We start from the raw sequence: 115,343 nt of genomic DNA, 5'->3' as shown, positions 1-115,343 counted from the left end.
AAAATGCCGAGGATTTCATACAGCTCAAAGGTGTAAGCCTGCATCAGCATTTCGATCACGGTTACCATGGCCGCGATGATCATTACGAAGGCAGGCAGGCGCACAGCATCGGTAACGTAATGACGAATCAGTGATACGCAGGCGTTGGATCCCATCAGCACCACCAGCGTTGCCAGGCCCAGGCCCATGGCGTTGACCACGGACCCGGTAACTGCCAGCAAAGGGCACAGGCCGAGAATCTGCACGGTGGCCGGGTTGTTATTCCACAAGCCGTCCATGCTGATCTTTTTGTAGTTCACATCACTCATCACAGGTCTCCACCGGGGTGGTGTCTGCAGGGGCGCTGAAGACGTGGTTCTGGTTAGCCGAGAAATACTGTAGCGCGCGGTGCACGGCGCCGACTACCGCACGGGGGGTAATGGTGGCGCCGGTAAAGCTGTCGAACTCGCCGCCGTCTTTCTTTACGGCCCAGCCTGCCGCCTCTGGGTTGCCCAGAGAATGGCCATTGAAGCCAAGAATCCAGTCAGACTTTTTGGTTTCGATACTGTCCCCCAAACCCGGGGTTTCATTGTGAGGCGGCACCACGCGCACGCCTTGCACTTGGCCTTGGGTATCCACGCCGACAATCAAGGCAATGGCGCCGCCGTAGCCATCCGGGGCGTTGGCTTCCAGAACGGCACCGCTGTTCTCGCCATTCAGCCGGGCACGGTATAGGTGCTGCTCGCTGCGGCCCAGCAGGGGATCGTTCACGGTGATACGGTCGGCAAGCAAGTCGTTGTCGTGCTGATGATGAGGCATCACCTGATTCAATGAGGTCATCAGCGCTTGCTGCTTGTTGCAGCGCACCTGATCTAACGTGGCTTCATTGGTAATGGCCAGGGTGGCGGCTGTGCCAATGGCAAACAGCCCGAGGATCACCGCGTTCTTGGTGATGGCATAGCGCATCATCAGTTGGTCCCTCGGTTGGATGACTTATGCCCGTAGGTCCGTGGCTGGGTGTAGTAATCAATGAAGGGGGCGGACAGGTTGAGCAGCAATACCGAAAATGCCACCGCGTCCGGGTAGCCGCCAAAGGTGCGAATCACCCAGATCAGCACGCCGATCAGCAAGGCATAAACCAGCCGGCCCATGCGGCTGGTGGCGGCACTGACCGGGTCGGTGGCGATAAAGAATGCCCCCAGCATGGCGCCACCAGAAAACAGCTGAAAGAGCGGGTCGGCAAAGCGGACCGGATCAATCAACCAGGCAAGCAGAGCCGGTAAGCCTAGGCCTGCGAGAAAGCCCGCAGGAATGTGCCAGGTGATGATTTTGCGGCTAATGAGATACAGGCCGCCGAGCAGGAATGCCAGGTTGACCCATTCCCAACCCAGCCCGGCAAACTGGCCATGCAGAATACTGTGGCTGGCCAGCTCTATCTCGCTGCTTGCCCCGGCACTGTGGACGGTGCGGAAGGTGTCTAGTGGGGTGGCACCGCTGAGCCCGTCTACCGGCAGTTGCCCGGTAAACAGCTGCCAGCTTTGTAGCAACGATAACGGTTCGCCGGGCGCCAGCCATTGAGTCATGGCCACCGGGAAGGAAATGAGCAGCAGCACATAGCCGACCATGGCCGGGTTGAAGGGGTTCATGCCCAGGCCGCCGTATAGCTGCTTGGCTACGATGATGGCAAAGCTGACACCCACCAGGGTGAGCCACCAGGGGGCGGTGGGCGGCAACGCTAAACCAAGCAGTACCGCAGTCACCACCGCACTGTAGTCTTTCAGGTAGAAGGCGATATTGCGGCCACGGGCTTTTAGGAATAACGCTTCACTGACCAGCGCAACAATCACCGCCCAAAGCACGTTGATCACCGACCCCCAGCCAAACTGCCAAGTCAGCACGGCAAGGCCGGGCAGGGTGGCGTAGATCACCTGGCGCATAAACGCGCCGGTGTTGTTTTTCACCGTGGCATGGGGTGACGTTGAGGTAATCAGGCTCATTGATATATCCCATGTGTGGCCGAACGCGCCGATATTGAGGGCGCGAGAATCGCGCTGCCAGCGACGCTTCTGCAGAAGGTCAGCGCCTGGGAGCCTGCATCCGGCGTCAGGGTTATATTCATTCTGCCAATCCTTGTTCTTCTAGCGCTTGCTTGAGCGCCTTGCGGGCAATCTGGGTTTCGCTTTCCAGCGCCTGAAGTTCCGAGCTTAGCGCTTCAAGGGTGTCTTCCGACGCACTGCTGCGTTGCTGTTCCAGTTCCTGCTGTTTGTCTGCCAGAGCACTTTCTGCGCGGGCGGCTTCCAGTTTCAGGGTTTTCAGGTCTTTGCCGGTATGGGCACGAATGTCGGCCTTGGCTTCTTCGATCAGAGCATCCAGTGCATCACGGGCGTTGTCCGCCTTGGCTTTGAGTTTGTCGATTTTGCCCTGCATAGCGCTGAGTTCGTCGGCGCTGGCGGTTTCGTTGCGCTCGGCCCGTTCGAAGGCAGCGTGGGCTTCCTTGTATTGCTTGTGCGCCATGTTATAGGCGGTTTTTAAGCCCTTAAGGCGTTTCTGCCGTTTGGCCGCCTGTTCCGGGTCGACTTCAGTCAACGACTGCGGCGCCTGTTCTTCCGGAACCGCAGGGCGGTCGGTGGCCGCCGGCGGGGCTGCTGCGGGCGTTGGCGTAGGTGCGGGTACAGTGGGCGCGGCGGCTTTGGCATCGCGTAGGTCGGCTTTTAGCTGATCCGCGATAGCTTTTAGGCGGTCTGCCTCGGCGCGAAGCTCGGCCACGTTATCGGCGCCCTCTTCATCGGCCTGCTTGGCTGTTTTTACCGCCGCCTTGTAGGCCATGGAGGCTTCGCCAACCTGTTGCTTTAGCGCTGTTACCGGGTCGGTTTTAGCTGTGGCGTACGCTGTTACAGGCGCAGCGGTGGCTGGCGCGCTGGCCTTGGCGTCACGGAGCTCGGCTTTCAGTTGGTCGGCAATGGCTTTCAACCGGTCTGCTTCGGCGCGGAGTTCGGCAGCGTTATCGTTGCCGTTCTCATCGGCCTGTTTGGCCGCTTTCACTGCGGCCTTGTAAGCGGAGGAGGCTTCACCGACCTGTTTCTTCAACTCGGCAACCGGGTCTACCTGTGTGGCCGGTGCGCCGGCTGCCGGTGCATTGGCTTTGGCATCGCGCAGCTCAGCCTTGAGTGCGTCGGCGGCGGCTTTCAGTGTGTCTGCCTGGGCTTTCAATTCCGCCACATTGTCTGCGCCTTCGGCTTCCGCTGCTTTGGCGGCTTTCACTGCCGCCTTGTACGCGCTGGAGGCCTCGCCGACCTGCTTCTTGAGTTTGGCCACCGTATCTTCTGCCGGGGCTGCCGCAACGGGGGCGCCGTCTTTGGCATCACGCACTGCCGCTTTGGCCTGGTCGGCCACGGCTTTTAGGCTCTCCGCCTGGGCTTTCAGTTCGGCCACGTTGTCTGCGCCATCGGCCTCTGCGGCCTTGGCCGCTTTCACTGCGGCTTTGTAGGCTTTTGAGGCATCCAGTGACGCCTGTTTCAGGGCGGCCACATCCACGGAACTGGCGGCGGCCGGGCCGGTTTCCTTCTTCTTGCGATTGGCTTCCAGGCGCGCTTGGCGACGGGCTTCTTTTTCTGCCTGTTCGTGCTCGATGCGAGCCTGCCGGGCTTCGAAGCGCTGGCGAGCCTTGTCGGCTTTTAGCTGGTCTGCGGCCTGTTGGCGAACTTCGGCCTTGGCGTAGCGGTAGTACTGCACCAAGGGAATATGGCTGGGGCATACATAGGCACAGGCACCGCATTCGATGCAGTCCATCAGGTTGTGATGCTGTGCTTTTTCCAGGTCGTCATTCTTGGCGTGCCAGTACAGTTGCTGGGGCAGCAGGTTGGCTGGGCACACTTCCGCGCAGGAACCACAGCGAATGCAGGGTTGTTCCGGTGGCGGTTCCGGCAGCTCTTCCGGGCTGGCAGCAATAATGCAGTTGGTGGTTTTGACCACCGGCACAGCCGGGTTGTGCAGGGTGAAGCCCATCATTGGCCCACCCATGACCAAACGGCCAATCTCCAGGCCAGCCAAGTTGCCATAGGCCAGTAAATCGCGCACCGGGGTGCCCAGCAGCACCTCGTAGTTACCGGGCTGGCTGACGCCATCGCCGGTGAGGGTGGTGACCCGCGATATCAGTGGCTCGCCATCACACACGGCCCGTTTAATGGCATAGGCCGTGCCCACGTTTTGGCATACCACGCCCACCTGGGCAGGCAATTGGCCACTGGCCACTTCCTTGCCGGTGAGCAACTGGATTAGCTGCTTCTCACCGCCGGAGGGGTATTTGGTGGGCACCACGCGCACTTCAATATCGCAGCCTTTGCAGGCCCGCTTGATCGCGGAAATGGCCTCGGGCTTGTTGTCCTCGATACCGATTAAGGTACGGCGAGGATTGAGAAGGTATTGAAGAATATGAATGCCAGTAACGATTTGCTCGGCACGTTCGCGCATCAGGCGGTCGTCGGCGGTGATGTAGGGTTCGCACTCCACCGCATTGATGATCAGCTGCTCTACGCGCTGGTGGTCGCCCAAGTTAACTTTGATGCTGGTAGGGAAGCCGGCGCCGCCCATGCCGGCAATGCCCGCGTGGCGAATTATATCGACCAGTTCCGCCGGGCTTTTTTCGGTGAAATCGGTAACGCCTTGGTGCTCAATCCACTGGTCTTCGCCATCGGTATCGATGACGATACATACGGCATCCATTCCTGATGGGTGTTGTATGGGGCGTGGGCCGATAGCGCTGACCGTGCCAGAGGTGGGCGCATGAATGGCCGCGCTCACCGCACCGACGGGTTCGGCAATCATTTGCCCTTTAAGGACCTTGTCACCAGGTGCCACCAATGGCTTGGCAGGCGCGCCGATGTGCATGTTCAACGGCAACACCAGCTGCTGTGGCAGCGGGCCGGCCATAATGGGCGTGCCGTTGGACAGGTGTTTCATTTCCGGCGGATGAATGCCGCCATGGAAGTCATGAATCTTTCCAGCAGGAGTCGCCGAGCCCCGCACGCCTGATGCCAGGCGGGCAAAAATCGAGCGGGGCTTCTGGGCTTTATCGGTTTGGGCCTGACTCATAGCAAAAACCTCCCGCCATGGGCGAGCGGAGCAGGTTGGCAAAGCACCCGCATCATGCGCGTGGTGTTAGGTATCGGGTGTGTCATAAATTCACCACCTCGATACGGCTGTCCGGGCGTTCACCAATGCCGGCCGGGCGCTGCCAGCCCCAGGTTTGCAGGGTGGGCTTCACTTCCAGCATATCAATGCAATCCACCGGGCAGGGCTCCACGCAGAGGTCGCAGCCGGTGCACTCATCCACAATGACGGTGTGCATCAGCTTGGCGGCGCCGACAATGGCATCTACCGGGCAGGCCTGGATGCACTTGGTGCAGCCAATACACTCGTCTTCACGGATGTAGGCCACCTTGGCCACGTTAGCGTCTTCCGCGCCTTCATCATCCAGCGTCAGTTCTTCGCGGCCCAATAGTTCCGATAACGCAACAACCGTGTCTTGCCCCCCTGGCGGGCAGCGGTTGTGCTCTTCGCCTTCAGCAATGGCTTCTGCGTAGGGGCGACAGCCCGGATGGCCGCACTGGCCGCATTGAGTTTGGGGCAGCAACGAGTCGATTTGGTCGACGATCGGGTCGCCTTCCACTTTGAACTTTTCCGAGGCAAAACCCAGCACCGCACCGAACACGGCGGCCAAGGCTAGCAGGGCGGCGACAGCAATCAGTACACCACTCATAGCTTGATCAACCCGGAAAAGCCCATGAACGCCAGCGACATCAAGCCAGCGGTAATCAGGCCGATGCTGGGGCCGCGAAAAGCTTCGGGCACATCGGCCACGGCAATGCGCTCACGCATGGCGGCAAACAGAATCAGTACCAGGGAAAAACCAATGGCGGCACCGAAACCATAGGTCAGCGACGACATAAAGGTGGCGTCTTCCTGGCGAACATTCAGCAGAGCCACGCCCAGCACGGCACAGTTAGAGGTAATGAGGGGCAGAAAGACGCCCAGCACCCGGTACAGCAAGGGGCTGGCTTTCTTAACAAACATTTCGGTGAACTGCACGGCCACGGCGATCACCAAAATAAAGCTGATGGTGCGCAGGTATTCCAGTTCAAAGGGCACCAGAATGTAGGCCCAGGTCAGGTAGGCAAGCACCGAAGACAGGGTCAGCACGAAAGTGGTGGCCAAAGACATACCCATGGCGGTCTCCACTTTATTGGAGACCCCCATGAATGGGCACAGCCCAAGGAACTGCACCAGCACGAAATTGTTCACCAGCACAGCGCTGATCAGAATCAGGACGTACTCAGTCATGTGATCGCAGGCTCGCTTGCCGAAAATAGGAGTAAACGCCCTGTTTACAGGGCGTTAAGGGTGCATAGTATGCGGCAGCGCCTGTATTGGCTCAAGAATGATAGCGAATAAGCTTAATAGGCAGAGGGATACAGACCATTGGTGGTCTTTTAAGCAGTTGAACTGCTTTTGCCACTATTTTGCCGCCCAGAGGGGGCAAACGGTTGCGGTGGGCCGGGCAATCCAGTATCCAAGACAGACGAAAGACCCCGTACCCCTAACCTTGTTGATTGGGAGAAACCTGTGCCTGCTTTACCCCGCGATTTTGACCGTGATGGTCTGCTCGAATATTCCGTGGTTTTCACCGACCGTTCCCTGAACCATATGTCACAGCGCTTTCAGCAGGTGATGCGGGATATCTCATCGACCTTGAAGCAGGTCTATAACGCGCATTCGGTGACCGTGGTGCCCGGCGGCGGCAGCTATGGCATGGAAGCGGTGGCCCGGCAGTTTGCCACCGATCAATCTTGCCTGGTGATCCGCAATGGCTTCTTCAGCTTCCGCTGGAGCCAGATCTTCGAGATGGGCAAGATTCCCGCCAAAGAAACCGTGCTCAAGGCGTCACCGGTTAATGACCAGCCGCAAGCCGCGTTTGCACCGGCTCCTATTGAAGACGTGGTCGCGGCGATTAAGGCTGAAAAACCGGCCATGGTGTTTGCGCCTCATGTGGAAACGGCGTCCGGCATTATTCTGCCCGATGACTACATCAAACAGGTGGCCGATGCAGTGCACAGCGTGGGTGGCCTGTTCGTGCTCGACTGCATTGCCTCCGGCACCATCTGGGTGGATATGCAGGCGTGCGGCGTGGATGTGCTAATCAGCGCGCCACAAAAAGGCTGGAGCAGCTCGCCGTGCAGCGCACTGGTGATGCTCAGCGAAGCGGCCGACAAGCGCCTGCAGGAGACCACCAGCACCAGCTTTGCCTGCGACCTGCGTAAATGGCGCGACATCATGATTGCCTATGAAAACGGCGGCCATGCCTACCACGCCACCATGCCCACCGATGCGCTGACCGCTTTCCGCGACACCATGCTGGAAACCGTGGAACGTGGCCTGGACACCGTTAAAGCCCAACAGTGGCAGCTGGGCAAGGCAGTCCGTGCGTTGATGGCTGAGCATGGTTTTGCCAGCGTGGCGGCACCGGGCTTTGAAGCTCCCGGCGTGGTGGTGTCCTACACCGGCGACGATGGCATTAAAAGTGGCGCGGCGTTTGTGGCGCAAGGTCTGCAGACCGCAGGTGGTGTGCCTCTCATGTGTGACGAACCGGCGGACTTCAAAACCTTCCGTGTTGGCCTGTTTGGCTTGGACAAACTCGGCGACGTGGATGCGGCGGTGGCCCGCCTCAAAACCGCACTGGATCAAATTGGCTAGCCTTTTCACGGGCAGGGTAGGGGCGCTGGCAATATTGCTGGCGTCCGTGTTCGTTAATCCTTCAGCATAGGCGGAGGAAAGCATGGACGAGCCGCAATGCGTTGTGTTGTTGCATGGGTTGGCCAGAACCGCCCATTCAATGAAGAAAATGGAAACGGCCCTGGAGAAAAGCGGTTATGCCGTGGTTAATCAGGGCTATCCTTCTACCAAAAAGAACATTCAAACCCTTGCCGCTGAAACCCTTCGCGCCGCACTGAATAAATGCCCACCCAACGGGGCGGTTCATTTTGTCACCCACTCCATGGGCGGCATTTTGCTGCGCCAGTATCTCAGCCAACATAGGATTCCATGCCTGGGCAGAACCGTCATGCTCGGCCCACCCAATCAGGGCAGTGAAGTCGTCGACCGCCTCGGTAGCTGGGCGCCACTCCGGTGGTTCAACGGCCCCGCCGGCAGCCAAATGGGCACCAGCCCGGATAGCATCCCCAACCAGCTTGGCCCAGTGGATTTTCCGGTGGGAGTCATTGCCGGCAACCAAACCATCAATTTTCTGCTCTCCACCCAACTTCCCGGCCCCAATGACGGCAAAGTCACCGTGGAAAGAACCAAAGTCGAAGGCATGCAGGATCATTTGGTATTGCCGGTGACGCATCCGTTCATGATGCGAAACGGCGCGGTGATTGAGCAGGTAAAGGTGTTTTTGGAAACGGGGCAGTTTTCCCCTGAGGGGTAGAAAAGCCCGAGTATCACTGGCGTTGACCTGCTTTCAACGCAACCTTGCTTTGAGCTCTGTGTAGCAACTTGGCTATGGCACCACAAAGGGCTGTTATGCCAGGCCGTTTCGTCGGTCATCATCAACAACAGGGTGCTAATAGGGAAACGGTTGAGCTAAAGGGGAACCGCTTATAGGGTTCTGATTACGCTACATTAATGGATGCTTAACTTGAAAAAGCCACTTTTGTATTTCATTGGGCTTATTGGCTCAGGGATTACGTGCCTGTTATCAGGCATTTATTACGCTGTCACATGTCAGCAGGGATGCGATTATTTGGCTTCTCCGGCTATCTATCCATATTTTGCGTTCTGGGTTTTTCTTGTCTTTTCATCCTATCTTCTGGTCAAGCTCACCACGCTGGTTTTATCCAGAAAATAAGACGCGAAAAAAGCGCAGAAGATTCGGAAATACAAAAGCACGCGAGGGGCATGTCTTGCCCCGTGCCCCAAGGGGAAAAAGGCAATATCTGACGCCGAAATTGTTCACTGCTTGTAATAGCAGGTGGCTATATTTATCTGAAGTCTCAGCCGCCATGTCACTGGCTGGAAAGTACAGTGACTCGATCCTTGTTTCCTTTTCCTTCACGAGCAATCAGCTCCCCCAGGCCGAATCAATGGGAACCCGTGCTCAACAGAATGGGGCGAAATGCGTGTAGGTGATATCTCAAGATTCGCTAAGTCATTGATCTTTAGTTCGGATTGCGACTTAAATGTGCATGGAGTCCCCGGAAATAGGCCGCTCGTTCGAGTTTTTTCAGATGGGAAAGATTCTCACTTCTTGGGTAAGGTGCTAAATGTTATGGGTTTATCAGAATTATATACGGTAGCCCGTTAAGAAATATGTCGAAAAAAGATATGTCGAATCGTTCGAGTGAATACGCTGTTAGCTTTTGAAAATAAGAGGTTTCCCAATGAATGGAAAATGGCTGTTAGAACCAAATCTAGTTACTCTCGTAAATACTCCAAGCGACCAGGGAGCGCGAAGATACACTTTGCGCCACTTAGGTATAGAAAACATGCCGGTAGCTTGGTGGAATATCTACATAGACGGTAAAAGACTAAATGGCTGGAACGGCCAACCTATGCAATTTGAAAGAGCCACCACATTTGTGGTTGAAGCAAATTCAATTGAAATTCATGGTATTAACCACTCTATATCGGGTGCGTGGGGGGTTTACTTTTTCGAAAATGAAGACGGTTATAAGTCACAAACAGAACAGTGGCGAATGTTAGCAAATACAAAATTGGCAAATCTAGAAAAATCAACTCCAATAATAGAACTTGAGAATCCTGAGTTAGTGAGAATATATGTAGACAAGATTACACCGCAGAATATAAAACAAGTTGATTATAAGACGAACGATCTTCGCACCCCTCCCGAGAATATAGAAACCAAGACCGCAGCACTATGCTACTTAAAGATTATCGTAGATGGCGAAGTGATCAAAAGAGCTAGCACAAATGCTGACGCCATTTTTTTTGAAGCTAATAGTATTGACTTATATGGCAGGAAAATAGAAGTCAGCATTGTAGGATTCGGTGACACTGGCGAATTTGATATTTCTGGAACTTATACCATTTTTGGTACACAAGAAACTACGTGAGCTAACAATGGCGTAAACTCGGACGCCATAAAGCGCCACTCCTTCGTCGCTCTGCTTTATGGGTCCGGTTACGCCTGTCGTTAGGCATTATAAGGATTACGCATGTCAAATTGGTTTCAAGAACATCCGATTTTTACAATTATTGGGCATACCGCTTTAGTAGCCACAACAACTATTGTTTTTACCACTTTTGTTCTTGATGAAAATAAAATTAACTTTTACAAAGCACAATCTGAAAGTGCTACAGCACAAATTAATAATGAAAAAGCTGTTGCTGAACAATATAAGGCTAAAATATCAGTATTAGAGTCTGATATTACAGCCCTAAGAAGCGATAACGAACGATACCTTAAGTGGTTAGGCCAAGACCCCAAAAGCTTTCCGTCTCTTGAGCAAGAAATAAAAAATCTTAATGCTAAATTAAAAGATGCTGCTTTAGCAAGCATTGCTAAATCAAGTAATGATAGTAAATCAAATACATCACCTATAACTTCCCCAGCCGAAGCTTCTCCATTACCTTATCAATTTAGTAGTGAGTTTCTCAGAGGGAGTTCATTTGTTGACCCTAAAACTCGTGCAACAATAGGCGTATCAGATATATCACCTAAATTCACAGCAACAGGTGTCCTCAGTATTCCAGGCAAAGGTAACTTAGATTTAAGTGGTGTAAAACCAGGTTCTTCTTGGTCATTTTCTGAAAATGGCATTAATTATAAATTAACGCTAGAAGGCGTTAATTGGATAAATAACACATTGAAGGCATCTGTAGTTGAAATGCCTGCTAGTAAATAATGCCTAACATGTTTCTTAAACGGAAAATTAACAGTTGGCCACTGCTTCGCGATTATAGCCAACCATTAACTTCCGCTTAGCAAGGCGTTAGGCCTATTGGTGAACTATGCAAGAAATGACTCACAGATTAACTACGGAATTACGCAGGCTTTCATTTGAAAATCATGATAGCTGCGTAGCCTGTGGATATTTGTTTAAAAAAGGAGATACTTCGCATTTAGGGTATGGTCAAAATGATGAGCCGTTATATGTCTGTGATGGTTGCTCTGACAGCCTCAAAGAAACTGCAAGCAGACATTACTTCACTCCAAGACCATATGAAATACCAGATAAAGAAACAAAACTTTGGAGGTACATGGATTTCACAAAATATGTAAGCTTGTTATCTTCCAAGGCAATTTACTTCACGCGTACAGATTGTTTCGAAGACATGTTCGAAGGCGCCAAAGGAATAAGAAAGAACAAAGAACGATGGGACTATCATTATTTAGAATTCTTCAGAAGTGCAATTATGAATCCCCCTGAAGGGCATGTGTGTGAGCTTTCCGAAGAGGAAATTGAAAAAGATGCTCAGCGCTTACTAAAAGAAATGGAGACGGGCGGAGAAGCACACAAGAAAATAACATTTGTAAATTGCTGGCATGAAAGCGAATATGAATCTGAGGCCATGTGGCGTCTATACACCAGCTTCCTTGCTAACGCAGTTGCAATACGAACATCTTACAAGGGATTGTATGAATCACTTGGTCGTGACCCTTCTATAAATATTGGACGAGTTCAATATATAGATCTTAATAAAAACTATGCCGGGCCAAATGATGCTTTTTGGCGAAAAAGAAAATCTTTTGAGCATGAAAGAGAAGTTAGAGCGCTTTTAACAGAGATGAAGTGCAAGGAAGAGGGAAGGCTTATTCCCTGTGATCTAGATCTCCTTATTGAAGACGTTTTTGTTTCACCCCATGCGCCTGAATGGTTTATTCATTTGGTAAATAATATTAACGAAAAGTACTCAATGAAAATCAAGGTCAACAGATCTGAGCTTATTGAGGAACCTTTCTTTTGAGCAAGTCAGGCCTAACAAGCGCGTCAATTAGGACGCTGTAGTTCCCCCGCTTTAGTGGCCACCTTCTCTTAATCAGAGGAGGTGGCATATGCCCCGATACAAGAACCCCTGAAAAAGCTGACCCCGGAATTGGAGATGTTAAGCATATCCCCTTCCCGGAATTTTCGGCTGTCGATAAAGGTGATCAGGTTACGCCTTTCTGGCTCTCTGAGCCCTTGGGTGAATTACGGCCTGTTGAGAATGTGTAGGCCGAGTTAGGCGTAGCCGTAACCCGGCACCTGCGCACCTTTCAGGCCGCGCTTTCTTATGTGATTTCCTGTGTTGTTGGGGCGTACTGATTGGCGTCGGTGGTGTATTCCGCGTGGCCGTATTCCACCAGTAATTCCTTGATTCTCTTTACCAGTATTTTATCCGCTATCTTGTTGGCTACCGGTATGTCTTGCAGGGTTCGGTAGGCGATGAGGCGGGGGAGTACCAACAGGTTGCCCACAGTAAACAGGGCATAGTCGATCAGGTGGGGTTCCACGCCCATTTCTTGTGCTTTTGATTTGTCTTTACGGCCCAGAAAGGCCTGGGTGAAGAAGACTTTAGAAAAGCTGCGCTCAACCAGGTTGTGCGCTTTGCTGAGAAGTTTTTTGTTTTTTCCTCGGTAAACGGACATGGTGGCGCGGGTGAGTTCGCCGCAGGTTTCGTCATCGTAGCCTTCGCGCAGGGTGCCGGAGTAGGTGAGCATGGTGTTGATGATCTCTGGTGCTTCGGCGGGCAGCAGTTCTTCGGGCAAGCCAAGTAAAAAGCACTGGTAGCGTGACAGTTCGACAATGGCTCGCTCGTTGGCGGTGAACTGTTTACGGCCTTTACGCAGTGCCCTGAAGGCCGTGAGGTAGGCGGGCATGGTGCCGGCGGGCATTTGGTCTACTTGGGGAATAGGAATGCCATATACCGCCGGGTCCCAAGGGCCGCCCTTGTCGATGGTGGCGCGTTTGATGATGTTGAAGCGCACCATGGAATGCATCAGACGGACCATGGCCGCGGCTTTGAAGCCGGGGCCGAACCGTTCAAGTGAGCCGGGGAGGGTGGCGGTGGTGAAGAAACTGGCGGTTTCGTTGATGCGCTGGTTTACCGACTCGTTGGCCAAGGTGCCGGTGATGGCCATGGGCAGGCCGGAGTATTTGTTCATGAAGGTGGCCACAAAGGCACCGCGAATCACGTAGGGCGCCAAGTTGGCCATTTGATTGCGGCTCAGGCGCGCCCCTTCACGGACAAGGTCCATGTCTACCCAGTGCGGGGTGGATTCCATGGCAGAGATAAAATCGATCAATTCCTGGGGTGCATTGTCCACGGCTTCCAGCCCTTCATCGCAGGCTTTTTTGAGCATGGTGATCAGGTGGCGAAACCCGTATTGCGGCATCAACGCGGCATAAGCATCAGACACGGTGTCGCCAAGCAGGGTGTAGGCCCGTGCCCGTTCGACTTTTTCTTTGTCCGCAAGAATGCCGGCGCGGTATTTGCGAGAAAAAGATTCCGGCAAGGCGCTGCGGGTTTTGATGTCATCGGTAAAGCGCTCCGGTGTGACATCGAAATCAATATCACCATAGAGAGAGGGAATCCGACTTTTTTGGGCGTGAACTTTTTCCCAAAGTGCCTCCAGTGACCGCGCCATTTCGCACCTCTAAAAAGACATTTAATTATCTGTATACATTGGGGTTATAGCGTACTGCTGGCAATGGCAAGAAAGAACGAGGATAGGACATGCGGATTTTTTGGCCTGAAGGGGACAGGCGCAGAGGTGATGCACGGTGATTAGAGTAAATAACGGGTAAGGGTGTGTTTTCCTGAAGAAACGTTTGTTTGGTTGGTGTTTTGTGAAGATATCCCTCTTTGCCGTTAAACGGTGGGGTAAACGGCAAAGAGGGTGGTTAGGTTCTGGCTAGCCTTGCTCCGCCATGGCTTCTTTATAGAGTGACTTACGCGGCTCGGCAAAAACCTTGCGCAGCATGGGTTCAAAGTAATCCAGTGGCAGGGTTTCTCCCTCCGGGTCGAATGCCGGCGAATCGTATTTGCTGACGAACTCCAGGGTTTGCCGATAGTGCGGGTGATCTTTGAAGTTCTCGCGCATGTCGCGATTCATGCCCAGGTAGTGGAAGAAATAGTAGCCTTGGAAGATGGCGTGGTGTTTCACCATCCAGTGGTTGGCCTCGCTGACGAAAGGCTCTAACAGCACGGCGGCCACGTCCGCGTGGTTGAAGGTGCCGAGGGTATCGCCGATGTCGTGCAGCAATGCGCAGACCACATATTCGTCATCTTTGCCGTCGCGATGGGCCAAGGTGGCGGTTTGCAGGCAGTGCTGGAAGCGGTCGATCTTGAAGCCGCCGAAGTCGCCTTCCAGCAGGCGCAGGTGAGTGATGATGCGATTGGGCAGGCCTTTGCTGAATTCACCGAAGGATTTGGCAATGATCTGCCAGTCCTCGCCGGTGCCCTCCTTCATGTGAGTAAAGTCGGCGCGGGGTGCGGTCATGTCATCCACGGTGCGCTCCTTATTCTGCGTAACCGGGGTTGTTGCGATCCAGCTTGCGCAGCAGGCCGGGCCACGCAAGGTTGCCGCCCATGCCCTTGGTGACCTGTGCCGCCTGTTGCTTGATGGTGTCGACGATGCCGGCGGGGATCGGGGTCAGCGGGCGGTTGCCAGACAGGGCTTGCACCTGGATTTCACAGGCCCGCTGCAAGATGAACATGCTCAGAAAGGTATCGGCGATGGTGCTGCCCACGGTGAGCAGGCCATGGTTACGCAGGATCATGAAGTTGGCGTCGCCCAAGTCGGCTTGCAGGCGGGCTTTCTCATCGTCGCGCAGGGCTACGCCTTCGTAGTCGTGGTAGGCAAGGCTGGCCAGCGGAAACAGGCTTTGTTGCGATAGGGCCAGCAACCCTTCCTGCTGGGCGGATACGGCGACGCCAGCGGTGGTGTGGGTGTGCATGACGCAGGCAGCATCATCGCGCACTGCATGGATAGCGCTGTGGATGGTAAAACCGGCCGGGTTGATGTCGTAATCGCTGTCGTCGAGCTTGTTTCCTTCCTGATCTACCCGCACCAGGCTGGATGCGGTGATCTCGTCGAACATCATGCCATAGGGGTTGATCAGGAAATGGTGCTCGTCGCCGGGTAGGCGGGCGGATAGGTGGGTAAAGATAAGATCATCCCAGCCGTGCAGGGCAATGAGCCGGTAGGCGGCGGCGAGATCCACGCGCAGCTGCCATTCTTCGGCGCTGACGGCGCTTTTTTTGGAGGGGATGGTAGCTGGGTTAAGAGTGACCTGGCTGTTCATGTAGCGCTCTCCCGTTATGTGGGGCTTATCTGGGGGGGTGCCCCTTATGATGTGGTCTGTTTTTTTACTCCCTCGAGTGTAGGCCGGGGGTTAGGGGGAAAACTGTCAACTGGTTTACAATTGGGCCATGACGGATGCGTATACGGTGCTGCGGCACTGCCCCTTATTGGCGGGTTTCCCGGACGAGGCGCTGCATGAAGCGGCGCGGCATGCACGTGTGCGGGCGTTTCAAGCCCATCAGCCGATTTATGAAAAGGGCGAACCTCAGTCCAATCTGTGTGTGATTGCCGAGGGCCAGGTGCGGATTAGTTCAGTGAATGCACAGGGCCAGGAAGCGGTGTTGATTATATTTGACCGCGGCACCTGGTTTGGCGACGCGGTGTTTTCCCCGGGGGCTGGGCGCGTCTATGGGGCCACGGCACAGGAGGCCGCCGTGCTGGTGGAGGTGCCGGGCCCTTATTTCCGTGACTTGCTGCAACGTTACCCGCAAAGCTATCCGGTGGTGCTGGATCTGATTAGCCAACGCCTGTGGTCTGCCATTTCCATGATTGAAGAAGACGCCTTGCGTGGCACCCAGGCGAGAATAGGGCAGCGTCTGTTGTTTCTGTCGCAAATGCAGCGTGGCGGCAAGCCGGAGGGCGGACCGGTGACGGTGCGCCTGACCCGCGAACACATTGCCAATATGATGGGCATGACCCGCCAGGGTGTGCACCGGACGCTAAAAAACTTTGAGGCACAGGGGCTGATTACGCTGGGTTACGGGCGGATTACCATTGAAGATGAGGCGACGCTGCGGGAGCACTTGGCGACGTTGAATTGAGTTTGAAGCTTAATGCCGGATTACGCCTTTCAGGCTAATTCGACCTACTTACACGATATTCCCCGCGTGCACTGGTAGGTCGTGTTAGGCGCAGCCGTAACCCGACACTCTGCCCAACATTCTGCGGTGATTTGATTTTAGATAGACATAAAAAAACCGGCGGTGGCCGGTTTTTTTATGTCGCCAATTAGCGTACGTCTATTTAACGCACTTCCATGCCGGGTTCGGCGCCGCTGTCGGGGCTGAGAATATGAATATCATCTCCGCCGGGGCCGGCGGCCAGCACCATGCCTTCGGAAATGCCGAATTTCATTTTCCGTGGTGCCAGGTTGGCCACCAATACGACCAGCTTGCCTTCCAGCTCCTCCGGTGCGTAACGGGCCTTGATGCCGGCAAACACATTGCGTTGACCCAGCTCGCCTACGTCCAGCGTTAGCTGCAACAACTTGTCGGCACCGTCTACGTGCGCGGCCTTGGCCACGCGGGCCACGCGCAATTTCACCTTGAGGAAATCATCGATGCTGATGGTTTCGTCATTGTCGGCTGCGTCTGCTTTTTGCGTGGCGGCCTTTTTAGGCTTGGCGGCAGCGGGGGCCGGTGTGCTTTCTTTGGAATCTTCGAGCATGGATTCTACCTGTGCCATATCCACACGGCTGAGCAGAGGCTTGAACTTGGCAATCTCATGGCCGAGTAACAGTTGCTCCGAATCCGCCCAGGTGAGCGGCTCCACCTGCATGAAGGCTTCGGCGCGTTCGGCCAACGCGGGCAAAACCGGTTTCAGGTAGATCACCAGCAGCCGGAAGACGTTAATGGCGGTGCTGCATATAGCCAACACTTCCTGCTCTTTGCCTTCTTCCTTAGAGAGGCTCCAGGGAGCCTTGTCGGCGATGTAGACGTTGGCGTGATCGGCCAGGGCCATAATTTCACGCATGGCTTTGCCGAATTCGCGCTTCTCGTAGAAATCGGCAATGCGCGGGCCTGCTTCCTGCACTTCGCGCACCAGCATCATGTTGTCTAGCTCGGTGCTGAGTGTGCCGCCGAACTTCTTGACGAAGTTACCGGTACGGCTGGCGATATTGACCAGTTTGCCCACCAGGTCGGAATTCACTCGCTGGGCAAAGTCTTCCAGGTTCAGGTCGAAATCGTCCACGCGGCTGGAGAGCTTGGCGGCGAAATAGTAACGCAGGTATTCCGGGCTCAGGTGATCCAGATAGGTGCGGGCCTTGATAAAGGTGCCACGGGACTTGGACATCTTGGCGCCGTTCACGGTGACGAAGCCGTGGCTGTAGATGGCAGTGGGCTTGCGCAAGCCGGCGCCGTCTAGCATGGCGGGCCAGAACAAACCGTGGAAATTGATGATGTCCTTGCCGATAAAGTGGTACAGCTCGGCGGTGGATTCTTTGCCCCAGTAATCGTCGAAGCTGAGCCCTTCACGGTCGCAGTAATTCTGGAAGCTGGCCATGTAGCCAATGGGGGCATCGAGCCACACATAGAAATACTTGCCCGGGTAGCCGGGGATCTCGAAGCCGAAGTAAGGCGCTTCACGGGAAATATCCCAGGGCTGCAGGTCTTCAATCCATTCCTGCAGTTTGTTGGCGACCTGTTCCTGCAGGGCGCCGGAGCGGGTCCACTCGCGCAGCAGGGCTTCGAACTTGGGCAGGTCGAAGAACAGTTGGGTGGTTTCTTTTTCCACCGGGGTGGCGCCACTGACGGAAGAATAGGGCTCAATCAGCTCCGCAGGGGTATAGGTGGCGCCGCACACTTCGCAGTTATCGCCGTACTGGTCTTCGCTTTTGCATTTGGGGCAGGTGCCCTTAACGAAGCGATCGGCCAGGAACATGCCTTTCTGCGGGTCATACAGCTGGGTGATGGTTTTTTCCAGAATGTAGCCCGCATCTTTGTTGCGCTGGAATACCATTTCCGACAGCGCCCGGTTTTCGGGGCTGTGGGTGCTGTAGTAGTTGTCGAAGTTTACTTGGAAATCGGCGAAATCACGCTCGTGGTCGGCTTTCACCTGGGCGATTTGCTGTTCCGGGGTGACGCCGTTTTCCTCGGCCTTGAGCATGATGGCGGTGCCATGGGCGTCGTCAGCACACACATAGATGCATTGCTGGCCACGGAGTTTCTGGAAGCGAACCCAGATGTCCGTTTGAATGTATTCCAGCAAATGGCCGAGATGAATAGGGCCATTGGCGTAGGGAAGGGCACTGGTGACCAGTATCTTGCGGGGAGTGTCACTCATGGGAACGGCATCAATTTCCAAAAAATGGGTGGCCTATGATACGGGTGCTGCCGGGGTTTTTCATCCTGTGATATTCGCGGTGAAACCTGGGCCCTGGGAACAGGGGCGCCGGTGGGCATTTAATGGCAGGCAATCGCAGGTATGTTTCGTGTGCGTGGGGGGAATCACCGTGCCTGAGAGAACCGCTTGTGGTTAGCTTTCGTCTCTCAGGCAGGTATGGCAATTAGCGAGTGCCCTTGGGGACCTGCCCGCGTTTTAGGGCGTCACGCACCTGTTGCTGGGAAACCGGTTTACTGAGGTAATCGTCTACCCCGGCATCACGGGCTTTTTGCACATAGTCCCCGGTGGCATGGGCTGACAGGGCGATGATCCAGCAATGGGGCTGTGCTTCATGTTCGGCTTCGAGTGCTCGAATTTCCCGGCTGGCTTGATAGCCATCCATGATGGGCATTTCACAATCCATGAATATGATATCCCAGTGATTTGGCCGGTTGCGCACCAGCTCGAGGGCTTGCTCTCCATCACTAACCAGGGTGGCATGAATACCCAGTGATTTGAGAATGCTGTCGATCACCAGCTGGTTCACCGCATTGTCTTCCGCCACGATTACTTTGAGTATATTGGCTTGGTCCAGGCAGATTAAGGGCGCGCGTTTTTCTGTAAAGGCCCTGTTTTCGTCGGGGCCAGTTAGCAGGCTGCGCTTGAGTGCCTGGCAGGAAAACGGCGTTTCTATCAGCAGCAGATTTTCCGGTAGATTGTCACTGAGAGGCTGACCTGTAGGGTGCAGCAATATCAGCGCGGGGTTATCGAATTGGGCACGAAGTTGCTCAACGTTTTGCGGGTTTTCTAGGACCGGCAATTCAGCGATAAGATAATCCACGGCTTGGCTAGGGTTGGCAGGGTTCAGCGCCGCAGCGACGTTGCGATATTCCAACGTTTTAGCCCCCCAGCGGCTAAGCATCTGAGACAGGCTGAGTAGTTGTGGTGCGGAACTAGAAATAATGACGGCCTTGCGATTTTCCAAAACCGGTTTTCTTTGATTAGTTTCCACCTCTACGGGCAGTGATATCCAGAACGTGGCGCCGCGGCCTAGGGAGCTGGAGACACCAATTTCCCCGCCTAGTAGTTCGATCAACCGTTTGCAGATTACCAGCCCAAGGCCGGCACCATTGTGTTTAGTTTTGGCTGACAGGTCCGTAAATGCTTGGAACAGCGATGATTGCTGCCCTTCATCCAAACCTATCCCTGTATCGACTACTTCGATCATCAGCATGCATACCCCCTTGTTATTGGGGGGTTGTTTCAAGTTTACATGCAGGGCAATGTGGCCCCGATCGGTGCACTTGAAGGCATTGCTGAGCAGATTAGTAATGATTTGCTTGAGGCGAATGGGGTCGGTTTTGATGCGCTCAGGGACGCGGCTATCAATGTGGATATAGAGCGGTAGGCCCTTTTCACTGGAGTGCAGTGCAAACAAGCGAACACAGTCATCGACGATGTTTTCTAACGCGATAGAGCGGTAGTCCAGTTCGAGTTTGCCGGACTCAATTTTAGAGTAATCAAGAATGTCGTTGATGACTCTTAGCAGCGACTGGGTCGATTGGTAGATGGTGCCGACATATTGCTCCTGTTGTTGGGTCATGTCGGTGCGACGCAACAGATCAGTCATGCCCATAATTCCGTTCATGGGGGTACGAATTTCATGACTCATCGTCGCTAGAAATTCACTTTTAGCGTGGTTTCTGGCCCCAGCCTTAAACGCTTCCATTTCTGCGATGGCGCGGTCGCGAACGGAGTTGGAGTGGGCCTCTTTCAAGCGATTGATGCGCCGGGCTAAGGCCAGTGAAAGCAGCACGACCTCCAAGAAAACACCGATTTGCATTAGGTTTTCGGTCAGTATGTTGCGCGGGATTAGGCCATATTTATTCAGCGCAATAGTCGCCGCACCGACAATAAAGCAGAACCAAGCCAGGGTGAAAATACGCGCGTCCGGATCGCCGGCTCGGGTGCGAATTAGGCCGATGAGAAAAATGCTGAAATCCATCAGCAAAATAGCACTAGCGGAAATCGGTATTAGGAAAGTGCGGCTGGTAAAGGGGGTCGCTAGAAATAGTATCGTGCCTATGCCGATCAAGATCCGCAGCCACACGGCAAGGCGAGGGGATTTTTCCTGTAATGATAAAAAATGCAGGGCAAGCAGAGGCGGTAGCAGTGCCACTAAGGGTAGCAGGTAATGAATGATGTACTGGCTGATCAGGATAGAGTGCGGCCACAAATAACGCTGGGCATAGCCATGCAGGACTGCCATGAACAGGGTGACAACGGCGGACCAGCATACATATAGCAGGTAGACTTTTTCGCGGATGGAAAAGAACAGCGACAGGTTATAAAGAATCATCACCAGCATGCCGCCGAAGAAAATGCCTTGCACTATGCTTTGTGTTTGCGTGGAGGCGTTGTAGTTTTCTTGCGTCATCAACTCCAGCGGTAACTGAATGCTGTGTGCAGAGGAAACCTTGAGCAGGATGTCGCTGTCGGTGCCGGCCGGTAGGGTAAGCGGGAAGGCTGGCTTGGGGGCGGTGCCTGGGCGCACTGAAAAGTCACGGTCCATGCCTGCCTGGAAATGGGCAACCAGATTACCGCCGGCATCAATTTGGTAAACATCGATTTCGCCGAGCATGGCGTAGTCGATTTCCAGCTGCCAGGCACTATGGAACTGATTAAGGTTGCGAACTGAGAAACGGAACCAGCAATGATCCCTGATAAAGCCTAAATTCGGTACGCCGGCACCGGTAGGTTGCCATGGTAGGTCTCGGCGTTGAAGAATGTCAGTAATGTCTGGTGATTGATCCGCAGGCGTACAAAAGGAATACAGGCCCTTATAAGGGTGTAGGTGCTCTTGTTGTTCGCCAATAATCTGGGTGTCCGGTCCATTGGCGGATGCCAGTGTGGACAGACAGACTGATAAAAAAGCGACAAGCAACAACAGGGTGGCTTTCGAGTCGTTGAACAAAGTGTCTATATCCATCAGTGGATGAAGGGGGGATCTCACCTCTTTTCAGTGATGCTAGCAGCGTGAGCCGGGGGGCTCAATGCAGCGGGAGAATAACCCATGGTAGCAATAGTAAACCGTTTTTCGGTTGGCCCTATTACCGGTGAGTCCGGGGAGTCTCATGTGCGTCTTTTCGGGGCATTGCCCAAAGGAGAGCTAGGAGCCGGGAACAAATTCATGTGGGGGCGGGTGCGTTGGCGTGAGCTGGGCGAAGAACGTTGGTCTGAACCCCGACGATTCCGCCTCAATGGTAATTTTGACGGGTCCGGGGTCGTGGTAATCAATAAGCTAAAACCGGGGGCCTGCTATCAATATCAGGCAGGTTGGGTGCGCTCGGAAGAACAGACACCGTTGGATTGGCATGGTGTGGATACGGGGCGCTTTTCTACCCATCAGCCAACGGCGAATCAGACTACCTTCCTGTTCGGTTCCTGTTGTTACCGGTTTGTAGGGCTGGATGGCATTATTCAGGATGATCGCGCGGACAAAATTTTTGCAGAAATGTCGGCCCAGGCGGAGCAACACAATCTGGATTTTGTGCTCTTCGGTGGCGATCAGGTCTATGCCGATGCCCTGTATAGCATTGGTGCCGCTACCACCCCTGATGATTTCGATTCTCTCTATCGGACCAGTTTTTCTCAGCCACATTTGGCGAAACTGCTAAGGGAAACTAATAGCTACATGATCCTTGATGATCATGAAATCGAGAATAACTGGCCAGCCAAGGCGGATGCCGATCGGTGGACCAACAAGTATCCGGCTGCGATCAAGGCCTATCAGATTTACCAAGCGTCCCATTCTCCGGCTGCTCCCTTGAATCAGGCCGGCACCTATTTGGACCGCGATCCCGATAAATTCTGGTATACCTTTTCCCGTGGCCCGGCGGATTTCTTTGTGATGGATGTGCGTACCGAGCGGGTTCTAAGCCGCTGGCCCTGGCAGCGCAAGATGATCAGCGAGGTGCAGGAGCAGGCGTTTGTCGAATGGCTAGATCGTGATCCTGATCGCATCAAGGTTTTGGTGACCTCCGTTGTTATGTTTCCTGAACAACGCCGTCCCTTTCAGGGTAAGGATGCCTGGGAAGGCTTTCGTCATCAGCGCCAGCGCTTGTTGTCGGCCATGGCAAAAAGCGCGAGCCAAAAACTGGTGGTGCTCAGCGGTGATGTGCATGCCTCTCTGTACGCTAGCCTGACCTTGAATGGGGGCAAGAAGGTGCACAGTTGGACCTGTTCGGGGTTGTTTTGGCCCACCGCGCTATTCGCGTTTCGTTGGTATCGTCCAATGATTCGGGTGCCGGGGTTGCTGTATAGCGGTTGGGGACGGCCCTTAGGGCATGTCAGCGTGCCGGGGGAGGTTTTCAGCAACAATGCGTTTTCGGTGGTGTCATTTGATGACAAGGGGGCTCAGTTTGCTCTGTTCGATCGCCGAAACCGGGCAGTACCGGAGGCAAGTCGAACTATCGAGTGGTAACGCAGGCTGTGTTGGGCAGAAATACCTGCCCTTTGCGTTATATGGCGAAAAGCTTACAGGGATTGGCGTTTTTTTACCTTATTAGCGTTGGCTGATTTGCCTAAAGTGGATCTCGCAAGGACGCGATGGAACACGGATGTTCGATTTCGACCCGGTACAGCTTACGTCCGCCACCCCCAAATGGCGGGCGTCTTTTTTTCTCCCTTTGATTGCCCGCAGCAGAACCTCGATAATGCATCGCTTCATTGCAGGAGTCGGTCATGTCTGAGCAAGTAGAACAGCGGGAAATCCTCAAAGCTAAACTCAACCACGAAACCGCAAAAGCTAGCTGGAAAGAGCTGCAGCCCTTCTTTGCCCGTGGCCAGACGATCTATGTGGCGCCAGAGTTAGATCTGATTGAGGTCGCGCTGGCATTTTCAGAAGATCAGGCAGAACTGATTGCTCTGTGGCGTGACAAGACGCAGGTTGACAAGGTGAGCGATGAGCAGGCACAAGCCTGGTTCGCCGAAGACAAAGCTCTGTGGACCGTGGTGCTGCCGCCATGGGTGTTAGTGCAGCAGGAATCGATGCAGTAGTTTCTCGCCTCTTTTCTCCTCCTTTCTTCTAAGGTCTTTTAGGCCTTGCCGTCTGCCCCTGTGGCCGCTATTAGCGGGCGGCCACGCCGTTTCGTTTAATTAGGCCGGGGCGTTTGTCGAGTATGACGGCGCTCTCAGATTGGCATTCCTTAAAGAATGAGCGGAGAGCTTGAGCGTGGTTCTACGACATGAAAAGCCAGGCTGGCATTCATTGCTACCGGGGGTATAGAGTGAGCGAAAAGGCCTGTGCGTGTGCCCGGCGGGCCTAGGAGAGCTTGAAGGTCGTGGTTGGCCACGTGCTTCGGTTTTACTCGATACGTTTCGTAGTATAAGGACGCCGGAGGTTTTGATGCAGTATGAGGTCGCTCAACGCGAAGCGCTATTGCAGGCCCAGCTGGAAGGGCTGGTGACGGCTCACATCGGCGCTGATCAACAGTCTCTTTTTCGCAGTTTTCTCACTGCCTATTATGAAATGAGCAGCCTTGCTGCACTGACCGCTCGCTCCCCTGAGGCGCTTTTTCAAATCGCCCAGCAGCACTGGTTGATGACACTCCAACGCCACCCCGGCGAAACCCTTATCCACTTGAAACCCCCTTGCCACCCCGGTGGGCTTGCTGCACTACGCACTGTTACCGATGATGTGCCGTTCTTGGTGGATTCCGTGGCTATGGCCGTGCGTGATGCGGGTACGGCTATTGACTGGACTGTGCATCCGGTGATTCAGATGCGCCGCGATGCCCATGGGCATCTCACCCAGGTGGTTGGTGTCGGTGACGGTGAGCAGCCCGCTGAATCCATGATCTATGTGGAATTCGAACCGCTGGGCGAGGATAAGGATTACGCCAACTTGCAGGCTATTCTTGAACGTGTGCTCGATGACTTGCGTGTGGTGGTGGAAGATTTCGAGCCCATGCTCAATAACCTTAGCGCGACCCAGGCTAATTTATCGGCCAGTTATCCTAATCGAGACCAACAGGAGCTACAGGAAGCAAAAGAGTTTATTGAATGGTTGTCTGAAGAGCACTTTACCTTTCTTGGTTATGCCCGCTCTGAAGCAAAAGATATGGAGGGGGGCATCCAGTTGCACCTGGATAATGCTGCAGGGCTTGGTCTGGCCCGCCCGAATAGCCCCTATGCCAATGCGGATGAATTTATTGCACCGAATGAAGAAATGGCCAAATACATCCGCCATGGTCGCCTAGTGGTTGTCACCAAAGCCAATGTGCGTTCGCATATTCATCATCCTCACTACATGGATGTGGTTTCGGTAAAACGTTTGGCTGCAGACGGTTGCGTTGAAGGCACCGACCGCTATATCGGTTTGCTTTCCCTTGATGCCTATATCAACCGGCCCCGGGATATTCCATTGATTCGCCGCAAGGTGAATTACGTGCTGGAGCGTTCTCGTTTGCCAGGTCGCTCGCACTCCGGCAAGCACCTGCGCGACATTATTTACCAACTGCCCCGTGATGAATTATTTCAGTGTAGCGAGCAAGAGCTGTATGACATTTGCATGGGTATTCGTGCCCTGCGTGATCGTCACCATTTGCGGGTTTTCGTGCGTCGAGACCGTTACGGACGTTTTTATTCCTGCATGATTTACCTAAGCCGCGAGCGTTATTCCCCGGAACTGCGCGACAAGGTGACGGCTGAGCTGATGACATTGTGTAATGGCCGCTCGGTGGAACGTACGGTGGATTTTCTCCGTGAAGGGCTGGCTCGGATTCATTGTATTGTGCGCATCCCTCAGGGCATGCAGCTGGCAATGAACGATAACCAGGTAGAGGAGCGGTTGATCGAGATCACCCGCTCTTGGTCTGATCAGCTAGGGGAAGTGTTACGCAAAACCAGTGACCAGAATGACGAGTGCGAGGAGATGGGCCCCCGGGCCGGTGACGGTGCTACGTTGGCGTTGCAGTATAGAGAAGCCTTTCCTTTAAGTTATCGGGAAGCCTACAGCGCTGTGGAAGCTGCCGCAGACTTGCAGTACTTGATTCAGCTGAGAGCGGACCAGCCTGTGTTGCCCTGTTTGACTGTTTCCGATGCGGATGGTGCGGCGTGTCCAACCAGTTTGCGCCTGTACAGTTTGAATAATCCCATTGAATTATCCGCTGTGCTGCCGGCGCTGGAGAATTTTGGCCTGCGAGTCGTGCGCCAGAACCCCACCCAGGTGACTCCTCGCGGCGGTGAGCCCCGCTGGATTCAGGTTTTTGATGTGCAAGTCAACGGGGACTGCTGTTTGGGGCCGGTGCAACAGAAACGTTATTTCGAACAGGCTTTTCTGCAATGTTGGAATGGCGATACCGAAAATGACGGTCTTAATCGACTGGTGTTGCTGGCAGGGCTAAATGCCCGCCAAGTGGTGTGTTTGCGTACGCTGACAAAATACCTGATTCAAACAGGATTACCCTTCTCTCAAAATTACATGGAGGAGTTACTGGCGGAACATGCACGCATTGCCCATTTATTGGTGCAGCTTTTTGAGAACCGTTTTGACCCGCAGTTAAGCGATAGTCGCCGTGAGCATGAAGGAGTGAAACTGTCACAGAGCTTGGCCCAAGAACTGGACAGCGTAGTTTCACTGGATGCAGACCGAGTATTGCGGGCGTTTTTGAGCGTGGTGAGAGCAGGGCTGCGTACTAACTTCTATCAGCGAACGGCAGGAGGCAACGACAAATCTTATGTCAGCCTCAAGCTCGACCCAACGAAAGTTTCCGAGTTGCCGCCACCGCTGCCTATGTACGAAACCTTTGTCTATTCGCCCACCATGGAAGGTATTCATTTGCGTGGTGGGCCTGTGGCCCGTGGCGGCCTGCGTTGGTCCGACCGCCGTGAGGATTTCCGCACCGAAGTGCTGGGCCTAGTCAAAGCTCAGATGGTTAAGAACGCTATTATCGTGCCGGTGGGTGCCAAGGGTGGCTTTGTAGTGAAAGGCGGCACGCCCAGTGACCGGGAGGCGTGGCAGCAGCAAGGCATCGCCTGTTACAAAGATTTCATTCGCGGGCTTCTGGATATCACCGACAACCGCGAGGGCGATACGATCGTGGCGCCGAATCAGGTGGTTCGTCATGACGTAGATGACCCCTATTTGGTGGTGGCCGCAGATAAAGGCACTGCGACGTTCTCGGATATCGCCAATGGCCTGGCTGACGATTACGGTTTCTGGCTGGGCGATGCGTTTGCTTCAGGTGGCAGTGCGGGTTACGACCACAAGCAAATGGGTATTACTGCTCGCGGTGCTTGGGAAAGCGTAAAACGCCACTTTCGCGAACAGGGCAAGGATATTCAGGCTGAGCCTTTCACTGTGGTTGGCATTGGTGACATGGGTGGGGACGTGTTCGGCAACGGTATGTTGCTATCAGACCAGATTCAGCTAGTTGCCGCGTTCAATCACCTGCATATTTTCATCGACCCAAGCCCGGACCCGGCCGCTACTTTTGTCGAACGACAACGCCTGTTTACAACCAAAGGTGCCACTTGGGATGACTTCGATCGCGAGGCTATGTCTGAAGGGGGGGGCGTCTGGTCGCGCCGTGCCAAGAGTATTGAGCTCAGTGAGCGGGCTTGCGAGGCGTTGGGGATTACTGAGCGCACGCTGACGCCTGCGGAATTGATTACGGCGATTCTCAAGGCGCCGGTGGAGCTGCTCTGGAATGGCGGTATCGGCACTTATGTGAAGGGTAGTAATGAAAGCCATGGCCAAGTGGGCGACAGAGCCAACGATGCCATTCGTATAAACGGCAAGGATCTACGCTGCCAGGTTGTGGGTGAGGGTGGCAACCTGGGGCTCACTCAGCTGGGCCGTATTGAGTTTGCTCTCAAAGGTGGCCGCATTAATACCGACGCCATCGATAATTCCGCCGGCGTGCACAGCTCGGATCGGGAAGTGAATATCAAGATTCCATTGAACCAGCGTCTGCGCGATGGGCGCCTGGATCGGGATACCCGCGACCCTTTACTGGTGCGCATGACCGACGATGTAGCCGATGCCGTATTGCGTGACAATTACGTGCAAAGCTTGGCGCTCAGCCTGTTGGAATATAACGCTGCGTCGCGGCTGGATGAACATGCTAACCATCTGCGGACACTAGAGCGCCAGGTGATGCTGGTGCGTGCGGTGGAATTTTTGCCAGATGATGAAGGGTTAAGTGAGCGCCGTACCCGAGGTAAAGGGCTGACTCGCCCGGAGCTGTCGGTGCTGTTGTCCTATACGAAGAATGCCTTGTTCGATGCCTTGCTAGCATCGGATGTGCCTGACGATGCCTTTTTTGATCAAGATGTGCTGCATTACTTCCCGCGGGAACTGGTGGAGTCGTTTGGTGATGATCTTCTTAATCACGGTTTGCGCCGGGAGTTGATCGCCACCGTGCTGGCTAATGCAGTGGTTAATCGCGTGGGCTTTGCTTTTGTTCATCGTTACGCAGATGAGCATGGTTTGTCATTGCATCGGCTGGTGAAGGCCTATGTCATGGCTCATGCCGTTTTTGACGGGGACCTTTATTGGGCGCCGGTGGATGAGCTGGATGGGCGGGTGGATAGTCAGGTGCAATTACGGCTTTATGGTCGCGTAATCGGGCTGATGAAGCACGTGACCACTTGGCTGATTCATTACAAGTGGGGGCGCCGTCCGGTGGCGGAAGCTGTGGCCCGTTACCGGCAGGCCATTGCTGAACTGGAAAGTATGTTGCCCGAGGTGCTGCCGGGCAGTTACCGGCAGGAATGGGATCAGGCTGTGGAGGGCATGAAAGACGATGGCGTGCCCGAGAAAGAAGCGAAAATGCTAGCCAATACCATGGTGCTAGGCTGTGCTCTGGATATTGTAGAGCTTGCCTCTCAGGCTCAGGTGCCGTTGAAACTTGCAGCGCAAGTGTACTTCTTCGTCGGCGATAAACTGCATATTTTGTGGCTATTGTCATCGATTATCGATCTGTCTGTTCAGGATCGCTGGCAAGCCTTGGCCCGGGCTAATCTACGAGAAGACTCTTACCGTTTGCATCGGCAAGTGGCCGCTAAAGTACTGGAGTGCGCAGGCGAGACAGCGGCGGCAAGATTTGCTGCTTGGGAGGAGAAGTCGCGCCAAAAAGTAGCCTTTGGCGTACATCGCTTGCAAAGCCTGCAAGCGGAAGGCCCCTACGACTTTATGACGCTGGCGGTGGGTGTGCGCGAGCTGCGTAAGTTGCGCAGTTTGTAGGCCTTTTGTCGAGGAACGCACGGATTGCACTTGAGTTGGTAGGCCTCTGCATATACTGTACAAAAAGACAGTACATGCAGAGGTGAAGTGTATGCGTGCAATGAATAGGGGAACCCTCAGCCAGCGACCAGGGCGTTTTGCCGTCAGTCATTCTGAATCTAATAGTCCGCCTGTGAATCGGCCCACTCGCTATCACCGTGAGAAAGCCAGCAGCATTATCATGACCAACCGCAGCCCGGACCTGCCTTTTGAGCAGAGTATCAACCCTTATCGGGGGTGTGAGCACGGTTGCATCTACTGCTATGCGCGTCCCAATCATGCCTATGTGGACCTATCCCCCGGCCAGGATTTTGAGAGCGAAATTTTCTGTAAGGACAATGCCCCCGAAGTGCTGCGCGATAGTTTGCGTAAGGCAAGCTACCGTTGCCGGCCGATTGTACTGGGTTCCGTGACCGACCCTTACCAGCCCATTGAGCGTGAGCGACGCATTACGCGCGAGTTGATGCAGGTGCTGGTGGATTGTCAGCACCCTTTCAGCCTGATTACCAAAAGCACCTTAGTGCTGCGAGATTTAGACTTGATTGCGCCCATGGCGCGGGCAGGGCGTGCTTGCGTCGCTGTCTCGGTTACCACGTTGGATAACCGCCTTAAGGGCCAGCTGGAGCCTCGCGCCAGCGGGGGAAAGGAACGACTTAAAGTGGTGCGCGAACTGAGCCGAGCCGGCGTACCGGTGACGGTATTGGTGGCGCCGGTGATTCCTTTTATTAATGATCACGAACTGGAAGATATTGTTCATCAGGTGGCCATGGCCGGTGCCCAGCAGGCGAGCTATGTGGTGCTGCGCTTGCCCCACGAAGTGGGGCCGTTGTGGCAGCAATGGCTAGAGGAGCACTATCCAGACCGTGCGGATAAGGTCATGTCCGTGATGCGGGATCTACACGGCGGAGCGATTTACGATAGCCGTTGGCATCACCGTCAGAGTGGGCAAGGTGCTTGGTCACACTTACTCCGTCAGCGTTTTGATTCCGCCTGTCGCAGTGCTGGGCTGGCCGCGCGCGAATCGCTGTCGCTGGATACCAGTGGGTTTGTGCCGCCGGGGCCCCATGGGCAGTTGAGCCTGTGGGGCACGGTTTAGTTGGCTAGGGTTCTTTATTTTTCCGATGGGTTTAGTCAAAAGGCGTATTTCAGCGATTGGTAAATTTTGCGAGCCGGCGCTGTAGTACGGGCTCGATATGGTTCAGGTAACGGTGACTGTGTTGATGGATTTGACTTGGCGGTTGGTGCCGCAATTGAATGCGGTTAATCAAGGTGTGGAAGTCGGCAGGGAGGGGTGTTTTCCTCATCAATGTGGCGTCTATTACGGCGTTCCAGAGCGGCTCATTCCTTGCTCTTCAAGGCGTATACCATGCGAACCGATGCGGGGTTAGTAAGGCGTTGGCCGGGCGCTATCGCACCATCATGCTTCCCCGGTTAAGCAACGTGCTGATGGTCTGGCTCGGCAAGCTCGCACGCCGTATGATTAAGCACCGACTGGCTGGATTGTTACAGGCGTGAATTCTTGTCCCTTTCAACGTGCCCGCTCCCCGGAACAGAAAGCGGAGCGGCGTGCACAAATTCTTGAGGCGGCGGCGATGTTCTTTGCTGAACAACGGTTCGACGCCATTAGTTTGGCGGCGATTGCTCGCCAGTCCGGTGTTACCAAAGCTGCGCTATACCGGTATTTCCCCTCCAAAGAAGCCCTTTTTTTGGCGCTCTATCTAAATGAGCTGGATGATATGGTGGTGGCGCCATTAGCTCAGGGGGAGCCGCTGTGGGCGGCAATCAGTGAGTTGTTAATCGGGCGGCCTTTATTTTGCCGCTTAACCTCTATTCTGCATACCGTGTTGGAGCACAATTTGGATGAACCCCAGGCACGGGAGTTCAAGCAGGCCTTATTGGCCCAGTTTGTCCATTTAGCCGGACGGTTAGAGAATGAATTTGGTTTGGAGGGGGATCAAGCAATTCGTTTCCTGATGCAAACCCAACAGTCGGTAATCGGTTGTTGGGCGGTGAGTCAGCCTGCGCCGGTGGTAGCTGCCGTGATTGACGCTCCACCGCTGGATGTATTTCAGGTGGTGTTCGCTGATGCCCTACGAAGCCAGTTACGTGCGTTGCAGGCTGCGCTATGACGGTAAGGCCTGCTTATGAGTGAGTGGTTGGGCACGGATTGTTTGTATGACGCGGCGCAGGAGCCGCTAGCATTGCTGCTGCTGGCACATGGGGCTGGGGCCGCCATGGACAGTGATTTTATGAATGCTATGGCTGCGGCGTTGGCTTCACAGTCCGTGGCCGTGCTGCGTTTTGAATTCCCGTATATGCAACGGCGGCGCTACGAACAGCGCCAATTTCCACCGGACCGAGCACCCAAACTGCTGAGCGCCTTTGCCGCGCGCGTTGAGCAAGCACACTCCTTGGCCGGTGAGTTGTGTGGTGCGGTTAATGAATCACTACCACTGTGGATCGGTGGCAAGTCCATGGGGGGGCGAATGGCTTCTATGCTGGCAGCCGAGGGTGCGGATATCGATGGCGTGGTTGCGCTGGGGTATCCTTTTCATCCGGTTGGCAAACCCGAGAAAACACGGATTGCCCATCTGCCAGATCTGGCGGTGCCTATGTTGATTTGCCAGGGCGAGCGGGACCCCTTTGGTAAGCCGGATGAGGTGGCAGGCTATGGTTTGTCAGAGCAGGTGCACATGCACTGGCTGCCGGTTGGGGATCATGATTTTAAACCGCTCAAACGCAGTGGGTTAAAACAGCAGGATTTGATTCAAGAATCCGCGAGGGCGTCGGCGGCGTTTATGCTGAAGGGCGTGCCTGCCATTAAGCGTTAGGCGGCCCGCCCTAAACCTGATGTTGTGTCAGGCAGGTGATGCGTTTGCCGGCCTGGTTGTACCATGACTATCGGGGTTTTCTCTTTTTCCTGCGCTGTATTCAGCGGTTCTCTGGGCGGTTTTACTTCTGTGATTTTTCACTGATCCACAGATTAATGGTGCCTTCTACCACTACGGTGCCATCGTCCCGTGTGGCTTTAACCGTGACAGGCAGGTTGCCGGGTTTCCAGTCTTCCGGGTTGGCTTCGGCGGTGGCGGTGATGTCGGTGGTGGCTTTGGCGGTGTAGGTCACGTCCATGCCTTTGGGAATCCACCGTAAATGCTTGGGTACAGAGGCTTCCGCCATGGCGCCCATGGCGCACTCCATCGCATTGCAGATAGCGATGACGTGAACGGTTTGGATGTGGTTTTCCACCCCTTTACGCTTCTTGAATGTGACCTTGCAGAAATTAGGGCGCAGTTCAGCGATGGTCGGGGTGATGGTCGCGAAGTAAGGGGCTTTTCGGCTGAATACCATAGAGAAAATCTTGCGCCCGGCCGGCAGTTTTAAGGCTTTTTCGTACAGGTTTAGCAGGTAGTTATTACTCATGGGACGGGCTCCTGAAATCAATGAGCTCATTCTCCACAGCCGCGGCGGTGTAGCAATGGGTTTGGGGCGCCATTGCCCGGCCCAACTGTTACCATAGTGTCAAAATTTTAATCTCAGCGGAGAGAACGGCGTGAAAGTTACACAGGCGTTGAAGGGCAGCAGCTGGAAGACCAAAGCGTTGGTGATTCTGGCTGGCTTCTATTTATTGTACGTGTTGCTGGGCTTTTTTGTTGCTCCCGGCTTGGTGCGCGATAACGCCCGAGATGCCCTTGCTGAATTGACTGGCCGTGAGGTGGTGATTAGCGAGGTAAAAATTAATCCGCTGGCGTTGAGTGCCACGGTGAACGGTTTCGCTATCAACGATGAGCAAACGCAAGTCTTATTGGGTTTTAACCAGCTTTATGTGAATTTCGAGGTTTCGTCGTTGTTCCGTTGGCGCTGGCATTTCAAGCAAATCGGTGTTGAGGGGCTGAACGTTAGAGCTCAGCGTAACCCTGGGTCGGTTTTTAATTTCGACGACATCATCGCCCATATGGAAACGCAACAGGCAGACAGTGACCCAAAAGTGGAACCCGTCTCTGATGCGGAGTCGTCGTTGCCGAACATCTCCGTAGATGAGTTGTCGCTCAGTCACGGAGAACTGCGTTATACCGAAGCTACGGGCAAGGAACCCCACCAGCTAATTTTGCCTGTGGCGTTCACGGTGACAAACTTTTCCACGGTTGCAAAAGGGGAAGACCAGAATGGTTACGCTATTCATTTAGAGGGGCCAGAGGGTGGCGCTTTTGATTGGAATGGCCATTTTGCGTTTTCACCGTTTCTGGCCCATGGCCATCTAAGCATAGAAAAAGTTGACCTGGTGTCGCTGGCTAAACTGGCCGAGGGCGAGGTGAGATTCACGGTGCCCTCCGGCGAACTGGATTTGCAAACGGACTACCTGTTCAGTACTGAACAGGGGCCGCGGGTGATGGTCAATAATGGTGAGCTCACATTGCGGGATTTGCAGATCCAGAAGCCTGGTGAGCAAGCGCCGAGCGTTGAGGTGCCAGCGTTGACCGTGACAGGTATTTCCGTGGATAGCGCCAAGAAAGAGATACAGCTGCCTAACGTTGCCTTGGAGCAGCCTCAAGTGAATGCGGTACTGGCGGAAGATGGGTTGGATCTCGCCACATTGTTCCTGCCAGTGGATCCGCAAGAGGCGGAGCAACGCAAGCAAGATGTGAAAGAAAAGGCCCAAGAGGCGGCTGAGCGTATTGCCGAGGCTGAGACGGTCTGGGTTACTCGGCTGGATAATTTGGCAATAGAAGGGAATACCTTGCGCCTCACGGACCGGACCCTGAACCCGGCGCAAACAATGACGCTTACCGACGGTGGCCTGACCCTGAGCAACCTTATTATAGGTGAAGAGGCCACGTTTACCTGGCAAGGCAAGGCAACCCTTCAGGAGCAAGGCTCGTTGACTCATTCCGGTGAGGGTCAATTGGCGCCGTTGTCGATCAGTGCGAAGGGGGCGTTGACTGCTTTGCCCTTGGCGCCGTTGTCCCCGTGGCTGGAGCGCGAGGCACCACTGAAAATGACCAGTGGGCAGCTTAGCGTGGATTTGCAGTCCACGGTGAAAGGTGACACGCCAGATATTACGGTGAATGGCAGTGCTGGCGTGATTAACCTTAACCTGCAGGAGGGCGGCCGTCCCTTGATTAAGGTGAATAAAGGGCAGGTTAAAAATGTGTCATTGGCGACCGCAACCCAGCAGGTTCGCGTGGGAGAGATCCTGCTCACCGGTATAGATATGCTGCACCGGGTGGATGCTCAAGGCCGCGATGTGGCATCGCGCATCCAGGCCGGTATGCCGGCGCCGGCGTCCTCGGGCGGTTCTCCTTCTGCATCGTCATCGTCCAAGCCCTGGCAGGTAACGGTAGATAAACTCCGTTTAGTGGGCAGCCAAGTGCGCCATGAAGATTTATCGCTGAGCCCCCATTTTCGCATTGGGCTATATCAACTGGCGGGCACGGTGAGTAACTTGGATACCCGTTCTGGGCGCACTGCCAACGTGAATCTGAGTGCGCAAGTTGATCGGTATGCGCCCTTCTCTGTTAAGGGCCGGCTGTCTTCGGAGCCGTTCTCCACGGACATGCAGGTGTCTCTGCATAACTATGAAATGACGAGCCTTTCGCCTTACACCGGCCTGTACTTGGGATACTTGGTAGAGAAGGGGCAGTTGGGGGTGGATACCGAGGTCAGCGTTGAGAAAAATCACCTCAATAGCGCTGCCGATATTCTTGCGGATCAGTTTTATTTGGGTGAAAAAGTCGCCAGTGAGAACGCGGTGAGAGCGCCGGTGAAACTGGGCTTGTCTGTTCTGCGCAGTCGTTCCGGTGAAATTACCCTGCCGGTGAAAATGTCCGGGGATCTGGATGATCCCAGTTTTAGTGTCAGTGGCATGATCTTGAAGGTGCTGACTAATATTGTGGTCAAAGCGGCTACGGCACCGTTTTCTGTACTGGCCGGCTTGGCCGGTGGCGAGAATTTGGAAACCATCGCCTTCGAGCCGGGCAGTGCGCAGGCCGGTGTGCAAACAACCGGTTCTTTGCAGGCACTGGCCAAGGTGCTAACGGAGAAGCCGCATTTACATATTGGGCTGGTTGGGACCACCAATGCAGAAGACCGTGCCGCTATTGCCGGGCGGGCCATTGCTGAGGATGTGGCGGGTGATGATTGGCTGGGTATTGATGCGGCCGTGCAGGAAAAGAAATGGCGCCGTAAGCTGATTCGCCGTTACGAGTCTGGCTCTGATCGCGATGTGGAAACCTTGATCAGTGCCCCTTTGCCTGAAGATGACGAACAGCGCGATAGCTTGCTGGCGCGCAGTGCCTGGGATGCCATGCTCGCTACAGAGATTGAGTTAGTGGACCAGGAGCAATTGATAGCGCTGGCGCGGTTACGTTCGGAAAACGCTAAGGCGAGGCTGGTGAAACAGTTTAATATTGAGCCGTCTCGCCTGTACCTGAGCGACGCTAAAGTTGACGGTGCGGTGTCTGGCTTGACGCTGACGCTGGAAAAATAATCGGTGGCATTAATCTGGGAAACAGAACAGGACGAGGTGCGCTACGAAGTACGCCGTGCCGGGCAGACTTTGCGGCTGTTTGCTAACGGCGTCCAGCATTCGGAGTTTCATCCTAAGCGTCTGCTGACAGGCAGTGTGTGGGATTTGTTGTGGCTGCCGGCGCTGTTACACGAACCTGCCCGGTTTCGTCGGGTGCTGGTATTGGGGCTTGGTGGCGGTTCATTGATCCCACCGATCCGCAAACTGCTGAATCCGGATGTGTTGATGGCGGTGGAATTGGACGGTGTCCACCTTCAAGTGGCTCGCGAGGTGTTCGGCATCGACGCATTTGGGGTGGAGACTTGGCAGGGGGATGCGCAGCAGTGGTTACGGGAGTATCAGGGCGAGCCTTTCGATCTAATTATTGAAGATCTGTTTGCCCCGAGCAATGAACAGGTGAGCCGGGCGGTGCCCGCCGATGCGGGCTGGCAGGCGTGTCTGCGCAACAATCTGTCGGAGCATGGCACTTTGGTCATGAATTTTGGTGACTGGCAGGAATACCGTGACAGTTCAGCCTCGGGCCGTCGTGCCATGAAAAGTTTCGCCAGCCGCTTTCGCTTATCCTGCAGTGATTGCCACAATGCGGTGATTGCTTTCACTCGTGAGCCCGCACGCAGTATTCACCTGCGGCGGCGCATTGCGGTAACCCCGGCGCTGAGCCATGCGAAAGCGGCGGCGCGGCTGGATTACCACATCCGCCAACTGGACTGATTCGGCTTTACGATCAGTCCTGGTCCAGCATGCTCAAGGAATAGAGCTCGTCATTCTCGTCACTGGTTAGCAGCTGTTTACTGCGTGCTTGGTCATCGTGCATACCCACAAATAAAGCACGATAGGTGAGCACTGCCTGGACATAATCCCGGGTTTCGCGGAAAGGAATGGACTCGATCCATACATCGGCGGACACGCCGTCTTCCGCATTTTCCAACCAGCGGTTCACCCGGCTGGGGCCTGCATTATAAGCCGCTAGAGCCAACACACGGTTATCGCTGAAATCGTCAAGGAGTTCCGCTAAGTAACGGCTACCAAGGGCGATATTGGTGTGTTTGTCTTGCAGGGTTTTGCTGGTGGGCGTGCCCATCTCGGCGTCTTTTGCCACCTTGCGGGCGGTGGCCGGCATCAATTGCATGAGCCCCATGGCGCCCACCGGTGAGCGGGCCTGAGGATTGAAGGCGCTCTCGCGACGGGCCACGGCCATAGAGAGCCAGGGATCCAAGCCGTGGGGTTTGGCTTGCTCTTCAAATAATGACAGATACGCGGGTGGGAAGCGCCAGGCCAGTGTATTCCAGGCCTTGGCCTGGATAGAGGCCTGCACAGACAGGTCGTACCATTTTTGAGCCAATGCGTAGTCTGCCAGATCGGCAATTTGTGCCTTATTGCTATGCCACATCAACCACATCCACTCTTTGTGCGCCAGGTAAGGCTCATTCAGCTCCCGTAGCATGCGGATACGGGTGATGGCAGGCGGTGGGGTGAAAGTGGCTGAGGAGCGGTGCTCCTGTTCGGAGAAGCGATACGGTTCACCCAGCCGGTCTGCGGCCAGGAAGGCAAAGAAATTGCGTTGCTGGGCGGCTTGTTGATACAGCTCACGGGCTTGATCTGGCCGATCGGTGCTTTCTAACGCACGGGCTCGCCAGTATAACCAGCGCGAATCATTACGGTCTTCCTCGGGTAGGCGCATAACCCATTCATCTAGCGCGTCCCAGTCTTGTTCAATTACAGTGCGACGAGCCCGCTGTGTCACCAGCGAGGTGTCGGGATGATTGGCTAACCAGTTATCTAACCATTGGCGGTTGCTTTCCACTCCGCGGATAGTGGAGTACCAGGCTATCCGGCTGCCAGCCCGCTCCCGTAGTGTCTTGTCTGTTAGGCCCTGTTGACGGCTTTGGGTATCGAACCATTTGCGCGCCGCTTGAGTATCTTTATACGCCCAGCGCCGTAAGCCGGCGGACAGCAGTGTCTGGCGTTGAGTGTCAGGAAGGCTGCGAGGCACCTCGGTCACGTTGTGGGGGCTTTGGTAGAGCTTTTGCAGCCATTGTCTGGCGCTGGTGTAGTCGCTGTCTGCTAGCATTTTGTCTAAGTAGCGTATTAGTCCGGGATTATTAGCATCAAAGGCAAGCTGTTGACGTTCCCAGATCTGTCGGCCACCGATGACTCCGGCCTCTCGAGCGGCGTTGAACAGCGGGTCGCAATTGTTAGGCCGGGACTGGCCGGTGGCCCACAGATCTTTGGCGGCTTGCAGGGCGGTTTTGTCACCGGTTTGCCATTGTGCTTGATGGTAATAGCAACGCAGGGCTATGCCACTGGGAGCTTTGTCGCTAATGGCTAGCAGCGCTTGCCATTTTTCTGCCTTGCCGTAAGCGACAATGGCTAGTTGCCGAATATCCTTGGGTAGCGGCGAATCCGGGTATTGTTCAGCGTACTGGATTACTTTGTCCGCGCTGAGTTGGGGCAAAGCTGCGCGCAGTTTGTGGAAGTCCAGGTAGGCCTGCAGAGGGTGCTGATCACCCAGAGCCTGTTGCTGCCGGGAAAGCGTTTCCCAGTCATCGTTGCGTGCTGCGTCCAGAGCTTGATGGAAGTTGCCGCTATCCGTAGCGCCAACAACCAACGAAGAAAACAGACAGCAGGCAAACAGTGCAACGCGAGTTAATGGCGCAGTGCGACCCATTTGTGCCTCCACATCGTTGGAATGAATGGGGCAATTCTACCGGGCTGACTGTGCGCTTGGCGTGGTGATTATGTAAAACTTGAGGAGAATTCTCGTTATGGCGCAGCGTGGGGAAGATGTTGTTGGCCGCCCCCTTATCCGCCGCTGTGCGATATGCTCTATACTGCCGCCGCAGTTGACTTGAGCCGGAGCCCATGGAAAACACAACACAATTATTGCTGCGACAGTCCGATGCCCTTGCCGGGCGTAATGTGCTGGTGGTTGACGCTAATGACCCCGCACTGAAAACCCTATCGGTGGATGCCACGGTGCATGTGCATGCGGATGACTACACCATCGGGGCGCAACAGTGGGCGCCAGCACCCACTGTGCCCGCAGGCACTGACCTGCTGGTGCTGCCGTTGTCGAAGTCGCTTGATCGGTTACGATTTCTGCTCAACTGGTTAGCCGGCGAGATCGCCGAACCCACGGAGCTGTGGTTAATTGGCCCGACAAAAGGGGGGATTAGGGGGGCGTTGAAGTATCTGGAGGCTCATGTGGATGGGACTATGCTGGAGGACAGTGCCCGGCACTGCAAACTCTATAGCGGTTTATTACAACCTGGCGAAAAGCAGTCCTTGAACGCCTGGGGAACCGTGCTTGAGGTGGCGGATCAGGAAGCGGTGAGTTATCCGGGGGTGTTCAGCCATGGCCGTTTGGATGAGGGCAGTGCTCTGCTGCTGCAAGCCATGGAGGGACACAACCTGGGTAAGCCCGGCAAAGTTATTGATATGGGGTGTGGGGCAGGGGTTATCAGCGTTTGGTTGGCTCGTCATGGCTGGCAGGTTCAGGGTGTGGATGTGAGCGCCAGTGCCGTAACAGCCAGCACTGAAAGCTTGGCACGCAATGGCCTGCAAGGCCGGATCATGGGGGGGGATTTGTTTTCCCCCATTCAGGGGCGGGTAGATATGGTGGTCACCAACCCACCATTCCACGATCGCCGTCAGCGTACTACCGATATTACCCGCCGGCTAATTGCTGAGGCGCCCACCTATCTCAAGCCGGGTGGCGTGCTGTGGTTGGTTGCTAATCGTGAGCTGCCCTATGTGCAGTGGTTGGATGATGCTTTCAGTCATGTGCAGGTAGCCAGCGAGACCACCCGTTTCCGTGTCTACCGGGCGGTATTGTCGTGAGATTACACGCTGGCAGTTACAGCATGCGTTCCTGGGCCATCCAGGCGATGCAGTTTTCCAGCATGGTGGCCAAGGGGACCTGATCATCAAACCCCAGTTGCGCTACGGCTTTTCTTCCATCGGCGTGGACCCGGCTGGTAACCAGTGCGACTTTTTCCGGGGTCAGGCTGGGTTCGTTACCGGTGAACAGGCTGCCGATGGGGTAGAGCTGGCCCGCCAGTTTGAGTAGTGCCGGGGGGACGGTGCGCCGTGGAGCCTTGCGCCCCAGTTGCTCAGCAATGGTCTGTACTAAGGTCAGGAAGCTGGCTTCCACTCCGGCAAGAATATAGCGTTCGCTACAGACGCCATGCTTCAGGGCTGCAATGTGGGCCCGCGCCACTTCTTCCACTGCACAGAAGTTTCCACCGCCAGGCGGAACCCCGGGGAGTTTGCCGTCGTTAATCATGCGAATCATCTGCGACCAGTTGTGGGTGTCGCCGGCGCCAATGATGCCGCAGGGGTTCATAATTACAGCGTCCAGCCCTTGGCGAATGCCATTTTCCACCTCCTTTTCAGCCAGAAACTTGGTGCGGTTGTAGCCGATCCAGTCATTGGCGGCATTGGAAGGGGTCTGCTCGTTGATGGGGGTGTCTTGAATGCCCCAGGCGGAAATGGAGGAGGTATGAATAAAGCGACCGGCCACATTTTTCAGGGCGGCGCTAACCATGGCTTGGGTGCCGACGACGTTGTCCCTGTATTGTTGTGCATTACCTCGGCGCCACAGGCTGGTGTTGCCCGCCACGTGAAAAACCGCATCGGGTGCAGCGGGCATGACCAGAGCCAGTTCGGTGGCATTGTCTAGCGGTGCCTGAACGACGGATACCCCCTTTTTGGCTTGCAAGGCACTGGCATCACTGTTGGGACGCACTAGGGCAACCACTTCCCACTGTTTGTCGAGAAGCTGGTCGATAATATGCCCACCGAGGAATCCTCGGCCCCCACTGATAAATGCCACGGGCATGTCAATATCCTTCTTTTGCTGATGTACATTTGTTGTTTTGTCTTTGTTCTTCTATACGCATAGACGTGAACGCTGGCAACTGCTTTGTTTGTCTGCTTTCATGCTTTTGAAAGCGCTGTTTGCGCAAAACACAAGATTGTTCTTCAGTGCTGGTCAAGCCAGCGGCTTTTGACTATATTGCCGTTTCGCCTTTGCGGGTGTAGTTCAATGGTAGAACGGCAGCTTCCCAAGCTGCATACGAGAGTTCGATTCTCTTCACCCGCTCCAGACATAAAAAAAACCGCCTTCAGGCGGTTTTTTTTGTCTGGAGCATTCTTGGTTGATTCTGGGCGAGCTCTCGCTCGCGATCCGGTGAAGTAATTATCATTATAGCGGGCAGGACAGATAGCGGCTGTCGAGCTGGAAAAGCGCATGGATTTCGTATTCTGCTCCCAATGTATTAGCGGCATTGCTCGCCTGCACGATACAAGGGTAGCAGTGCGCCCAGGCACAGGGTTTCACCAGTGGCTGGGGTGATGAGGGGGCGGTTACGGTGTTGTTGCCGGCGATAAAGGCATTTTGCTGCGGTTCGTACAACACATAGCCTAAGAGTTCGGCTCTGAGGGGAAGGCCCATTTCATCCAGAAAATCGTACATCCAGCGGTGATGATTATCGGTATGCATCGATTGGTTCTCTAGTATTTTCCCAACACGTTACGCCAGCCGTTGCAGAGGGTGGATAGTAGTTGTTTGGTATTTTTGTCGGTTTTTGTGAGCCATTGCTGTGTGATGTAACGCTGAATGCGGTTTGCTTTTCCTTATACTGTACATATAGGCAGTATTTGTTATGCTTTACCGATTGCTTGTTTGCGGTGTATTGCCATGTCTTCCCTGCCTTTTTTCAGTGAACCTGTTTCTGCCGGATTTCCGTCCCCGGCCCAGGGATATCTGGATGAGCATCTTGATCTGAACCGATTGTGTATTCGCCATCCGGCGTCCACGTTCTTGTTACGGGTAGAGGGCGACTCCATGGTGGATGCCGGTATTTATTCCGGTGACATCCTAATTGTGGATCGCTCTCTGGAGGCGGTGGCGGGCGACGTGGTGGTGGCGTCGCTGGAAGGCGAGTTCACAGTAAAGGAGTTGCAGTTGCTTCCGGTGCCCATGCTCAAACCGAGAAATGCGGCTTATGCGCCGATTCTGATTGGAGAGGAAGGGCTGGATTTGTTCGGCGTGGTCACGTTTTCCCTGCACACCTTACGCGGTGGTAGGCGTTTGCCCGCGGGTGAGTAACGGTTATGTTTGCGCTGGTTGATTGCAATAGCTTCTATGCCGCTTGTGAGCGTCTGTTTCGCCCGGACCTGCAGGGCAGGCCGGTGGTGGTGCTGTCGAATAATGATGGCTGCATTGTGGCTGGGTCTGCGGAAGCCAAAGCGTTGGGGGTGAAAACCGGGATGCCGCTGTTCCAGGCCCACGACTTGATCCGTGGGCACAAAGTGGCGGTGTTTTCTTCCAACTATGCCCTGTATGGGGATATTTCCCAGCGGGTGATGGCGACCTTGGAAACCCTGGCACCTCGGGTAGAAGCCTATTCCATTGATGAGGCGTTTCTGGATGTGTCGTTGATGAAAACGGCTGAACTACAGCCCCTGGCCCTGCAGATTCGCGCACGTATTGATCGCTGGGTGGGCGTGCCGGTGTGTGTGGGGGTTGCGCCCACTAAGGTGTTGGCCAAGTTAGCCAACCATGCGGCCAAGCGTTATCCGGCCACGGGCGGCGTGGTGGTGCTCAGCGATCCCTTGCGGCGCGACAAATTGTTGTCGTTAACCCCGATTTCCCAGGTATGGGGGGTCGGGCGGCGGTTACGTGGGCGCTTTGAGGCGCTGGGCATCAACACGGCGCTGGATCTGGCCCGGGCCGATGTCGGGATGATCCGCCAGCGTTTTTCCGTGGTGCAGGAACGGTTGGTGCGGGAGCTGAACGGGGAGCCTTGCTTGTCTTTAGACACCCAGCCTTCGCCCCGTCAGCAAGTGATTTATTCCCGTTCTTTTGGTGAGCCGGTGGCGGCATTGCCGCCGTTGCGCCAGGCACTGAGTGATTTTGTTTCCCGGGCCATGGAGTCTCTGCGTAAGGAGGGGCTATATGCCGGCCGGGTGACGGTGTATTTGCGCACCGCCCCCATGGGCAAACCACAGCAGTTGTTCCCGGATACGCTCAGTGCCGTGTTGTCGCCAGCCACGGCAGATACCCGCTTGGTGGTGCGTCAGGCGCAGGCGTTGCTAGCGCAGTTATGGTGGCCGGGCTATCGCTATGGCAAGGCGGGCGTGATCCTCACGGATCTGCGCGGGCGTGATCAGGTGCAGTGCGGATTATTTGCCGAGCAGAAACCCGCAGAGCAGGAGACTGGCCGGCGCGGGGAAGCGTTAATGGCCGTCATGGATAGCATCAACCAGAGTGGCGTGGGCAAGGTGTGGTTGGCGGGGCGAGGAATGCAGGGGAATCAGCACAGTACCTGGGCCATGCGCAGGGCGCATCTGTCTCCGGCCTATACTAGCCGCTGGTCTGATTTGCCGGTGGTGCGTTAGGCCTTGTGCCTTGTGCCTTGTGATTGGCGTTTGAGTTCAGTTCGGATAAGCAGGGTAAGAGCGCCGCACGGTGAACCGGTTTGATCTGGCGATGGCGGGCTTTGTTCGGTGCGCTCCATGCGACGATGGCATGCGCGCTCTAAAAATCACCTTGCTGACTAGCTGCCCCCCGCTGGCCACGTTCAGGGCCAGCGGGGTTGTTATTAATAATGGCGCACACGGTGAAATAAGCACGGCTTCTAGTTGTTGCTGCCGTGCTGAGGCTCACTGGTTAGCTATCGAGGTCATGTTTACTCGGTCCAGCATGCGTTCTTCAATGCGGTCCAGGCGTGCGCGGCAGTCGCGGAAGGTGCGGCTTATGCATGTGGTGTTGGCAACCATGTCGAGTTTTGGCCAGGTCGCTTGTTCACCTTTGCGGATATAGGTTTGCACATCTTGCAGTGTGGGGTTGTTCAGAATCCGCAGGGCATTGAGTGGTTGGCGGGGAGGGATCATGTTGATGTCACCAATGTATTTCTGCGTCACCATACTTTTTGCCTTGTCGATAATTAGCCCAAGGTCGTTGGAGGCTACCTGGTGCTGTACCAGTTGTAGGCCATAGCGCAGGTTCATGGATACGTTGCGCAAAGCCCAATCGCCCAGTGTGCTCAGGGAGCTGTCGGTGTTTTCGTTGCGCGACAGGAAGGGCACGATGTGGGGGTTGGTTTGGCTGACGATGGAGTGGTTGACGCCATAGAGGCGTGCCAGCCGGCGGATGGGAAGATCGTCAACAATGGAGCCATCGACGAATTTGCGCCCAGGAATGTAGGGTACGCGCTCACCATCGATGTTCTTCGCCCACAGGGAAACCGGCGGGTAGATGCTGGGAATAGCGCAGGAAGCCAGCGAGGCCTTGCGGATCAGCACGTTGGGGGAGGTGCGCCAGTTCAGCAGGCGCGCACGTTGGTTACGATCATAGGGGCTGACGGTAATATTGATTTCGCGCCCGGTGTGCCGATAGGCCTCTTCAAAGGTCATGTCGGAGATATTTTCTTCCAGGCAGGCTTCCAGGTGGTCGCCATCGAGTACCGGCGTGCCGCGCACCAGGCCCTTCCAGCCCAGCACCTTGAACGCTTCCAGATAGATGTTTTCCGGCTCCAGTTTTACTTTTAACTCTTCATCATTATGGGTGCCGACAACCGAAGCAATGATGCTGCCAGCACTGGAACCGGATATTACTGAGGGCAGCAAATTTTGTTTCCACAGGCAGCGGGCCACACCAATATGGAATAGGCCCAGCGCGGCACCGCCGGATAACATCAGGCAGCTTTGTCCGAAGGCTTGGCCGGTGGTTTCAAAGAAATCGAGTTTTTCTTTCAGCCCGAATTCCTTGAAGTTGCTATCACACAGGTAATTCAGCGCGGTGGAAACTTCGCTCAGATAGTTTTCGATGAGGCGTTTAGTACCCACGCGGCTGTGTTGATAAAGGCGAGGGTTGGAAATGTTGCCTAAGTTGCCATGCAGGCCTTCGTGCAAATGGAAAACCAGCTTATTCACATCGTTTCGCTCGCGGGCCTGACGAATCTGCCAGAGCCGATTACGAATTAATTCATAGTCGTAGTAGGGCGAGCGGTCTACTTCTTTCCATCTGTCCGCGCCGGAAAGGCGGTCGTGTTCCTGGCTGGCTTCATACCATTCATCGTAGGTAGTCGCCTTGTCGATGGCGCGTTCGAGCTGTTTGAGGGTGCCTTTCATTGAGGCTCTCCACCATGAGTTGTTGTCATTGACTGATGTCAGTATAGACAGGGGTGGGGGCAAGATTTAAGGGCTTGTAGGATAAAAAGTACTGAGGGGTACATAATAACGCCCGCAACTATGAGTTTATTTGCGTATCTTTGGGCGTGTTTCGATACTGCCCTGGGGTCATGGTGGTATGGCGTTTGAAGCTGCGCTGAAAAGAACGAATATCGGAATAACCTAGGGCTGCGGCAATGTCGGCCTGGGGCAAGCTGGTGGTGGTGAGCAGGTGCCGTGCCTGTTGCAGGCGCACGGAATCAAGCAGCTTTTGCCAGCTTTGCTGTTCGTCGGCTAGCCGGCGGTGCAGGGTACGAACGTTCATGCCTAACCGTTCGGCGACGGTTTCCTTGCGCGGCAGGGAGTGGCCAATGGCGTCTTGGATGCATTGCTTCACTCGTTGGCTGAGGTTGGTATCTACGCCTAGCTGATTCAGCTGCTGGATGGCGTGGGCTTCCAGAGTGGAGAGCAACAGCGGGTCTGGTTGGCGGATGGGTTGCTGGAGTAACTGTGGCGGCCCCACCAAAGCAGAACAGGGTTGTTCGAACAGCACATCACAAAGAAATACGCGCCGGTATTCGTCCACTTGGGCGGCCGGGGGCGTGGGGTGTTCCAGCCAGACTTGATCCGGTGCCAACTGGTCGTTGCCAGTGAGCCAGCGGGCATAACGCACCCAGGAGCCAAGCACGTTATCAATCAGGTGTTGGCGCGCTGGTTGTTCTCGGTACAGGCAATCCCAGCGAATCGCGGCCTGATGGGCATCAAGGGTGGTTTGCGTGGTGCCCATGTCGCCTACCAGCTTTTCATACAAACTGACTTTCGACAGGGCTTGCTGGAGTGTGCTGGCGCTCATGGCAATGTAGCCCATGACATTATAAGAGCCAGGTTGCACGAATTCGGAGGTATGTAAACCGAACAGCGGGTCGCCGGATTGCTCGATAAGAGCGTGCAGTAAGGTCTGGAAATGCTGACCATGGATGCGGGTATCCGGCTTCTGGATATGCGCTGGGTCCAGATTGGCGTGTTGCAGTGCGGCAATCGTATCCAGCCCACGGGCGTCTGCGTGGGCCAGGTATTGTTGCAGTGCAGCGCTACAAATCTGGCCCAATGCGTCCATGACGATGCCTGATCAGTCTAGTTCAAAAGTGATTTGTACCTGAGCGGAAATTTCCGTTTCGCCTGGGCGGTAACTTTCCGCTGCGCCGCTATCCTTGGCCCGCGCCATCATCATTACAGGCTGCGGAGAGTTAATACCCTGGGCCTGAATTTGAAAGGCTTCGCCCAGATCGCGGTCCGCAGCTTCGGCAATGATTTCTGCCCGCTCGCGAGCATCCTCCACCGCTTTTTCCAACGCTTTTTTAGCCAGTTTGTCGCGGTTGCTCACTTGAGCGCCAGCGGGCCGGATGTTGCGCACCCCTTGCTCGGCCAATCCTTCCAGCAGTTCGGCATAGGTTTCAAGGCCATCTACCTGGAAACTCACCTCGCGGCTGATCTGGTGGCCGACTAATTTGCGCTCGGGTTGGTACTGCCACTGGGGAGTGATGCGCATGGTGCTTGCAGTGACGGACTTTTCTTCAATATCCAGGTCGTCTGCCAAGTCCAGCATATTGCTGACTGCATCATCCACCTGGTCTTTCATCTCGGCCATGTCATCGCCATTCTGGCTGGCGGTGGCAATGACCATGAAACGATCGGGTTGGGCACTGATTGCGCCGTTACCGGATACGGTAATACTGTCGCGGGCGCTATTGACGGTGGTGTTATCACAACCAGACAAGGCCAGTGTGCCGGCGATCAATAGGGTCGCAGCGGATATAGCTTTCATGACATCTCCTTGTGCTGCCGTGCAAGCGGCAAAGCTCTATTTTGCTTATCGGTCAAGTTTACGCAACTTATGCTGCGCAAACCGCTTGAATTAATGGTTCCCTCTTTAAAAAAGGGCACCCTTGGTTGTTAGTCCGTTAGCCCCTATCATCGCAGCTCGTGAAGCAGAGGCAATCGGTGAGTACGGTCATGAGTACAGCCATGAATGAAAAGGAACAACGCATTCGACAACAGCTGGGCGATTTTATCCCCGATGATCTGGGTGTCAGCTTGGATCATGTGAGTGCTGTTAGTGCGTTTCAGGTGAGCGATGTGTCGGTGTCGGCCACGGTGACGTTGGGGTTCCCTTGCGAGAGTATTCGCGGGGCCTTGATTGATGCCCTTCATGCGCATATGGCGCCGGTGCTTGAGACGCGCTCGCTGTCATTGAACGTGAAAAGCCATATTGTGCCGCACCGGGCACAAAGTAGCCTGCCGGCTCGGGATCAGGTTGCTAATATTATTGCGGTGGCGTCCGGTAAGGGCGGGGTGGGCAAATCCACTTCGGCGGTGAATCTGGCGTTAGCTTTGCAGGCAGAGGGAGCCCGGGTGGGCTTGCTTGATGCGGATGTGTTTGGGCCTAGTCAGCCGTTGATGTTGGGGTTGCCCGACGGTACTCGACCGCAACTGCTGGAAGGTAAATTCTTTGTGCCGGTGGATGCCTACGGTTTGCAAACCATGTCTATGGGCTACCTGACGACCCAGCAGACGCCAGTGGTGTGGCGTGGGCCGAAAGCCAGCGGCGCGTTGGTGCAGATGATGGAGCAGACCCGCTGGCATGAACTAGACTATTTGTTAGTGGATTTGCCTCCGGGTACCGGGGATATTCAGCTGACCCTGGCGCAAAAAATTCCTGTGGCCGGTGCTGTGGTGATTACCACGCCCCAGGACATTGCTTTACTGGATGCCATTAAGGGGGTGGAAATGTTCCGCAAGGTGGATATCCGGGTGTTGGGGATTGTTGAAAATATGGCAATGCATGTGTGTAGCCAGTGCGGGCACCAGGAGGCCATCTTTGGTGAGGGCGGTGGCAGCAAAATGGCGGCGCAGTACGGTACTGAATTACTGGCCGCACTGCCGTTGTCGCTACGCATCCGCGAACAAGCGGACAAAGGCGAGCCGGTGGTGCATGCCTTTCCCGACAGTGAGGAAGCGGCGCTTTACCGTGTGGCGGCGCGGCGCCTGGCGGCTCGCTTGTCACTGACTGAGGCGGGAAACCGAGCGTTTCCAAATATCGTGCAGCATTGAGAAGGCAAGGCGCAACGCAAGACCGTGGTCAATCGTAGGCATAGGGGCCAAGCTGCAATGTGAGCGATAGGGTTCTGCACGTGCAGCCTAACTGACCGTCGCGCAACTTCTTGCCCGTTGTTGCTTGTCGCTTGTAGCGTGCCACCTATACCATTGGCCGCTTGAACGCTAACTACTCTGGAACATTGAGGCGTAAATGACTATTAAATCGGATCGCTGGATTTCCCGCATGGCCGCAGAGAAAGGCATGATTGAGCCATTTCAGCCTGGGCAGGTTCGTGCGGATGAGAACGGTGAAAAACTGATCTCTTATGGCGTGTCCAGCTATGGCTACGACGTGCGCTGTGCCGATGAGTTCAAAGTGTTTACCAATATCCATTCGGCCACGGTGGACCCCAAAGCGTTTGATGAGCGCAGCTTTGTGGATGTGAAAGGGGAGTATTGCATTATTCCGCCGAACTCTTTTGCGTTGGCACGCACGGTGGAGTATTTCCGTATCCCTCGCAATGTGTTGACCATTTGCTTGGGAAAATCCACCTATGCCCGATGCGGCATTATCGTTAACGTCACTCCGCTGGAGCCTGAGTGGGAAGGGCACGTAACACTGGAATTCTCCAACACCACGACGCTGCCCGCAAAAATCTATGCCCACGAAGGGGTGGCGCAGATGCTGTTTTTCGAATCCGATGAGGTGTGTGAAACCTCTTATATGGACCGAGGGGGTAAATACCAGGGACAACGTGGCGTTACCCTGCCGCGCGCTTAATCAGCGAGTGCTGATTGCGGCTTCGGGCCGTTGTAGTCGATCATGATCATGTCGGCTTTCAACAGGGTACTTTCAATGTGTTTCGCCTGGACGACCATATAATCGAGCTGCGGTGCTACCCAGAATAGGGTGCGCCGTTTCTCTTTGCTGTCTCCGGTGCGTTTCTTTTCCACGAGTAGGGTGTCCAGCTTGCCCAGCGGCGTTTTCAGCATTTCTCGGTCGATCACTTCGAAATGATGTTCGCGAACCTTATCGCCGTAGGCGCTGGTTACCGAATAGGATTTGTCGCCGGTGGCGAACACGCAGCGTCCTCGTAACAAGATGGTTAGCTCGTCTAGGGTATCGGCGGGGATGTCTTGGCTTTCCTTATCGTCTTCCGATTCATTGTGCACCCTTGGTGGGTTCCACTGGAAATCCATGTGATGAAAGCGCTTTTGACCAAAGCCCTTGAATTCATGCACGTATCGGGTAGTACGAGGCTGGCAGTCCCGCCAGTGAAAGTAACTTTCTTCTGTATTACTGAGCAGAAACGATTTTGCCTTGAGCTGCATATGGTAATAATCGTCGCCTTCTGCGGGCTCAAGTACTAGCTCGGCTTTTACGGGCGTGGGTAACTTGTTCACATAAATGCGAAATTCAGCAGAAAATGGAGCAAGAGGCTCGTTCGCTATAGCCAGGCTACTAACGAGCATCAGTAGGACGGAGATTAACCGCACGTTCAGAGTCCTTCCAATGATTGCAGGGTCATCAGGTGTTCGCCATCGTCGTTCTTCTGCATTAGTTGCACCAGCGTATAGTCATGATCTGGCGCGAACCACATGTAAGTTTGTCGCTCGCTGTTCTTGCCCCGTTGTCGTTGTACTTTTAGGGTTTCCACTCGGCCACCATCAATGGTGAGAGTCTCCCGGCCGACTACGGTGTAGTGGTGGGTCTTTTGGGCGCGCTCGTCGGCCACCTGCAGTTCTACCTCGTTGGCGCCGTCGCGCAGTTCACATTGCAGGGCGAGGGAGACAGAAAGCTCGTCGGTGGCGTTGTTGCTCACATCGTAGCTACGCATGGGTTTGTCGGTGCGCTCGCTGGCGACCACGCCGGTTTGGCGGTCGATGTGCAGTTTGGCTTCTTTTACTTTGCCCAAGCCTCTGCGCTTATAGCCATAATAATTGCTTAGCGGGGTACACCCCTGCCAGTTAAACAGGGCGGTTTCGCGGATTTCGCCGAGCCAGTTTTTGGCGTGGACTTCCATTTTCCAGAGTCCGTTCTGCATTTGGCTGAGAGAGCGATGAGCCTCAATGCTGAAGGGTATCCCTTCGCTTTTCAGGCGGTAATCCAAATTAAAGGGGGACGGCGTTTGCTCTGCGCTGGCGACGGAAGAGAACGTCAGGCTCACCAGCATAATACTGGCGAGAATAAGTGGGTTAAGTGAGGATATAACCCTGTGTAGGGAGGGGCTTGCCATCCAGTAACACTCCGTTGTAGGTCAGTTCCAGTCTATTTTGTGCACGCCATTGCAACACCTGAGGATAGAGCCGGTGTTCGCGTTGTTGTACACGTTTGGACAGGGAATCAACGGTATCGTTCGTTTGTACCGAAATGGGGGCCTGTGCAATCAGAGGGCCGCCATCCAGTTCTTCGGTGACAAAATGAATGGAGCAGCCATGTTCGCTATCGCCGGCTTCCAGGGCACGAGCATGCGTATTTAACCCCCGATACTTGGGCAGCAGCGAGGGATGGATGTTGATTAAGCGCCCGGCGTAATGGCGTACAAAAACACTAGAGAGAATACGCATAAAGCCGGCCAGCACTACGGTGTCTGGAGCATACGGGGTGAGCAGGTCGATCATGGCCTGGTCGAACTCTTCCCTGCTCGGGTAGTCACGGTGATCCAGAGTGGCGGTGGGAATTCCCGCCTGGGACGCTCGCTCCAAGCCTGCCGCGTTGGCTCGATTGGAGAATACCACGGCAATCTCGACATCGAGACTGCCGTGTTCACGGGCATCCATGATTGCTTGCAGGTTGGTGCCTGAGCCGCTAATCAATACCGCTAGCCGGTGAGTCACGCTGACAGCCCGTCCAGAACGACGTCGGGCTGGCCGTCGCCTGCCTGAATTTCACCGATCAAGAAGGCGCTTTCACCTTCTGCTTCCAGCAGGGCGAGAGCGTCATCAACGTGGCTGGCTGGTACCGCAATAACCATGCCCACGCCGCAGTTAAAGGTCCGGTACATTTCGAAGGCGGGCACTTGCCCTTCCTGCTGAAGCCACTGGAACACTGCGGGGAACTCCCAGCTTTTAGTGTCGATTACAGCACGGGTGTTGTCCGGCAGAACTCGGGGGAGGTTTTCTGGCAGGCCGCCGCCGGTAATGTGAGCCATGGCATGGACCGGTACTTGCTCAATCAGTTTGAGCAAGGATTTAACGTAAATTCGGGTGGGTTCGAGCAGGTGTTCAATCAGTGGCTTGCCGTCCAGATCGATGTCAGTTTCAGCCTGAGCCATGATCCGACGAATCAGAGAGTAGCCGTTGGAATGAGGGCCAGAGGCGCCAAGACCAATCAGCTTGTCGCCGGCTTCTACCTTGCTGCCATCCAGCACGCCATCCTTTTCCACCACGCCGACACAGAAGCCCGCCAAGTCATAGTCCTCGCCTTCATACATGCCGGGCATTTCCGCGGTTTCGCCGCCGATCAAGGCACAGCCTGCCAGCTCGCAGCCCTCGCCAATACCGGTTACTACGCTGGTGGCAATCTCTACATCCAGTTTGCCGGTGGCGTAGTAATCCAGGAAGAACAGGGGTTCTGCTCCGCCTACGATGAGGTCATTGACGCACATGGCGACTAGGTCGACGCCGACTTTCTCGTGGCGATTGTGATCGATGGCCAGTCGCAGTTTGGTGCCGACGCCATCGGTGCCAGCAACCAGAACGGGGTTTTTGTACTTGGTGGGTAGCTCGCACAAGGCGCCGAAACCACCAAGACCGCCGAGGACTTCCGGGCGACGGGTCCGCTTGGCAACAGGGGCGATGCGTTTAACCAGCTCGTTACCGGCGTCGATGTCGACGCCTGCGTCACGGTACGTCAGTGGCCGTTTCTGTTCGGTCATGGGGAGCTCCGGATTGGTGAAGGCGCGTATTCTAGCAACCGGTCAGCCTACTGGGGAACCTCTGCTTTGCAGCTTGGGTGGGTAAAGCACGTTTTCATCAGGGTCCAAAGCTCTATTGTTCCTCAATTTACCTTGTAATTGACCGTAAACGGATTCGCGTGGGTTTGATGAATAGGTGATAATAGCGCGCTTGAATTTTCGGTTGGAATGAGCGCCCATGCGTTGGATTGGATTGTTGGCTGTGTTGTTGGGGTGGAGCGTGCTCGCGCAGGCGCAATCACTGGACACGGTGCAGGTACCGGTGGATGGCCGTGGCGAAGCACAACGGCAGGATGCGTTGGCGCAGGGTCTGGAGCAGATGTTGGTGCGGCTGAGCGGGCAGCGTGATGTGCTCGATGAGAGCGTAGCTAGCGAGGCAGCGACGCAGTTGGATCGTTGGGTGACTCGCTACGATTACAGTACTCTAGAGGACGGTCGTAGTGCCTTGCAGGCCCGCTACGATGTGAATGGCCTGATGGCCTTCATGGCAGACAGGGGGGCTTCGGTATGGAGCATGCCCCGCTCACGGGTGCTGCTCTGGCTGGTGGATCAGGGCGCAGGCCGTGGTGAAATGGTGGTGGAAGACCATCCGCTGTACGCACATCTAATCGCTGAAGCCCAGCGCCGTGGGCTGACTCTGGTTATCCCCGAGTGGGACAATCAAGATCAGGAGCGCCTGAATGTGGCTGACGTCCGTGGCCGTTTCGATCAGCAGTTACATGATGCCTCCAGTCGTTATCCCCATGAATTAATTGCCGCTGCGGTGCTTTATCAGGGGGAACCGGCCACAGTGAATTGGCGGGTATTGAAGGACAAGACGGTCCTAGAAGAGGGCAGGGAAAAGACCGCGAACAGCGAGGATGCGGTGACGGCTTTGATCGATAACGTCACCGACCAGTTGGCCGAGCGCTATGGCGTGAAAGGCGAGATGACGGATCTGCGCACGTTGCTGGTGGTGGATGAGGTTGATCAGCTCCAGGACTGGTTTGCGCTGCAGCAATTTCTGGGAGGCCTGAGCGGGATGCGCCGCGCCTCACTGGAGCAAGTGTCTGCGACTACGCTGACCTTTAGGCTGGATTTCAGTGCCAGTGATGAGCAGCTACGCAATTTGCTCGAGCTGTCTCCTCGGTTGCAGGCCTGTCCAGATGCTGTCGTGTCTGGCCCCCAATGGCATTATTGCTGGCGTTGAACCCATGAGCGCGCAACTTCCTTTGGCCCTGCAGCTCCGTGAGGGTAACGCTCTGGATAATTTCCAGTCGGGCCCGAACGGCGCTGCCGTGGCCGGATTATATGAGGCGGTGCAGGGGGCTGATCGGCAGGCCTTTTTCTGGGCGGGTGACGGGCAGGGGAAAAGCCATTTGCTAGAAGGCGCGGTGCGTCTGGCTCAACACAATGGCTTGGATGCCTGCCTGTTGCCCGCCCGTGAGATTATTCCACTAGTGCCTGAGGTGCTGGAATCCATGGAGCAGTTTGGGCTACTGGCCATTGATGATTGCCAGTTGTTCGCCGGCCTGCCTGCCTGGGAGGAGGCTCTGTTTCATCTTTATAATCGGTTGATGTCCTTGGGGGGGCGGCTGTTGGTTACCGCCAATGCGTCGCCTGCAGCCATGGGGCTAATGTTGCCCGATCTGGCCACTCGCTTGGCGGCAGGGCCTGTTTATCGGTTGATGTCTCTTGAAGATGATGACTTGCAGGCGTTATTACAGGAGAGGGCCAAGGCGAGGGGATTGCGACTAGAGCCGGAAGTTGCTCATTATATTGTATTGCGTAGCGAGCGCTCTGCGGGTGCTTTAATGGCTCTGCTGGCAAAACTCGATCGCTTGGCCTTGGCGCAGCAGCGCCCTGTCACTATTCCTTTTGTTAAGTATGCGTTGGGCTGGTGAAACGATGGCTTAAGGCGCTTGTAAAGAACTCCTTCCTTACTTGATTTTGAGCGGCGGGTTCGACCCCTACGACGAGGTGAAGAGGGGGCTCTTTTGAGGGCATTCCGGTTGCCCGTCGAGGTGTATCCCTACAGCGAACGGTAATAACCCGTGCCTGCATTGGCGGCCCCTGCGGGCTCCAATGATGGCTTTCGCGCTTATTTTATTTATGCCTTATCTTCTTACTATACTTCGGTTTTAGACCCACTCCGGTGCCTTGTGCTTGCTGACCGCTAACGGTCTGTAATCATTTATACTCGGGGGGCAAGCCGTTAAGGAGAGGTGAATGGATATCAGTGCTGGTTGGGGCCTTGTTGTCATTGGTAGTGGCCCTGCGGGAGAGGCGGCTGCCATGCAGGCCGCCAAAAAAGATTTGAAAGTAGCCATTATTGAAGAGCAGTCGTCACTGGGTGGGAATTGTACCCATTGGGGCACTATTCCCTCCAAGGCTCTGCGTCATCAGGTGCGGCAGGTGATTCGTACCCAGCGTAACCCTTTACTGCGGGGGATTCTCAAGCCCCGAGAAATTCGCTGGCAGGACTTGATTGCCCGTACCCGGGAAGTGATTGATTCACAGGTTCAAGTTAGAACAGACTTTTACGTGCGTAACCGAGTCACCGTGTTTGCCGGTCGCGGAGAAATTCTTTCACCAAATGAGGTTCGGGTAGACGATCACGAGGGCCGCCAGCACTTACTCAAAACGGATAATATTTTGGTGGCTACCGGTTCTCGACCTTATCACCCGGAGGATGTGGATTTTTCCCATCCGCGTATCTATGACTCGGACACCATTTTGACCATGGACCATACGCCACGGCATATCCTAATTTATGGTGCTGGGGTGATCGGTTCGGAATATGCCTGCATCTTTACAGGGCTGGGTATCCGGGTGGACTTGGTGAACTCTCGCGAGCACTTGCTGGATTTTTTGGATACAGAAATTTCCGATGCACTCAGTTATCACCTGCGTGAGCAAGGCTGTACCATTCGCCAAGGAGAACACTATAAGCGGGTGACGGCCGATGACGATGGTGTAACCCTGGAGCTGGAATCCGGCAAAAAGCTGCGTGCGGATGCCTTGCTATGGTGCAACGGTCGTTCCGGTAATACACAGAATATTGGTCTGGAAAATGTGGACGTCAAAGCCAATGACCGTGGACAGCTTAAGGTTAACGAACGCTACCAGACCGAGACAGATAACCTCTATGCGGTGGGGGATGTGGTGGGTTGGCCGTCATTGGCCAGTGCATCCTATGACCAAGGGCGCTTTTGTGCGGCGGCCATCGCCGGCGATGAAGTCCGCCAGGTAACGGATGTGCCTACGGGCATTTACACCATCCCAGGGATCAGCAGTGTGGGGCGTACGGAACAGGAGCTGACCGAGGCCAAGGTGCCTTATGATGTGGGGCAGGCTTTTTTCAAGAATCTGGCTCGTGCGCAGATAACCGGTGAACGGGTAGGGATGCTGAAGATCCTGTTTCACCGAGAGACATTGGCGGTGCTGGGTATTCACTGTTTTGGTTATCAGGCCATGGAGATCGTCCATGTGGGGCAGGCCATCATGCGCCAGCCAGGTGAAAACAATACGCTGGAGTACTTTATTGATACCACCTTTAACTACCCGACTATGGCGGAAGCGTATCGGGTTGCGGCGATCAATGGGATAAACCGTATAAAAAGGTGACGTATCTACAAAGCGACAAAACGCGGTATGGTTTCTTCTGCTTCTCAAGGACGATCCCGCGTTTTGCACTTAACGGCGAGGCTGCGTAGCTCTGGCAATAACCTTTAATGTAAGTGTTGGTTTGTTACTTTTCTGTCAGCGTTGCTGTTTTCCGGCTTCGATAAAAAACTCACGGTTATTCTGCCTTGCTTGACTGTTTTTGCGCACCAGCACTTGGGTAGCGCCGCTGCCACCACGGTTGGCTGGGGTGCTGTGGTAGGCTAGTACTAGGCGACTTTCTTCCAGCCAGTGCATCACATAGCTTTTCAGAAACCCGGGGCGCTCACTATGAAGACCCTTGCCGTGGCTGATCAAGACGGTCCGCATGCCATTGTTGTGGGCGTTTTCTAGAAACGCCTGGACCTGATTGCGTGCCTCCAGGAGGCGAACTCGGTGCAGGTCCAGTACATCCTGAGCATCATATTTACCCAAGCGTAATTTGCGATAAACGCCTTCCTGCACCCCATCTTTCTTCAGCCCAACGATGTCCAGAGGACCGATTTGTGGTACTAACTCAGGGACCGTTAGTGGGTTGTTGTCTTTACGGTCGTCAACGGCGGCGGCGCGGCGTAATTGTTCGCGGATAGAGTCTTTGCGATGGGGCGCACGTTCCTGAACTCGGTTGTCCGGTTTAATCGGCGTTACATCTGCCATTTCTCGGCGGAAAAGGTCATCATCGGAGGCCATGGAACTGTGCTCCATAAGTTTCATTTCGACTGATGTGTAATGGTACACAAAGCGGGCGGAAACTGGCAGTGAGAGGTTCTTTGGGAGGGGTGAGATGGAACGTCGACGATTTAGCCGGCCCAGGCTCCGGGTGAACGTGCAAGCGTGTACCGATCAGCGACCAATAGGGCATATCCTCAACATCACCGATCAAGGTGTTTGCTTAGTGGGAAAGGGTATGCCGCCCAAAACCTTACAATCCCTTGTGCTGAAGCTGCCTTTCAAACTCTCTGGGCTGCTCGAGCTGCATGTGGAGGCCGAACCGTTATGGCATCGTTATTTGGACAACGGCCATTGGCGGAGTGGATTTCGTCTTACTATGGATGATGATACGGCTATCATTTTGACTACGCTGGTGAGCCGTTATGGGGAATAGTGGAGTTTGCTCCGGTTGCCTATAGCAATATATCAGCAGCTGCGATGCCCTGTGCATCGCAGCTCTCTACCGTATAGCGCCACTATAGTGAATCCAGTGGGGAAGAATTAGTAAGCCTGTGGACGTTGGCGATCTGGGCGGTCATTGTCTTCATTTGTATCGTGCCTGTGACGTTTCGCCTCTCGCTGGCGGCGTTCACGCTCTGCACGTTTGTGTTCTTCTTCCCATTCATTTGGGTCGTAGTCATCAAATTGGCGACGACTCATGCTGCTACTCTCTATTCCAGCGTTAAAGAAGTTTCTCTAGTTGGAGGCCTGCTGCGTGTTTAACGCTGGAAGCCTGTGACTGGAATATATAGCACTAAAAAGTGTGGTGTAGAAGAGCAAAGGGCACCATTTATCGGTGCCCGCTCATGGCTGCAAGGCAGTGCCGGCATTAGTTGCCGTAAGTCTGATCCAGATAGTGAAGAATAGCTTCGGATTCGAACAGCTCTTCGCCGGTATTCGGATCTACCAGATAGGGAACGGCAATCCTTCCAGCCCGAGCCAGTAGGTCTATCCGGTTGCGTTGACTAGGGGAGTAGTCCATATCGAGAGACTTACGGACCACCGGTAACACCCAATCCTTCCACTGATCACGGCCGCACTGGCGCAGCAAGTAAGGGAGCTGCAATTCAGTCAATCGCTCGCGAACCAAACGGGCAAAGGGGCTGGCTTCGAACGAATACAGTTCCAGAGCTTGCTCCGGGGCGCGGCTGCTCCGGGTGCGAATGCCATGACCACCGCGGGGAGCGGAGGCGGCAATTGCGGCGGCTGTGCGTAGACGTAGCTGCCAACTTTTCGGGGCAGGACGGCCTCCATACTGCTGATAGAGATACTCGATAATGTCGGCAGATCCATAAAGGGCTTCGCCGGTATTGGGGTCCATCAAATAGGGGAATTGCTGCTTGCCGCCTAAGCGTTCTACCAGCGGTCGGTAACGGTCGCCCCCCTTAGGGCAGGGGAGGATCATTACGTCTATATCTAAATCAGTTAGCGCCTCGCGAACCAGCCGACAGAAAGGGCAACCCTCCATTTCATAGAGCTCCAGCGGCTCTTGCGGATGTTTGCTATGGCCTTTAGTGGCTATACCGCGCCCTTGTTGTAGCGTGGAAGATAATAGTGAACGAAAAACTTCTGTGCTGTGTGACATGGCGAGTACTCCTGAAACGAATTGCAGCGACATTAGCATGTGCAAGAAGCCATTCATTGGCCGTAGTGACGGGTGATTTACCAACGGCTTGCGGTCTTGCCCATTCCGCTCACAGCCCTTGTTAACTCATGTCATTGAGAGATCGGGGTGGCTGGGGCACTCTTGCCCACCTATACCGGGCAATACGCCCTTCATAACCCGTCAGCCCAATGCTGATACATGCCTGAGGCAAGAGGAAGGTTCCATGACCGAAGCCTATATCTATGATGCCATTCGTACTCCCCGTGGTCGGGGTAAGAAAGATGGCTCTTTGCATACGGTTAAGCCGCTGGATCTCGTAGTAGGCCTGATCGATGAAGTAAAAGATCGTTTTCCAAATATGGATACCAATAGCATTGATGATGTGCTGTTGGGTGTGGTGACTCCGGTCGGTGACCAGGGTGCCTGTATTGCCAAAACAGCAGCTCTGGCTGCTGGGTTGCCAGATACTGTAGCGGGTTTGCAGATGAACCGTTTCTGCGCCTCTGGCCTGGAAGCAGTGAATACCGGTGCCCAGAAAGTGGCCTCCGGTTGGGATGACCTGATTCTCGCCGGTGGTGTGGAATCCATGAGCCGTATCCCCATGGGCTCTGACGGTGGTGCCTGGGCAATGGACCCGATCACCAACTACAAGACTGGCTTTGTTCCCCAGGGGATTGGCGCGGATCTGATTGCCACTCTCGAAGGCTGGAGCCGCCGTGATGTGGACGAATTTGCTGCTGAGTCCCAGGCCCGTGCTGTGAATGCGTGGGAAAAGGGTTATTTCGATAAATCTGTGGTGCCGGTGAAAGACATTAACGGCATGACAGTGCTGGATCGTGACGAGCACGTTCGCGCGGGCACCACTGCTGATGCGCTGGCAGGCCTGAACCCGTCTTTCGCAATGATGGGCGAAATGGGCGGTTTTGATGCGGTTGCTTTGCAGAAGTATCACTGGGTGGAAAAGATTAACCACGTTCACCACGCAGGTAACTCCTCCGGTATCGTGGATGGTGCTTCTCTGCTGGTGCTGGGTAACGAAAAAGTGGGCAAGGACTTCGGCATGAAAGCCCGTGGCCGGATTGTCAGCACCGCGATCAGTGGTGCCGATCCCACCATCATGTTGACGGGCCCAGGTCCGGCGGCTAAGAAAGCGCTGGCGAAAGCCGGCTTGAAAGCCAGCGATATTGATCTGTGGGAAATCAACGAAGCCTTTGCGGCGGTCGCCATGCGCTTTATGAAAGACATGGACATCACCCCGGACGTTACCAACGTCAATGGTGGCTCCATCGCCATGGGCCACCCGTTGGGAGCTACTGGCGCCATGATTGTGGGTATTGCACTGGATGAACTCGAGCGCCGCGACAAGAAGTTCGCATTGTGCACCCTGTGTGTGGGCGGTGGCATGGGTATCGCTACCATCATCGAGCGTCTGTAAACCGCGTCGAACGATTTCGGAGTAAAGATATGAGTGAACAAACTGCTATTCGTTGGGAAAAAGACGCGGACAATATTGTCGTTCTGACCCTGGATGATCCCAACCAGTCCGCCAACACCATGAATGAGCTGTACGGCAAGTCCATGGCAGCGGTCGTTGAGCGTCTGGAGAAAGAAAAAGATGAAATTGCTGGGGTGATCATTACCTCTGCGAAAAAAACTTTCTTTGCCGGTGGCGACCTGCGTGACTTACTGAAGGCGCGTAAGGAAGATGGCCCGCAGTTTATGGCCGGAATGGCCCAGCTTAAAAGTCAGCTGCGTACGCTGGAAACACTCGGCAAGCCAGTGGTTGCGGCCATGAATGGCACGGCTTTGGGTGGTGGTTTGGAAATCGCCTTGGCCTGTCATCACCGCATTGCTATCAATGATAAATCTGCGCAGTTTGGTCTGCCTGAAGTATCCCTGGGCTTGCTGCCCGGTGGCGGTGGCGTGACTCGCGTGGTACGCATGCTGGGTATTCAGGATGGCCTGATGAAGGTGCTGATGCAGGGTCAGCGCATGAAAGCGGAGAAAGCGCAGAAGGTCGGGCTGATCGACGAGCTGGTAGCAGATCGTGACGAAATGATGGCCAAGGCTCGTGAGTGGATTAAGGCCAACCCGAAAGCCCAGCAACCCTGGGACCAGAAAGGTTACAAAATTCCCGGTGGTGACCCGAAGAACCCTAAGTTTGCGGCTAACTTGCCGGCTTTCCCAGCGAACCTGAAGAAACAACTGAAGGGCGCTAACTATCCGGCCCCGCTGGCAATCATGTCTGCGGCCATCGAAGGTGCGGCAGTAGATTTTGATAGCGCCGCTCTTATTGAAGGTCGTTATTTCCTTTCTTTGGTGACCAGTCAGGTTGCCAAGAACATGATTACCGCCTTCTTCTTCAACTTGCAGGCCATCAATGGTGGCGCGAGCCGTCCGGATGGGGTTGAAAAATTCCGTGCTGAGAAGGTCGGGGTTTTAGGTGCTGGCATGATGGGCGCAGGCGTGGCCTATGTAACGGCTCGCTCTGGTGCGCAGGTGGTGTTGAAGGATGTTTCCGCCGAGAATGCGGAAAAGGGTAAAGACTATTCCCGTAAGCTTCTCGACAAGGAAATCTCCAAGGGCAAGATGACCCAGGAGAAGAAAGAGGAAATCCTTGGACGTATTACCGCCACCGCCGATGCGAAAGACCTGGAAGGCGTGGATTTTGTGATTGAAGCTGTGTTCGAAAACACTGAGCTGAAGCACAAGGTTTTCCAGGAAATCGAAGACGTGGTTAATCCGGATGCGGTGTTGGGTTCTAACACCTCTTCGCTGCCGATCACTGGCTTGGCCCAGGGCGTTAAGAAGCAGAATAACTTCATTGGTATTCATTTCTTCAGCCCGGTGGACAAGATGCCGCTGGTGGAAATTATCTGCGGTAAAGATACTAGCCCGGAAGCGTTGGCCAAGACCTACGACTACTGCTTGCAGATCAAGAAAACCCCGATCGTGGTCAACGATGCCCGTGGCTTCTTCACCACCCGCGTCATTGGTACTTTCGTCAATGAAGGCATCGCTATGCTGGGTGAGGGCGTCAGTGCCCAGTCCATTGAGCAGGCGGCGATGCAGGCAGGCTATCCGGTGGGTACCCTTAACCTGATCGATGAAATCAACATGGAAACCGCACTGAAGATTGGTAATGCGGCCCGTGATGATGCCAAGCGTGAAGGGGTTGAGCCGCCGCCAGAGCATCCCGCTGAAGTGGTCATGAAAAAGATGGTCGAAGAGCTGGGCCGTCCAGGCAAGTTGCAAGGTAAAGGCTTTTACGAGTATCCAGAAAACGGCAAGAAGCACCTGTGGTCCGGTTTGGCTGATGCCTTCGGTGGCAGCAAAGATATGCCGTTCGAGGATATCAAAGAGCGAATGATGTTCATTGAGTCCATCGAAGCGGTGAAATGCTTTGACGAAGGTGTGATTGACTCAGTAGCGGATGCCAATATCGGTTCTATCTTTGGTATCGGCTTCCCGGCCTGGTCTGGTGGTGTGATGCAGTACATCAACCAGTACGAAGGCGGCCTGAGCGGCTTTGTTGCACGGGCTGAGGAACTGGCCAAGCTCTACGGTGAGCGTTTCACCCCGCCAGCTTCTCTGGTAGAAAAAGCGAAAAAAGGCGAAATCTACAAGTAACCCTTGAGATATCGTTCCATAAAAAAAGCCCGGCTTATCCAGCCGGGTTTTTTTTGTGTTAATTTATTCACAAGAGAAAACCGGTTGGTGTCTCAATCGGGAGGGAGGAGGAATGTTTGAAGTAAAGACCACGGGAGGAGATCAGCCGGCGGTGGGAGAAAGCTGAGTGCTGGGGTTTGTAGGGGTGAGCCTGCTGTAAAGCCAGGCGCGTAATACGCTGGGCCGTAAGGGTTTGGGCATCAAAGTATCGCCGCCCGCATCCACGCATTGTTGTAAACAGGCCTCACTGTTGTTTTTAGAAATAAATAGAATGGGGATAGCCGCATTGCCGTTGCGAACGTCTTGAGCCACGGTGAAACCGTCCAGTATGGGGAGTTCTACATCGAGGATCAGTAGACCAATGTCTCGCTGGTGATACAGGCGCAGTGCGGCCTCACCGTCTGCGGCCAACACATATCGGTGGCCTAGTTCTTCGATGATGCGACAGATGATAAGGCTGACAGCCTTGTTACTTTCAACGACAAGAACATTCATCACTAATTTTTATCGCAGACAGCGCAGGAGAACAAGTGTGGTGTTTATGTGAAGCTGCTTTTTCCGATCTGAAGTGCTTTTAACCCTCCAGACGGGGTAGACAGTATGTTAATTTCGGCCAGTTTCATTATGATTGACGCTCCCGGGCTCTTCAAAGCGGCAGGCCGGCAGATACTAGGCGTGCCGATAATAATGCTGACGGGTGCGATTTCGCTTAATGGCAGTGCCAAAGGTGTGAGGGTGGAGGTCGATGTACCATCGCAGAACGATCAATATTAATCGGGTGGTGAAGTTGTTACAGGGTGCGGCTCGTTCCGGTGCCAGCATTCCCGAGATTTTGGACCAGTGTAATATTCCACGGCAATTGCTGGATGATCCGGAGGGAACCATTGAGCGGGATACCTTTATCCGCATGATGCTGCTGATCATGACCCAGACTCAGGATGAGTTCCTGGGTTTTGGCCAGGGACGAAAATCCAAGCCCGGCACCTTCTCCATGATGGCCCATGCGGTGATCAACTGCCCGAACCTGGGCTCAGCGGTAGAGCGGGGGATTCGTTTCTACGACTTATTCGAACTGAGCTTGCAGTCGCGTATTGAGCGTGATGGCGATGTGGCGAAGTTAGTCGTGGAAGCCGATCCCAGGTTGGACTTCCGCGAAGTCATTATTGAGGCGTCGCTGTTTATTTGGCTGCGTTTTATGAGCTGGTTGGTGGGCAAAGCCATTGAACCTAAACTGGTGACGCTGGATTACTCCGATGTGCGTAATGGTGAGGAGCATCGATTCCTGTTCGATTGCCCTATTGAGTACCAAGCCGATGCCAATGAGGTGACGTTCCGGGCTGACTTCCTCGATTTGCCACTGGTACAAAATGATCTTTCTCTCTCCAAGTTTCTAAAAGAATCTTTGGCTCAGCTGTTTGACGGTAATATTCACAATGTGGGATTACCGGCCCAGATTCGCGCGATTATTTCTAACGAATACGGCAATAGCTTTCCGGATTTTACGGAAATTTGCGGCAAGTTGAACATGACCCCGCAAACCCTGCGGCGCCGGCTCAAAGAAGCCAACACTAGCTACCAGGAGATTAAGGATGCTATCCGTAAAGATGCGTCGGTCTATTATCTCTCCAAACCAGATCTCAGCATCGACGAAATCGCGTTGCTGATGGGCTTTAGTGAAGCAAGCTCTTTTCACCGGGCCTTCAAGAAGTGGACCGGGAAAACGCCGTCCAATTTCCGGCGAGAGCATTTTGGCGTCAATCTGTAGCTAGGGCACGATGCTTCCTCTTACTAACGATTAGCTCTGAGACGTCCATGACAGTTAATGATGCCGACACGGCACGGCTGCTGGTGACCTGCCCGGATAAACCCGGGATCATCAGTGCGGTGAGCACCTTCTTGTATAACCACGGTGCCAACATCACCGATTTCGATCAGCATTCCAGCGATGCCCACGGCGGCACCTTCTTCTTGCGCTTGGAATTTCAGACACCGGAACTGGACTGTTCTCGGGAGGCACTTCGCAATAACTTTGCCAATCGGGTGGCTGAACCCTATGGCATGCAGTGGCAAATCAGCTACGCCAGTGAGAAAAAACGTATGGGAGTGTTGGTGTCTCGGCATGACCATGTGCTCATGGATCTGCTCTGGCGCACCTCCCGTGGCGACTTGCCTGCCACCATTCCTATTGTGATTAGCAATCACGATGATCTGCGCGACGAAGTCGAGCGTTTTGGCATCGAGTATCACCATATCCCGGTCAGTGCAGACAATAAGGCCGAAGCGGAAGCCGAGGCTTTGGCCAAGCTTGACGGTAAAGTGGATGTGGTGGTATTGGCCCGTTATATGCAGATCCTTAGTTCAAACTTTGTGTCTCATTACCCGCATCGTGTCATCAACATTCATCACTCTTTCCTGCCGGCCTTTGTGGGGGCGAACCCTTATCAGCAGGCCCACGACAAGGGGGTGAAGTTGATCGGTGCTACCAGCCACTATGTAACGGAAGACCTGGACCAGGGGCCCATTATCGAGCAAAACGTGCAGCGTGTTAGCCACCGCCATTCCGCTTCGGAGTTGCGTTCATTGGGGCAGGACGTGGAGCGGCAGGTGATGTTGCGTGCGGTGCGTTGGCACCTTGAAGACCGGGTAATCGTGGACGGTAACAAAACGGTGGTATTTGTGAAGTAGTGTAGAGCGCTCCATGCAAAGGGGCATTCCCGCTGCCGTATGGCTCATGGCGGGAGTCGCCTTGACTGGCGAAACTGATGTTCAAACAAAATCCGGGCTTTTGTTCAGTGCGTCCCGGCTATGCCATAGCCTCATCTTAATATTTAGCTCATCCATGGCACCGAACCCGTTCGGGCCATTTTCCGCCCGCCTCATCTGGGCTTCAGCGTAGAAATCCCATCCAGAGTGGGCGAGAAGACACCAGCGTACAGGGCTTAGGATCAGCGGCAGTCTGTTTTCATTATTGATCGAGCCGCTGTGATAAGGACAATGGGCAGCATTGTAATCAGCGCGAGAGCTCCATGCACAGTGACTTGTTGAATTCCCAGTCCGAGACCTTGCTGGCCCTGTGTCGACCGGGCTTTGAGGCTGACCTGGCTGCCGAATTGAATTTCCACGCGGCAGATCAAATGGTGGCCGGTTATCCCCGCGCTACCGCCAATAGTGGGTATGTGCTCTGGCATAGCCAACAAGGCTCGTTGGCGAGCCTGCAAGAAAGCGGCTTGATCTTTGCCCGCACGCTAAGTGTATGCGAGGGCGAGTTTAGCGATATAGGCGACGACCGTATCAGTGCTTTGTGGCCTTTGTTGGAAGCCGCAGGCCCCTTTAGTGAGCTATATCTTGAACACCCGGATACCAATGAAGGACGCGAGCTGCAGCGGTTCTTGCGTGGTTTTCGCAAGGCATTGGAACCTCGGTTGAAGAAAGTCGGCTTGCTGCGCCGCCAAGCGAAACAGCGGCTACATCTTTTTTTCAGTGATTCACACAATGGTTGGGTTGGCACCAGCCCCAGCGCTGTGCCGCTTGTAGAAGGTGGTGTGTTGCGCTTGCGATTACCTGCAGAAGCGCCGAGCCGTTCGGCACTAAAAGTGGAAGAGGCGTTGATACGTTTCTTTGGTAGTGCCGATGCGTTAAACGCCAAAACAGCGGTGGACTTGGGGGCGGCCCCGGGGGGCTGGAGCTGGCAACTGGCCCGACGGGGCATTCGTGTGCAGGCGGTGGACCACGGCAAGATGGCCCCCCGGCTGCTGGACGAATACCCGGTGCAGCATGTCTACGGTGATGCCTTTACTTGGCGCCCGCGCAGTAAGGTGGATCTGGTGGTGTGCGATGTGGTGGACAAGCCTGCCCGTACTTTGCAACACATGGAAAAGTGGCTTACCCAGGGTTGGGCCACCGCGGCATTGTTTAATCTGAAACTGCCGATGAAACGCCGATTCCAAGAAACGTGGCAATTGTTGGAAAAACTGACTGCGGCCATGGAGCGCATGGATCACCTGGGTGAGCCGGTAATTAAGGCCGCGCACCTGTATTACGATCGTGAAGAGATTACCGTCTGGGCCAGCTTTCATCGGAGCTACTGATCGTGAGTACTGAGCGCGGTCGTGGCGCTGCGCTATTCGCTACCCTGGGTATGCTGTACTTCGCCCAAGGCTTGCCAGCTGGCTTGCTGGGCAAGTCCATGCCCGCGCTGGCTAGGGATGCGGGCCTGTCACCAGAATGGATCGGCTTGCTGGCATTGCCCGCCGTGCCGTGGGCCTTGAAGTTTATCTGGGCGCCCTGGGTGGATCGCTGGGGGAGTGGCCGCCCCAATCACCGTAAACGCTGGATCCTGGCCTGCCTGACCGGGGTTGTGACGGTGCTGGCCTGTGCGGCCTTGCTGCCGCAAGGTTGGCTGTTCGGCCCCGGTTTTGCGGTGCTTATCGTGATGTTGTTTTTACTTAACCTGTTCAGCGCAACCCAGGATATTGCCACCGATGGCTTAGCAGCACGCTTACTGACTCCAGAGCTACGGGGCCTGGGTAACAGTGTGCAGGTTAGTGGCTACAAAATAGGCATGATCCTGGGCAGTGGCGCTCTGTTGATGTTGGTTGGGGTATTGGGGTGGCAGGCCACACTGCTGGCGATCATTGTCATGCTGTTGCTAGTGGCATTCACCGCCTGGCGATTTGACGAGCCTCTTGAGCCTGCCCGGCCGCGCAAGCCGGTGACAACCCGATGGTGGCTTCGCCAACTGGCGCTGTTCTGGCGTAGGCCGGGGTTGGGCGTGTGGCTGGTGGTCCTGCTGGCCTATAAGGTGGGCGATGGTTTCGGCACCCGCATGATCAAACCTTTTCTGGTCGACAGTCACTGGACGTTGGCGGAAATCGGTCGCTTAGACCTGGTGACGTCATTGGTCGGCTTGGCAGGGGCAGGCTTGGCGGGGCTGGTGATGATGCGATTAAGTCGTCGTGTGGCGCTGTTCGGTTTTGCCGGTTTGCAGGCGCTGTCATTTATCGGTTGGTGGTGGGTGGCTGCCTGGGGTCCAGACCCTGCAGCTGAGCCGTGGATCTGGGCGGTGGCATTGTTTGAGCAATGGGCGGATGGCTTGTCCACGGTGGCCCTGTTTGTGGTGATGATGGATTACTGCCGTAGCGGCCATGAGGGCAGTGATTATACCGTGCAGGCTTCGGTGCAATTGTTCGCGGTGGGTGCCTTTACTTTGGCCAGTGGATTCAGCGTGGCGTGGCTGGGCTATGCGTCGCATTTCCTGCTGGCTGCGATTCTCAGTGCAGTCGTTATAATGGCTGCCTTTTTCTGGCAGCCACCGGTGGCTGCCCATGGTGCACCACGAGGAGAGCCCTGATGTCATTGGATGCCCAACACGAACTCGATGCCACCGGCCTGTTATGCCCTGAGCCTGTGATGATGCTGCACAACAAGGTGCGGGACATGCAGCCCGGCGAAGTGTTGGCGGTGCGCGCTACCGACCCTTCCACTGAACGGGATATTCCGAAATTCTGCCAGTTTCTCGGTCATAGCCTGGTTGATCAGCAACGCGATGGTGAGTTGTTCTTGTATTGGATCAAGAAGAAAGAGGGCTAATTGAACACGGCTACGCTAGCTGCAACGCGTTCAATTAGCGCTCATCATTTCATCGAATACCGCGCGGCAGTGTTCAGCTTTTCGCCAGAATAGCCACTGCCGCCAGCGCTTCCGGGTCTCTCTCCTTCAATTTATTGGCTATGCCGTGCTGGAAGAAATAGCGAAAGGCCGGTAGCGACTGTGCTGTGGTCAGGCATTCTGCACCGGGCAAAATCGGTGTCTCAACCGGGTCGTTTTCTTGTGCCACCATGGCTGACAGGGTGCCATCAGCAAACAGCTTCCAGCTGACCACCTCCATGAGACTAATGGTGTGGAAATCATCGTCGGAAAACACCGCATGGGTGCCGATGGTGTCAGGGATTTCCTGAATAGCTTGCTCGCCGGGCTGGGGCTTGCCGAAAAACGACAGGGCGGCATCCATCTCTTTAACCTTATGTTCAGGCGCATTGACAAACAAATAATCGCTGCCAGGTAGTCGGTAACCTTCCCAGCGTCCATTCAGTGGATCAGCCAGCGCCATGGCGGTGACCGGCTCCTTGAGCCAGGGAACCATGGCTACGGTGTCACCATTGGCCAGTCGCGCCCAAGCGAGCACTTTTAAAGAGAATAATTTGTCGGGGTGGTGGTCGTTGGCATATAGCAGCTCGATGCCATCGTATTCCGGAGATAAACGCAAAATAGGGGGCTTGGCCGCTTTGCGGCGTGGAGGGAAGGAAACAACATTGTTTCCGCCTGGGTGTTGCCGGTTCGCCTGAGTCATGGGCTTCTCCCGGTACGTTACCTTAGGGCGTGAGCGCGATCTCAGTAAATCGCTCGGCACGGCCCGTTAATTCACGTTAGCCTGTCATGCGGTGCCATGCAAGCGGGTGCAGATAACCGGTTTGCGTAGGGTAAAATGGGCTGGTAGTGGGTAAGCGGGGGCCTGCCTGTAGGTGATATTTGCTGGCAGCCATGTTCCGCATTTTGCCTAACGCTCGGGGCCGGATGTCTGACGTAAAACCCCTTAGGCTTAGAAGATCTTGCTAGTGCGGTGCCTCTTTTTGAGGGAGGGCCATTATTCAGAAAGTAATCGGGTAATGTGTTTTGCGCAAAGAGCATGGCGACCGAGGTTTAAGTTTTTCAGGTTTTGAATGCAGGCTACGTCGTCGTCGGGCATCCGGCGTCAAGCAATCATTAGGAGCGATGTGTGGAGTGTGATTATTACTTTGCCTATGGTTCGAACATGAACCCGGCACGAATGGCGGTGCGGGGCATGCGCTATCGGCAATCGTTACGGGCGCAATTACCCGGTTGGCAACTGGCATTCAATAAGCGCGCCCATGGTAAAGAAGGGATTGCCTACGCGAACATCGTGAATGCGGACCATGACGGGGCGGAAGTGCAGGGCGTCTTGTACCAATTATGGGACCACCGGGAAATCGAGCGTATGGACCCGTTCGAGGGCCACCCGACTCGTTATTGCCGTGAGCGACTGTTGGTGCAGACTGATGAGGGCGAGCGGCACACCTGGGTTTATATCGCTAATACCGAGTGGCAAGCCGATGATCTTCGTCCGGAGCGCTGGTATCTGAATCACCTGCTCAGTGGACGCCCCTGGCTTAGTGCCGATTATTACCGGCACTTGCTGGCCACAAGCTGTGTGGATGATTTTCCACCCACCCTGGCTACGCCCTAAGCCAGCACCGCCGTCGACCAGGTCAGCATGGCCAACACGGGCAAGGCGATAGCCAGTCGTCCTGCTAACTGTGCGCGATACGGCAGTAAAAACACCAGTGGCAGGCCGGCTATTGCCACCAGCCCCACGGACATAAAAAGCGCCAATCCCAGGGGCCAGATCGTCAACGTAACCCACAACGATAACGACAACAGCAACCAGCCGGGCCATCGGTAATAGCGCACGCGTTCCGGTTGCAACTTGCGACCCATGACCTGGTCATGGTGGCGTTTCATGGCCAGAGACAGGCTGGTCAAGCCGGCATAGGCCAGAGCGAGGGCAAGAAACAGTGGCGGGACCATCGTCATGGGGTGTCTCCGGCAGGTTGCTTACTGCTGGCCGTGTTGGCGGCGCGCGGCGTACGGGTACGGCGAGCTTTTGCCGGCAGCGGTTTGTGTTGCAAGCGCCACAGGGTATACCCGCCCAAAGCAGCAAGGATCAGGCAGACCAGATCGAAACTGGCGATGGCTGCATGTTGCCAGGCCAGAGGCGTAAACAGGTGCGACGCCGTGGTGAAGATGTTGACTACGGGTATGGCAAGCCAGAGTAGCGAGGCGCCAGCGACCTGCTCAATCCAGCCCTGGCGGTTAGGACGCAGCAGACCATGCACCAGTGACATCAGCCAAACAATGAAGAAGATCTGAATCTCGCGGTCTTCGCGAGCAGTCAGCGTGACCGGTAACAAACGGTTGGCCAGGAAGTAGGCGGCGATGGCCAGCATCAACCCGGTGATGGAGGTCATGTTCAGTCCGCTCACCATTTTCAGAGCCCGATCGGGCTGCTGATCCCGGCGTAATTGCTGGGTGCGTTTGCTCACCCACAGCAGCATGCCGGTCACGGTCATGGCGGAGCCGGCGACCCCGAACAGAAAGAACAGCCAGCGGGTTAGCGGGTCGGCGAAGCGAGCCATGTGCACACTGGTAAAGAAATTATAGATCCGCCAGCCCGGTGACACCGGATCATTGGCGGGGATACGCGTGTCGATCAGGTCACCGGTATTACCCTGGAATACTTGCGTTGGATCGCCACCGCGCTGGCGATCGGTGACCGCCGGGTCCCTGTCTACCTGCAAGGTAATTTGCGCGTTGTCCCGATTGGGGTTGGTGATCTGGATGCGTTCTACCGGTTTGCCGAAACGGGCTTCGGTTTGTTCGATCAATGGTCCGATTGCCAGCATTTCTTCCGGCGCACCAGGACGCGCCGGGGTTTCTCCCCGGGAAAACACCTCAGAAAAGAAGGCACGCCGATCTCCCTCGTATGCAGCGTCGATGCCCCAGGGCATGATCAGGGTCATAAACAGCAGCAGGCCGGAATAGGTGATCATGAAATGGTAGGGCAGTGCGAGTACCGCGGTAGCGTTGTGGGCGTCCAGCCAGGAGCGCTGCCCCTTGCCCGGCCGGAAGGTAAAGAAATCCTTGAAGATTTTCTTGTGGGTAATCACCCCGCTGATAATGGCAATCAGCATGAACATAGTGGCCAGGCAGACCAGCAATCGGGCCCACAGGCGGTCGATGCCGTACAGCTCAAAATGGAAACGGTAAAGAAAGTTGCCGCCGCGGGTGGCGCGTGGTGCAACGACCTCGCCGCTATCCGCATCCATGAGCATCTGTTCGCCACGCTGACGGCCTCCGTTTTTCGGCTGTTTGGCGGGTTGCCAGCGCAACTCGACGGCGGCCTGACGGGGGCCCGGCAAGTTGATGTCCCAGGATTTGGCATCCGGCGCCTTGGCATTCAGGGCTGCCATCGCCAGCTCGACCGTACCCGGTTGCAGGGTGGAATCATGTACTTCCGGCTGCATCCACAGCGTAATTTCTTCCCGGAAATAGGCGCTGGTGCCAGTAATAAAAATGGCCACCAGTAACCAGCCAAGTAACAAGCCGGCCCAGGTGTGTAGCCAGGCCATGGATTGTCGGAATGACTTATTCATACGGCAGTGCCCCATAAATACAAGGCGCCAAAGAGCAGGCCAGGAAGGAGAATGCCGGCCCATGCCAGCCAGCTGGAACGTGCGCAAAACGCCCAAATAGCTGCTGCAGAGTAAAGTAGGAGCGATAGCATGATGCCAATAATCACGGCCTGATCGCGGGCCATTGGTAATATCACGGCCAGCGCCATGGCTGCCAGGGACGCAAGGCCATAACCACCCAAAGCTGCAGCCAGAATGCGTGAAGTAATTGAGAAAGGTGTCATAAGTATGTAGAAACAAGCCAACAATAATGAGAATTGTTATTATCTACAAACAAACTGCAAAGGAAATGTAAATGTGGCGCCGCAGCGACATTCGAGTGTAAAGACTGTAAGAACAGCGAACTTTTCGATCAGGACGCGAAGGGGGTAGAGGCTGACACTTCCGGCTCTGATAGCGGTTGCTTGAGCCGCCAACGCAAGCGCCAGCCAAGGAAGACGGCGGCACTGGTCAAGCCCGCTACCAGACCGATCCAGAATCCGGCAGGGCCCATGGGCTCGACCCACCAATCAGTTAATGCCAGGCCGTACCCGATGGGCAGGCCGATGCCCCAGTAGGCCAGCAATGTCATTACCATGGGCCAGCCGGTATCTTCGAAACCGCGCAGGCACCCGTTGGCGCAAACCTGCAATGCATCCGAGATCTGGTACAGGGCCGCGAACAACAACAGGTAGCTGGCGAGTGCAATCACCGAGCCGTTGTCGGTATAAATACGGGGAATCCAGTGCCGGGCCAGCACCAGACTGGAGGCGGCGGTGATGCCCACCACCAGGGTGATTGCCATGGCCACCTGCACGGCCACGCGAATACCGTTTTGATCGCTGCGTCCTCGGGCGTGACCCACCCGAACGGTGGCGGCCAGGGCGAAACTCAGCGGCACCATAAAAATCAGGGAGGTGAAGTTGAGCGCGATCTGGTGGCTGGCGACGACCTGGGCCCCCAGGCTGCCGATGAGAAGGGCAATGACCGCAAAGATACTTACCTCAAAGAAAATTGACAGGCCTACGGGTAAGCCCAGCCGCAGCATGTAGGCTAGATTGGCGCGCTCGAAATGCCGCTGTCGCAGATTCAATGGTGCATGCTGATACACCGGGTGGCGATGGGTATAGACCATCATCATTATTGCCATGGACCACATTACCAGTGAGGTGGCCCAACCGCAGCCGACTCCCCCCATGGCTGGGAAGCCCAGTTTTCCGTAGATCAGCACATAGTTACTAGGGATGTTGATCATTAGGCCGATTACGCTGATTAGCAGCACCGGCCGGGTATGGTTCATGGCCTCGGTATAACTGCGCAACGCCAGCATAATGGCGGCGCCAGGCATGCCCCAGCTAAGCGCATCCAGGTAGCCGCTGACCATGGGTCGGATCGCCGGATCCACGTCCATCCATACCAATAACGGAGCAATGCTGCGTAGAATAAGTGCGCAAAGAACCCCTAGCACAAGAGCCAACCAGAGGCCCTGCTGGGCGAGGGGGTTAATGCGGTGATAAGCTTTGCCGCCGAGATGGCGCGACAGTATTGGGGTGGCGCTCATCAGTACGCCGGTCATGAACAGGAACAGGGGCACCCAAATGCTGGCGCCCACGGCCACCGCCGCCAAATCATTGGCGCCAACACGGCCGGCCATCATGGTGTCCACAAAGCCGTTGGCCGTTTGTGCCAGTTGCCCACCCAGAATTGGCAATGCGAGGGTGAGTTGGGCGGCAAGCTCTTGACGGCGGGATAACATAGGCAGGTGCCACTGTTGTAAGCGGAACGGGTGTGGTGAACGAAATAGAACAGAATCAGGTTCGCAAGACGGCGGCTACCATACCGCAAACTGCCTTGCAGGTGTACGCCAGTGGTGATCTGGAAACCCTGTTCCGGGCGACTTTTTTTCATTCCCACGACACGCTGTTAGTAGGGGGCGCGGCTGAGCCTGTGTACCTGCCCGGTTCCCCTCATCGCATTTGCTATACCCACGATTACTTCCGCAGTGCCTTACACGAAATCGCCCACTGGTGCGTGGCGGGCCCGGTACGCCGTCAGCAACAAGACTACGGTTATTGGTATGCACCGGATGGCCGCAGCGCGGATCAACAGGCGCAGTTTGTGCAGGTAGAGGTTTACCCCCAGGCGCTTGAAGCCTTGTTCTGTGCTGCCTGTGGGCACACCTTCCGAGTATCTCTGGATAACCTGAATGGTGAGGGCGGCGATGAAACGGCGTTTGCGGTGAAGGTAAAAGCAAAAGCAGAGCGCTTGTTGGCTGAAGGTCTTCCTGAGCGGCCGGCCCGCTGGTGTGATGTGCTGGCGCAGGCGTATGGGCGCGAGGGCATATCTTTGCAGCAAGCGCTGCAGTGCTTGTTTTCGTAGGCGGTAATCCGACTAAAGCCGGCCACTGCGTTTCAGTGCCAGATATAAATGATTCAACTGCTGGGGCATGTTCTGGGGCGTGGCGCTGGTGACCAAGGCGCCCGCGTGGCGCAGGCGGGTGTGCAGCTGCTGGCGTTGCTTTTGTTCCTGGGCATCGGCACACAGGGTTAACGCCTGATCAAAATCTTCCACCGGCTGGCGCGCGAGGGCTTCCTGCTCTGGCAGCAGCATATCGGCGATCAACACCAGATGATGGCGGCGCATTAAACCAACCGCGCTGAGCAGATCATCCCGGTCTTCGTGCTGCAGCCGTGTTACCAGCACCACTAGCGCCCTTCGCCGGCTATGACGCACCAGCTGACGCGCTGCCAGGCTGAAGTCGCTGGCATGCCGGCTGGGATGCAAATCGTACAGCCCGTTGAGCAAATGGTTGATGCCATTTTGCCCCTGTACCGGTGGTAGCCAGCGAGGTTGATCGCCGGAGAACAACATGGCGCCAGCTTTGTCTTTTTGTTTGAGCGCACTCCAGGCTAGCAGCAGTGACGCATTCAGCGCATGGTCGAAGCCGGTGAGTTTGCCCACCGGCATGCCCAGCCGACGGCCACCATCGAGCATGATTAGTACTTGCTGATTTTGCTCATCCTGATACTCCCGGCTGATCAAGCTGCGGCGGCGCGCAGTGGCTTTCCAATCGATCTGCCGCAGGCTGTCGCCAGGGTGGTACTCGCGTAATTGGTGAAACTCCATGCCTTCGCCACGGCGAGGTTTGAGCCGCGTGCCGGTGAGCAGAAAGGAATGGTTGGCATCCAGCTGGGTTTGGCTGAGGCGGGAAAAATCCGGGTAGACCGGCACCGTGCAACGGGCCGGGCAAATTTTGCGTAGTGACCAGAAGCCCAGCTGGCTGGGAAACCAGAATTCCAGATCACCGAAATTTACCGGGCCACGTCGGCTGGGGCGGTAATGGTAGGTGAATTCGGTGAGCTCATTCTCGGCCCGGGCAAGCTGACAGGGCAGACCGGTTAGCATGTCGTCGCCGGGGTGATGGTCTGCCAGGGTGACGGTTGCGGGCAGATCGGCGGAGGTGATGCGTACCTTGATGGGATGCGGCTGCTGAACGGACAGGGCATTGGGGACGATGCGCTGTGCTGCTGGAGGCGGGCGGCGCCAGCCATGCAGCAAGTCGAGCAGGGCGAACGCCGCCAGTACAGCACCCGCTGCCCACCACAGCAGGCTGGCGATGTTGCCACTGAAAAACAGCAGCGAGATCGCGCTCAAGGCCCAGAGGGCCACGGCGAGGAGCAGGCGTGGGGCTGGCTTCATTGCCGCGGTGCTTCCACTTGGTCCAGCAGGCGGGCCAGTGCCGTCTCCGGGGTCTGCCCTTCGATTTCTGCGTCGGCGCTGAGTTGGATGCGATGGCGCAGTACGGGGCGAGCGACCTGCTGGATGTCGTCTGGGGTGACGAAGTCACGGCCTTCGAACATGGCATGCACGCGGGCCGCCCGGGCAAGCGCAATACTGGCCCGGGGGCTAGCGCCATGGGTCAGTCCGTTGAAGTCGCGAGTAGCGCGGACGATGCGCAGGGCATAGTCCAGCACTTGCGCGTCGATCAGTACGTCGTTGCTGAGCGATTTCATGGCCTGCAAGCCGGCCGCATCGGTGGCCGGGATCAGGCTTTCCACATCCAAGCTGGCGCGGATGGTGCCGTCGAGCACCATGTTCACCAGCCGGGTTTCATCATCGTGAGCCGGATAATCAATCAACACTTTGAACAGAAAACGGTCCAGCTCCGCTTCTGGCAGCGGGTAGGTGCCTTCCTGGTCTAGCGGGTTCTGGGTGGCGAGCACCATGTAGGGTTCGCTGAGGGTGAAGGCCTTGCCTTCGATGGTGATTTGCCTCTCCTGCATCACTTCCAACAGGGCTGCTTGGGTTTTTGCCGGTGCCCGGTTGATCTCATCCGCCAACAGCAGCTGGGTAAAGGCCGGGCCGCGACGGATGCGAAATTGCTCGGTCTTTTGGTCGTACATGGCGTGGCCGGTCACGTCGGTGGGCATCAGGTCCGGGGTGAACTGGATGCGGTTAAAGTCTAGCTCCAGTACCCGCCCCAGGCTGCGTACCAATAGGGTTTTGCCTAAGCCGGGCACGCCCTCGATAAGCACGTGGCCGCCGGAAATAAGAGCGATGAGCACTTCACGGACAACCTGTTGTTGGCCAATCAGCACCTGATTGAGCCGGCTTTCAATGTCGTGGGCCAAGGCGGCCGCATCGGCGAGGGTGGCGGGTTGGCTCATATTGTTGTCCTTTTACGTTTTAACTGACGTTGGCGTGGTTGTCCGCGCCACTGTACCGCTGGAACCGGCATCAGTGACGGCAATTTTTCAGCGATTGTAATAATGAGACCTGCTGCGTGAACCGGTCTCGGGTGTCTGCTTGGCTCTGTAGTGCCGCGTCCAGTTCTTTTACTGGCACCGACAGCGCTTTTGCCGCCAGCGCCAGAGCCTTATTGCGTTGGTGATGGAAACGGAGCAGCTGTTGTTCTGCTTGTTTGCGCAGCTCTGCCAGCAGGGCCATTTGTTGGTTGGTGCGCCACTGAAAGTAACCGCTGGCGTGCAGGTGTTTCAGGTAATCACGGCGGCTTTCTTCGCGGGCTTGCTGCCGTGGCCCCTGGCGAGGAATGCGATGCCATAGCCACAGAACCAGCAAGATTAGCAGGGCAAACGCCAGCGCCGGGGCTTTTAGCCACAGCCACTGGGCCAGGGGCGGCATGGCCACCGAGCGGACAAACCACACGGGTTCTGCGCCGGTAAGCCAGGCCAGCAGCCAAGCATGATCGAAGTAGAGCAGCCGCTCGCTGGACCACAGGCTCAAATCGGTTAGCACGGAAATTTGCCCACTGCCAAGGCTCAGTTGTACCAGCTGGCTGCCGTAATCATTATCTGCGTAGCCGGTGATTTCCACCGGCCATTCCAGGTGCGGGGCGTTGCCTTCTTCCTCGTCCCAGCTGTCGTGCCAAATCACATAGTCACTGAATAATTGCACCCGGCGATCTGGCTCGTTGTCACTCACATGCAAGGTCAGCGGTGTGGGTTCTGGTGGGGCATCACAGGCTAGCCGTGCGCAATCTTCGCGGAGTGCTTCGTTGTCGCTATGCAGACAATATTGCAGTGGGCTGTCGACAAAAGTCGGCAGGGCCATGAGCAGATCGCGTATTGCATCTTCTTGCCCAGCGTCACTGGGCACCGGAGAGTCCCACACGGTGATGCCTAGCGCGAATAACAACGGATCGTTATCTTGCCAGTCGCTGGCGCTAGCGTCAGATGTGTCGAGTATGCCAGGAAGAGGGCGCCCCTCCACTACCAGCTTGCCGCCGTCCTGCACCCACTCAAGCAGAGCGTTAACTTGGTTAGAGGTGAGCATGCCGCGGTGTTTATCGATCACGAGGGTGGTGCGGGTGTCTGGCAATGGGAATAGGGCGGCGGCACTGAGAATGCGTTTAGAGGGCTGGCCCCGTTGTGCCAGCCATTGCTGGGCGGCGCTATAGGGGTTGCGGGTAATGCTGCTGTCCGGCGCCACCCGTTTCATGTAGGTGACTGGCTCAGTGAGGGCGTAGTAGCCAGAGACCATGGCAAGCAACAGGGCAGCCAGTAGCCAGGGAAAGGCGCGGCGCAGCCGGGCGGTTTTACCCATGGTCTGCCTCCAGCGGATCCATTTGCTGCCAGTGCTGTGCCAGCGTGCGGACCTGTTCGTCACTGACCGGACGGTGGGCCCAGGCGGTGCTGATCCAAGCCTGGGTAAGGCGTTGCAGGTAGTCAATGGGTAGTGGGTTGCCGTGCTGCTGTTGCAGGGTGCGCAGGCATTGCTGCTCGGTGCTGCCTGCTGCCAGTGGCACCGGGTAGCGTGCCAGAACACCGGCCAGGGTGGCACGCATCAGTACGGCGAGAGCGGCGCGGGTATCTCCAGCCTTGAGTGCCTCTTCTACGGCCCGGTTCAGGTTTTTAGGCAGGCTGCGGTTACGAATATCCAGCCCGGCCACGTGGGTGGGAATGACCGGGCGTTTGTCTGAGTGATGCTTGCGCAGGCCGAACTGGTTGGCAACCTTGACGATCAACCACAGCGCCAGTGCCACAAACAGTGTCCAGAAAATCGCCCATAACAGGGCATCAGGAATATTCACGGGGGCGCTGGACGTATCGACTTTATCACCGTCCAGGATATCGAACAGAAACTCCCAGAGTTTTTCCATCCAGCTTTCGGAGTCACTGTTATCCCGGTTTATCCACTGCCGTTCGGTGTGCTCTTCCAGGGGCATGAAGTCTGGACTGGCCAGCAGTTCGATCACTTGTTGTTGTTCGCTGGTTGTGGTGCTTGAGGCGGCTGTTTGCGCCTGAGCGGGTTCCATAAACGGTGCCGCCAACATCAATACCAGCAGGGTGGCGATGATATTTTTGGCCGCGCGGCGGCGTTCTCCCAGCCGGGAGAGTCCGAGTTGCAGGTCCCAGCCCTCCAGCCAGGTGCGCTTGTTCAAGTAGAGGGCAAAGCCACAGGCTACATAGAGGGGCTCGGTGACACACAGCACCAGATAGAAACACAGCCCGGAGATAGCCAGTTGTAATGCGCTTTGTTCATAGAACCAATCACTAAACTCCAGGTTGAATTGCCAGGGCACCAGCATGTACAGCAACGCCATTAGCCCGAAGGTCATGAACTGTTCCAGGTGCAGTATCAGCAGGGTCAGCATGCCGCCCCGATTGGACGGGTAGCTGTTGAGTACTTTGAGTCGCTGGCTGGCGGTGTCTCCTTTCACTTGTTCAAGTTGCCACACGCAGGCATTGAAACTGCGCAGGGGGCTCAGGCGTCGCCAAGTGAGCTGGCCGGCCAGTCCGGGCAGGGCGTAACTGGGCCAGCGTTTAAGCAAGGCTTTCAGGGTGAGGGTTTCGCCAAACAGGGCATGGCTGTAAAAGGCCAACAGAGGCCGCTCCCACAGGGGCTTGAGCCACCAGAATACGAAGAGCGGCCAGAGGCTGTTGCCCACCGCGGCCAGTGTTAGCAGTAGGGCATACGGCACCGCGGTAAATAGCAGCCACACAGCGGTAATGGGCCCGGCCCAATGGCGGTAGAACTGCGTGCCCAGATCTGTTGCCTGCCAGGGGGTGCGCGGCGCTAGACGAGCGCTAGCCTTCTCGAGTTCCATCCCGCCCCCCGAAGAAAAGATACAGATACAAAAGGACCCAGCAGGCTGCGCCCACGCTGTATTTGATAGCCGCCGCCAGGTCCCGTGGTGACCAGAACGCTTCAATAAAGGCCGCCAGCAGTAACAGAGCAAACACTCCGTACATGGTGGGCAGCGCATCCCGGGCCGCCAGGCGCAGGGCGTCCAACCGCGACCAGGGGCCGGGAGCAATAATGGCCCAGCCAAGCCGTAGTCCCGCGCCACCGGCTAGCACAATGGCGGTAAGCTCTGGGGCGCCGTGGGCAATCACAAAGGTGAAGAAGGGTTCTTGGGCACCCACGTTGATTAAGTGCCCGGCGGCGGCGCCAAAGAAGCTGCCGTTGAACAGCATCACCACCAGCGCGCCTACGCCTAACAGCAAGCCGCTGGCGAAGGTACGGAAGGCGATGCCGATATTGTTCTGGATATAATGGCCGAACATCATTACATCGTCATCGCCGCTGCGCTCGCTCTTCATGCCCGCCTGGTTATCCGGCTGGTACATGCTTTCCAGGCTGGTAATGCTGGCTTCGTCCACCACAGAATAGATCATTTCTGGTTGTTGATGCACCAGTGCCCATACCAACGCCATAGACAGCACGAAGGTCAGGGCGCTGACCAGATGCCAGCGCCACTGGCGGCGGACTGCTTGGGGGAAGCCGCTGGCGATGAAGGTACCGATACGATCCGCTAGTGAGGGGTTGTAGCGATACAGTTGACGATGGGCGCGGAGCATCAGGTTGTTGAGGAACTGTTGCAGCTGAACGCTGTAGCCCCTTTCGCGGGCTAGGGCCAGTTGATGGCAAAGCTTGCGGTAGTCGGTAACGAAGGTATTCAGGGGCAGCGTGTTCTTCTTGCTTACGTGCAGTGATTCAAGCTGCTCCAGCTGGTTCTCCAGTGCCTGCCATTGCGAACGATATTGTTGTTCAAAGCGGGCCTGTTTCATGCTGGGCCCTCCACCAGATAGCGGCTGACGGCCTTTAGGCGTTGTAATGCTTGGGCCGGTGTCAATTCAGGGTAAACCAGCAATGCCAGCTCTTGCTGGCGAGCGTCAGAAAATTGTTCATGGCGCTCATAGAATGCCAGCAAGGCTAGCTGATCATCACGATTCAACGGCCAGTCCGGGGCCTGGCTTTCGCCACGGCGATGCTCGCTGATTGCGGGTGTCTCTTCCACGTGGATAACCAATGTATTGGCGGCCATGTCACCAAGCCGCTGATAACGAGGGCTCATCAGGGTGCAGACAAACCCGAGTAGGTAGAACAGGGGAAAGGCGTCGGCGGTGCGCAACAGGTTGCGAATCAGGCTGCCGTTGAAGCTCAAGGGGCTGCCATTAGCGTGGACCACCACAATGCCCATGGCTTTTTTACCGGGAGTTTGTCCGTGACGAAAGGCCTCAAACAGGGTGGGGTAAAACCATTCCAGCACGAAGGCCAGAATCAGCAGCAGCCCCATGCCGGCCTTGCCCAGGGCCGCGAATATAGCGGCAAGCGCTCCGTAGATCACCAGCCGAATGGCCAAGTCGATGGCGTAGGCCAGTGCCCGAGGCACCGGCCCGGCCAGCGACAGGCTGAGCATGGCACCTTCTGGTGTTTCTACTTCCAGACGTTCATCAATCAGCATTCTGGCCCTGACGAATTTGCAGCGCGGCAAACACAAAGACCATGACGGTGAGTGTAGTTTTGACTATGGCTAGGGTACGGACCGGGGGTGGATCCAGAAGCTGGATCGCATAACCACAGAAATAAAACAGTATTAGGAAGCACAGCCAAGTGGCTTGGCGACGGTTCCCGCTAATCACTGCAGGAATCATGAGGAACAGCGGCAGGTACAACACTAGTGCAATGATCACACTGGAAGCGATATGGGCATCTGGCGGCGCCAGAGTGAACAGGCCACTGATGCCGACAAGCAAAAGCAGGGCGTAGCTAATACGAAGTAAAACGAGGTTCATCATCAAGCCTTCAGTTGGCGGGCCAATAACGCCAGGCGTTTGCCCAGTGCACGTGCCAGGGTGATTTCGTGTTCGGTCAGTGCCGGGTCGCCCTGGCTGCCGGAAACATGGGTGGGACCGTAGGGTGTGCCACCGCTTTGGGTATCCAGCAAGGCGGCTTCGGAGTAAGGAACACCGGCCAGCACCATACCGTGGTGCAATAAAGGCGTCATCATGGAAAGCAGCGTGCTTTCCTGACCGCCGTGCAAGCTGCCGGTGGCACTAAAGACGCCCGCAGGCTTGCCGATCAGGGAGCCGTTCATCCACAGCTCGCTGGTCTGATCAATGAAATATTTCAGCGGCGCGGCCATATTGCCAAAACGGGTGGGGGAGCCCAGAGCCAGACCCTGACACCCGGCCAGATCATCCAGTGTGGCGTAGGGCGCACCCTGATCCGGGATTGCCGGTTCACTGGCTTTGCAGTTAGCAGATACCGCGGGAACGGTGCGCAGGCGGGCTTCCATTGCGGTGCTTTCAATACCGCGAGCCACCTGTTGTGCCAGGTTGGCAACGCTGCCGTTGCGGCTGTAATAAAGCACCAGTACATAATCGGTCATGGGCGATTTAGTCCAATAACGTCAGGGCGTTTTCCGGTGGGCGGCCGAGAACGGCCTGATCCCCTTTAACGACGATGGGGCGCTCAATCAGTTTTGGGTACTGAGTCATGGCGGTAATCACATTGTCATCGTTGCTCTGCGCGGTGAGTCCTGCGGTTTTGTAATCCGCCTCCTTGTTGCGTACCAGGTCATGGGCACGGGTGAATCCCAGCTTGGTGATGAGACTCTTCAGGGTGGCGGCATCGGGAATATCGTCCAGATACTTTACGATGATGGGGGTAATACCCCTTTCTTCCAGTAACGCCAGAGTCTGCCGCGATTTGGAGCAGCGTGGATTGTGGAAGATAGTGTAGTCGCTCATGAGATTGCATATCCTGTGTCGTAACGCTGTCATTGTAAGCTGCACAGGGGTGGTGGCAAGGGTAGGGTCAATGAGAAAGGATGCGAAGTGTATGGAGAATGAACAGCCGGTAATTCCAGTGCAGGCCCGATTCAATTCCATTAAGGCATTTTTTGTGCTGCTGGTGCGCCAGTTTAATGAAGATGGCTGCCGGCAGAGTGCTGCGGCGCTAACCTACACCACATTGTTTGCCATCGTTCCCGTGATGACGGTGAGTTTTGTGGTGCTTTCCTCCGTGCCCGCGCTGCAAGGCAAGAGCGCCCAACTCCAAGAGTGGGCGTTTGAGTATTTTGTTCCCTCGGCGGGCAACATGCTGCTCGATCACCTGCAGTCCTTCGCCAAACAGGCCACCAACCTCACCGTGCTGGGCATTGTGTTCTTGGTAGTGACGTCAGTTTTAATGCTAAGTACCGTCGAGCAAACCCTGAACCGTATATGGAAAGTGCAGACGCCGCGTAAAGGGTTGGTCAGCTTGTTGATGTATTGGGCTCTGTTGTCACTGGGCCCGATTTGCCTGGGTCTGGGTCTGGCGATCACTTCCTATCTCACCTCGCAGGCTATTTTCAGTGACACGGTCAGTTATCTGGGCGGGGTGCGATTGTGGCTGGCTGTGCTGCCGTTCCTGTTCACCACCGCCATGCTGACACTTATGTACACGGTGGTGCCCAACACCACGGTTCCGTTTCGCCAAGGCGTGTTAGGGGCGGCGATGGCGGCGCTATTGTTCGAATTGGCGAAAGGGGCCTTTACCTTTTTTATCAAACAGGCTCCCAGTTACCAGGTGGTGTATGGCGCCTTCGCTGCCGTGCCGGTATTTCTGCTGTGGATTTATATTTCCTGGACCATTGTGCTCGGTGGTGCGGAACTGGTGCGGGCATTAGTGGTGTTTCAGGAGCACCAGCGCCAGGTGCCACGCATGCATGCCCTAGTGCGTTTGCTTAATGTTTTCTGGCAGCGTCAACAGAGCGGCAAGGTGCTGCGCAGCAAAGAAATTCGTCAAGTGATGCAGGAATCGGGTATCAGCCAATGGGATGAATTTCGCAATCTATTAGTGAACGCAAATTTAATCCGACGCACTGACGAGGGCGGCTACATCCTCAGCCGCGATCTGCGTAATATATCGCTGGGCCAATTGGTAGCCATGCTGCCTTGGCCAGCGCATACCCAGCTAAGGGTTAGGCAACAGCCCGAGTCATTACCATGGGAGCAAGCATTAAAGTCACGCATGGATGAGGCCCGCGAAGGCATGATGGCGCCCTTGGATATTAGTCTGGATGCATTGTTCAGTGCTCCATCCGCAGAGAAAGAGCGGCACCCTGAGCAACAGGGCCGCAACGATTGACCACGGGGAGAACCATGACGACGAAGCATGTACTGGTGAGTGGCATTGTGCAGGGTGTAGGCTACCGGGCCTGGGCCCGGCAGGAAGCCACCCGTCGCAACCTCACGGGTTGGGTTCGTAACTGTGCTGATGGCCGGGTGGAGGCTCTGCTAGAGGGCGAAGCCGATGCAGTGGACGACATGCTCAATGCCATGCATCAAGGCCCGGCCTTGGCACAGGTGGACAGAATTCTGGTGGAAGAGGGCAATAATGATGACGATGGCCCCCGTTCCACGCACTTTGAGGTAACGTGATGAAACAGGTTGAGCTGGTCAATGGTGATCTGCGTTTTCCTGCCTTGATGGCCGGTAATGGCGAGCCGGTTATTTTGCTACACGGTTTTCCCGATACCTACGAAAACTGGGCGGTGCAGATTAATGCCTTGGCGGATGCGGGGTATACGGCTATCGCACCGGCTCTGCGCGGTTACTCCCCCGGCTGCCAGCCGGGCAATGGCGACTGTTCCCTGTATGCCGCTGTGGATGACCTGATGGTGTTTGCCGCCCAGTTAGGGGGGCGTGTGCATTTAATAGGCCATGACTGGGGCGCCGTGGTGGGTTATCTGGCCTGTGCTCAATCTCCGGAGACTTTCTGTTCGTTCAGTGCCTTGGCTATTCCGCCGGTCCGTCGCATTCCCCAAGCCCTGCTAAAGGTACCGGAACAGGTGTTATTGAGCGGCTACATGCAGTTTTTCCAGCTGCCGCTGGCACCGGAGGCCTGGCTCCAGCGAGGTGATCTGGATGGCGTGACAACGTTATGGCAACGCTGGTCGCCGGATTGGGAGCCGGGGCTTTATCTGGACAATGCCAAGCACACCTTGGCTGAACCGGGGGTAATTCCCGCTGCGTTGTCTTGGTATCGGTCATTATTCAAAGTGTGGAAAAAAGAACACCGTCAGGTTAGGGGTTGGTTAGGCTTGAATATCGCTACGCCTACCCAAATTTTAATCGGCGAAAACGATGGTTGCATGAGCCCCAAGCTGCTGGAACATACCCTTGTTGAAAGTGACTTCAGTGGCGGCGTGGAGCTTCAGGTACTGCCCAATGCCGGGCATTTTCTGCACCTGGAGCAGCCAGAAGCGGTCAATCACCATCTGATTCGGTTGCTTAATAATACCCAGTGCGAATGAAGACACTGCGTTAATGAGGCGAGTGGCAGGGGGGCGGCTAATCCTGGCGTTCCCACCGTTGATTTTCGCCCCCTTCATACTCTGCGCTATACTACGCGCCCCTATTTTCCCAGCAGGAGTAATCCCATGACGGTGATTCGCCAGGATGACCTGATTCAGAGCGTGGCAGATGCCTTGCAGTACATCTCTTACTACCACCCGGTGGATTTCATCCGCGCGGTGAAAGAAGCCTATGAAAAGGAAGAGAGCAAGGCAGCCAAGGACGCCATGGCGCAGATCCTGGTTAACTCCCGCATGGCGGCCATGGGCCGCCGGCCCATCTGCCAAGACACCGGTATCGTAACCGTGTTCGCCAAAGTGGGCATGAATGTCACTATCGAAGGCGACATGAGCCTGGATGACATGATTAACGAAGGGGTGCGCCGCGCCTACAACCATCCGGATAATGTCCTGCGTGCCTCGGTGCTGGCGGACCCGGACGGCAAACGCGCCAACACCAAGGACAACACCCCTGCGGTGATTAACTATTCCATCGTTCCCGGCGACACTCTGGAAATCGACGTGGCGGCCAAAGGTGGTGGTTCCGAAGCCAAATCCAAATTCGCCATGCTCAACCCGTCTGATTCCGTGGTGGACTGGGTGCTGGAACAGATTCCCAAGATGGGCGCCGGTTGGTGCCCGCCGGGCATGCTCGGTATTGGTATCGGCGGCACTGCCGAGAAAGCCATGCTGATCGCCAAAGAATCCCTCATGGACCCCATCGACATCCACGAGCTACAGGCCCGTGGTGCCCAAACCCGCTCTGAAGAGCTGCGCCTGGAACTGTTCGAAAAAGTGAATGCCCTCGGTGTGGGCGCCCAGGGCCTGGGTGGCTTGACCACCGTACTGGACGTGAAAGTGGTGGATTACCCCACCCATGCGGCCAACAAGCCTGTAGCCCTGATCCCTAACTGTGCGGCTACCCGCCACGCCCACTTCATTCTCGATGGCTCCGGCCCGGCAGACCTGAAAGCGCCGGATCTGGAAGAATGGCCGGACATCGCCTGGGGTAATGACGAAGGCGCCAAGCGCGTGAACCTGGACACGGTGACCCCGGAAGAAGTGCAGACCTGGGAACCGGGCGACACCTTGCTGCTGTCTGGCAAGCTGCTCACCGGCCGAGATGCCGCCCACAAGCGTATGGTGGACATGATTTCCAAAGGCGAAAAGCTGCCCGTGGACTTCACTAACCGCTTTATTTACTACGTAGGTCCGGTGGATCCGGTGGGTGATGAAGTGGTCGGGCCAGCAGGCCCTACCACCGCCACTCGCATGGACAAGTTCACCCGCACCATGCTGGAAGAAACCGGCCTGATCGGCATGGTGGGTAAAGCCGAACGTGGCGACACCGCTATCGAAGCCATCAAGGACAACAAGGCCGTATACCTCATGGCGGTGGGCGGCGCTGCCTACTTGGTCTCCAAAGCCATCCGCAAATCCCGCGTAGCGGCGTTTGAAGATCTGGGTATGGAAGCCATCTACGAATTCGAAGTGGAAGACATGCCCGTCACCGTGGCGGTAGATTCCACCGGCGAATCGGTACACAAAACCGGTCCGGTCATCTGGAAACAGAAGATCGCTGAAAAGAGCGCGTAGTACGTACTACACTCTCGACACAAAAAAGCCGCGCAACTGCGCGGTTTTTTTGTGGGCGAGCTTTCTGTACCGTTGTATTGGTTCAGGCAAAAGAAGAAGGCAAAATATTGAGTAATGCGCTAGCGGGGAAGCTTGTAACTAGCTGATTTATTGGTTTTTATCTTTCAATATTCGAATTTGAATAATGACACATTAAGCTGGCGTTTTCATTAAGGTAAGAAAGTAAAGATTTCATGGAAAGACAGGAAGTTTAATGACCAAATTGAAGAGGTCGAGGAAATCTATTTCACGAACAGCTCTAGTAAAGTCATAACAATTGAAAATGTAAATCTCACCTCTTACGGCACATCTAGGGATTTTCTAGATCAACCAGTATCTATTTCCCCCCCCCCTAGCCCTTCTACAAAACGAAGGCCTTTATCTCTTCTGCGTAACTGTATAGGGGGGAGAACGTCAGACTACTGACACTAAAGGTAAATGGCGTACAGTAGCAGGTCGTTCTTCGGGAAAAGAGAACCCCGTTTCAGCTCTTGGGCACTCCTCTTTGCAACAACAGGGTGCGCATAAATTAGACGATGCAAGAGATCAATGGGTCAGGCCTTACCCCGTGCTTTAGGGGGGCGATGGTAAGAGTTGGCCCCGATGATTCAATAGAGGGAGTCGTATCAATGAAATTCCTGATTTTTTTGGGCACGGTTCGTGATAGTAGTCCGCCTAAGCCTGCTCGCTTGGGAGAGAGGGTGGCGAAGGCCTGCCTTGAGTGCCTGAATGAGCGATGTGCGGGGCATGAGGTGGAGTTGATTGATGCGCTGGATTACCCCATGGAGGCGGTGTTTAAGCCGCATTTTTCTTACCTGAAGAGCAAGGCGCCGCCGGCACTCAATACGCTGGCCGAAAAAATAGCCTCTGCCGATGGTTATATCATGGTCAGCCCGGAATATAACCACTCCATGAGTCCAGCGTTGGCGAATTTGCTCAACCACTTTGGCAGTTCGCTCTTTTCCTATAAGCCCAGTGCAATCGTTACCTATTCAGCCGGCCAGTGGGGCGGAATGCGTGCGGCTGTCGGTATGCGTACATTTCTCTCGGAACTGGGCTGCCTTCCTGTTTCTGCGATGATTCATGTGCCGAAAGCACAAGACGTCTTCGCCGAAAATGGCGCGCTACAGGCGGGGGAGGATAAGGAATCCTGGTTCGATTATTTGGGTAGAACGTTCAATCAACTAATCTGGTGGGCTCAAGCCGCGAAAGCGTATGCTGATGAGGTCGATCCGCACAAGATGGTTCGGGATTTCAAAACAACGCCTTCCGAGCGAAATGCGCCCTAGTGTTTAGTCGGTAAAGTGGACTCAGGGCGTTGGAAAGCCACGAGTGATGAGTGAGGAGCTAACGGCTGCTCTTGCCCGTGCATCGAAAGCCTCTTCGGCAATGAGTAAAGCATGACAGAAATCACCTTCAGCCAAGACCAAAAAGCCCGCATGGTCAGCAAGATAAAAGCGTACTTTGAAGACGAACTCCAGCAGGAAATCGGCGGGTTCGAGGCGGAGTTCTTGATTGATTTTTTTGCCACGGAGCTGGGGCCGCATTTCTATAACCGTGGCCTTTTTGATGCCCAGCAGGTGCTGACCGAGAAGATGGATGAGGTGGGTTATGTGATGCAGGAGCTGGAGAAGCCAGAAGTGTAGGGCGATTGCGGCAGTGCCTTCGTTACGACGGTCAGCTTTGCTGTGGGTTAGGGAGGTATCAGCCAATCTCGGGAACTTTCCTTGCGAAGGCCCCTCCCACAACACAGGCTGGCCTTAAATTTGCTGGCTTGGCAGCACATGCATTGACTCCCCCCTGAGGTACCTTTTATGCCCCGATGCCGGTTAAAGACATTCCCCCTTTTTGTGGTCCTTTTCTTTCTTGGAGGCAACGCCATGGCTGACACGACCCCGCAAGGCGCTACGGTAGGCGGTGAACCGCCTAAGCCCAAGGTCATCATTTTTGATGTGAACGAAACCCTACTGGATTTGGAGTCCATGCGGTCTTCGGTGGGTGACGCGCTGGGTGGCAATGAAGAGCTGTTGCCGTTGTGGTTTTCGACCATGTTGCACAACTCCCTGGTTACCACGGTAACCGGGCAATACCACGACTTTGGCCAGATCGGCGTTGCCTCGCTGCTGATGGTGGCAGAGAACAACGATATTGCCTTGAGTGAAGAAAAGGCGGAGGACGCCATTGTGTCCACCATTCTCAGCCTGCCGCCGCATCCTGATGTGAAGCCGGGGCTGACGGCATTGAACGAGCAAGGCTTCAAGATCGTTAGCCTCACCAACTCGTCTAACAACGGGGTGAAGACTCAGTTTGAGAATGCGGGGCTGACGGACTTCTTTGATGCCCGCTATAGCATCGAGGACATCAAGGTGTACAAGCCGGACTTGCGCGCTTATGAGTGGGTACTTGAACAGTTGGGTGTGAAGCCAGAAGAAGCCTTGATGGTGGCGGCCCATGGCTGGGACGTGGCTGGCGCAAAAGAGGCAGGCTTGCAAACGGCTTTTGTGGATCGGCCGGGTAAAGCGCTGTATCCATTAGCCAAGAAGCCGGATTACGTGATCAAGGATCTTAGTGAGTTGGCCGATATTATGAATGCCAAATAAGCCAGGCCGGCGGCAGTATGCCGCTGGCGGCTAGTCCATCAGAAACCCCGGTTCGGGCCTTTGTTGTAGAGGGGCTCGGCTGGGGTTTTCTTTGCTTGGAGAAGGGGTAGCTCGTATTCGCGGTGGAGCCACCGCTCCTGCAAAACACACACATGCGCGTGCCTGCTTTTAAGAAAGGGGTCCGGGGAGCCCCGCCCCGTCCTTGGGGCGCGGAGATCAATCGGCAGGCTTTCCTGGGGTCACAGTAATGAAGGCCTGTGGGCTACCCGGACGCTCAATATACTGTTCATCCGTGCAGTGGTCAACGAAAGAGATGTAGGCGGTTGCTGGGCCTGCTCTTACGAGGTTTTGCTTACTGAACCAGTTCGCAGGCCATGTGGGAGTATTTCTTTTTCACCTGGCTACGACACACGTTGGCGCCGAAAGAGGGTATCTGATCGCAGGCTTTAAACGCGGCGTAACGCTTGGCGCATTGGGCGACAATATCATTCATGCCGTTCTGGCCCGCGGGGCCTGCTGGTGTATTGGCTGCGGCCGCGTTGGTACTGGCAACCGCGGGCCGGGCCGAGCCGGCTTGGGCTCTGGCGCTGGCATCAATCATGGCAGCGATAAGGCTAGAGGGCAGGCCGCCTTCCTTGAGCAAGGCGATTTCGTCACTGTTGAATACTTTGTAGGGCTGGTTGGCAGCGCGGATGCGTGAGGCCAGCAAGGGGTTGTCTTCGTCATGGGATAGTCGCAACACGTCGTAGACCTTCATGTCTTGCGGGCCGAGGAACCAGATGTCGTATTCATCGGGCAGATAAACGATGTAAGCGTTGTCTAAAGCAATATTGTCGCGATGGTAGGAGAGAGCATGGCTGCTGGGCGCCAATTCTGCCAGACGACGCAGGGTTTCCATACGGAAGAAGGAGTCCGGGTTATTTTTTAAATATTGGCGGTAGGCGTCTACGCTGCCCGCAGAGACTACGTTTTCATAGTCTGCCTGCTGTATTTGGATATATTGCTGCAGGGCTTGCTTGTGGCGATTGAGCTGGTCATCGGCCATGACTTTGTATTGTGTTTTACCCGGGCTGCCGAATATATAGGCGGTGGGTAGCATGGCGAGGGATGACCGATACGCAACAGGCTCTCGATTTTCAAATAGCACCTGGTTTCCGGCTTTCACTTCCATAACGGTTTCACCTTTGGTGTTAACCCAGGAAGGTAGGATGCCAAGCGTTAGAAGGTAGGCGAGGAGAGTTACTGAGCCGCTATCTTTGTTGTTGTCGTTACGGATGCTAACGGTGAGGTCTTGCCCTGATTTAGCAAACCAACGATTCACTTCCGCGGTGGCAACCTCGCTAGGGTATTGGCGAACGCTGGGTGAGGCATAGCCTCCGGGCAAGTTTAGATGGATATCTGCTTGGCCGGAGAAGCTGTTCAGTGCCTCAGGTGCCGGTGCTGGGCTGGCGAGTTGTCCTTGGTCCGGTATGTAGTGGGTGCCGGTGCAGCCGACGAGTTGTACGCAAAGCAATGCGGTCGACCAGAGTGCTACTCTGGCGCCTGAAATATAAAACATTCTGATATCCCCTTTCCCTCAGTTGTGTGCCGGGCCCCCGCCCGGTGCCTACCAATGGCATTCTGCCATTTGTAGGCGAAAAATATAGGATAATAATGTTGCCGCCTTGGAGGTGATGGCCATGTGCCATTTGCTCCTCACCGTGGGGTGTGCAGGGATATAAAAGGATATGAAGGGTAGAGAGGCTTGCCTGTCAGCGATCACCGATGGTGGTAATCGCTTGCAGGCAAGCTCCCGTGATGGGCGCCGGGGTTTTAGCCAGCTTTCAGTTTCGGTTTTACTGTAATCAGCAAAGCGGGTAGCAGGGTCAGGTTGCTAAGCAGGGCGACCAGCATCGCCAGGCCGGTGAGCAGGCCGAAGTAAACGGTGGGGTTGAAGCTGGATAGGGCCAGGATGGAGAAGCCGGCAATGATGGTAAGCGAAGTGTAGTACATGGCTTTGCCAATGGAGCCATGACAGCGCTTCATGGTGGCCACGTAGTCGTGGTCTTTTGGCAGCTCTTCATGGAAGCGATGAATGTAGTGAATGGTGTCATCCACGGCGATGCCAATGGAGATGGCGGTAATGGTAATGGTCATTAAATCCAGCGGCAGGCCGATCCAGCCCATCAAACCTAGCACCAGGGAGGCGGAGATCAGGCTGGGAACCATGCTGATCAGAGCCACGGGGAGGCTGCGGAACAGGAGTAATAGCATGAACAGGATAGCCGCAAAAACGTAACCCAACGTTTTAATCTGTGAGTCGAACAGGCTTTGCAGCATATTGTTGTAGAGCACCATGGCGCCTGTGAGGTGTACCTGTTCCGGCTGCAAGCCGAAGTTGTTTTCCAGATCGGAGCGGATTTTCGCCAACAATTCGTTGCGGTTCAGATTCTTGTCGGAATCGATCACCCGTATGCTAATGCGTACCTGGTTACCGTCGTCGGACAGGTAGGGTTTAACTAGCTGGCTGCGTAAGTCCTCCGGAATAAAACTGGCTAGCAGCATTAGCTGCACATAGCTGAGTGGGCGTCCATTGAGTTTTTCTGCTACCTCGTAGGTAGTAGCAATGGAGAGCACTTTGCCGGTTTCTGGTAGAGACTCTAGATAATTCTGAATATCTACTAGCTGACCCAGCCGGGCAGGGGTAAACCAGTAGGCTCCTTTGAGCGGGTTAGGTTTGGTTTTCTCTGGTGTAGAGGCGAAGGGGTCTGTGCCGGATTCGGTGGCAAAAGGATCGCTGTCGGCAAACGGATCGGCACTGTCTGTGGCGAACGGGTCTCTGTCTGCGAAGGGGTCTGTGTTATCCACCTCGTTAGCGCTATCAGATGCAAACGGGTCGCTGATCTCGTCGTCTACGCTGGCGCCATCCCAACCGGTGGCGGGTTGCCCCAGTGCGGCGTTCTGCGCCGCTGTGGTTTTGGGCGCATCGATAACGATATCCAGCGGAGTGGTGCCGCCTAGCTTGCGATCAATCTGCAGCATGCCCTGGTAAATTTCCGTGTCTTTCTGGAAGTAATCAATAAACCGGTTTTCCACGGTGAGGCGGCTTATTCCCCACAGGGAAGTGGCGATTACACCCAAGGCAAGCAATAGCAACAGCGGGCGGTGGCGTTCGGTAAAGCCGGCAAAGGCTAGGGTTAGCTCGCGGCTGATGTCACGGCCTTGTCGAGGGGTGCCGGCTGCCAGCGGTGCCAGCAGAGCTGGGAATACAAGAAAGCAGACGATTAGCGATATGCCCAGCCCCAGGGTCATCATCCAGCCGAAGTCAATCACCGGGCGAATGCCGCTGATCACCAGTGAGGAGAAGCCCACCATGGTGGTTAAGATCATATAAATGCTGGGGCGCATCATGTGAGCGGCGGTTTCGCGAATCAGCCATTTTTGGCTAGCCTGCGGATTTTCTTCGTGCAGCTCACGAAAGCGCACGGTGAGGTGAATGGTGATGGACATGGTGATGATCAGCAGCAAGGAAATATAGTTGCTACTGATGACGGACACTTTCCAGTCCACCCAGCCCAGCCAGCCAGTAACGGTCAGTACGGTGACGCCACAGCAGGCCAGCGGCACGATCACCCAACGGGGGCGGCGGAAGATCAGGAAGAGGGTAAGGATGAGGAAGACCAGTACACCAACGCCGAACACTTTTAAATCTGAACGAATAAAGCGCACTAAGTCGGTGGTAATCATGGGGACGCCACCGAGGAACAGGTTGGCCTCGTTCCGGTAGCCATCCATGATGTTGCGTACCTGGTCGATTTCACCGGCAGTGCGTTGCTGAATCTGGCTGCTGTAGTCGCTGAAGGCACGGCTGGCAGCTGCTAGCTCTTGCTGGCCTTGTTCATCCAGTGCGCCGTTGTCTTCCAGGTCACGCAGATCGTTGCGCTTGTAAAGCAGGTCGAAATATTTCTGATCCCGTTCGAAGCTCACCAGCAGGGCGGTGGTGTTGCCGTCATCGCTGACCAGCAGGTCTTCGTAGAGCGGGTTTTTATCGGTGAACTCTTTCTCAGCCAACGATAGGTCTACGCCTTCGCTAGTGAGGGTGCGATATTCATTGGCTAGGTCACTGAATTCCACCTGAGGGCTGAACAGCAAGGGCACATCCAACATGCTGTAGACCGAACTGACGCGGTTTACCTTTTTGAGAGCCTGCTGTAAGGATTGCAGGTGTTCCAAGCTGCTCTGCTCGAATAACGGTTTGTCTTTAGGGCTATAGGTAATGACGAGGAAATCACTGCCGCCATATTGTTTGGCGATTTTGCGGTAATACTGCAGTGCCGAGTCATTTTCCAACACCATGGAATCCGCTGACGCGTCGATCTTGAAATTGCGGGCTTGGGTTCCGGCAATGCCGCATATGAGCACCAGTAGCACTAGCCAGAAAACAGGGTGTGCCAGTACAGCCCGGCAATAGGCATTAAACAATCGATGGGTCATGGTGTGTCCGGTCAACGTTCAAGAGGTTGGCAAAAGCGCAGGCCTGATGCTCAAGTATCGGTATTCAAATATCGTACGGCGGGGAAAATCAGAACATAGCCGCGTATTCTGCTGCGAAGCGCGTATCGAAACGATGAATCAGTTTGCCGGCGGGCCAGGTCAGCAAGGTCATTAGGCCTTCGCTCCATTCTTCCTGGTGTACCCGACACCCGCCTTGTTCGTCGTCGATAAAAGTGAAGCGGTGGATGACGCGGGCAAAAGGTAGCTGCAGGCCCCAAGTGATGCGTTCGTTCTCTTTGTACTCCAGCACCTTCACTACCACAGGCGCGGGGGGCAGGCGAGGCAAGTCGGCCACAAACAGCAACAGGGCGCCGGGGCGCCAGCCGCCGTTGAGTAACCGAGCGTGGCGGACAACCGAGCACCAGCTTGACCAGTTTTCAGCATCAGCAAATAGTTTGAAAGCCTGTTTGCGCGAAGCGCGGGTGTCGGTGACTTCGTCGACCAGATAACGTTTTAGCATGTTCTATCCGTGTTTTTATTGGGTTAAGGCGCGTCTTGGTGAAGCGGGAGACACACGCTGCTGCGTACGCGTGCGAAATCCGATTGTTTCAAAGGCACTAGATTACGCACAGTAGGCATCAACCTCCAGTCGGTAAAATGGGTCAATTCAGTGAGGGAGTGTTGACCTGCCGGGGGCGGTTACCTAGTTTCGGATGATCGCTAGGAGTCAGCATGATAACAACATTGTTACCGGCGTCGATTCTGCCGGGGCTTCTTGAAGTCTCGTTACGTAACCAGCTGGATGTGCAGGCCCTGTTTGAACAGGTGGGCATTGATGCCGATATTGTCGGCCGCAGCGACCGATTCATCAGCTTGAGTCAGCTTGATGCGCTGCTCTATGCCGCTTTCACGGAAAGTGATGATCCTCTGTTCGGTTTGCATGTGGGGGCGGATAACCACTATGGCAACTTAGACCTGTTAGGCAACCTAATGGCGACTGCCAATACCCTGGAGCAGGGCATTGGCATGCTATTTCGCTACAAAGATTTGGTGGTTCCCTATCTGGATTTTGCACTCGATTTAGAGGGCAAGAGTGTCCGGGTGTCGGCGATCAGCAAAGATCCCACCCTGCGTTTTACCGCCACGCGGGCACATAACGAAGTGGTTGTGGCAACCATGTTGTCTATAGGGCGCTCACTGCTGGGCGCCGATATGCCGCTAACGAGTGCCAGTTTCTTGCATGGCCAGCCCTTGCCCGAAGAGCTGGAACGTTATGGTGCTTTTTTCCAGTGTCCGCTGCTGTTTTCTGCCGGGCAGAATGCCATCCAGTTTAGCGCCGAACTGCTTGGCTCGCCGTTGCCTCGTGCCTACCCGAAATACAATGAACGCTTACGCCGCTCTGCGGATCAGGTGTTAGCCGGCTTGTCTCGTGCGGCGGGCATGACTGGGCGGGTGGTGAAACAATTGGAACGGCTACTTTCCGAGCATGCGGTGAGTATGGAAGCGGTAGCTGATGCGTTGGCCGTGACACCAAGGACGCTTCAGCGCCGTCTTCAGGAAGAGGGTACACGGTTTGCGCAATTGCGTGATCAGGTCCGTCACCAACACGCCTGTAAAGCCCTGCGCCAACCACGCTGTAATATGCAGAGCCTGGCCATTGAGCTGGGGTTTTCCGATACCGCCAATTTTTACCATGCTTTTAAGCGCTGGCAGGGCTGTGCGCCAGGCCAATACCGTAAGAGATACAGTAACGACAGCGGTAAAGAAGCCCAAAAAGCGCAAACAGATGATTCCCTTTAAGGTTAAGCCTTTCCTTGAAATGGGTGTGGCATTTTGCCGCATTGGCATTTATGGCTTAGCTCGTATCCTTGCGCGGTTGATTCAATACTGGGGAAAGACCATGTCTCGTTTTGCCTATTCCGCTGTTGCGCTTTCGTTTCTTGCTGCCAGCCCCGTAGCGTTTGCTCATTATGAGGGTGCCCGGCCTGACAGCCATGCGCCGATTTCAGTCATGGGTGACCATACGCATAGTAAGGGCGAGTGGATGCTTTCGTACCGATATATGGGCATGGGAATGAGTGGCGCCAAATCCGGTAGCGACTCTCTCAGCACCGATGAGGCATTCGGGGAAATCCCGGGCATGGGCGCGATGAACATGAAGGCGTTGCCTTATGACATGACGATGCATATGCACATGCTTGGTGCCATGTACGCGCCTACTGATAACCTGACACTCATGGCGATGCTGCCTTATAGCACCAACGAGATGACCACCAAGACCCGCATGACCATGATGGGCACCACCACCCAGGACGAATTTGATACTGAAACTTCCGGAATTGGTGATGCCAGCATTGGTGGCCTTTATAAATTCTATGACGAAAACGGTTATCGCCTGCACCTGAACTTGATGCTGGGCCTGCCCACGGGTTCTATTGAGGAAGAAGATTACATCCCAATGGCGGGTCAGGATTTGCAGCTGCCTTACCCCATGCAACTGGGGTCTGGTAGCTATGAGATTCGCCCAGGCCTTACCCTAAACAAGCAATACGATAGTTGGAGCTGGGGTGCGCAGGTAAGCGCTAAAATTGCCTTGGACGAGAATGATCAGGACTATAAGCTGGGATCGCGTAAGTACTTGACTGCCTGGGCTGCCAAGCCTCTTTCTCCATGGGCGTCGGTGTCACTGGCTGCGTATAAAAGTTGGTGGACCGGCATTCATGGTGCCGCTAAGGACTTGACCATTTCGCCGATGATGAACCCAGCCGCAGACCCGGATGTCAAAGGTGGCCAGCGCCTGGAAATCGGTGTGGGCTTGAATCTGTTGGGTAAAAACGGCGCCTTGAAAGGCCACCGCTTAGCCATGGAGTACAAAGCTCCAGTGCATGAATCTCTGCATGGCCCCCAGATGGAAACGGATTACACTTTCACCGTGGGCTGGCAAAAAGCCTTCGGGGGGAAGTAGCCCTTGTACGGCTAAGAGAAGAGAGTAAAAATGGGCGAAGGCCCTCGTTTGCCACACTAAAAAAGCCGCTCCTGATTGGGAGCGGCTTTTTTAGTATCTGAAATGGTGCCGGAACGCGGAATCGAACCGCGGACCTACTGATTACGAATCAGTTGCTCTACCAACTGAGCTATCCCGGCGTGCCCATTTTGCAGGCGGGCGCTAGTTTATCAGGCCGCCCGCTGCAGGCAAGCAGGAATCACGTTTTACTGTTTGATGTCGGCCAGTTTGCGGGTGTGCCACTTTTGCATTCGCACCTCCATGCCACGGCAAATCTGGATGCGCTTTGAGCCTGAGGCCCGCTGCTCCGAGCGATGCCGCCGTTTCTATGAGGTACGAGGTGCGAGCTGCCCAGTTTTCAGTACTCTTGTATCCTGAAAAGCCTCTTTTGGCGAGGCTTAGGTGTACACCTTCAAAGGCGCCTTTGCGGCGCGGTGAGTTGGCCGACCGCGCCGCAAAGAGTAGCGCTCCTTTAACGAGACGTTACGCCTTGAATGTTAGGGAAGCAGAATTCAGACAGTAGCGCTGGCCAGTAGGTGGTGGGCCGTCAGGAAAGACGTGACCCTGGTGGCTGTCGCAGCGGGCGCAGCGGATTTCCACGCGGAGCATGCCGTGGCTGCGATCACTCAGTTCACGGATGTGTTCTGGATCATAGGGTTGGTAAAAGCTGGGCCAGCCGGTACCAGATTCGAACTTAGCATCGGAAGCGAATAGCGGCAGGTCACACAACTTGCAGTGATAAGTGCCGGCGTCTTTATTGTCCAGTAGCCCGCCACAAAATGGCGGTTCCGTGCCCTGATTGAGCAAGATATGGCGTTCTTCTTCGGTCAGCGTTTGTGCGCGGGCCTGCTTCTCTTCTTCGCTCAGGGGCGTCAGATCAAAGCCGCTGGCGGACAGTGCTTGGGTCATCAGGCACTCCCTTAGATTGGTCTCGTTAAGGTGTTCGTGTTTTCAGTTTGTCGGGGAAAGCATGAATCAGCTTTTCTACTTTGGGTTTGGCTACATGCGTAACGTAGCCTTGGGTTGGGTTTCGGCGGGCGAAATTCTGATGGTAGTCCTCGGCGGGAAAGAATGTTTCCAGAGGCTCCACGGTGGTGGCGATGGGCGCAATAAAAGCGCCGGCATTGTTTAGCTGTTCGATATAGGCCGTGGCTACGGTTTTCTCGGCGTTATCATGATAAAAAACCGCGGAGCGATACTGGGTGCCTCGATCGTTGCCCTGGCGGTCTTTGTGGGTAGGATCGTGGGCCACAGAAAAAAACACTTTCAGTAACTCGCCAAAGCTTATGACGGCGCTGTTGTATTCCACTTCAATGACTTCCGCATGGCCGGTGGTACCGGTGCAAACGGCTTCGTAATTGGCCTGAGCCGCATGGCCTCCTGCATAACCAGATACCACCGCATTGACTCCTTCCAGATTTAGATAGACCGCTTCAACACACCAGAAGCAGCCGCCAGCGAATACCGCTTTGGCGGTGCCATTGACGGGCAGATCTTCGATAGGGTCAGGGAAGTTTTCAGGGCGAATGGCCAGGGATGTGCCGGGAATTACTGCGTTCATGGTCCCTCCAGTAGGGAGTGTCACGCCAGCCGGGCTTGTGGACCGGCTGGCATGCTATCAGTGCGACTATCAGTGCAACTAGAGGAGCGGCGACAGGGATCAGTCCTGCTTAACCGCACCACTAGCAATCAAGCGGTCAATGTCACTGTCACTGAAACCGGCTTGGCTCAATACCGCGCGGCTGTCGGCCCCAGCGGTGGAGGCTGGTTTGACCTTGCCAGCAGCGGTGCGTGAGAAGCGCGGGGTCGGTGCCGGTTGTGCGGCGCCGTTGACGGTAACAAACGATTCTCTAGCCACGTTATGCGGATGCGAGGGCGCTTCTTCAAGGCTGAGTACCGGCGCAAAACACACATCGGTGCCTTCCATGAGGGCGGACCATTCGTCTCGGGTCTTTTGCTTGATGATAGCGGCGAGCTTTTGTTTCATTTCTGGCCACTTGGGAGGATTGATCTGGTGGCCAAAATCTTCGGGGGGCAGCTCAGCAAGCTGGCATAGTTGCGCATAGAACTGCGGCTCGATACTGCCGATGGAAACATACTTACCGTCGGCGGTTTCATACACTTCATAGAAATGGGCGCCAGAATCGAGCATGTGGGTGCCGCGATTGTCGGTAAACATGCCCTGGGATTTGAGTCCATAGAACATGGCCATGAGGGCGGCAGAGCCTTCCACCATGGATGAATCCACTACCTGACCTTTACCGCTACGCTGTGCTTCCAGTACAGCGCAGACCATGCCGAAGGCTAGCATCATACCGCCGCCGCCAAAATCGCCTACCAAGTTGAGCGGGATGGCGGGCTTTTCGCCTTCACGGCCCATGGCATGCAGGGCGCCGGACAGGGAGATGTAGTTCATGTCGTGGCCGGCGGCCTGGGCCAGGGGGCCGGTTTGGCCCCAGCCAGTCATGCGGCCGTAGACCAGCTTCGGGTTGCGCGCTAGGCATTGTTCCGGTCCTACTCCCAGGCGCTCAGTGACACCGGGGCGGAAGCCTTCGAACAGGCCATCGGCGGTCTCACATAGTTTGAGTACGGTTTCGATGCCTTCGGGGCTTTTCAAGTCTACGGCTAGATTTTGGCGATTACGAAAAAGGACGGTGTGGCCAATAGCGGAGTGAGGATTGCCGCCGGGACGGTCGATGCGGATGACGGTGGCGCCCATGTCGGCCAGCATCATGCCGCAGAAGGGGCCGGGGCCAATGCCGGCCAGTTCGATGAAAGTCAGTCCGTGGAGAGGGCCTGTCATAATGTTCATTTCCGTTGTCAGAGTCCGTTTTACCGTTCCCTGACAGACGTGGGTCAATCAGGGAACAAGAGCTTGTTCGCGCAAGGTGCGACGCAGGGCCGAGCATTGGCTTTTGGCAATGGCAACGGCGTTGCTGGCTTCGTGGGTGGTGGCGATACCTGTCCACAGAGGCTTGCCGTCGGCGTTAATCAGCTCAGCGCCATGTTGCCGCAGGGCTGTGGGCTCCTCGTCTTCGGCCAGTTCACCGCCAATGCCGACTTGCCAAGTTGGCTTCACGTCACCGGCAAATTGTCCCATGGGATTGAGCTGGTTGCCGACTGTCGGCGGTGCTGCGGCATCAATCAGCATGTGGGTAAGCTCAACCACAAGAATTCGGTCGACATCGTTTTCTTGCGCCCAGTCGAGGATGCTTTCTTTTCCGCCTTCATACCATAACGGTAATTCTTGGTGGCTGAGCAAAACGGTCAATGAATCACTTGAAAATATATCCTTGCAGGTCAATTCCCAAGTTTCACGGATGTTGCCTTCTGGCGTGTGGGCAACCAATAGCAAAGAGTCTTGCGGTGGGTGGCTGCCGCCGTCGGTGTAGCGGGTTTCTACCTCAGTGGTGCTGGCACAACCGGCAACGAGTAGGGCAGGTAAAGCGGGTAGGAGGTATCGGAAAAGCGGTCGCATGAAAATCTCCGGCGGCGAATACGGTGCCTTCAATGGCTTGGCTCCAGTGTAGCAGCGCCAAGGGGCCGGCACATCAATTGGTGCACAATCTCTTGCCATGTTGGAGTGGTGTGTTTGCTGCTATAAGGCGCCATCTTCCATTGCTTCGGGGCCGCAGGGGGGGGGGGCGTTTGGAACGACGCCAAACAGGGGCTCTGGTGATTTTTTCTGAGTGTCTTAGTGCGAGCGTGGTGTGTATTCATCTTGTTCTGCTCTGACTTTCTCTATTTTGTCATTTGCGGTGGCCATGATGAGCCCACTGAACAATGACAGAAAAGCTGTATGCGTTGGGCTTTCCTGGTTCCTTTATGAAAATGCTGATGCAAAAATAGTGAGAGCACGCTGGGCTATAGGGCGTGTCGTCAAAGGTTTCCGGCGGTTGGATGTGCTAGTTCAGATATCTGCTGGTCAGTCAGGCATGCCACTATGACGCGTGACATATAATGGCTGCTGGCTAGTCCAGCTGCGGGCATGCGTGCCGAGCGTAGCTAATAGTGGCTAGGCTTTAGAGTGTTGGTTAAAGTGGATAAGGGGTGACGCTGGGTGCGCGTGAGGCGCTGGATGTATCAAGGAATAAGAGTATCTGCCGGCTTTTATGATACGCCGAAAAAATGATTTGCATGCAGGCAAAATGGTACTATAGCTTTCTTCCTATTTGCATAATAGCCAGTATAATAATGTGACCTAGTTTACATACCCAAGGGGGGTGTCGTGAAAGGAAGCCTACATACTTCACTATTAGTGGCAGGTGTCGCATTAGCGACGCAAGGTTATGCAGCAGACGAAACGGCGACAAAGCAATATCTTGCGCCGATGGTGCATTACCTTGAGCTTGATGAAGACAGGGATTTGTCCAGCAAGGGGTTGGGAGCGGGCTTGATTTATGGCCGTCAGCTGTCCGACCACTGGTGGTGGGAAACTGAGGGCGCGGGCTACGGCTTGGATTCAGGGGTGGCAGGCGCTGCTGATTACTATCAGTACACAGTAAGCACCGGCTTAGCCTACGCTTTTGGCGATCGCGAAGAAGAGTTTACCCCGTTCGTACTGGCTCAGGTCGGTGGCATCTATAATGATGTGGTGCCAGATGACGATGACGGCGTTGATTTTCATGCCAATGTGGGGCTGGGTGCTGTCACCGGTCCGATGTTTGATAACGGCTTGAAAATGCGTGCTGAAGCTCGGTACATGTATGACGATTTCGACGGTATTACGGGCACTATCTCAGAAGATGAGGGCGGTTTTAACGACTGGCGCTTCTCTCTTGGCTTGGAAATGCCCCTCGGTCGCACTAAGACCGTAGAAGTAGAAAAAATCGTCTATGAAACCCGTGAAGTAGAAAAAATCGTTGAAGTTAGTGCGCCAGATAGCGATGGGGACGGAATCCCTGACGATCGCGATCAGTGCCCGAATACGATTCAGGGTGGCAAGGTTGATGGCGAAGGCTGTTTGCTAACCAACCAGACCATTACCTTCAATAACATCGGTTTTGAACTGGATTCTGCCAATATTACAGCGAGCTCCCGTCCGATTTTGGATCGTCTTGTAAAAGCGCTTAAGTCACAGACCAACTTTGATGTTGAAATCGCAGGCCATACCGACTCTAGCGGTAGTGCCGAGTACAATGAAGGTTTATCTGATCGTCGTGCTAAGGCTGTACGCCAGTACTTGATCGATCAGGGTATTAGTTCAGAACGCCTTACCGCTCGTGGGTATGGTGAAGTGGTTCCGGTTGCCAGTAATGAAACTGCATCTGGGCGTGCGATGAACCGTCGTGTTGAATTTCGTGTTAGTGAACAATAGGGGATAGGGATACTATGAACTCTTTAATGAAAGTTTTATTAAGCATTATGATAGCGGCCACTCTTGGGATGGGGTTGGCTGGTTGTGAAGCCGATGGCGATAGCGATAGCAGTGGCGGAGGTGGTAACGCAGTAGGTAATATTGCGGACCAAGATGCTGATGGCGTGCCTGATAGCGTGGATAATTGCCCCGCAAACTCAAATGCCATGCAGGAAGATCTCGATGGCGATGGCATCGGCGATGTTTGCGACGATGATCGTGACGGTGATGGCGTAGATAATGATGCCGACAACTGCCCGCTGCTAGCGAATGATTCTCAGGAAGACGCTGATGGTGATGGTGTTGGTGACGCCTGTGATATGGATAACGATCAGGACAAAGACGGCACCGATGACGGCGTAGATAATTGCCCAGCGACCTTCAACCCAGAACAGGGTGATGTGGATGGCGACGGCAAAGGCGACGTTTGTGACGACGACTCAGATGGCGATGGCGTTGATGATGCCAACGACAACTGTGCATTCACCGCTAACAACGACCAAGCTGATACAGATACAGATGGTGTTGGCGATGTGTGCGAAGACGATCGTGATGGCGACACCGTGTTAGATGATGTCGATAACTGCTTGAGCCTGCCTAACACTGACCAGTCTGATATTGACCTGGATACTGTTGGCGATGTATGCGATGAAGATCGTGATGGTGATGGCGTCGATAACGATGGCACCGATAGCAGCGATAACTGTCCTGATACTGCCAATAACGACCAGCTTGACCTAGATGGCGACGGTATTGGTAATGTTTGTGACGATGACTTTGATGGTGAAGTCGATCTGACCGACACCGATGGTGATGGCGTCATTGACAGCGAAGACAACTGCCCAGAAATTGCTAACGAAGATCAAGCAGACGACGATGGCGATGGCATCGGTAATGTTTGTGACGACAACGGCTTCACCTGTTCAGCTGACAGCACTTTTAAGCAGTTGACCAGCGCTGATTACACGGCAGAAGGCGACTCCTTGGGCGGTTTGTTTGAGTTTGGTGTTTGCTTGGGCTGTTCTGTGGAAAATGCCGACTCTGTGATTGATGGAAGTAATGCCTCTTATGCACAGGTTAACTTGGGCCTGGCATTAGGTGGATTGCTTAGCAACACCAGACACAGTGGCGCGTATGTAGCGGTTGATGCCAAGGATCCAGCTAACGACATTTCAGAAACCATTGTTGGGTTTGTAGTTAGCGATCCGGCTGCTTCATTGGTGAGCTTGGAACTGCTAGGCGACTTCGTTTCCATTCTGTTTATTAATGACGGCGAAATCGTGCATGAAGTTAAAAGAATTGAAGCGCATTTGCTGGGTCTAAGCTTGCTAGGCTTGGGTGCTAACACAGATCAGCGCTTTATTGCTGCACTAGCGCCTAGCGACGTGTCTTTTGACTCCATCCAGTTGAACTATGGTGGTGTTTTGAATCTCAATAAAACCTTGCGTGTTCATGACGTGTGTGTTGGTTCGCCTTCATTCTAGTCTGGACGTAAGTGAGATATAGTTCGATTTAAGTAAAAGCTCGTCTCTGCGCCTTAGAAATGAGGCGCAGAGAAAAAGCCTGAATCAAGCGGGTTGCAATGCTTCTGAAATGAATGCGTTGCAACCCAAGTGATTCGGGCTTTTTTTTTGCTCCACATTTCTATTGAAATAGCGTCTTTTCCCTTCCTGTTAATTACCCGCCCCTTCTGTGGCTGGGCTTTCGCCCTAGTGCTAGATGTTTGCCTTTGCTGCCAGAAAATGCCACTTGATAGGTTTTTCGAGATCTTGAGTCGGCAGTTCTTCCTAAAGAGTATTGCCCTATATTCATAGGCTGGTACTCTGAACTAAGTAATAAACCCTAGAAAAGGAAGGGGGTGCTCATGCGTTTAGGCATATTTATGCTTATATGCCTCGGTTTCATGCTGCTAGCCGGTTGTGACAAGGAGCCAGAGGTGGGTGAGGTTGTTAGCACCTTTGACAACTACCTGGAAACCGGTGATTTGCCCGCCATGAAAGAGCGTGGTTTTATCCGGCTTCTGGCCCCTCGCTTTGATGAACCGTCCGGTCTCCCTCGCGACGGTATTCCTGCTAGTGAATATCAGCATCAGGCCGAAGCGTTTGTGGAATACCTTGGACTTGAGCCGCGCTGGGTGTATGCCGATAACTTCTCTGAGTTGGGCACCCTTATCAATCAAGGAGTGGCGGATATCATCATCACCAATTATTCGGTGACCAAGGCCCGCAAGAAGACGCTTGCTTTTTCTACCCCTGTTAATGCGGTGCAAGAACGTTTGGTGGTGCCACGGGCATTGGCGGACTTAGCGTTGACTGAGATGGGTAGCCTTATTGTGTCAGTGCCGGACGGGTCCGCTTATCAGGAAACGGCCACTAAGCTGGCCAAACGGCATCAAAGCATAAGCGTAGAGGTCCTGGATAGCTCCATATCGGATGAAGCGTTGGTCAATGGTGTGGCTAATGGTGAATTTGCGGCCTCTATCGTAGACAGTAATATGCTGGACGTCTTGTTGGATGAGGACGGTGAAGCGGTTGCAGGGCCGGTGTTGAATCGTAAGCGACGCATTGCTTGGGCGGTTCGCCCCAGTAGTACGGAGTTACTTAATCAGATCAATCAGTATATTACTAGTGAGCGGATCATTACTTCTGATGGGAGTGCAGAAGCTCGTGATTGGGAGGCCATTGGCGAGAGGGGCGTATTGCGAGTAATTACTTCCAATAACCCGGCCAGCTATTTTATGTGGCGTGGCGAATTGATGGGCTTTGATTATGATCTGATTAAAGATTTCGCCAAGCAGCATCGTTTGAGAGTTCGGGTAGTGGTCCGGGATAGTCCGTCTGCCATGTTTAGCGCGCTGGAGGCGGGGGAGGGCGATGTTATCGCTGCGTCGATGACGATTACCTCTGATCGGCAGCTAGCTGGTTGGGCGTTTAGCAAGCGTTACTTAGAAGTGAATGAGCAATTGATCGGTGAGGCTGGCGATGTGCCATTGGGATCGGTGCAGGCGCTGGCTGGTCGTACCGTAGCAGTTAATCCGGAAACGGCTTATTACGACACACTAAAAGATCTACAGGCGACTGGACTGCAGTTTGATATCCAGGAAGTTTTTCAGGCAAGCACGGAAATGCTGATTGAGGGTGTGGCTAATGGTGAGTACGACCTGACCATGGCCGATAGCCATCTGGCGGCCATGGAATCCACCTACCGAGATGATATCGCCGTTTTGTTCCAGTTCGAACCAGCCAAAGAGATTGCCTGGGTTACCCGTGAGCCTCAGAAAATTTTGCGCAAGCAGCTGAATAATTACATAAAGCGGAATTACCGGGGCTTGTTTTATAACGTGACGTATAATCGTTACTTCGTAGAAAAGAAAACCATCGCCGCCCATGAGGCCTACCGGGTGGAGCCAGGCCGTAATATCTCCCCGTATGATGATTTAGTGCGGGAGAAATCGCTTGAATATGGCTTGGACTGGCGTTTAATCACCTCGCAGATGTACCAAGAAAGTCGGTTTAACCCAAACGCTCGTTCTTTCGCCGGCGCCCAAGGATTGTTGCAGGTAATGCCACGCACAGGTAGGCAATTTGGGTACAGCAATTTGACCGATCCGGAGAATGGAGTGTCTGCAGGCCTAGCGTATATAGATTGGCTTGAGCAGCGTTTTCCTGCGCGGTTAGACCTGGCGGAAAAACTCTACTTTACCTTGGCTGCGTACAATGCAGGCCATGGCCATGTGGAAGATGCACGTCGCCTGGCGCAACGGCTGGGTAAGAATCCTGACAAGTGGTTCGGTCATGTAGAAGAGGCCATGCTGCTGTTATCCAAGCCTCAATATGCCCAGCAGGCTCGTTATGGCTATGTGCGAGGCAGGGAGCCAGTGAAATACGTGCGAGAAATTAAGACTCGATACTTGGGTTATGTGTCAGCGTTGGGGGAACAGAAGCAGCCCGAGCTTTAACGTTGATTTTACAACGGGGCCATGGAAAAGCTGGAGGAGAGCCCCATTGTATGTGGTACCACTCATTGAAGGAGATTGTGATGGACCGCAACACTTTCATCGAAAAGGTAAAAGGCAAGCTGGACGAGTTGGACAATGAATTTGATCAACTGCAAGTCAAAGCGGACAAAGCAGGTGAAGATGTCCGCCACAAGTGGGAAACTCGCAAGCTGGAATTAAAGGAAAAACGTGAGGAGCTGGCTGCGCGGCTGGAAGAGGTGCGCAACGACAGCAATACCCGTTGGGAAGACGTGAAAGATAGTGTGGAAAAAACTTGGGATAGCACCTTGGATGGTCTGAAAGACATTAAGAACAGCTTATTCAAGTAACGTCAGTGTTTGATAAAAAACCGGGCTTAATGCCCGGTTTTTTTATGTCTGTCTGTAGCTTAGTAGGGTGGATACTACTTGTATCAGATTACTCAGTGCATTCTGCTAGCCAGTCGATAATTGCTTGCTCCACTTCAGCACGACAATGATCGTTAAGAATCTCATGCCGGCCTTCAGGCCAGAAATGGGTCTGGAGCGGCTGTTTCATAGCATGCAGTACTTTCTCTAGCGCCATCATGCCCTTGCCATTATCGCTCATCGGATCTTGCTCGCCGCCGAGTAATAAGACCGGCAGCGTTTCTGGTAGCTCGGACAAGCCGGCAATACTTTGAATGCGGCGCATGGCGGTAACCAGTTGCATCCATGTCTCCGTACTGCAATCGAATCCACAGAGTGGGTCGTCGATATAGCGTTTCACTTCTTCGGGGTTCCCGCTCAGCCAGTCGAACTCGGTAGTGGCTTCTGGTATCCGGGTGGCCCAGGTGCCGAAGGTGAGCTTGCGTATCACCGGGCTGGGATTACGTTTACCCTGACGCATACGTTCGAATCGTACGGGTAGGCCCATCAGGCGATAGTAAGCGCCAGGATGATAATCACTAGCACACAAGACTAGGCCGGCTAAGGTATCCCCAAGCTGCTCTGCCGCGCCCAACGCAACAAATGAGCCCATACTGTGTCCGCCCAGTACTACGGGCAACTGTGGGTGCTTTTCTTTAGCAAGATGAATCACGCTGGCAACATCGTTCATCAGGTGCTGCCAACCGTGCTGGTCACCAATGTGTCCGGCGGGGCAGGTATCACTGATGCTGGCGCCATGGCCACGATGATCAGGGCAATAGAGATGCCAGCCGGCCGCATTCAATATGCTGGCAAGGTTTTGGTAGCGAGCGCCATGTTCCGACATGCCGTGTAGCCAAATTACTGTTCCCTTGCTCGCTTGAGCTTTGCAGGGCCAATAATGGATGGCGATGACATGGTTGTCATCCGTAGTGTGATAGATCATTTGTTCGCTCATAATGTTCTCCGGCTGAGCAAAACCTGCGCTATTGCCGAGGCAAGGTCAAGACATCTCAGCGATGAAGAATCATGATAGCAAGAATAAAAAATCTCCTGATGGTTTTCGTGGTTGGCGTAACGGGGTTAATTGCCTGTTCAACGCATAACGTTATGATTAATCATTGCGCTCGTGCCAAAGATCATTGGGCAGGCGATGTCTGTTGACCAGGCACCGGTCGCGCACAGGTCAATGATAATCAGCTCCGTGATTCGCTGGGGTCATGGGCGCACGCTTACTTCGGCGGCTTAGAATCTCATCTATGAGCCTGATTTTTAACCGTCTTCTCGTTTTCAATCTGTACCGCCTCTCGCTGGAAGGGCTATTATGGTGAGCGAAATCCATCACGATTAATCTTGGTGATCTGTAAGCCATTACAATGGGTGTTGCCAATGACGTTGTGGTACGTATGGTTAAGCATGAGATGAATTGAGTGTGTTTCTCTTTCATCATCGACCGGGGGCCAGAGGCCCCCGGTGCTGTTTCAGGAATTATTGTCAGGAGTTTTCATGATTGAATATCGGATTCGCCCCTTGCGCCCAGAGGCGCATTTGTTCGAAGTTACCCTGACGGTGGCGGAGCCGATGCCAGAAGGGCAGGCCTTTAGCCTGCCCGCTTGGATTCCTGGCAGCTATATGATTCGCGATTTCGCCCGCCACATTGTTCATGTGCAAGCCCGCTGTCATGGCGAAAGCCTGCCAGTGGCCAAGCGAGACAAACAGACCTGGCAGCTGCCTCCCTGCGACGGGCCGGTGCAACTGCAATACCAAGTGTATGCGTGGGATCTGTCGGTACGCGGCGCGCACCTGGATACCACCCACGGCTATTTCAATGGTAGCTGTGTTTTTCTCGCGGCCATGGGCCATGAAGATCAACCTTGCCAGGTGGCTATCGAAGCGCCGCAAGGGCACGCCTATACTGGTTGGCAGGTGGCCACCGGGCTGCCGCGCCAGACCGGTTCCGAGCTGGCTTTCGGCCTGTTTGAGGCCGAAAACTACGATGCCTTGATCGATTACCCAGTAGAAATGGGGCCGTTCGAATACGCCCAGTTTGAGGCTTGCGGAGTGCCTCATTGGGTAGTGTTGGCGGGGCGACATAAAACAGACACAGCACGCTTGTGTCGCGACCTGAAACCGATTTGCGAGCACCACATTCGCATGTTCGGTGAGCCGGCGCCGATGGATCGCTACGTCTTTATGACGCTGGTTACCGGCAATGACTATGGTGGGCTGGAGCACCGTAACTCCACTAGCCTGATGTGCCCCCGTGATGATTTACCTCGCCGTAGTGATGAACCGGGCAAAGTCCGCGATGGTTATCGCTCGTATTTAGGGTTGTGCAGCCATGAGTATTTTCATACCTGGAACATAAAACGGATAAAACCTGCGGCGTTTACTCCCTTTGATTTGTCACAGGAAGTGCACACAGAATTACTGTGGGCCTTTGAAGGGATTACCAGTTACTACGATGATCTGTCTTTGACGCGAACTGGGCTGGTCTCGCCACAAAGCTACCTGGAGCTGTTAGGGCAGACACTGACTCGGGTTTACCGCGGTCAGGGGCGTCACAGACAAACGGTGACCGAGTCCAGTTTTGATGCCTGGACTCGCTTCTACAAACAGGACGAAAACGCCCCGAACGCCATTGTCAGCTATTACACCAAGGGCTCATTGGTGGCGCTGGCGCTGGATTTGACCCTGCGTAATCTGACCGGCGAGCAGACATCGTTGGACGACCTGATGCGCGTGTTGTGGCAGCGCTACGGTCAGACCGGTGAAGGCGTCCCTGAGCAGGGAATCCAGCCACTTGCTGAAGAAATCGCCGGCACCGACATGAGCGATTTTTTCGATCTGGCGCTGTACAGCACTGAGGACCTGCCGTTAGCTGAACTGTTGGCCGAGCGTGGCGTGGAGCTACACTGGCGCAGTGCCGCGGGGCATGCTGATAACGGTGGCAAGCCGGGTAAAGAGGGGGTCCCTCATCTGGGCGTTCGGCTGGTGCCCGATGTGATGGGCGCGAAGATTGCGGTGGCTTTTGAACAAGGTGCTGCCATGGCAGCCGGGTTATCTGCCGGTGATGTGATTATTGCCGTGGATGGTCTGCAGGCGACCACTCAAAATATCGATGATTTACTGTCATGTTTCCTGCCTGGAGAATCTTTGGAAATTCATGCTTTCCGCCGTGACGAGTTAATGCGATTTAAGGTTCAGGTGGAAACCTCCGAGCCCAGTACGGCCTTTTTGACCATTGCTAAAGGCGGGTTGACTGAGAAAGGTCGTAGGTGGCTTCACGCACAATAGCAGCATGAACATCCATTTTTTATCTGTAGGAGCGCGGCTCTCGAGGCGCGAACGTTGTCAGGAGAAAGTTTTCTCCTCTGGTTTGTCGCTCCAGAAGCGCTCTCGCACAGCGGTATTTAAATGACCGACACCCTGAAATCGCTTTACGAGCAACTCGACAAAGTACGCCGGGCTGACCGTTTTCGTCTTAAAAAACGCCTTGATGGCCTGGCACGCCTGCCTGCCAAGAAACGCAATGACAAGGCGGTGGATAAAGTCGCCACGGCTATCGCCAGTTCTGTGGCTGGCCGCGAACAACGGTTGGCCTCGGTGCCCGCTCTTGAGTGGCCGGATTTGCCGGTGGTGGCCAGCCGCGATGAGATAAAGCAAGCGATTAACGATCATCAAGTGGTGGTAATTGCCGGGGAAACCGGGTCCGGTAAAACCACCCAGCTTCCCAAGATTTGTTTGGAGCTGGGCCGGGGTATCGAAGGCACCATTGGGCATACCCAGCCTCGCCGACTGGCCGCGAGGGCGGTGGCCAGCCGGGTGGCTGAAGAATTGCATAGCCCACTGGGTAGCACGGTGGGTTTCAAGGTGCGCTTTTCTGAACAGGTGGGCGAGCATTCGTTAATCAAGGTGCTAACCGATGGCATGCTGCTCAATGAAATTCAGCAAGATCGGTTTTTGAATCAGTACGATACGCTGATTATTGATGAAGCCCATGAACGTAGCCTGAATATCGACTTCTTGTTGGGTTACCTCAAGCAGTTACTACCGCGCCGGCCTGATCTGAAAGTCATTATTACCTCGGCCACCATCGACCATCAGCGCTTTGCTGAACACTTTGGGGGCGCCCCGGTGCTGGAAGTGTCCGGTCGAACCTTTCCGGTGGAAATGCGCTATCGGCCACCAGCGGAAGGGCAGGAGCTGTCTCGCCAGATTGAAGACGTTCTGTTGGAAATTCAACGAGAAGAGCGCAGTGAAGGTTTGCCGATGGCTCGGGACGTGCTGGTGTTTCTGGCCGGCGAACGGGACATTCGTGATGTCCATCATCACCTGAAACGCTGCGCCACCCATGGCTCCAGCTTGCGTGATATGGAAATTTTGCCGCTCTATGCTCGTCTTAGCCAGGCTGAGCAGCACCGCATATTCTCAGCACATCGTGGTCGCCGCGTGGTACTCAGTACCAATGTGGCAGAAACGTCGTTAACGGTACCGGGCATTCGCTATGTGATTGATGCAGGCACCGCCCGTATCAGCCGCTATAGCGTGCATTCTAAGGTGCAGCGTTTGCCTGTGGAGCCGGTGAGCCAGGCCAGTGCCAACCAGCGGGCAGGGCGAAGTGGGCGGGTGATGCCCGGCATTTGTTTCCGTTTGTATGATGAGGACGATTTTCTTAATCGCCCGGCGTTCACCGACCCGGAAATTCAGCGTACCAATCTCGGTGCTGTCATTCTGCAAATGTCAGATCTTCGATTGGGCAAGGTGGAAGACTTTCCCTTTATTGAGCCACCGGACGGTCGTTTGGTTCGGGACGGTTATCGGTTGCTGGATGAACTCGGTGCGCTAACGGAAAAGCAGACGTTGACCGCCCTGGGCCGACAACTGGCCCGCTTCCCACTGGACCCGACACTGGGCCGAATGCTGGTGGCGGCAGCAGAGAAGAACGTGCTGCGTGAAGCTCTGATTGTAGTTTCAGCACTGGCGACTCAAGACCCCCGCGAGCGGCCTCACGATAAACAGCAGCAGGCGGATCAAGCCCACCAGCCATTTACCGAGAAGGAATCGGATTTTCTGTTCTTCGTGAAGCTGTGGCAGTGGGCGGATGCACAGCGAGAAGCCCTGAGCCGTAACCAATACGAAAAGCTGCTCAAGAAAACCTTCCTGTCTCCCACGCGTATGCGCGAATGGCGTGATACCCATCGCCAACTTTTGTTGCTGGCCAAAGAGCAAGGCTGGACGCTTAATGCGCCGATTGATTCAGGTTTATCGTTAACCGAGCCGGATAATGCAAACAATAAAAGCGCGGCCAAAGCATCTCCGTCACCGCTATATGCGCCGTTGCACAAGGCGTTGCTGACTGGCTTGTTGGCCAATGTTATGCAGCGCACCGAAGAGGGCGAGTGGCTTTCAACCCGTAACCGTAAACCGTTGGTGTGGCCGGGGTCGGCGTTATCGAGAACCAAGGCACGCTGGCTGATGGCTGCAGAGCAGGTGGAAACCAGCCGCTTATTTGCGCGGACGGTAGCAAAAATCGATCCGCTGTGGGTTGAGGAGGCCGCCGGGCATTTGCTCAAACGTCACTATTTCGAACCGCATTGGTCGAAAAAGCGCGGCTGCGCCATGGCCAAGGAGCAGGTCAATCTTTTCGGTCTGATTTTGGCCAGTGGGCGGGGCGTAAATTACGGGCCGATTCAGCCGGTGGAATCCCGGGAGCTGATGATTCGTGAAGGCCTGGTCATGGGGCACCTGCATCGTGAGCCACCGTTTGTGAAAGCAAACCGAGAGCGCTTTGAAACCCTGGAAGACATGGAGCATAAACTTCGTCGCAGGGACATTCTCGTGGATGAAGAGGCAAGGGTGGCGTTCTACGATGCGCGCTTGCCCGGCGATATTCATACCGTGGCCGGGCTGATGAATTGGTATAACAAGCGTGCGACTGCAGAGCAGAAAGAGGCCTTGTTCATGGACGATGGTTTTCTGCTCTCCCGTAGCCCGGATTTGGGCAATGATCAGTTCCCTGATCAACTCAAGCTCGATGGACTTCGTCTGCCGTTGGAATACAGTTTCGACCCGACCGGCGAGCGGGATGGGGTCACTCTGATTGTGCCGCTGGCGGCGTTGAATCAGATATCAGAATCTCGCCTGGATTGGTTGGTGCCTGGTTTGCTGCGTGAAAAGCTGGAGGCCTTGATTCGTGCCTTGCCAAAAGCACGGCGCCGGCATTTTGTCCCAGTACCGGATTATGTCAGTGCCTTGATGGAAACTCTGTCGCCGGATGAGCCGTTGCTTCCGGCCATGACCCGTGAGCTGCAACGCATGAGTGGTCTGCGCATCGAACAAGAGGAGTGGCAGACCGCTAACTTGGCCGACCATCTGCGTATGTTTATTCAGGTGGTGGACCGTGTAGATGGTCACCGCAAGGTGCTGGCTCAAGGGCGTAACCTGGGGGAGGTGAAAGATCGCCTGGTCAGTGTCACCCGAGACTTGCCCAAACCCAAACAAGAGACACCGGCAGTGCGTGGCCAGGAATGGTTGTTTGGGGATATTCCAGAGAGTCAGGAGCAGGATTTGGGCGGCATGACGGTGCGACGTTTCCCGGCCCTTGTCGATACCGGCAATGACGTGGAACTGCAGTTTCTTGATGACGAAGCCGATGCAGCGTGGGCGCATCGTTGGGGCACAGCTCGCCTCCTGGGGTTCAAATTGACCGTGCAGCTACGAGACCTGCGTAAGCAGGCTGCGCAAATGGCGGGGTTTCAAAAGCTGAAAACCGAGAAGGGAGTCATGGCGCGTCAGGCACTGGATCACGCCTTGCTACGCGTGTTGGCTGAGCATTTTCAGCTACACGAGCCGGTGCGCAGTGAGGCCGCGTTCCGGGATCGGCTCAACGACCATCGTGGTGACTTTGTGCCTTGGGCGCAGCAACAATTGAGCATTATGGGTAAACTCTTCGCCCATTACCGGCAGCTGATGGGCAAGTTGGAAAAGAATTTCCCATTGGCCTGGGCCCATGCTCATCGGGATATTAAACAGCAACTGGCCTGCCTGTTTCCCGATGATGTATTGCTGCAAATGCCGTGGGAGTGGCTGCAGGAATACCCCCGGTTACTGGCGGCGATTGATCACCGCCTGGAAAAACTGGGGGGGCAAATAGGCAAGGATCGCACCCTCAGTGCTGAACTGGAGGCGTATAGTAAACAACACGAGACCCGTGCCGCTGGCGTTCCGCTCTGGAAGCAGTCTGAGCCTCTTCAACAGTATTTCTGGATGTTACAGGAATACCGGGTCAGCCTCTTTGCGCAACAGCTGGGCACCAAGCTATCAGTGTCGGCGAAGCGGCTGAATAAACAGTGGGAGCTATGCTGAACGGGGTTAATATGCGCTGAACGTGATCCACGGTGGCGTTCTTATGCTGTAAAGGAAGGCGCTACGCGCCGCGTAACGACCGTAACAACCAATAAAATGGGCCCTACTGCCTTTGCGCCGCGCCCGTTGAACCCGGATAATCGATCCATTATTTAATGTGCTGTAGCAGGGCAGCTGGCCCTGCAATTAGTGTGAGGACTTGCTTGTGAGCTATTCCGTGGTAATCAGTGGTACCGGCCTGTGGACGCCGGACCAGACCATCACTAACGATGAGTTGGTGGAATCCTTCAACGAATATGTGAAGCGCTATAATGCCCGCAACGCACAAGCTATCGAAGCGGGTGAATTGGAAGCTTTGGGCCCATCCAATAGTGCTTTCATTGAAAAAGCCTCCGGGATTAAACAACGCTATGTGATTGACAAAACGGGTGTCCTCGACCCTGATCGCCTCGCTCCCCGAATAGACGAGCGCACCGATGATGAGGTGTCTATTCAGGCTGAAATCGCTGTTACCGCCGCCAAGCAGGCGCTAGACAATGCGGGCCTAAAAGCCAACGATTTAGATGCGGTGCTGGTTGCTTGTTCTAACATGCAGCGTCCCTACCCAGCCATGGCCGTGGAGGTGCAGGCGGCTTTGGGCATGGATCACGGTTGGGGCTACGATATGAACGTGGCGTGTTCCAGTGCCACTTTCGGTATTCAGGCGGGAGTAGATGCCATCCGTAATGGTAGCGCCCGGCGGGTACTTATGGTGAACCCGGAAATCTGTTCTGCTCACTTGGCCTGGGAAGACCGTGACTGCCACTTCATTTTTGGAGATGTGGCCACTGCGGTGATTCTTGAGCGCAAGGAAGATGCTGTATCCAGTAATCAATGGGAAATTTTGGGTACCCGCCTGCAGACCAAATTTTCCAGCAACATTCGTAATAATTTTGGTTTTTTGAATCGAACCGATGAACGCGGCGTCGGTGCCCGTGACAAACTGTTCCGCCAAGAAGGGCGAAAGGTGTTCAGGGAGGTCTGCCCGATGGTTGCGGAACAGATCAGTTCTCACCTGAAAGATACCCAAATTCCGGTAGAGTCTGTTAACCGAATGTGGCTACACCAGGCCAACTTGGCAATGAACGAGTTGATTTCTAAGCGTGTGCTGGGGCGTCCAGCCACTCGCGAAGAAGCACCGGTGATTTTGGATGCTTATGCCAATACCAGTTCGGCAGGTTCTATTATCGCTTTCCACAAGCACAATGAAGATTTGCCGGTGGACACCAAAGGGGTGATCTGTTCTTTCGGGGCCGGTTACTCTATAGGCAGTGTGATTGTGAATCGTATTAAATAAGCGTTACGCGATTTACTTTTTCCTCAAAAAGGCCGCATTTTGTGGCCTTTTGTTTTTTAGTCCTGTAGCCGTAACGTTTACCTCACGTCAGCATCCCTATAGTGTCTGGGTCAGGGCGTTCTTGATTCCTTAATGAATAAATACGGAGAATGAACATGGCTAAGTTGAGCAAATTAAACCCCCTTGCTGCTACCGTTGGTGCTGCTGTTGTTGCGTCTGCATTGTCTGCACCCGTTGCCCACGCAGCGGAAAACCCGTTTGCGGCTGCTGACCTGAGTGCCGGTTATCAGCTAGCGGCCCATCACGCTGAAGGTAAGTGTGGTGAGGGTAAGTGCGGTGAAGACAAGAAAGCCGAAGGAAACTGCGGTGAGAAGGGGGCTGAAGGTAAATGTGGCGAAGATAAAAAGGGCAAAGATAAGAAAGGCGAAGGAAAATGTGGTGAGGGTAAATGCGGCGGTGATGCATAAAGGCACCCGACTATGAAAGTTGAGACACCAGTGTCCGGTGTGGGCCTGGGTCTTCGGCGGGCCCTTATGGGCCCGCTTTCACAGGCTCGTGATTACGCACCAGAGAGCATTCCGTTCGATTTTATGGAAGTGGCCCCAGAGAACTGGATCCCCATGGGCGGTCGACAGGGTAAAGAGTTCCGTGCTTTTACCGAGCGCTATCCTTTTGTTGCTCACGGGCTGAGTCTGTCACTGGGTGGGCCAGAGCCCCTGGATTTTGAATTATTGAAATCGGTGAAGTCGTTTCTTAAACAACACAACATTCGCCGCTATACAGAACACTTGAGTTACTGCAGTGACCACGGTCATCTCTATGATTTGATGCCTATCCCCTTTACGCAGGAGGCGGTGTATTACGTGGCGGATCGTATTCGTCAGGTTCAAGACTTCCTTGAACAACCTATTGGTATTGAACATGTCAGTTATTATGCCCAGTTAGGAAATGCGGCTCTGGGCGCACAGATGTCTGAAATCGATTTTGTGAATGCGGTATTGAAAGAAGCAAACTGTGAACTGCTGTTGGATGTGAATAATGCCTATGTGAATGGTATTAATCATGGCTACGATCCTCTTGATTTCATTTCCGCCTTGCCGGGTGAACGGATTTGTTATCTGCACATCGCCGGTCATTTTGATGAAGCAGAAGACTTGAAAGTGGATACTCATGGTAGTGATGTGATTGATCCTGTTTGGGCGCTTCTTGATCATGCTTACCAGACATTTGGCTCGCTCCCTACATTGTTGGAGAGAGACTTTAATATTCCGGACAATGCGACTTTGTTTGCTGAGCTTCGCAAGATCGGTGGTTACCAGCAGCTTTATCCCAGCGCGGCGATCAAGTCAGAGGATTGGCAAAAGCCTGCGCAACCATGAAAGACAAAAATTTCCAGAGACTACAGCGTGAATTGGCCGCGCACTTACGTAACCCGAACAGGCACCCTGCGCCTGCGGGTATTGAAGATCGACGTTTGGATATTTACCGCAACCTATTTTTCAATAATGTGAATGGCTTTCTGCGCCAAGGGTTCCCGGTATTACACAGTTTGCTAGATGACGAGCGTTGGCTGCGCTTGGCTCGGTCTTTTTTTGAAAATCACACCAGCAAGACCCCGTATTTCCTGCAGATTCCTCAAGAGTTTGTCAGTTTTCTGGCGAGCGGGCAGGGCAGCGAGCCCGGTGACCCCGTTTTTATGTTGGAGCTAGCCCACTACGAGTGGATGGAGCTGGTGCTTGATGCTTCCACCGAGACATTCCCAGACACCGAATTTTACCCCGAGGGAGATCTCCTCCAAGCGATCCTGCAGCTTAGTCCCTTACATGAGATATTGAGTTACCCGTT

General features: G+C 54.9%; 99 protein-coding genes and 2 tRNA genes (2 of these 101 running past the window's edge). 52 read left to right on the top strand and 49 right to left on the bottom strand.

The genetic code is table 11. The features are described 5' to 3' along the window. The 6 genes from ABO_RS08365 to rsxA all read right to left on the bottom strand — a co-directional run. A protein-coding gene (locus tag ABO_RS08365) for an electron transport complex subunit E (RefSeq protein ID WP_035461174.1) crosses the window boundary here: on the bottom strand, positions 1-308 show its 5' portion. Its footprint begins 406 nt before the window's first position; 308 of the gene's 714 nt are visible here — the first part of the coding sequence; its start codon is at positions 306-308; its stop codon lies beyond the left edge, outside the window. After that, entirely contained in the window at positions 301-948 is a 648-nt protein-coding gene (gene rsxG, locus ABO_RS08360) for an electron transport complex subunit RsxG (protein WP_011588894.1), read from the bottom strand. Before rsxG ends, ABO_RS08365 begins: the two co-directional genes overlap by 8 nt. Then, on the bottom strand, positions 948-1,976 hold the full coding sequence (gene rsxD / locus ABO_RS08355; RefSeq protein WP_011588893.1) for an electron transport complex subunit RsxD: 1,029 nt from the start codon (positions 1,974-1,976) through the stop codon (positions 948-950). The genes rsxG and rsxD overlap by 1 nt, the downstream gene beginning before the upstream one ends. A 118-nt stretch (positions 1,977-2,094) precedes the next feature. Next, positions 2,095-5,070, bottom strand: a complete 2,976-nt coding sequence (gene rsxC / locus ABO_RS08350) for an electron transport complex subunit RsxC (RefSeq protein ID WP_011588892.1) — start codon at positions 5,068-5,070, stop codon at positions 2,095-2,097. Positions 5,071-5,152: 82 nt separating this feature from the next. Beyond that, a complete protein-coding gene (gene rsxB / locus ABO_RS08345; RefSeq protein WP_011588891.1) occupies positions 5,153-5,737 on the bottom strand; it encodes an electron transport complex subunit RsxB in 585 nt (194 codons plus the stop codon). Continuing rightward, positions 5,734-6,318 carry an electron transport complex subunit RsxA gene (gene rsxA / locus ABO_RS08340; RefSeq protein WP_011588890.1) on the bottom strand — a complete coding sequence of 195 codons (585 nt, stop codon included), beginning with the start codon at positions 6,316-6,318 and terminating at the stop codon, positions 5,734-5,736. Before rsxA ends, rsxB begins: the two co-directional genes overlap by 4 nt. A gap of 282 nt (positions 6,319-6,600) precedes the next feature. On the opposite strand from rsxA, the gene ABO_RS08335 reads away from it, so the two are divergent. The 5 genes from ABO_RS08335 (at position 6,601) to ABO_RS08320 (ending at position 11,961) form a co-directional block, all read left to right on the top strand. Next, positions 6,601-7,728 (top strand): aminotransferase class V-fold PLP-dependent enzyme, encoded by a 1,128-nt coding sequence (locus ABO_RS08335; protein ID WP_011588889.1) that lies wholly within the window; start codon positions 6,601-6,603, stop codon positions 7,726-7,728. A gap of 82 nt (positions 7,729-7,810) precedes the next feature. Then, on the top strand, positions 7,811-8,461 hold the full coding sequence (locus tag ABO_RS08330; RefSeq protein WP_011588888.1) for an esterase/lipase family protein: 651 nt from the start codon (positions 7,811-7,813) through the stop codon (positions 8,459-8,461). A gap of 952 nt (positions 8,462-9,413) precedes the next feature. Then, entirely contained in the window at positions 9,414-10,106 is a 693-nt protein-coding gene (locus tag ABO_RS08325; protein WP_041704966.1) for a hypothetical protein, read from the top strand. 102 nt (positions 10,107-10,208) lie between these two features. Then, entirely contained in the window at positions 10,209-10,898 is a 690-nt protein-coding gene (locus ABO_RS14380; RefSeq protein ID WP_011588886.1) for a hypothetical protein, read from the top strand. Between the two features lie 106 nt (positions 10,899-11,004). Then, positions 11,005-11,961 carry a hypothetical protein gene (locus ABO_RS08320; protein WP_198407797.1) on the top strand — a complete coding sequence of 319 codons (957 nt, stop codon included), beginning with the start codon at positions 11,005-11,007 and terminating at the stop codon, positions 11,959-11,961. A 304-nt stretch (positions 11,962-12,265) separates the two neighbouring features. On the opposite strand, the gene ABO_RS08315 is transcribed toward ABO_RS08320, so the two are convergent. From ABO_RS08315 to ABO_RS08305, 3 genes are all read right to left on the bottom strand, one after another. Then, a complete protein-coding gene (locus tag ABO_RS08315) occupies positions 12,266-13,621 on the bottom strand; it encodes an oxygenase MpaB family protein (RefSeq protein ID WP_011588884.1) in 1,356 nt (451 codons plus the stop codon). A 267-nt stretch (positions 13,622-13,888) separates the two neighbouring features. Beyond that, a complete protein-coding gene (locus ABO_RS08310; RefSeq protein ID WP_050731535.1) occupies positions 13,889-14,476 on the bottom strand; it encodes an HD domain-containing protein in 588 nt (195 codons plus the stop codon). A gap of 19 nt (positions 14,477-14,495) precedes the next feature. Next, a complete protein-coding gene (locus ABO_RS08305; RefSeq protein ID WP_011588882.1) occupies positions 14,496-15,281 on the bottom strand; it encodes a class II aldolase/adducin family protein in 786 nt (261 codons plus the stop codon). 127 nt (positions 15,282-15,408) lie between these two features. On the opposite strand from ABO_RS08305, the gene ABO_RS08300 reads away from it, so the two are divergent. Then, complete coding sequence (locus ABO_RS08300) at positions 15,409-16,101, top strand: Crp/Fnr family transcriptional regulator (protein ID WP_011588881.1); 693 nt, start codon at positions 15,409-15,411, stop codon at positions 16,099-16,101. Positions 16,102-16,303: 202 nt separating this feature from the next. On the opposite strand, the gene metG is transcribed toward ABO_RS08300, so the two are convergent. Beyond that, complete coding sequence (metG, locus tag ABO_RS08295) at positions 16,304-18,343, bottom strand: methionine--tRNA ligase (RefSeq protein ID WP_041704965.1); 2,040 nt, start codon at positions 18,341-18,343, stop codon at positions 16,304-16,306. Between the two features lie 223 nt (positions 18,344-18,566). Then, entirely contained in the window at positions 18,567-21,371 is a 2,805-nt protein-coding gene (locus tag ABO_RS08290; protein WP_232501263.1) for a hybrid sensor histidine kinase/response regulator, read from the bottom strand. Between the two features lie 84 nt (positions 21,372-21,455). Between ABO_RS08290 and ABO_RS08285 the strand changes: the two genes are divergently transcribed. The 6 genes from ABO_RS08285 to ABO_RS08255 all read left to right on the top strand — a co-directional run bounded on the left by ABO_RS08285 (position 21,456) and on the right by ABO_RS08255 (position 31,501). Then, positions 21,456-22,865, top strand: coding sequence for an alkaline phosphatase D family protein (locus tag ABO_RS08285; RefSeq protein WP_011588878.1), 1,410 nt, complete (start codon positions 21,456-21,458; stop codon positions 22,863-22,865). 260 nt (positions 22,866-23,125) lie between these two features. After that, positions 23,126-23,440 carry a DUF2288 domain-containing protein gene (locus ABO_RS08280; protein WP_011588877.1) on the top strand — a complete coding sequence of 105 codons (315 nt, stop codon included), beginning with the start codon at positions 23,126-23,128 and terminating at the stop codon, positions 23,438-23,440. A 349-nt stretch (positions 23,441-23,789) separates the two neighbouring features. Beyond that, the gene (locus ABO_RS08275) at positions 23,790-28,631 is read left to right on the top strand and encodes an NAD-glutamate dehydrogenase (protein ID WP_011588876.1); all 4,842 of its coding nucleotides are present in this window, start codon (positions 23,790-23,792) and stop codon (positions 28,629-28,631) included. A gap of 91 nt (positions 28,632-28,722) precedes the next feature. Beyond that, entirely contained in the window at positions 28,723-29,766 is a 1,044-nt protein-coding gene (locus ABO_RS08270) for a PA0069 family radical SAM protein (RefSeq protein ID WP_041704964.1), read from the top strand. A gap of 415 nt (positions 29,767-30,181) precedes the next feature. Then, positions 30,182-30,799, top strand: coding sequence for a TetR/AcrR family transcriptional regulator (locus ABO_RS08260; protein WP_011588873.1), 618 nt, complete (start codon positions 30,182-30,184; stop codon positions 30,797-30,799). A gap of 15 nt (positions 30,800-30,814) precedes the next feature. Then, the gene (locus ABO_RS08255; RefSeq protein ID WP_011588872.1) at positions 30,815-31,501 is read left to right on the top strand and encodes an alpha/beta family hydrolase; all 687 of its coding nucleotides are present in this window, start codon (positions 30,815-30,817) and stop codon (positions 31,499-31,501) included. Positions 31,502-31,622: 121 nt separating this feature from the next. On the opposite strand, the gene ABO_RS08250 is transcribed toward ABO_RS08255, so the two are convergent. Further along, on the bottom strand, positions 31,623-32,090 hold the full coding sequence (locus tag ABO_RS08250; protein WP_011588871.1) for a hotdog fold domain-containing protein: 468 nt from the start codon (positions 32,088-32,090) through the stop codon (positions 31,623-31,625). 130 nt (positions 32,091-32,220) lie between these two features. On the opposite strand from ABO_RS08250, the gene ABO_RS08245 reads away from it, so the two are divergent. Both ABO_RS08245 and ABO_RS08240 read left to right on the top strand, forming a co-directional pair. Next, a complete protein-coding gene (locus ABO_RS08245; RefSeq protein WP_011588870.1) occupies positions 32,221-35,154 on the top strand; it encodes a DUF748 domain-containing protein in 2,934 nt (977 codons plus the stop codon). A gap of 3 nt (positions 35,155-35,157) precedes the next feature. Then, positions 35,158-35,904 (top strand): hypothetical protein, encoded by a 747-nt coding sequence (locus ABO_RS08240; protein WP_011588869.1) that lies wholly within the window; start codon positions 35,158-35,160, stop codon positions 35,902-35,904. A gap of 13 nt (positions 35,905-35,917) precedes the next feature. On the opposite strand, the gene ABO_RS08235 is transcribed toward ABO_RS08240, so the two are convergent. Then, on the bottom strand, positions 35,918-37,861 hold the full coding sequence (locus ABO_RS08235) for a transglycosylase SLT domain-containing protein (RefSeq protein WP_011588868.1): 1,944 nt from the start codon (positions 37,859-37,861) through the stop codon (positions 35,918-35,920). A gap of 194 nt (positions 37,862-38,055) precedes the next feature. On the opposite strand from ABO_RS08235, the gene ABO_RS08230 reads away from it, so the two are divergent. Continuing rightward, positions 38,056-39,033 (top strand): methyltransferase, encoded by a 978-nt coding sequence (locus tag ABO_RS08230; protein WP_011588867.1) that lies wholly within the window; start codon positions 38,056-38,058, stop codon positions 39,031-39,033. A gap of 16 nt (positions 39,034-39,049) precedes the next feature. Here the strand turns inward: ABO_RS08230 and ABO_RS08225 are convergent, their stop codons facing one another. Then, positions 39,050-40,033, bottom strand: a complete 984-nt coding sequence (locus ABO_RS08225) for an NAD-dependent epimerase/dehydratase family protein (protein ID WP_011588866.1) — start codon at positions 40,031-40,033, stop codon at positions 39,050-39,052. Between the two features lie 193 nt (positions 40,034-40,226). On the opposite strand from ABO_RS08225, the gene ABO_RS08220 reads away from it, so the two are divergent. Beyond that, positions 40,227-40,300: transfer RNA gene (locus ABO_RS08220), tRNA-Gly, on the top strand. A gap of 99 nt (positions 40,301-40,399) precedes the next feature. Here ABO_RS08220 and ABO_RS08215 read toward each other — a convergent pair. Then, a complete protein-coding gene (locus ABO_RS08215; protein WP_011588865.1) occupies positions 40,400-40,696 on the bottom strand; it encodes a hypothetical protein in 297 nt (98 codons plus the stop codon). Between the two features lie 117 nt (positions 40,697-40,813). On the opposite strand from ABO_RS08215, the gene umuD reads away from it, so the two are divergent. Further along, the gene (gene umuD, locus ABO_RS08210; RefSeq protein WP_011588864.1) at positions 40,814-41,305 is read left to right on the top strand and encodes a translesion error-prone DNA polymerase V autoproteolytic subunit; all 492 of its coding nucleotides are present in this window, start codon (positions 40,814-40,816) and stop codon (positions 41,303-41,305) included. 5 nt (positions 41,306-41,310) lie between these two features. Next, the gene (gene umuC, locus ABO_RS08205; RefSeq protein WP_011588863.1) at positions 41,311-42,597 is read left to right on the top strand and encodes a translesion error-prone DNA polymerase V subunit UmuC; all 1,287 of its coding nucleotides are present in this window, start codon (positions 41,311-41,313) and stop codon (positions 42,595-42,597) included. Between the two features lie 264 nt (positions 42,598-42,861). Here the strand turns inward: umuC and ABO_RS08200 are convergent, their stop codons facing one another. From ABO_RS08200 to ABO_RS08190, 3 genes are all read right to left on the bottom strand, one after another. Continuing rightward, positions 42,862-44,331, bottom strand: a complete 1,470-nt coding sequence (locus tag ABO_RS08200) for a DUF3336 domain-containing protein (RefSeq protein ID WP_011588862.1) — start codon at positions 44,329-44,331, stop codon at positions 42,862-42,864. Positions 44,332-44,449: 118 nt separating this feature from the next. Beyond that, positions 44,450-45,487, bottom strand: a complete 1,038-nt coding sequence (locus ABO_RS08195; protein ID WP_011588861.1) for an AraC family transcriptional regulator — start codon at positions 45,485-45,487, stop codon at positions 44,450-44,452. A gap of 12 nt (positions 45,488-45,499) precedes the next feature. Next, the gene (locus ABO_RS08190) at positions 45,500-46,195 is read right to left on the bottom strand and encodes an SIMPL domain-containing protein (protein WP_011588860.1); all 696 of its coding nucleotides are present in this window, start codon (positions 46,193-46,195) and stop codon (positions 45,500-45,502) included. A 200-nt stretch (positions 46,196-46,395) separates the two neighbouring features. Here ABO_RS08190 and apbC point away from each other — a divergent pair, with 200 nt between their 5' ends. After that, entirely contained in the window at positions 46,396-47,481 is a 1,086-nt protein-coding gene (gene apbC, locus ABO_RS08185; protein WP_167521330.1) for an iron-sulfur cluster carrier protein ApbC, read from the top strand. Positions 47,482-47,677: 196 nt separating this feature from the next. Next, entirely contained in the window at positions 47,678-48,247 is a 570-nt protein-coding gene (gene dcd, locus ABO_RS08180) for a dCTP deaminase (protein WP_011588858.1), read from the top strand. On the opposite strand, the gene ABO_RS08175 is transcribed toward dcd, so the two are convergent. The 4 genes from ABO_RS08175 to purM are packed head-to-tail and all read right to left on the bottom strand — an operon-like array spanning position 48,244 to position 51,344. Further along, on the bottom strand, positions 48,244-48,963 hold the full coding sequence (locus ABO_RS08175; RefSeq protein WP_011588857.1) for a DUF3108 domain-containing protein: 720 nt from the start codon (positions 48,961-48,963) through the stop codon (positions 48,244-48,246). The two genes, dcd and ABO_RS08175, sit on opposite strands and share 4 nt — an antisense overlap. A gap of 2 nt (positions 48,964-48,965) precedes the next feature. After that, positions 48,966-49,703, bottom strand: coding sequence for a DUF3108 domain-containing protein (locus tag ABO_RS08170; RefSeq protein ID WP_011588856.1), 738 nt, complete (start codon positions 49,701-49,703; stop codon positions 48,966-48,968). Continuing rightward, positions 49,663-50,304 (bottom strand): phosphoribosylglycinamide formyltransferase, encoded by a 642-nt coding sequence (gene purN / locus ABO_RS08165; protein WP_011588855.1) that lies wholly within the window; start codon positions 50,302-50,304, stop codon positions 49,663-49,665. The genes ABO_RS08170 and purN overlap by 41 nt, the downstream gene beginning before the upstream one ends. Then, entirely contained in the window at positions 50,301-51,344 is a 1,044-nt protein-coding gene (gene purM / locus ABO_RS08160; protein ID WP_011588854.1) for a phosphoribosylformylglycinamidine cyclo-ligase, read from the bottom strand. Before purM ends, purN begins: the two co-directional genes overlap by 4 nt. Positions 51,345-51,561: 217 nt before the next feature. Here purM and ABO_RS08155 point away from each other — a divergent pair, with 217 nt between their 5' ends. From ABO_RS08155 to sthA, 3 genes are all read left to right on the top strand, one after another. Continuing rightward, positions 51,562-52,572, top strand: coding sequence for a DUF2066 domain-containing protein (locus tag ABO_RS08155; RefSeq protein ID WP_041704963.1), 1,011 nt, complete (start codon positions 51,562-51,564; stop codon positions 52,570-52,572). 4 nt (positions 52,573-52,576) lie between these two features. Further along, positions 52,577-53,266 (top strand): DnaA regulatory inactivator Hda, encoded by a 690-nt coding sequence (gene hda / locus ABO_RS08150; RefSeq protein ID WP_035460277.1) that lies wholly within the window; start codon positions 52,577-52,579, stop codon positions 53,264-53,266. 325 nt (positions 53,267-53,591) lie between these two features. Then, positions 53,592-54,989 carry a Si-specific NAD(P)(+) transhydrogenase gene (sthA, locus tag ABO_RS08145; RefSeq protein WP_011588851.1) on the top strand — a complete coding sequence of 466 codons (1,398 nt, stop codon included), beginning with the start codon at positions 53,592-53,594 and terminating at the stop codon, positions 54,987-54,989. Between the two features lie 135 nt (positions 54,990-55,124). Here the strand turns inward: sthA and smrA are convergent, their stop codons facing one another. After that, positions 55,125-55,715, bottom strand: coding sequence for a DNA endonuclease SmrA (gene smrA / locus ABO_RS08140; protein ID WP_011588850.1), 591 nt, complete (start codon positions 55,713-55,715; stop codon positions 55,125-55,127). Between the two features lie 217 nt (positions 55,716-55,932). Between smrA and ABO_RS08135 the strand changes: the two genes are divergently transcribed. After that, on the top strand, positions 55,933-56,130 hold the full coding sequence (locus ABO_RS08135; RefSeq protein WP_035460280.1) for a hypothetical protein: 198 nt from the start codon (positions 55,933-55,935) through the stop codon (positions 56,128-56,130). A gap of 107 nt (positions 56,131-56,237) precedes the next feature. Here the strand turns inward: ABO_RS08135 and ABO_RS14455 are convergent, their stop codons facing one another. Both ABO_RS14455 and ABO_RS08130 read right to left on the bottom strand, forming a co-directional pair. Then, positions 56,238-56,396, bottom strand: coding sequence for a hypothetical protein (locus ABO_RS14455; protein WP_155849252.1), 159 nt, complete (start codon positions 56,394-56,396; stop codon positions 56,238-56,240). A 169-nt stretch (positions 56,397-56,565) separates the two neighbouring features. Next, positions 56,566-57,321, bottom strand: a complete 756-nt coding sequence (locus tag ABO_RS08130) for a glutathione S-transferase N-terminal domain-containing protein (RefSeq protein ID WP_011588849.1) — start codon at positions 57,319-57,321, stop codon at positions 56,566-56,568. Between the two features lie 244 nt (positions 57,322-57,565). Here ABO_RS08130 and ABO_RS08125 point away from each other — a divergent pair, with 244 nt between their 5' ends. Together ABO_RS08125 and ABO_RS08120 are read left to right on the top strand one after the other, a co-directional pair. After that, positions 57,566-58,777 (top strand): acetyl-CoA C-acetyltransferase, encoded by a 1,212-nt coding sequence (locus ABO_RS08125; RefSeq protein ID WP_011588848.1) that lies wholly within the window; start codon positions 57,566-57,568, stop codon positions 58,775-58,777. A 29-nt stretch (positions 58,778-58,806) separates the two neighbouring features. After that, the gene (locus ABO_RS08120; protein WP_011588847.1) at positions 58,807-60,972 is read left to right on the top strand and encodes a 3-hydroxyacyl-CoA dehydrogenase NAD-binding domain-containing protein; all 2,166 of its coding nucleotides are present in this window, start codon (positions 58,807-58,809) and stop codon (positions 60,970-60,972) included. Between the two features lie 141 nt (positions 60,973-61,113). Here the strand turns inward: ABO_RS08120 and ABO_RS08115 are convergent, their stop codons facing one another. Further along, the gene (locus ABO_RS08115) at positions 61,114-61,506 is read right to left on the bottom strand and encodes a response regulator (RefSeq protein ID WP_035460282.1); all 393 of its coding nucleotides are present in this window, start codon (positions 61,504-61,506) and stop codon (positions 61,114-61,116) included. A gap of 250 nt (positions 61,507-61,756) precedes the next feature. On the opposite strand from ABO_RS08115, the gene ABO_RS08110 reads away from it, so the two are divergent. The 5 genes from ABO_RS08110 (at position 61,757) to tusA (ending at position 66,600) form a co-directional block, all read left to right on the top strand. After that, positions 61,757-62,776 carry an AraC family transcriptional regulator gene (locus ABO_RS08110; protein ID WP_011588845.1) on the top strand — a complete coding sequence of 340 codons (1,020 nt, stop codon included), beginning with the start codon at positions 61,757-61,759 and terminating at the stop codon, positions 62,774-62,776. Positions 62,777-62,823: 47 nt separating this feature from the next. Next, the gene (purU, locus tag ABO_RS08105) at positions 62,824-63,696 is read left to right on the top strand and encodes a formyltetrahydrofolate deformylase (protein ID WP_011588844.1); all 873 of its coding nucleotides are present in this window, start codon (positions 62,824-62,826) and stop codon (positions 63,694-63,696) included. 341 nt (positions 63,697-64,037) lie between these two features. Further along, positions 64,038-65,099, top strand: coding sequence for a 23S rRNA (cytidine(2498)-2'-O)-methyltransferase RlmM (gene rlmM / locus ABO_RS08100; RefSeq protein ID WP_011588843.1), 1,062 nt, complete (start codon positions 64,038-64,040; stop codon positions 65,097-65,099). Between the two features lie 2 nt (positions 65,100-65,101). Then, a complete protein-coding gene (locus ABO_RS08095; protein WP_011588842.1) occupies positions 65,102-66,361 on the top strand; it encodes an MFS transporter in 1,260 nt (419 codons plus the stop codon). Beyond that, positions 66,361-66,600, top strand: a complete 240-nt coding sequence (tusA, locus tag ABO_RS08090) for a sulfurtransferase TusA (RefSeq protein ID WP_011588841.1) — start codon at positions 66,361-66,363, stop codon at positions 66,598-66,600. The genes ABO_RS08095 and tusA overlap by 1 nt, the downstream gene beginning before the upstream one ends. Positions 66,601-66,673: 73 nt before the next feature. On the opposite strand, the gene ABO_RS08085 is transcribed toward tusA, so the two are convergent. Beyond that, the gene (locus ABO_RS08085; protein WP_011588840.1) at positions 66,674-67,360 is read right to left on the bottom strand and encodes a hypothetical protein; all 687 of its coding nucleotides are present in this window, start codon (positions 67,358-67,360) and stop codon (positions 66,674-66,676) included. 426 nt (positions 67,361-67,786) lie between these two features. Here ABO_RS08085 and ABO_RS08080 point away from each other — a divergent pair, with 426 nt between their 5' ends. After that, positions 67,787-68,275: a gamma-glutamylcyclotransferase family protein gene (locus ABO_RS08080; RefSeq protein WP_011588839.1), complete on the top strand. Its 489-nt coding sequence runs from the start codon at positions 67,787-67,789 to the stop codon at positions 68,273-68,275. On the opposite strand, the gene ABO_RS08075 is transcribed toward ABO_RS08080, so the two are convergent. From ABO_RS08075 to ABO_RS08060, 4 genes are all read right to left on the bottom strand, one after another. Next, a complete protein-coding gene (locus ABO_RS08075) occupies positions 68,272-68,622 on the bottom strand; it encodes a DUF3325 domain-containing protein (protein ID WP_011588838.1) in 351 nt (116 codons plus the stop codon). The genes ABO_RS08080 and ABO_RS08075 overlap by 4 nt on opposite strands. After that, positions 68,619-70,241: a PepSY-associated TM helix domain-containing protein gene (locus ABO_RS08070; protein WP_011588837.1), complete on the bottom strand. Its 1,623-nt coding sequence runs from the start codon at positions 70,239-70,241 to the stop codon at positions 68,619-68,621. The genes ABO_RS08075 and ABO_RS08070 overlap by 4 nt, the downstream gene beginning before the upstream one ends. Further along, a complete protein-coding gene (locus ABO_RS08065; protein WP_035460288.1) occupies positions 70,238-70,504 on the bottom strand; it encodes a DUF3649 domain-containing protein in 267 nt (88 codons plus the stop codon). The genes ABO_RS08070 and ABO_RS08065 overlap by 4 nt, the downstream gene beginning before the upstream one ends. Before the next feature lie 128 nt (positions 70,505-70,632). After that, the gene (locus ABO_RS08060) at positions 70,633-72,015 is read right to left on the bottom strand and encodes an MATE family efflux transporter (RefSeq protein WP_011588835.1); all 1,383 of its coding nucleotides are present in this window, start codon (positions 72,013-72,015) and stop codon (positions 70,633-70,635) included. A 44-nt stretch (positions 72,016-72,059) separates the two neighbouring features. Here ABO_RS08060 and ABO_RS08055 point away from each other — a divergent pair, with 44 nt between their 5' ends. Continuing rightward, positions 72,060-72,638, top strand: a complete 579-nt coding sequence (locus ABO_RS08055) for an elongation factor P hydroxylase (protein WP_369751979.1) — start codon at positions 72,060-72,062, stop codon at positions 72,636-72,638. Between the two features lie 12 nt (positions 72,639-72,650). On the opposite strand, the gene ABO_RS08050 is transcribed toward ABO_RS08055, so the two are convergent. The 9 genes from ABO_RS08050 to arsC all read right to left on the bottom strand — a co-directional run bounded on the left by ABO_RS08050 (position 72,651) and on the right by arsC (position 80,755). Continuing rightward, positions 72,651-73,958, bottom strand: a complete 1,308-nt coding sequence (locus ABO_RS08050) for a DUF58 domain-containing protein (protein WP_011588833.1) — start codon at positions 73,956-73,958, stop codon at positions 72,651-72,653. Beyond that, positions 73,955-74,926, bottom strand: coding sequence for an AAA family ATPase (locus ABO_RS08045; protein WP_011588832.1), 972 nt, complete (start codon positions 74,924-74,926; stop codon positions 73,955-73,957). The genes ABO_RS08050 and ABO_RS08045 overlap by 4 nt, the downstream gene beginning before the upstream one ends. A 70-nt stretch (positions 74,927-74,996) precedes the next feature. Then, positions 74,997-76,322: a DUF4350 domain-containing protein gene (locus tag ABO_RS08040; protein ID WP_011588831.1), complete on the bottom strand. Its 1,326-nt coding sequence runs from the start codon at positions 76,320-76,322 to the stop codon at positions 74,997-74,999. Then, on the bottom strand, positions 76,315-77,826 hold the full coding sequence (locus ABO_RS08035; protein WP_011588830.1) for a DUF4129 domain-containing protein: 1,512 nt from the start codon (positions 77,824-77,826) through the stop codon (positions 76,315-76,317). The genes ABO_RS08040 and ABO_RS08035 overlap by 8 nt, the downstream gene beginning before the upstream one ends. After that, positions 77,807-78,790, bottom strand: coding sequence for a stage II sporulation protein M (locus ABO_RS08030; RefSeq protein WP_011588829.1), 984 nt, complete (start codon positions 78,788-78,790; stop codon positions 77,807-77,809). The genes ABO_RS08035 and ABO_RS08030 overlap by 20 nt, the downstream gene beginning before the upstream one ends. Continuing rightward, on the bottom strand, positions 78,787-79,467 hold the full coding sequence (locus ABO_RS08025; RefSeq protein ID WP_011588828.1) for an RDD family protein: 681 nt from the start codon (positions 79,465-79,467) through the stop codon (positions 78,787-78,789). The genes ABO_RS08030 and ABO_RS08025 overlap by 4 nt, the downstream gene beginning before the upstream one ends. Then, positions 79,457-79,801 (bottom strand): DUF2069 domain-containing protein, encoded by a 345-nt coding sequence (locus ABO_RS08020; protein WP_011588827.1) that lies wholly within the window; start codon positions 79,799-79,801, stop codon positions 79,457-79,459. Before ABO_RS08020 ends, ABO_RS08025 begins: the two co-directional genes overlap by 11 nt. Then, positions 79,801-80,394, bottom strand: coding sequence for an NAD(P)H:quinone oxidoreductase (gene wrbA, locus ABO_RS08015; RefSeq protein ID WP_011588826.1), 594 nt, complete (start codon positions 80,392-80,394; stop codon positions 79,801-79,803). Before wrbA ends, ABO_RS08020 begins: the two co-directional genes overlap by 1 nt. A gap of 7 nt (positions 80,395-80,401) precedes the next feature. Next, complete coding sequence (gene arsC, locus ABO_RS08010) at positions 80,402-80,755, bottom strand: arsenate reductase (glutaredoxin) (RefSeq protein WP_011588825.1); 354 nt, start codon at positions 80,753-80,755, stop codon at positions 80,402-80,404. A gap of 91 nt (positions 80,756-80,846) precedes the next feature. Between arsC and ABO_RS08005 the strand changes: the two genes are divergently transcribed. From ABO_RS08005 to ABO_RS07975, 7 genes are all read left to right on the top strand, one after another. Next, complete coding sequence (locus ABO_RS08005; RefSeq protein ID WP_041704962.1) at positions 80,847-82,136, top strand: YihY family inner membrane protein; 1,290 nt, start codon at positions 80,847-80,849, stop codon at positions 82,134-82,136. Positions 82,137-82,150: 14 nt separating this feature from the next. Continuing rightward, the gene (locus tag ABO_RS08000; RefSeq protein WP_011588823.1) at positions 82,151-82,429 is read left to right on the top strand and encodes an acylphosphatase; all 279 of its coding nucleotides are present in this window, start codon (positions 82,151-82,153) and stop codon (positions 82,427-82,429) included. After that, positions 82,429-83,304, top strand: coding sequence for an alpha/beta fold hydrolase (locus ABO_RS07995; protein ID WP_035460300.1), 876 nt, complete (start codon positions 82,429-82,431; stop codon positions 83,302-83,304). Before ABO_RS08000 ends, ABO_RS07995 begins: the two co-directional genes overlap by 1 nt. 126 nt (positions 83,305-83,430) lie before the next feature. Further along, on the top strand, positions 83,431-84,939 hold the full coding sequence (locus ABO_RS07990; RefSeq protein WP_011588821.1) for a fumarate hydratase: 1,509 nt from the start codon (positions 83,431-83,433) through the stop codon (positions 84,937-84,939). 668 nt (positions 84,940-85,607) lie between these two features. After that, positions 85,608-86,267 carry an NADPH-dependent FMN reductase gene (locus ABO_RS07985; RefSeq protein WP_035460301.1) on the top strand — a complete coding sequence of 220 codons (660 nt, stop codon included), beginning with the start codon at positions 85,608-85,610 and terminating at the stop codon, positions 86,265-86,267. A gap of 111 nt (positions 86,268-86,378) precedes the next feature. Beyond that, a complete protein-coding gene (locus ABO_RS07980) occupies positions 86,379-86,624 on the top strand; it encodes a DUF2164 domain-containing protein (protein WP_011588819.1) in 246 nt (81 codons plus the stop codon). Positions 86,625-86,858: 234 nt separating this feature from the next. Then, positions 86,859-87,578 (top strand): haloacid dehalogenase type II, encoded by a 720-nt coding sequence (locus tag ABO_RS07975; protein ID WP_050731510.1) that lies wholly within the window; start codon positions 86,859-86,861, stop codon positions 87,576-87,578. Positions 87,579-87,930: 352 nt separating this feature from the next. On the opposite strand, the gene ABO_RS07970 is transcribed toward ABO_RS07975, so the two are convergent. The 3 genes from ABO_RS07970 to ABO_RS07960 all read right to left on the bottom strand — a co-directional run bounded on the left by ABO_RS07970 (position 87,931) and on the right by ABO_RS07960 (position 92,571). Then, positions 87,931-89,136 (bottom strand): hypothetical protein, encoded by a 1,206-nt coding sequence (locus ABO_RS07970; protein ID WP_011588817.1) that lies wholly within the window; start codon positions 89,134-89,136, stop codon positions 87,931-87,933. A 254-nt stretch (positions 89,137-89,390) separates the two neighbouring features. Further along, complete coding sequence (locus ABO_RS07965; protein ID WP_011588816.1) at positions 89,391-92,051, bottom strand: efflux RND transporter permease subunit; 2,661 nt, start codon at positions 92,049-92,051, stop codon at positions 89,391-89,393. Positions 92,052-92,139: 88 nt separating this feature from the next. Beyond that, positions 92,140-92,571, bottom strand: coding sequence for an SRPBCC domain-containing protein (locus ABO_RS07960; RefSeq protein ID WP_011588815.1), 432 nt, complete (start codon positions 92,569-92,571; stop codon positions 92,140-92,142). Positions 92,572-92,783: 212 nt separating this feature from the next. Between ABO_RS07960 and ABO_RS07955 the strand changes: the two genes are divergently transcribed. Continuing rightward, positions 92,784-93,851 carry an AraC family transcriptional regulator gene (locus tag ABO_RS07955; protein WP_011588814.1) on the top strand — a complete coding sequence of 356 codons (1,068 nt, stop codon included), beginning with the start codon at positions 92,784-92,786 and terminating at the stop codon, positions 93,849-93,851. Positions 93,852-93,951: 100 nt separating this feature from the next. Further along, positions 93,952-95,016: a transporter gene (locus tag ABO_RS07950; RefSeq protein ID WP_041705402.1), complete on the top strand. Its 1,065-nt coding sequence runs from the start codon at positions 93,952-93,954 to the stop codon at positions 95,014-95,016. 103 nt (positions 95,017-95,119) lie between these two features. Here ABO_RS07950 and ABO_RS07945 read toward each other — a convergent pair. From ABO_RS07945 to ABO_RS07925, 5 genes are all read right to left on the bottom strand, one after another. After that, positions 95,120-95,195: transfer RNA gene (locus ABO_RS07945), tRNA-Thr, on the bottom strand. Positions 95,196-95,538: 343 nt separating this feature from the next. Beyond that, the gene (msrB, locus tag ABO_RS07940) at positions 95,539-95,964 is read right to left on the bottom strand and encodes a peptide-methionine (R)-S-oxide reductase MsrB (RefSeq protein WP_011588812.1); all 426 of its coding nucleotides are present in this window, start codon (positions 95,962-95,964) and stop codon (positions 95,539-95,541) included. Between the two features lie 25 nt (positions 95,965-95,989). Beyond that, a complete protein-coding gene (msrA, locus tag ABO_RS07935) occupies positions 95,990-96,616 on the bottom strand; it encodes a peptide-methionine (S)-S-oxide reductase MsrA (protein WP_011588811.1) in 627 nt (208 codons plus the stop codon). Positions 96,617-96,715: 99 nt separating this feature from the next. Next, entirely contained in the window at positions 96,716-97,867 is a 1,152-nt protein-coding gene (locus tag ABO_RS07930; RefSeq protein ID WP_011588810.1) for a CaiB/BaiF CoA transferase family protein, read from the bottom strand. Positions 97,868-97,915: 48 nt separating this feature from the next. Then, positions 97,916-98,533: a hypothetical protein gene (locus tag ABO_RS07925; RefSeq protein WP_011588809.1), complete on the bottom strand. Its 618-nt coding sequence runs from the start codon at positions 98,531-98,533 to the stop codon at positions 97,916-97,918. A gap of 750 nt (positions 98,534-99,283) precedes the next feature. Between ABO_RS07925 and ABO_RS07920 the strand changes: the two genes are divergently transcribed. From ABO_RS07920 to ABO_RS07905, 4 genes are all read left to right on the top strand, one after another. Next, entirely contained in the window at positions 99,284-100,372 is a 1,089-nt protein-coding gene (locus ABO_RS07920; RefSeq protein ID WP_011588808.1) for an OmpA family protein, read from the top strand. 26 nt (positions 100,373-100,398) lie between these two features. Further along, the gene (locus ABO_RS07915) at positions 100,399-101,895 is read left to right on the top strand and encodes a thrombospondin type 3 repeat-containing protein (RefSeq protein ID WP_231483458.1); all 1,497 of its coding nucleotides are present in this window, start codon (positions 100,399-100,401) and stop codon (positions 101,893-101,895) included. 398 nt (positions 101,896-102,293) lie between these two features. Beyond that, entirely contained in the window at positions 102,294-104,369 is a 2,076-nt protein-coding gene (locus ABO_RS07910) for a transporter substrate-binding domain-containing protein (RefSeq protein WP_232501262.1), read from the top strand. Between the two features lie 80 nt (positions 104,370-104,449). Further along, complete coding sequence (locus ABO_RS07905; protein WP_035460311.1) at positions 104,450-104,737, top strand: hypothetical protein; 288 nt, start codon at positions 104,450-104,452, stop codon at positions 104,735-104,737. Between the two features lie 88 nt (positions 104,738-104,825). Here the strand turns inward: ABO_RS07905 and ABO_RS07900 are convergent, their stop codons facing one another. After that, a complete protein-coding gene (locus ABO_RS07900) occupies positions 104,826-105,752 on the bottom strand; it encodes an alpha/beta hydrolase (protein ID WP_011588804.1) in 927 nt (308 codons plus the stop codon). A gap of 548 nt (positions 105,753-106,300) precedes the next feature. On the opposite strand from ABO_RS07900, the gene ABO_RS07895 reads away from it, so the two are divergent. From ABO_RS07895 to ABO_RS07870, 6 genes are all read left to right on the top strand, one after another. Further along, positions 106,301-108,091 (top strand): M61 family metallopeptidase, encoded by a 1,791-nt coding sequence (locus tag ABO_RS07895; protein ID WP_041704960.1) that lies wholly within the window; start codon positions 106,301-106,303, stop codon positions 108,089-108,091. 120 nt (positions 108,092-108,211) lie between these two features. Further along, complete coding sequence (hrpA, locus tag ABO_RS07890; RefSeq protein ID WP_011588802.1) at positions 108,212-112,162, top strand: ATP-dependent RNA helicase HrpA; 3,951 nt, start codon at positions 108,212-108,214, stop codon at positions 112,160-112,162. A 205-nt stretch (positions 112,163-112,367) separates the two neighbouring features. Next, positions 112,368-113,498, top strand: coding sequence for a beta-ketoacyl-ACP synthase III (locus ABO_RS07885; RefSeq protein WP_011588801.1), 1,131 nt, complete (start codon positions 112,368-112,370; stop codon positions 113,496-113,498). Between the two features lie 155 nt (positions 113,499-113,653). Further along, positions 113,654-113,965, top strand: a complete 312-nt coding sequence (locus ABO_RS07880; protein ID WP_011588800.1) for an HvfA family oxazolone/thioamide-modified RiPP metallophore — start codon at positions 113,654-113,656, stop codon at positions 113,963-113,965. Between the two features lie 12 nt (positions 113,966-113,977). Further along, positions 113,978-114,877, top strand: a complete 900-nt coding sequence (locus tag ABO_RS07875) for an HvfB family MNIO-type RiPP peptide maturase (RefSeq protein WP_011588799.1) — start codon at positions 113,978-113,980, stop codon at positions 114,875-114,877. Next, a protein-coding gene (locus ABO_RS07870) for an HvfC family RiPP maturation protein (protein ID WP_011588798.1) crosses the window boundary here: on the top strand, positions 114,874-115,343 show its 5' portion. It continues 301 nt past the right edge of the window; 470 of the gene's 771 nt are visible here — the first part of the coding sequence; it begins with the start codon at positions 114,874-114,876; the stop codon falls past the right edge of the window. Before ABO_RS07875 ends, ABO_RS07870 begins: the two co-directional genes overlap by 4 nt.

Source organism: Alcanivorax borkumensis SK2 (assembly GCF_000009365.1).
Classification (GTDB): Bacteria; Pseudomonadota; Gammaproteobacteria; order Pseudomonadales; family Alcanivoracaceae; genus Alcanivorax; species Alcanivorax borkumensis.
This window is presented reverse-complemented; position numbering and strand designations above follow the sequence as displayed.

Bases quoted from the DNA above. Each gene is read 5' to 3' on its own strand.
- rsxG (WP_011588894.1), bottom strand. From the start codon at position 948: ATGATGCGCTATGCCATCACCAAGAACGCGGTGATCCTCGGGCTGTTT.
- rsxD (WP_011588893.1), bottom strand. From the start codon at position 1,976: ATGAGCCTGATTACCTCAACGTCACCCCATGCCACGGTGAAAAACAAC.
- rsxC (WP_011588892.1), bottom strand. From the start codon at position 5,070: ATGAGTCAGGCCCAAACCGATAAAGCCCAGAAGCCCCGCTCGATTTTT.
- rsxB (WP_011588891.1), bottom strand. From the start codon at position 5,737: ATGAGTGGTGTACTGATTGCTGTCGCCGCCCTGCTAGCCTTGGCCGCC.
- rsxA (WP_011588890.1), bottom strand. From the start codon at position 6,318: ATGACTGAGTACGTCCTGATTCTGATCAGCGCTGTGCTGGTGAACAAT.
- ABO_RS08330 (WP_011588888.1), top strand. From the start codon at position 7,811: ATGGACGAGCCGCAATGCGTTGTGTTGTTGCATGGGTTGGCCAGAACC.
- ABO_RS08325 (WP_041704966.1), top strand. From the start codon at position 9,414: ATGAATGGAAAATGGCTGTTAGAACCAAATCTAGTTACTCTCGTAAAT.
- ABO_RS14380 (WP_011588886.1), top strand. From the start codon at position 10,209: ATGTCAAATTGGTTTCAAGAACATCCGATTTTTACAATTATTGGGCAT.
- ABO_RS08320 (WP_198407797.1), top strand. From the start codon at position 11,005: ATGCAAGAAATGACTCACAGATTAACTACGGAATTACGCAGGCTTTCA.
- ABO_RS08315 (WP_011588884.1), bottom strand. From the start codon at position 13,621: ATGGCGCGGTCACTGGAGGCACTTTGGGAAAAAGTTCACGCCCAAAAA.
- ABO_RS08310 (WP_050731535.1), bottom strand. From the start codon at position 14,476: ATGACCGCACCCCGCGCCGACTTTACTCACATGAAGGAGGGCACCGGC.
- ABO_RS08305 (WP_011588882.1), bottom strand. From the start codon at position 15,281: ATGAACAGCCAGGTCACTCTTAACCCAGCTACCATCCCCTCCAAAAAA.
- ABO_RS08300 (WP_011588881.1), top strand. From the start codon at position 15,409: ATGACGGATGCGTATACGGTGCTGCGGCACTGCCCCTTATTGGCGGGT.
- metG (WP_041704965.1), bottom strand. From the start codon at position 18,343: ATGAGTGACACTCCCCGCAAGATACTGGTCACCAGTGCCCTTCCCTAC.
- ABO_RS08290 (WP_232501263.1), bottom strand. From the start codon at position 21,371: ATGGATATAGACACTTTGTTCAACGACTCGAAAGCCACCCTGTTGTTG.
- ABO_RS08285 (WP_011588878.1), top strand. From the start codon at position 21,456: ATGGTAGCAATAGTAAACCGTTTTTCGGTTGGCCCTATTACCGGTGAG.
- ABO_RS08280 (WP_011588877.1), top strand. From the start codon at position 23,126: ATGTCTGAGCAAGTAGAACAGCGGGAAATCCTCAAAGCTAAACTCAAC.
- ABO_RS08275 (WP_011588876.1), top strand. From the start codon at position 23,790: ATGCAGTATGAGGTCGCTCAACGCGAAGCGCTATTGCAGGCCCAGCTG.
- ABO_RS08270 (WP_041704964.1), top strand. From the start codon at position 28,723: ATGCGTGCAATGAATAGGGGAACCCTCAGCCAGCGACCAGGGCGTTTT.
- ABO_RS08255 (WP_011588872.1), top strand. From the start codon at position 30,815: ATGAGTGAGTGGTTGGGCACGGATTGTTTGTATGACGCGGCGCAGGAG.
- ABO_RS08250 (WP_011588871.1), bottom strand. From the start codon at position 32,090: ATGAGTAATAACTACCTGCTAAACCTGTACGAAAAAGCCTTAAAACTG.
- ABO_RS08235 (WP_011588868.1), bottom strand. From the start codon at position 37,861: ATGGGTCGCACTGCGCCATTAACTCGCGTTGCACTGTTTGCCTGCTGT.
- ABO_RS08230 (WP_011588867.1), top strand. From the start codon at position 38,056: ATGGAAAACACAACACAATTATTGCTGCGACAGTCCGATGCCCTTGCC.
- ABO_RS08225 (WP_011588866.1), bottom strand. From the start codon at position 40,033: ATGCCCGTGGCATTTATCAGTGGGGGCCGAGGATTCCTCGGTGGGCAT.
- ABO_RS08215 (WP_011588865.1), bottom strand. From the start codon at position 40,696: ATGCATACCGATAATCATCACCGCTGGATGTACGATTTTCTGGATGAA.
- umuD (WP_011588864.1), top strand. From the start codon at position 40,814: ATGCGGTTTGCTTTTCCTTATACTGTACATATAGGCAGTATTTGTTAT.
- umuC (WP_011588863.1), top strand. From the start codon at position 41,311: ATGTTTGCGCTGGTTGATTGCAATAGCTTCTATGCCGCTTGTGAGCGT.
- ABO_RS08200 (WP_011588862.1), bottom strand. From the start codon at position 44,331: ATGAAAGGCACCCTCAAACAGCTCGAACGCGCCATCGACAAGGCGACT.
- ABO_RS08195 (WP_011588861.1), bottom strand. From the start codon at position 45,487: ATGGACGCATTGGGCCAGATTTGTAGCGCTGCACTGCAACAATACCTG.
- ABO_RS08190 (WP_011588860.1), bottom strand. From the start codon at position 46,195: ATGAAAGCTATATCCGCTGCGACCCTATTGATCGCCGGCACACTGGCC.
- apbC (WP_167521330.1), top strand. From the start codon at position 46,396: ATGAATGAAAAGGAACAACGCATTCGACAACAGCTGGGCGATTTTATC.
- dcd (WP_011588858.1), top strand. From the start codon at position 47,678: ATGACTATTAAATCGGATCGCTGGATTTCCCGCATGGCCGCAGAGAAA.
- ABO_RS08170 (WP_011588856.1), bottom strand. From the start codon at position 49,703: ATGGCAAGCCCCTCCCTACACAGGGTTATATCCTCACTTAACCCACTT.
- purM (WP_011588854.1), bottom strand. From the start codon at position 51,344: ATGACCGAACAGAAACGGCCACTGACGTACCGTGACGCAGGCGTCGAC.
- ABO_RS08155 (WP_041704963.1), top strand. From the start codon at position 51,562: ATGCGTTGGATTGGATTGTTGGCTGTGTTGTTGGGGTGGAGCGTGCTC.
- hda (WP_035460277.1), top strand. From the start codon at position 52,577: ATGAGCGCGCAACTTCCTTTGGCCCTGCAGCTCCGTGAGGGTAACGCT.
- sthA (WP_011588851.1), top strand. From the start codon at position 53,592: ATGGATATCAGTGCTGGTTGGGGCCTTGTTGTCATTGGTAGTGGCCCT.
- smrA (WP_011588850.1), bottom strand. From the start codon at position 55,715: ATGGCCTCCGATGATGACCTTTTCCGCCGAGAAATGGCAGATGTAACG.
- ABO_RS08135 (WP_035460280.1), top strand. From the start codon at position 55,933: ATGCCGCCCAAAACCTTACAATCCCTTGTGCTGAAGCTGCCTTTCAAA.
- ABO_RS14455 (WP_155849252.1), bottom strand. From the start codon at position 56,396: ATGAGTCGTCGCCAATTTGATGACTACGACCCAAATGAATGGGAAGAA.
- ABO_RS08130 (WP_011588849.1), bottom strand. From the start codon at position 57,321: ATGTCACACAGCACAGAAGTTTTTCGTTCACTATTATCTTCCACGCTA.
- ABO_RS08125 (WP_011588848.1), top strand. From the start codon at position 57,566: ATGACCGAAGCCTATATCTATGATGCCATTCGTACTCCCCGTGGTCGG.
- ABO_RS08120 (WP_011588847.1), top strand. From the start codon at position 58,807: ATGAGTGAACAAACTGCTATTCGTTGGGAAAAAGACGCGGACAATATT.
- ABO_RS08115 (WP_035460282.1), bottom strand. From the start codon at position 61,506: ATGAATGTTCTTGTCGTTGAAAGTAACAAGGCTGTCAGCCTTATCATC.
- ABO_RS08110 (WP_011588845.1), top strand. From the start codon at position 61,757: ATGTACCATCGCAGAACGATCAATATTAATCGGGTGGTGAAGTTGTTA.
- purU (WP_011588844.1), top strand. From the start codon at position 62,824: ATGACAGTTAATGATGCCGACACGGCACGGCTGCTGGTGACCTGCCCG.
- rlmM (WP_011588843.1), top strand. From the start codon at position 64,038: ATGCACAGTGACTTGTTGAATTCCCAGTCCGAGACCTTGCTGGCCCTG.
- tusA (WP_011588841.1), top strand. From the start codon at position 66,361: ATGTCATTGGATGCCCAACACGAACTCGATGCCACCGGCCTGTTATGC.
- ABO_RS08085 (WP_011588840.1), bottom strand. From the start codon at position 67,360: ATGACTCAGGCGAACCGGCAACACCCAGGCGGAAACAATGTTGTTTCC.
- ABO_RS08075 (WP_011588838.1), bottom strand. From the start codon at position 68,622: ATGACGATGGTCCCGCCACTGTTTCTTGCCCTCGCTCTGGCCTATGCC.
- ABO_RS08070 (WP_011588837.1), bottom strand. From the start codon at position 70,241: ATGAATAAGTCATTCCGACAATCCATGGCCTGGCTACACACCTGGGCC.
- ABO_RS08065 (WP_035460288.1), bottom strand. From the start codon at position 70,504: ATGACACCTTTCTCAATTACTTCACGCATTCTGGCTGCAGCTTTGGGT.
- ABO_RS08060 (WP_011588835.1), bottom strand. From the start codon at position 72,015: ATGTTATCCCGCCGTCAAGAGCTTGCCGCCCAACTCACCCTCGCATTG.
- ABO_RS08050 (WP_011588833.1), bottom strand. From the start codon at position 73,958: ATGAAGCCAGCCCCACGCCTGCTCCTCGCCGTGGCCCTCTGGGCCTTG.
- ABO_RS08045 (WP_011588832.1), bottom strand. From the start codon at position 74,926: ATGAGCCAACCCGCCACCCTCGCCGATGCGGCCGCCTTGGCCCACGAC.
- ABO_RS08040 (WP_011588831.1), bottom strand. From the start codon at position 76,322: ATGGGTAAAACCGCCCGGCTGCGCCGCGCCTTTCCCTGGCTACTGGCT.
- ABO_RS08035 (WP_011588830.1), bottom strand. From the start codon at position 77,826: ATGGAACTCGAGAAGGCTAGCGCTCGTCTAGCGCCGCGCACCCCCTGG.
- ABO_RS08030 (WP_011588829.1), bottom strand. From the start codon at position 78,790: ATGAAACAGGCCCGCTTTGAACAACAATATCGTTCGCAATGGCAGGCA.
- ABO_RS08025 (WP_011588828.1), bottom strand. From the start codon at position 79,467: ATGCTGATTGATGAACGTCTGGAAGTAGAAACACCAGAAGGTGCCATG.
- ABO_RS08020 (WP_011588827.1), bottom strand. From the start codon at position 79,801: ATGATGAACCTCGTTTTACTTCGTATTAGCTACGCCCTGCTTTTGCTT.
- wrbA (WP_011588826.1), bottom strand. From the start codon at position 80,394: ATGACCGATTATGTACTGGTGCTTTATTACAGCCGCAACGGCAGCGTT.
- arsC (WP_011588825.1), bottom strand. From the start codon at position 80,755: ATGAGCGACTACACTATCTTCCACAATCCACGCTGCTCCAAATCGCGG.
- ABO_RS08005 (WP_041704962.1), top strand. From the start codon at position 80,847: ATGGAGAATGAACAGCCGGTAATTCCAGTGCAGGCCCGATTCAATTCC.
- ABO_RS08000 (WP_011588823.1), top strand. From the start codon at position 82,151: ATGACGACGAAGCATGTACTGGTGAGTGGCATTGTGCAGGGTGTAGGC.
- ABO_RS07995 (WP_035460300.1), top strand. From the start codon at position 82,429: ATGAAACAGGTTGAGCTGGTCAATGGTGATCTGCGTTTTCCTGCCTTG.
- ABO_RS07990 (WP_011588821.1), top strand. From the start codon at position 83,431: ATGACGGTGATTCGCCAGGATGACCTGATTCAGAGCGTGGCAGATGCC.
- ABO_RS07985 (WP_035460301.1), top strand. From the start codon at position 85,608: ATGAAATTCCTGATTTTTTTGGGCACGGTTCGTGATAGTAGTCCGCCT.
- ABO_RS07980 (WP_011588819.1), top strand. From the start codon at position 86,379: ATGACAGAAATCACCTTCAGCCAAGACCAAAAAGCCCGCATGGTCAGC.
- ABO_RS07975 (WP_050731510.1), top strand. From the start codon at position 86,859: ATGGCTGACACGACCCCGCAAGGCGCTACGGTAGGCGGTGAACCGCCT.
- ABO_RS07970 (WP_011588817.1), bottom strand. From the start codon at position 89,136: ATGTTTTATATTTCAGGCGCCAGAGTAGCACTCTGGTCGACCGCATTG.
- ABO_RS07965 (WP_011588816.1), bottom strand. From the start codon at position 92,051: ATGACCCATCGATTGTTTAATGCCTATTGCCGGGCTGTACTGGCACAC.
- ABO_RS07960 (WP_011588815.1), bottom strand. From the start codon at position 92,571: ATGCTAAAACGTTATCTGGTCGACGAAGTCACCGACACCCGCGCTTCG.
- ABO_RS07955 (WP_011588814.1), top strand. From the start codon at position 92,784: ATGATAACAACATTGTTACCGGCGTCGATTCTGCCGGGGCTTCTTGAA.
- ABO_RS07950 (WP_041705402.1), top strand. From the start codon at position 93,952: ATGTCTCGTTTTGCCTATTCCGCTGTTGCGCTTTCGTTTCTTGCTGCC.
- msrB (WP_011588812.1), bottom strand. From the start codon at position 95,964: ATGACCCAAGCACTGTCCGCCAGCGGCTTTGATCTGACGCCCCTGAGC.
- msrA (WP_011588811.1), bottom strand. From the start codon at position 96,616: ATGAACGCAGTAATTCCCGGCACATCCCTGGCCATTCGCCCTGAAAAC.
- ABO_RS07930 (WP_011588810.1), bottom strand. From the start codon at position 97,867: ATGAACATTATGACAGGCCCTCTCCACGGACTGACTTTCATCGAACTG.
- ABO_RS07925 (WP_011588809.1), bottom strand. From the start codon at position 98,533: ATGCGACCGCTTTTCCGATACCTCCTACCCGCTTTACCTGCCCTACTC.
- ABO_RS07915 (WP_231483458.1), top strand. From the start codon at position 100,399: ATGAAAGTTTTATTAAGCATTATGATAGCGGCCACTCTTGGGATGGGG.
- ABO_RS07910 (WP_232501262.1), top strand. From the start codon at position 102,294: ATGCTTATATGCCTCGGTTTCATGCTGCTAGCCGGTTGTGACAAGGAG.
- ABO_RS07905 (WP_035460311.1), top strand. From the start codon at position 104,450: ATGGACCGCAACACTTTCATCGAAAAGGTAAAAGGCAAGCTGGACGAG.
- ABO_RS07900 (WP_011588804.1), bottom strand. From the start codon at position 105,752: ATGAGCGAACAAATGATCTATCACACTACGGATGACAACCATGTCATC.
- ABO_RS07895 (WP_041704960.1), top strand. From the start codon at position 106,301: ATGATTGAATATCGGATTCGCCCCTTGCGCCCAGAGGCGCATTTGTTC.
- hrpA (WP_011588802.1), top strand. From the start codon at position 108,212: ATGACCGACACCCTGAAATCGCTTTACGAGCAACTCGACAAAGTACGC.
- ABO_RS07880 (WP_011588800.1), top strand. From the start codon at position 113,654: ATGGCTAAGTTGAGCAAATTAAACCCCCTTGCTGCTACCGTTGGTGCT.
- ABO_RS07875 (WP_011588799.1), top strand. From the start codon at position 113,978: ATGAAAGTTGAGACACCAGTGTCCGGTGTGGGCCTGGGTCTTCGGCGG.